Below are 113,839 nucleotides of genomic sequence, written 5' to 3' on the forward strand. Positions count from 1 at the left end.
TCACCCAGGAATTCGGCCTTGTCCGCCTCGTCCAGCTGGGCGATCTCCGCCTCCATGGCGGCGCAGACGGGTACGACCTGGGCGTGTTCCGCCGCGGCGTGTTCCCGCACCCGGTCCAGCAGGGGGTTATTCTCGAAGCCATCCTCATTGACGTTGGCAATGTACATGGTGGGCTTGGCAGTGATGAGCTGCAGTTCCCGCAGCAGCAGGCGTTCGTCATCATCCAGTTCGGCACTGCGGGCGGAACGCCCCTCGGCCAGCACCGCCTGCACCTTCTCGGCCACCTGCTTGCGGGCGATGGCGTCCTTGTTGCCGGACTTGGCATTGCGGGTGAGGCGATTCAGGGCCTTTTCCACGGTCTCCAGGTCCGCCAGGGCCAGTTCCGTGTGGATGACCTCGATGTCCGACAGGGGGTCCACCTTGCCGGCCACATGGATCACGTCGTCATTTTCGAAGCAGCGCACCACGTGGGTGATGGCGTCGGTCTCGCGAATGTGGGCCAGAAACTGGTTGCCCAGGCCTTCACCCTTGGAGGCACCGGCCACCAGGCCGGCGATATCCACGAATTCCACGGTGGTGGGCAGCACCCGCTCCGGTGAGACGATCCCGGCCAGGACCTTGAGCCGAGGGTCGGGCACCGGCACCACCCCCACATTGGGGTCAATGGTGCAGAAGGGATAGTTTTCCGCCTGAATGCCCGCCTTGGTGAGGGCATTGAAGAGGGTGGATTTGCCCACATTGGGCAGGCCGACGATGCCGCATTTCAAGCTCATGGGAGGGTCCGGGTGGATCAGGTGGAAAAATCAGGATGGAAGAAGAGAGTCACCGGGGCAGTCACGCCGAGTGCAGACGGTTCGTGGCCTTCTGCAGCCCTTCCGACAGCAGCAGGGGCATGAGGTCGGCAGCGCGGTCGATGGCGTCCGTGATCAGGGATTCTTCCTCGCGGGATGGGCGGTTGAGTACGAACCCGACCACCTGCTCACGATGCCCGGGATGGCCTACCCCCAGACGCAGACGCATGAAGTCCTGCCCCTGGTGGGACATGATGTCACGCAGACCGTTGTGTCCGCCATGACCGCCCCCGCGCTTGAGGCGGGCCGTGCCCGGCGGCAGGTCGATCTCGTCGTGGGCCACCAGCACGGAGGTGATGGGAATTTTATAGAACTGGGTCAGCAGCCGGATGGGCTGCCCACTGTGATTCATGAAGGTCTGGGGCTTGATCAGCCAGATCTCTTGCCCCTCGATGTGGATGCGTGCCGTTTCGCCGGCGAACTTACTCTCCAGGCGAAACCGGCCGCCATGACGGCGGGCCAGTTCATCCACGAACCAGAACCCGGCATTGTGCCGGGTCATGGCGTAGTCGGAGCCGGGATTTCCCAGCCCCGCGATGACCTGAACGGTGTCTTTATCAGCCACGGGCCGGTGTCATCCTTTCTTGCAGTCGGAAAACGAAGGCGGCTTATGCCTCGCCTTCGCCCTCGGCTTCGGACTCTTCGGCAGCACTGCCGCCACGGGTCTTCAGTACGCTGACCACCGACAGATCATGATCCGGACCCTGGGCCAGGGCCACGATGCTCACCCCTTCAGGCAGCCGGATCTGGGACAGGTGCAGGGAATCGCCCACGTTCAGGTCGGCCACGTCCACTTCGATGAACTCGGGCAGGTCCTTGGGCAGACATTCCACTTCCACTTCCACCGCCTGGTGGCTGAGCATGCCGCCGCCGGTCTTCACGCCCACGCAGCTTTCTTCGTTGATGAAGTGCAGGGGCACATGCACCTTCAGGGCCTGGTCTTCGGTGACGCGCTGCAGATCCATGTGCAGGACCATCTGCTTGACCGGATGACGCTGCAGGTCGCGCAGGATGACCCGCTCGGACTTGCCGTTCACCTTCAGGGTCAGGATGTGGGAGTAGAAGGCTTCATGGGCCAGGCTCAACCACACGGTGTTGTGGTCCAGAGTGACGGCCACGGGTTCCTTGCCGGCACCATAAACGATGGCGGGCAGCTTGCCGGCACGACGCAGGCGGCGGCTCGCACCCTTGCCCTGGTCCGCGCGCGGCTCGGCTTGCAGTTCGAAATTGACACTCATGTCGGGTTCTCCAGTCATACAAACAAAAAGCCTCTCCCGCGACCAGGAGAGGCAGTGGCGGTCGATCCGTTGTCAGTTCATCAGTCGATGAACAGGGAGCTGACCGATTCCTCGCGGTTGATGCGGCGGATGGTCTCCGCCAGCATGCCGGCAACGCTGAGCTGCTTGATGCGGCCGCAGGCCTTGGCCTCGGGACGCAGCGGCAGGGTATCCGTGACCACCAGCTCGTCGAGCTGGGAGTTGTTGATGTTTTCGATGGCGGGGCCGGACAGCACCGGGTGGGTGGCGTAGGCCATGACCTTGGAAGCCCCATGATCCTTGAGGGCCTTGGCCGCCTGGCACAGGGTGCCGGCGGTATCCACCAGGTCATCGATGATGATGCAGGCCTTGTCTTCCACGTCCCCGATGATGTGCATCACCTGGGATTCATTGGGCTTGGGACGACGCTTGTCGATGATGGCCAGTTCCGCGTCATCCAGGCGTTTGGCCAGGGCACGGGCACGGACCACGCCGCCCACATCGGGGGAGACCACCAGCAGGTTGGGGATCTTCTGGCGCCAGATGTGCCCCAGCAGGACCGGCGAGGCATAGACGTTATCCACCGGCACGTTGAAGAAACCCTGCACCTGATCGGCATGCACGTCCACCGTGAGCACCCGGTCGGCACCGACGGCTTCGAGCATGTTGGCCACCACCTTGGCGGAGATGGGCACGCGGGCGGACCGCACGCGCCGATCCTGGCGGGAGTAGCCGAAATAGGGGATGACGGTGGTGATGCGACCGGCGGAGGCCCGGCGCAGGGCATCCACCATGATCAGCAGCTCCATCAGATTGTCGTTGGTGGGCGCGCCGGTGGACTGGACGATGAAGACGTCCCGACCGCGCACGTTCTCCAGGATTTCCACCTGGACTTCGCCATCACTGAACCGGCCGACAACGGCCTTGCCCAACGGCAGGTTCAGGTGATTGACGACACTTTGAGCCAATTGGGGAGTGGCATTCCCCGCGAAGACCATCATCTTGGATTTTTCCACCACTGTGGACCTGGGCAGCATGATTCCAACAATGTCCGGTTGCGAGCGAAGCGGATGACAGGGCTGCACCAGCAGGGCTGACGCGGGCCACCCTGCCGGCGAAAAGACGTACCACCCTGCGCCATAGCGTAAACGCCGCCAGCCGGTGAGTGTCACGGAGACAATGAACCGGTGGCGGCGCTGGCCCGGCGACGGCAGGCAACGTCTGAAGAATGGCTGGGCCGGCAGGATTCGAACCTGCGAATGCCGGGATCAAAACCCGGTGCCTTACCACTTGGCGACGGCCCAATAAATCGTTATTCCTGAACAGCAGGCGCGGTCCGGAACTGCGCCCTACGCCGATGCAGCGGAGACTGATTGCAGCCTCGGGCAACGAACCCCGACCATCCGCACGGCAGGCACTCCAGGGCGGCGCGGGCGGCCTCTTCCGTCTCGAAGACACCAAACACACAGCTGCCGGTCCCCGTCATGCGCGCCGTCACGCCCTGCCCTTGCAGCCATTCCAGGGCTTTGGCCACTGCTGGAAAGCGCCGGCAGACGACCGGCTCACACACGTTGCCTGCTCGTCCTGCAAGAAAGTCCGCTATTTTGATGGGTGGGCAGTCCCGTGTCAATCCAGGATCGGTGAAGATCGCCCCGGTGGGCACCATCACGCCGGGATGCACCACCAGATACCAGGGCTCCGGCGGCGACACCGGCGCCAGCCGCTCCCCCACCCCTTCCGCCCAGGCGGCGTGGCCGCGCACGAACACCGGCACATCCGCCCCCAGCTTCAGCCCCATGGCGGCCAGGGCCTCGTCATCCAGCCCGGTCTCCCAGAGGGCGTTCAGGGCCACCAGCACCGTGGCGGCATCGGAACTGCCGCCCCCCAGTCCACCGCCCATGGGCAGGCGCTTGCGGACCCGGATGGCCACCCCCCCGGGATGCCCGGTGGCGGCCTTGAGGGTACGAGCGGCCCGCACGGTCAGATCATCATCGTGGGCCACCCCGTCCAGGGCATGCTCGGCCCGCACCCGATCTTCATCCAGCAGCCGGAAATCCAGCGTATCCCCGAAGGTGAGAAACTGAAACACGGACTGCAATTCGTGGTAACCGTCGGGACGACGGCCGGTGATATGCAGGAACAGGTTGAGCTTGGCCGGCGCAGGCCAGCCCATGCAAGGGTCTTGTTGCGTCATGGTGTCATTTGCCAGTCGTCCACCACCAGGCGAACGCGTATGTGGTCGAATTCCAGCCTCATGCGATCAGGCAGCGGCGCCGGGCCGACGGCCTCGGCGTAGCGATCGTACCCCACGTCCCAACCGGACTGCAGTAATCGCTGCGGCCGACCCGCCGGATCCAGGGTCCGCCCTTCCAGCCGATCATGAGACGGTATGCCCAGCACCCAGTAGCGCAACCCGCTAACCGGCAGCTGCCAGCCCAGGGCCTGATGCACCAGCCGATCCACATCCCGATCCTGGTACACCGCCCCTTCCGCGTTGCGCAGGGTCACACCGGCGGCATTGCCTTCCAGGGTCGCGGCGTGACGCCCGAAGGGTCCGAACAGCTGGATGTCGTAGTCATCCCCCCGCTGGCGCCAGCGCAGATGGGCATTCCACTGCTCGTTCTCCAGGAACAGCGCAATGCGACCGTTCAGGGTCCACTCATCCCGCGCGGAAAGCAGCTGCACGCGCTCTCGCCAGGCCTGCTCCCGATCATCTACCGGCACCGGCGGGCGCACGGCACAGGCGGTGAGCACCAGGCTCACCAGACCGATCAACCAGAACGTTCTCATGGATCCAGGCGCTCCTTGAGTCTGAGCAGACGCTCATGCGCCGGGTCCCGCTCCAGCGCCTTACGCAGGATACCCAGGGCCTCATCCCGGCGCCCCTGTGCCCACAGCAGGGCCGCCAGGTTGCTCGCAATCTCGCTGTCTTCCATCATGTCGTGCGCCCGACGCAAATAGACTTCCGCCTCATCCAGACGACCCAGGCGATAGAGCACCCAGCCCATGCTGTCGATGACGGCCGCATCGTCCGGACGCTGCGCATAGGCCCGACGGATATAGCCATAGGCCTCCTCGTGACGATCGGTGCGATCCGCCAGGGTATACCCCAGCGCGTTGAGGGCGGCCGCGTTATCCGGGTCCTGGGCCAGGATCAGGTTCAGATCCGCCTCCACCTGATCGATCCGGTCCAGACGCTCCGCCATGAGCGCCCGGGAATACAGCAGTTCGGGGTTGCCGGGATACTCCCTGAGCCCCTGATGGAGCAGGTCCATCCCCGCCTCGTAGTCACGGGCATCTCTGAGCAAACCGGCCTCGGCCAGATAGACCCGCACCCGTTCGCCCGGCTCATCCAGCCGATCCCGCAACGCCGACAGGTCCGCGCGGGCCTGCGCCAGCTGTCCCCCCCCCCCCTTGAGCAGGGCGGCACGTATGACGGATTCATCACGATGCTCACCCCGATTCACTTGCGCATAGAAACGAATGGCCCGCTCCGGATCACCGCCGGCCTCGGCGATCCGCCCCAGGTAATAGCGGGCCTCCTGAACCCGGCGACCGGTCTGCAGCACTCGTTCCAGATAGCGCTGCGCATCCTCGTACTGTTCCACCTCGATGTTGAGCAGTCCCAGGGTGTAAAGCAGGTCGGCATCCCCCGGCCGCTCTCGGGCCACCCGCTCGAACTGCCGACGGGCGTCTTCATAACGCTCGGACTGCAATAGCAGGCGAGCATAGGTGACGCGCAGATCCACATCCTCGGGATAGCGGGCCACCAGATCGCCCATGGCCCGCAGGGAGGACGCCTGATCACCGGCCTGCCCCAGCGCCCGGGCGCGCAGCACGTGCGCCTCTCTGAGCCCATCATCCAGGGTCAGCGCCCTTTCGGCCGCCGCTACGGCCGTCAGGGGCCGATCCTGCTGCAGGGCCAGGCCGGCCACGGCCAGATAGGCAAGGGAGTCGTCTCCCCTGGACTCCGCCACCAGAGCGAGGGCCTCCAGCGCCGCATCGCCGTTCTGACTGCGGGCCAGCATGTTCACCAGCAGGCCATAGCCATCGCCCTCCACCGCCTCCACGCGCTCAAGCACGGTCAACAGATGCGGGGCCGCCGCATCGGGGCGGCCTTCGTTGACCAGCAGCGCGGCCAGAATCTGACGGGCTTCCAGATTCTCCGGTTCGAGCGCCAGCCAGCGTTCGGCGCCCGGCAGGGCCGCGGCCGGATCACCGGCAAACAGGGCGATACGGGTGGCCCGCTCGGCCACTTCGGGGTTGCGGGTACGCTGAGCCGCACGCAGATAGTGCTCCACCGCGACCTGCAATTCTCCCTGGTGTCCGGCAATCTCGCCGACCAGCAGTTCGTAGAGCAGATCGGAGACACCGTTGCCCTCCCCTTCCAGCGGCAACAGATGGCCTTCGGCCAAGGGCTGCCAAGGCTCCTCGTAGCCCTCGCCGTCCCGGGACAGACCGGCGCAGGCGGCCAGCAATCCACACAGCACCACCGCCGCCCCCAGGCGGGGTACCGGGCGGCGGGGAAGAAACCAGGGGAAAACGGATCTTTGATCGGGCAGCATGGAAAGACTATAAACCCATTTGTTCAAAAAATGATGGTCCTGCGGGGCGCGCCAAGGTCACGGGACAGTGTAAACTAGACTGGACATCACTCGACTGACACCATGTCAACCGTACCTGCCGGCATGTCAAGCCCCGGAACCGGGAAATCGCAAGCTCTTGATACGGGACATGGACGACCGGCGGGGAATCCACCACATTGGGGCGGATCTGATACGGTCGACGGCAGAATCGGACCGGGGCAGCGAGCGGGAAACCCGAACAATCAGGTTAACCGTCCCATGCTCCTTAGCACCCCGCAACGGCCGATAAGTTCCCGCCGCAGCGGGTCGAATTTTGCAGACAGGTCAGTTTTCCGAGCGGACTCAAAGGGTTGAAAATCCGGGACATCTTGTCATGACTTCAATGCTGGCGCAGAATACGCTATTCCACAGGTCCTCACGTGCGATGCTTTTTACTCTCGGAGTCAACCATAAATCCGCCCCGGTCGGGATTCGTGAACGCGTCGTGTTCTCCCCGGACCGCATGGATGAGGCCCTGACCGGCCTGACCCGTTCCACCCCGGTGGATGAGGCGGCGATCCTGTCCACCTGTAACCGGACGGAGATCTACTTCCGCTCCGAGGCGCACCAGCCCGCCGATCGCGTGCTGCATTGGCTGGCGGATTTCCACCGCCTCAAGCCCGGCGAGATCCAGCCCTACATCTACCGTCACGCCGAGGCCGATGCGGTCAAGCACCTGCTCCGCGTGGCCTGCGGCCTGGATTCCCTGGTGCTGGGTGAACCGCAGATCCTGGGGCAGCTCAAGGGTTCCTATCAGAGCGCCGGTGCCGCCGGCACCCTGGGCCGCCAGCTGGGCCGACTGTTCCAGCACGCCTTCTCGGTGGCCAAGAACGTGCGGACATCCACCGCCATCGGCTCCAGCCCGGTTTCGGTGGCCTTTGCCGCCGTCTCCCTGGCCAAGCAGATCTGGGGCGACATGAAGCCCCTCACTGCCCTCATGATCGGCGCCGGTGAAACCATCGAACTGGCGGCCCGCCACCTGCACAGCAACCAGATCGGCCGCATCATCGTCGCCAACCGTACCGTGGAACGGGCCAAGGTCCTGGCCAGCGAATTCGACGCCGAGGTCATTACCCTGTCCGAGATCCCCGCCCGTCTGGCGGAGGCCGACATCCTCATCTCCTCCACCGCCAGTCCCCTGCCGATCCTGGGCAAGGGCGCCGTGGAGCGTGCCCTGAAGGCCCGCAAGCGCCGTCCCATGTTCATGGTGGACATCGCCGTACCCCGGGACATCGAGCCCGAGGTAGGCAATCTGGACAACGTCTTCCTCTACACCGTGGACGACCTGGAAGAAGTCATCCAGGAAAACCTCCAGTCCCGCCGCGAGGCGGCGCGCCAGGCGGAGGAGATCATTGAATCCCAGGTCAGTACCTTCATGGGCTGGCTGCAGGCCCAGAGCGCGGTAAGCACCATCTGCGCCTTCCGCGACAAGGCCCATGGCGTCCAACTGGAGGTGCTGGAAAAGGCCAACCAGATGGTGGCCGCCGGCAAGTCGCCGGAAGAAGCCCTGTCCTTTCTGGCCCACACCCTCACCAACAAGCTGCTGCATGACCCCTGCCACGCCATGAACGAGGCCGCCCGCGAAGGTCGCCTGGAACTGGTGGACGCGGCCCATGCCCTCTTCAAGCTGCCGAGTCTCACCAACAAGATCCATTCGTGAAAGACTCCATTCGTCGCAAGCTTGAAGGTATCGCGGATCGTTTCGAGGAACTCAGTGGCCTGCTGGCGGATCCGCAGGTCATCGGGAACCAGGATCGCTTTCGCCGCTATTCCGTGGAATACAGCCAGCTGGAGCCGGTGGTCCAGTGCTGGAAGGACTATGCCGGCGCCCTTGATGAACTGGAGGCCGCGCGCCAGATGGCCCGGGACCCGGACCCGGACCTGCGTGGCATGGCCGAGGATGAGATCCCCGTGCTCCAGACCCGCCTGGAAGCCCTGGAACTGGATCTGCAGCGTCAGCTGATCCCAAAAGACCCTCACGACGAGAACAATACCTTCCTGGAAATCCGTGCCGGCACCGGCGGGGACGAGGCGGCCATCTTTGCCGGCGACCTGTTCCGCATGTACAGCCGCTACGCGGAAACCCGGGGCTGGCAGGTGGAACTGCTCTCCGAGAGCGAGGGCGAGCACGGCGGCTACCGGGAGGTCATCGCCCGCATCATCGGCCGCGGGGTCTATTCCCGGCTCAAGTTCGAGTCCGGCGCCCATCGGGTGCAACGGGTGCCGGATACGGAATCCCAGGGGCGCATTCACACCTCTGCCGCCACCGTCGCCGTGATGCCGGAACCGGACGAGATGGAAATCCCGGAGATCAATCCGGCGGACCTGCGCATCGACACCTATCGAGCCAGCGGGGCCGGTGGCCAGCACGTCAACCGTACCGATTCCGCCGTGCGTCTCACCCATCTGCCTTCCGGCATCGTGGTGGAATGCCAGGACGAGCGCTCCCAGCACAAGAACAAGGCCCGGGCCATGAGCCTGCTGGCCGCCAAGCTGATCGAGCGGGAAGAAACCCGCCGCTTCCAGGAGCAGAGCGCCACGCGCAAGAGCCTGGTGGGCAGCGGGGACCGTTCCGAGCGCATTCGCACCTACAACTTCCCCCAGGGGCGGGTCACGGATCATCGCATCAACCTGACCCTCTACAAACTGGAGGCCATCATGACCGGCGAGCTGGATCCGGTTATCGATCCGCTGGTGAATGAACACCAGGCCGAACAGCTGGCCGCCCTGGCCGACTGAGCCGCCCCTTGCCCGCCCTTACCCTCAAGACCCTGTTGATTGAGGCGAGAACCGCCCTGGCCCATGGGGAAGCGCCCCGCCTGGAAGCGGAACTGCTGCTGGCCCATGCCCTGGGCCGGGATCGCGGCTGGCTCTATGCCCATGGGGGCGACACCCTGGAGGACCCCACCGCCCTGGCATGCTTCAGGACCCTGGTACAGCGACGCGCCCAGGGCGAGCCGGTCAGCTACCTGCTGGGCTGTCGAGAATTCTGGTCCCTGAATCTGCAGGTCCGCCCCGGCGTGCTGATCCCCCGCCCCGACACCGAAACCCTGGTGGAGGCCGCCCTGTCGCGGCTGCCCCAAGACCTTCCAGGCCGGGTGGCGGATCTGGGCACGGGCACGGGCGCCATCGCCCTGGCCCTGGCCGTGGAGCGCCCCCGGTGCCGCATCATTGCCGTCGACCGCTCACCCCAGGCGCTGGCCGTCGCCATCGAGAATGTGGAACGGCTGGGGCTGGGGCAACAGGTAACGTGTCGATGCGGTGACTGGTTCGAGCCGCTGGCGGGCGAACGCTTTGACCTGATCGTCTCCAACCCGCCCTACATCGCCGAGGCAGACCCCCATCTAGAGCAGGGGGACCTGCGCTTCGAGCCCCGCTCGGCCCTGGCCTCGGGGCCGGACGGTCTGGCCGATATCCGTCGCATCGTCGGTCAGGCCCCCGACCATCTCGACCCGGGCGGCGGACTGCTGCTGGAGCATGGGATGGGTCAGGGCAAGGCCGTCAGGGAGCTGCTGGTACAGGGAGGGTTTTGCGGGGTAGAAACCGTGCAGGACCTGGGCGGCAAGGACCGGGTGACTCTGGGGATCATGCCGCTGTGACCGGCCTTCCCAGCCGCAACGACAATGCCTTCGTCAACCCCGTCGCCGCCTGACGCCAGTCTTCTCTCCCCCCCAGCGCCGCCAGGGAGGTGGTCGCCAACCCCCGGTAACCACAGGGATTGATGCGATCAAAGGCCGACAGGTCGGGATCCAGGTTGAAGGCCAGGCCATGATAACTCCCTCCCCGCCGGACCCGCAGGCCCAGCGCGGCAATCTTGGCGTCCCCCACATAGACCCCGGGCGCCTCGGCTCGGGCCTGGGCGGCGATCCCCTGGGTCGCCAGATAATCGATCACCGCCGACTCCAGCGCGGTCACCAGGGCCCTCACGCCCAGCCCCGAGCGCCGCAGATCCAGCAGGGTATAAATCACCACCTGACCCGGCCCGTGGTAGGTCACCTGCCCACCCCGGTCCACCGGGATCACCGGGATGTCGCCGGGATCGAGCACATGCTCCGGCTTGCCGTTGAGCCCCAGGGTGAACACCGGGGGATGCTCCACCTGCCAGAGTTCATCGAGGGTGCCTGCATCCCGGTGCTCGGTGAAGGCCTGCATCCGTCGCCAGGTGGACTCGTAGTCGCAGCGCCCCAGGCGGCGCACAAGGATGGCGGACATGTCGGCACAGGCTCAGAGGGTCATCTGCACCAGCTCACAGGCGCTGAGTTCAAGATAGAGGGCGTCCATCTGGGCCTGGCTTTGGGCATGGACACGGATGGTGATGGCCTGGTAGCGCCCCCCCTTGGAAGCACGCACGGAAAAATCCGACTCCCGGATATCCGGCACATGCTTGCCGACGATGACCCGTACCCGCTCTCCCAGCTCCGGCACCGAGGCACCGAAAACCTTCACCGGGAACTGACAGGGAAACTGCAATCCCATTTCTTCGGGCTTTTGCATCACACGCCCTCCCGCAGTCGAGCCTTGTAATCCTGATACAAGCCATGCAGCCGCCGCCAGACGGGGCCGGGGACGCCCGCGCCCACCGGTCGGCCGTCCAGGCGGGTCACGGGCAGAATCTCCCGGGTGGAACTGGTCAGCCAGATCTCCTCGGCCGCCCGCAGCGACTGTTCCGGAATGGCCGATTCCATCACCGGCAAGCCGGCGTCCTGGGCCAGTTCCAGCACCAGGTCCCGGGTGATGCCGGGCAGGAGAGAACGGTCTTTGGGCGGGGTGACGATGACGCCGTCCCCCACCGCGAACAGGTTGCTCGCGGCACCTTCCGTCGCCAGTCCCTGACGGATCAGGATGGCTTCCGTCGCCCCGGAATCCAGGGCCTCCTGACGGGCCAGCACGTTGGGCAGCAGGGTGATGGCCTTGATATCGCAGCGGGACCAGCGATGGTCGGCGATCACCACCGCGGCCACCCCCTGCTCCAGCACCGCCGGGTTAGGGGGCGCAATGGGATTGACCATGGCAAAGACCGTGGGCCGGACACCGGACGGGAAGGCGTGGTCACGACGGGCCACGCCCCGGGTCACCTGGACATAGAGACTGCGGTCCCCACCCGGATTCTTCTCCAAGAGGGTCATGAACAGGCCCTTCCAGCCCGTCCGGTCATGCGGGTTGTCGATGCGCACCTCGGCCAGACTGCGCTCCAGACGTTCCAGATGCTCTGTCAGGCGCAACGGATGCCCACCGAAGACCGGGATCACCTCGTAGATCCCGTCACCGAACAGAAAGCCCCGATCGAACACGGACACCCGGGCCTGGGCTTCCGGCACGAACTCGCCATTGAGATAGATGATCATGTCTTGAACCAACCGAAGGTTTAGGGAAACACTGAAAAAGCCCCCGTGCCGTCACTCCCGCGAAGGCGGGAGCCCAGAAGATCCATTCCGTGACTGGATCCCCGTTTGCGCGGGGATGACTTGCTCAGAACATCCTTAGCGAACCCACATCCAGGCACTGTCGATCAGACGCCGGAACAGGCCGCCATCATCAACCCCCTGCAAGGCCACCAAGGGCAGGACCCGCAGAGGCTCCCCATCCAGCATGATGCGCAGTTCGCCATAGGCCCGTCCCTGCTCAATGGGGGCTTCCAGCTTGCTGCCCAGGGAAATCTCCGCCTGGAGACGATCATAACCGCCGCGGGGAATGGTCACATGAAGATCCTCCACCAGACCCAGGGGAACCCGGTTCTGCTCTCCCTTGTAGACCCGGGCCTCGGTCAGGGCCAGCCCGCCATCATAGAGCTTGTGGCCCTCGAACTGCCTGAAGCCCCAGTTGAACAGGGCCTGGGACTCGTTGGCGCGGACTCGCCCCCCCTGCTCATGGTCGGCGGCCTGGATCCCCATGACGGAAGCCACCAGGCGCATGCCGTCCCGCTGTGCGGAAGACACCAGGTTGTAACCGGCAGTGCTGGTCCAGCCGGTCTTGCCCCCATCCACGGCATCGTCCCGCCACAGCAGGATATTGCGGTTGGACTGGGAGATGCCGTTGAAGGTGAAACTGCGCTCGGAGTAATAGGAATAGTATTCGGGGAAATTCCGGATCAGGGCCTGCATCAGCACGGCAATGTCCTGGGCCGTGGTGTACTGGGGCGTATCACTGGGCAGCCCATGGCTGTTCTGGAACTCGGTATCGTACATCCCCAGGGCGCGGGCCTGGGCATTCATCATGTCCACGAAAGCGCCTTCGGTACCGGCAATGCGCTCCGCCAGGGCGACGCAGGCATCGTTGCCGGACTGAACGATCATGCCCCGGATCAGTTCCTCGACCCCGACCTGGGTATTCACCTCGATGAACATGCGCGACGCACCGCGCATGCCGGTACGCCAGGCGCGCTCGCTCACATCCACCCGTTCGTTCAGGGTCAGGCGACCATCCTGCAATTCCTTGAAGACGATATAGGCGGTCATGATCTTGGTGAGACTGGCGGGCTCCACCCGCTCATTGGCGGCACGCTCGGCAAGCACCATACCGCTGACCGCATCCAGCACCACGTAGTTGCGGGCGGTCAGGTCCGAGGGGGGGGAGACACGCAGGTTGGCGCCGGCCAGTCCGGGCAACAGGAGGGCAAGCAACAGAACGCTGACGACGAGTCTTGGCATCATGGCATCTTCAGGGGCTGAAAAACCGACAGAATGGATATTCGGATCGAGAAGGGTAACATACCAGGGACACCCCGGATGCGAAGGGGTTCAATCGGTGACGACCCGATAATCTCCAAGCCCCATGGACTGCAGGATGCGGACCGTCTCCCGCTTGCTGCGGACATCCGACAGAGGGCCGACACGCACCCGGTAAAGGGGGGTATCGGCCTGCCCGCCCTCCAGGACGGCCACCTGCTCAAGGCGGGCATTCAGGCGGTCACGCAACCGTTCCGCATTCACGCGGCTGGAAAAGGCGCCCACCTGCAGAAAAACGGGCTCGCCCGGGTCGGATTCAACCTGGCCGGCCGGAGCGTCCTGCCCCGCCCACCCGGCCTGCATGACCTCGGGACGGGACGGCTCGGGGATCAGGGCCTTGACCTCCACCCGTGCCGTCCCCTCACCCAGCATGCCGATACGATGGGCCGCCGCATAAGAAAGATCAATGATGCGATTGTCCACGAACGGTCCTCGGTCATTCACCCGCACCACCACGCTGCGGCCGTTCTCCAGATTGGTCACCCGCGCATAGGTGGGCAGCGGCAATGACGTGTGGGCCGCCGTCATGGCGAACATGTCATAGGGCTCGCCGCTGGAGGTGCGCCGGCCATGGAACTTGGTCCCGTACCAGGAGGCCACGCCGCGTTCGCGGTAGCCCTCGGCACTGTCCAGGGTGGTATAGCGGCGCCCGAACACCACGTAGGACGCCGGATTACCGTAACGGCTCGGGGGCTCCACCCGGGGCACCGGCTCAGGCACCCGGGACAGGTCCGGAATCCTGCCGGGATGAGGGGCGCCATCCCGCTCTTCAGGTGTGTAGCCGGGACCGGCGGGGCCGGGACCACGGCTACTGCTGCAGGCGGCCAGGGTCAGCGCCAGCAAGACCGCCGGCAGAAGACGCAGGGCAACCTGCCTGGTCACCGCGCCCCACCATCCGCCAGGGCCTGCTCCCGGGCCTTGCGAATCTCCCGCGCCAGCTCATATACCGCCATGGCATAGAGCGGACTGCGGTTATACCGGGTGATGACATAGAAATTCTCATAGCCCAGCCAGACCTGGGTCCCCTCCTCCGCCTGCAGCTCTATCACCGAGAAGCGGGCATCCGGTGCCACGCGGCCTTCCGGCACGATGCCGTGGCGGGCCAGCTCATCAATGTCATGGCGGGCCTGATAGCCGCTCCCCATCAGGGATTTGTAGGCATCCCCCTCCACCCGGGCGCGCACCACCACGGGTTCTCCCATGACCCAGTGATGCCGACGGAAATAGTTGGCCACGCTGCCGATGGCATCGGGCCAGGAGTTGAGCAAATCACGGCGACCGTCGCCGCTGAAATCCACGGCATATTCCCGGTAGCTGGAAGAAATGAACTGCCCCCGCCCCATGGCTCCGGCGTAGGAACCGAGCGTTTCCCGCAGGTCCAGCCCTTCCTCTCGCACCAGGTGCAGGTAGTGACGCAGTTCGGAGCGGAAGAAGTTCGCCCGGGGCGGATAGTCAAAGCCCAGGGTCACCAGGGCATCCACCACCGGAAAGGTCCCCTGATGGCGGCCGTAGAAGGTTTCCACGCCGATGATCGCCACGATGATCTCCGCGTTGACCTGGAAGGTCTCCTGGGCGCGCAGGATGGTCGCTTCATGCTCCTGCCAGAAACGCTCCCCGGCACGGATCCGCTGTTCGGTGAGGAAGATCGGCCGGTAGTCCTTCCAGGGACGGGCCTCGGCCGGGGTGGAGATCAGATCCAGGATCCGCTGCTGCGGCCTGGCCTCGGCAAACAGCCGCTCCAGCTCGCGGGCATCGAAGCCATCCTCCCTGGCCAGGGTACTGATGAACTCCCGGACATCGCCGCGCTCAAGGTACGGCGGGTCACCGGCCACCAGGCCACGGGGATTGGCCCCGGCTGCGGCACAGGCGCCCAGCAGCAACGCTGCCAGCAGCAGGGAAGACATACGACGGTGGAAAGGCACCGGGGAAGCGCACAGGAAGGTCATCGGGCGAGTAGTCTGCGGTGGGAGTTGATGGACATCAGAATACCGAAAGCCGCCATCAGGGTCACCATGGACGTACCGCCGTAACTGAACAGGGGCAAGGGGACCCCCACCACCGGCAGCAGCCCCACCACCATGCCCGTATTGACGAACACGTAGACAAAGAAGGTGAAGCTCAGACTTCCTGCCAGCAGACGCGAATAGGTGTCCTGGGCCCGCAGGGCGATGGTCAGCCCGCGCAGGATCACCAACAGGTAAAGGGCCAGCAACAGCAGGATGCCCATCAGACCGAACTCCTCGGCATAGACGGCGAAGATGAAGTCGGTGGAGCGCTCCGGCAGGAACTCCAGCTGGGACTGGGTGCCGTTGAGCCAGCCCTTGCCGTACAGCCCCCCGGAGCCGATGGCGATCTTGGACTGGATGATGTGATAGCCGGCCCCCAGGGGATCACTCTCCGGGTTCAGCAGCGTGAGTACCCGCCGCCGCTGATAATCCTGCATGAAATGCCACAGCACCGGCGCCGCCACCATGGCCAGGGCCCCCAGTCCCATGAGGATGCGCCAGCGCACCCCGGCAAGAAAGATGATCACCAGGCCGGAACCCGCCACCAGCAAGGCGGTGCCCAGGTCCGGCTGCTTGGCGATCAGCACCGACGGCACCAGCACCAGCAGACCCGCCGCCACGACTTCCACGAACCGGGGCGGCAGCGGTCGATCGGCGAAATACCAGGCCACCACCATGGGCACGGCGATCTTCATGAATTCGGAAGGCTGAAACCGCACGACCCCCAGATCCAGCCACCGCTGCGCGCCCTTGCCCACCTCACCAAAGAACATCACCGCCAGCAGCAACAGGACCCCGGCGGCATACACCCAGGGCGACCATTGGCGCAGATGGTGCGCCGAGATCTGCGCCATCACCATCAGTATGGTAAAGGCAATGCCTACCCGCACCCCCTGCCGATACAGGGTATCCAGATTTTCACCGCTGGCGCTGTAGAGCACGACAAAACCCATGGCCAGCAACAGGGCCACCCCCCCCAGCAACAACAGGTCCAGGTGCAGGGCACGGACAATGGCGCGCCCCAGACCGTGCTCTTCCGCGGTGCCGTTCAGCATCAGGGGGTCATCTCCAGCATGAAATAGTCCATCACCTTACGGGCCACCGGCGCCGCCACCCGGCCACCGCTGCCGCCGTTCTCCACCAGCACCGCTATCGCAATCCGGGGTTCATCCGCCGGGGCGAAACCGATGAACAGGGCATGATCACGCAGGTGCTTGGCCACCGTTGCCTCGTCATATTCCTCATCATCCGCCAGCCCGAACACCTGCGAGGTCCCGGTCTTGCCGGCGATGCGGTAGGGGGCGTCCCGTCCTGCCGACTGATAAGCCGTGCCGTTGCTCCGGTGCATGACGTGCTCCATCGGGGTCAGGACCTGACCCCAGTGTTCCGCACGGCTCACCTGCACCGGGCTGAGGAATTCCGGCTCGGCCACATGCAGCTCCTCACCGTCTTCACCCAGCATGCCACGCAGCAGATGGGGACGCACCCGCTGGCCGCGCATGGCCAGGGTGCTGCTGATGGAGGCCATCTGCATGGGGGTGGCCAGCATGTACCCCTGCCCGATGGCGGTGATCAGGGTTTCGCCGGGGAACCAGGGCATGCCCTGCGCACCCCGTTTCCACTCACGGCTGGGCAGCAGGCCGCGACGCTCGCCGGTGCTGTCGATGCCCGTGGCCTCCCCCACCCCGAAGCGCCCCAGGAATTCCGACATGCGGTCGATCCCCAGTCGATAGGACATGTCGTAGAAGTACACGTCCGATGACTGGGTGATGGCCTTGTCCAGGTCCACCCAGCCATGGCCGTACCGCCGCCAGTCCCGGTAGCGTCGGGTATCGTTGGGCAGGGTGTAGTAGCCGGCGGCGAACATCTGTCGATCCGCGCGGATCACGCCATGCTCCAGCCCCGCCAGGCCCACCAGCATTTTCAGGGTGGAACCGGGCGGGTACTGGCCCGACAGGGCGCGATTGAACAGGGGCTGGCGCCGATTGTTGCGCAGCTCCTGGAAGGTGCGGGCCGGAATCCCGTGCACGAACAGGTTGGGGTCGAAGGTGGGCATGCTGACCATGGCCAGGACCTCGCCGTTGCGGGGGTCCATGGCCACGATGGCGCCGGCCATACCGTCCAGGGCCTCCTGGGCCACGGCCTGCAGACGCACGTCCAGGCTCAGCACCAGATCACGCCCCGGCGCTGGCGGCTCCCGCTCCAGGACCCGCAGCATACGACCCTGGGCGTTCACCTCCACCTTCTGGAAGCCCACCTGACCGTGCAGCTGATCCTCATAATAGCGTTCGATCCCCAGCTTGCCGATATGGCTGGTGCCGGCGTAGCGCCGGGTATCGATGCGGGCCAGCTCCCGCTCATCAATGCGCCCCACATAGCCGATGACATGGGCCAAGGCGTCGCCATGGGGATAATGGCGCGCCACCCGGGCCTGCACGTCCACGCCGGGGAACAGATGCCGATTGACGGCGAAGTTGGCCAGTTCCTCGTCCGTGAGATTGAGCTTCAAGGGGACCGCCTGGAAGGGGCGCTTGCCCCGCAGTGAGCGGCGAAACCGCTCGATCTCGGCCGACTCCAGATCCAGCAACGCCGAAAGCCGGTCAAGGGTGTCCTGCAGGTTCTCCACCTGCTCCAGGGTCACCTCCAGCTGATAGGCCGGACGATTCTCTGCCAGCACCACCCCGTTACGGTCATAGATCAGCCCCCGGGGGGGTGGCAGGGCTTCCAGACGCACCCGGTTGCTCTGGGACAGGGTCGAAAAATGGGAATGGTTGAGCACCTGCAGCTGCGTCAGCCGCACCCCGACAAGACCAAACAGCAGAACGATGATGACGCCCAGGGTAATGACTCGGGCCAGGAACAGCCGCTGTTCCAGGTGATGATTCTTGATGGGTTGACGCGACGACATGCCCTTGATCCGGAAGACTCATGGCCACACGGGCAGGAGGAGGTTGCGAGGGCCGGCGTGCCTGAAGTTAAGTGGGCAAAAGCGGTGGGGAGGCCGCAGCCACCCCACCGCCGAGATCAGGCCTGGGCCTGATGGCGCTTGACGGAACTCTCGATCTCGGCCTTGGCCTCATCAACGCCGACCCAGCCTTCGACCTTCACCCACTTGCCGGGTTCCAGTTCCTTGTAATGCTCGAAGAAGTGCTTGATCTGGTCCAGCAGGAGGGCGGGGACGTCGTCGGGGCCCTGGATGTGATCATATTCCCGGGACAGCTTGGACACGGGCACCGCCAGCAGCTTGGCGTCCTCGCCCGCCTCGTCGGTCATCTTTAGCATGCCCACGGGACGGCAACGAATCACGCTGCCGCTGACCACCGGGAAGGGGGTCATCACCAGCACGTCCACCGGATCACCGTCATCGGACAGGGTGTGGGGCACGAAACCGTAGTTGCAGGGGTAGAACATGGGGCTGGCCATGAAACGATCCACCAGCAGGGCACCGCTGTCCTTGTCCACCTCGTACTTGACCGGCGAGGCATACGCAGGAATCTCGATGATCACGTTGATGTCGTTGGGCAGGTCTTTGCCTGCGGAGATCTTGTCAATATTCATTGGATCAGGCCCAAGGGGGTTGTGGATCAGGAGGCGGCATTATAACGGCAACCCGGCCGGCGAAAAGCCACCTCCCAGGGGGGAGTGCTTGCGTGCCGGGCGCTTGAGCAGGTATAAGTTTCGGCCTAATGTCTTTATAACCCATCTGATACACGCCTATTATTCTAAAGAGGAAATGCCATGCGTATCGTGCTTCTGGGCGCACCGGGATCCGGCAAGGGGACCCAGTCCAAGCTGATCATGGAGCGCTACAAGGTGCCTCAGATCTCCACCGGGGATCTCCTGCGCGCTGCCGTTTCCGCCGGAACGCCCCTGGGCCGGCAAGCCAAGGCCGCCATGGATGCCGGCCAGCTCGTGACGGATGATATCGTCCTGGGCATGATCCGCGAACGCCTGGCCATGCCCGACACTCAGCAGGGCTACATCCTGGACGGGTTCCCCCGCAACCTGGCCCAGGCCGGGGCGCTGGACGACCTGCTCAAGGAACTGGGCAAGCCGCTGGATGTGGCGCTGCTCATCGACGTGGACTTCGACAATCTGATGCAGCGCCTCACCGGCCGCCAGACCTGCGGCTCCTGCGGCGCCGTCTTCAACCGTCACACCAACCCTTCCCGGAAGGAAAACGTGTGCGATGTCTGCGGCGGTGAACTCACCCACCGCGCGGACGACAACGAAGAAACCATCGGCAAGCGTCTCAAGGTCTACGAAGAGCAGACCCGCCCCCTGGTGCAGTATTACAGCGAACGCAGCCTGCTGCAGACAGTGAAGGGTGAAGGTGAGATCGAGTCCATCTACAAGGCGGTCTCCGAGGTGCTGGAGTCCTGCCGCAAGTAAGGACGTGCTCCGCCCCGAGACACACTCCGGGTGTCTCGGGGTCATCTCACCCCGATGTCTCCCCGGTCCCCATGCATTCCAGCGCAATTCATCTAGGCACCACGCCACCCGGCCTCTTCCCGGTGGTTCAGGCGCACCAGCGCGCATGAACCCTCGCAAGCTTCTCTCCTGCTGCCTGCTCATGACCTGCTGCGTCACCACGGTCCAGGCGAATGACTGGTCCCTGTGCCGCTACCAGCCGGAATCCCTGGAGTACCCGTTCCCCCGGGACGATCAGACCCGCTTCTTCGCCGACAGCGCCTTCATTGACCGGGACGGGATCTCCCGCCTGGAGGGCAACGTCGCGCTCTATGACCAGGGCCGCATGCTGCGGGCGGATCGCATCACCTACGAGGAAAGTCGATCCTTCCTGGAAACCGAAGGCAATGTGCGTTTTCAGACCGATACGGGACTCTTCTTCGAAAGCCCGGGCGGTTTTCTGCATCTGGACACGGAGACCGGCCGTTTCGAGCATGCCCGCTACCGCTTTGACCCCCGTCATGCCCGGGGTGAAGCGAAGGCTCTGGAACCCCGCGGTCACAACACGCTGTATCTTCAGGAGGCCACTTACACCACCTGCGACCCCGGCCGGGACCACTGGCTGCTCAGTGCGCGCCATGTACAGCTGAATCAGGACAGTGGCCAAGGCACGGCCAGGGGCGTCCTCCTGCGCTTTCAGGGGGTGCCCCTGTTCTATACGCCGTGGATCACCTTTCCCATCGATGATCGCCGCAAGTCCGGCCTGCTGCCACCCAGCTTCGGGACCTCGGACAACACCGGCGCGGATCTGCTGATCCCGTTCTATCTGAACCTGGCACCCCACCGGGATGCCACCCTGGGCCTGCGCCTGATGGACAGCCGGGGCGCCATGCTGATGTCCGAGTTCCGCTACCTGAACCCCAGCAACCGAGGCCGGATCCAGCTGGATTACCTGCCCAACGACACGAGCTATGGCGAAGACCGCACCCTGGTGGCCTGGGACCACCACTGGCGCATCAGTCCCCGGCTGCACTTTCACACAACGGGCAGCGACGTCTCGGACGACCGCTACTTCCGCGACCTGGGTGACTCCCTGGACGATACCAGCATCACCCATCTGGAACGGCGGGCGGACCTTGTCTACGCCGGCCAGGGCTGGACGCTGCTGGGGCGGGTGCAGGATTTCCAGATCGTGGACGAGACCCTCTCCAGCACCAGCCGTCCCTACAAACGGCTGCCCCAGCTGCTCTACCAGGGCCGCTGGCCCTGGCAGGCGGGTGGATTCGACTATCGCCTGCGCGCCGAATGGGTCGCCTTCGAGCGGGATGACAGCGTCACCGCCCGGCGCACGGATCTGATGCCGGAGATCAGCCGCCCCATGCACGGGGCCGCCTGGTTCGTAACCCCGAGCCTGAAATACCGCGTCACCCATTATGACCTGGACGACCAGCCCGCCGATGTCGACAGCAACCTGACCCGAGCGCTGCCCATCGCCAGCCTGGATGCCGGACTATTCCTGGAACGCCCGCTGGAAAGCGGGAACATCCAGACCCTGGAGCCGCGGTTGTACTATCTCTACACCCCCCGCCGGGATCAGGATGACATCCCTCTGTTCGATACCGCCCAGTTCGATTTCAGCTTTGATCAGCTGTTTCGGGATCATCGCTTCAGCGGCCCGGACCGGGTCGCCGATGCCGATCAGCTCACTACGGGCCTCACCACCCGCATCATCGACGGCCGCTCCGGCGAGGAACGTCTGCGGGTCAGCCTGGGGCAGATCCACTACTTTGATGATCGCCGGGTGACGCTGCGCGAGGAAGGCCGCGCCGAAACCGCCGACAGTTCCTCCATGGTCGCCGAAATGGCGGCGCGCCTGGGGGATCGCTGGCGCACCCGCGCCGGCGCCCAATGGGACCCGCGACGGGAACAAATGGAGCGTTCTTCCGCTCTTCTGCAATACCGGGTGGATGGACGGCGCGTGATCAACCTGAGTCACCGTTACCGGGAAGACCTCCTGGAACAGGCCGATCTCTCGTTTGCCTGGCCCCTGTCCCGTCACTGGGACGTGGTGGGGCGCTGGGCCTACAGCCTGGAGGATAACCGGGACCTGGAAGTCCTGGCAGGCCTGGAATATAAGAGCTGCTGCTGGGCCTTCCGCCTCGTCTCCCGCCGTTACCTCAACGACGGCGCCCGGGATGAGTACAATGACGGCATTTATTTTCAACTTATCCTCAAAGGGCTCGGCAGTCTGGGCACCGGCCTGGGTGACCTGCTGAGCGAGGGCGTGCTGGGTTATGAAACTGATTACTAAACTGCTGATACTCGTGGCGCTGACCTGGTCCTTGGGCATCGGCGCCCAGACACCCTCACCGGAAGACGGGCGACTGATGGACCGGATCATCGCCGTGGTGGAAGAAGACGTCATCATGCAGAGCGAACTGCAACAGCGCATGGATGAGATCGGGCAGCAACTGGCGGCCCGTGACGGGCAGGCCCCGCCGCGTGATGCGCTGGTGCGCCCGGTGCTGGACCGCCTGATCCTGGAGCGCCTGCAATTGCAGGAAGCGCGCCGCATCGGCATCCGCATCGACGACATCACCCTCAATAACGCAATGGAGAACATCGCCCGGGAAAACCGCATGACCCTGACCGAGTTCCGTGACCGGCTGGTGGCCGACGGCATGGATTTTCCGGCCTTCCGGGAACAGATCCGCAATGAACTGGCCATCTCGCAGCTACGCCGCCGGCAGGTGGACAGCCGCATCCAGGTCAGCGAACAGGAGATCGACGACCTGATTGCCAGCGAAAGCGGTGCCATCGACAGGGACGTGGAATACCGCCTGCTGCATCTGCTGATTTCCCTCCCCGAAGGGGCAACCCCCGACAGGATCCAGGCGGCCCGGGAACAGGCCCGGAAGATCCGCGAGGAAGCTGCCGCCGGGGCCGACTTCACCGCCCTGGCCCTGCGGGAATCCGCCGGCCGGCACGCCCTGGACGGCGGTGACCTGGGCTGGCGCAGCGCCGCCCAGGTCCCCACCCTGTTCGCCCGGCACGTGGTGCTGATGCGGGAAGGCGAAGTCAGCGAGGTCATCCGCTCTCCCTCCGGATTCCACATCATCAAACTGGCGGAGCGGCGGGGCGGCACCCGTACCCAGGTCCGCCAGACCCAGGTGCGCCATATCCTCATCACGCCCACCGAAGTGCTGAGCAACGATGAGGCCTTCGAGCGCCTCTCCAGCCTGCGCAGCCGCATCGAAGACGGCGCCGACTTCGCTGAACTGGCCCGTGCCCATTCCGACGATCGGGGCAGCGCCCTGCGGGGCGGCGAACTGGGCTGGACCGACCCGGGTGACCTGGTACCCCAGTTCGAGGACGTCATGAACCGGCTGCCGCCGGGACGCATCAGTGAACCCTTCCGCTCCCCATTCGGCTGGCACATCCTGGAGGTGCTGGAACGACGGGATCACGACAGCTCCCGGGAGCTGATGCGTGCCCAGGCTCGGGAGATCATCCGGGACCGCAAGCGGGACGACGAACTGGAACTGTGGCTGCGCCGACTGCGGGACGAGTCCTTTGTGGAACTGCGCCTGGACGCTCGTAACCCGGGGGATCCGACGGCCCTGATCAGCCCGCGGGGACGATAATGACTCGTCCCATACCCCGTATCGCCATCACCCCGGGGGAGCCGGCGGGCATCGGACCGGATCTGGTGGCCATGCTGGCCCAGCAACCCTGTCCGGCCCAGCGGATCGTGATCGCGGATCCCCTGGTGCTGCAGGATCGGGCCGCGGATCTGGGACTGCCTCTGACCCTCACGCCCTTTGACCCGGACAGCCCACCCCACACCGATCGCGCGGGTTGCCTGAGCATCGTCGGTGATTGCCAGGTGGCCCACCCCGTCAGGGCCGGTCATCTCGATCCGGCCAACGGGGACTATGTGCTGCAGACCCTGCGTCGGGCGGCCGACGGCTGCCTGGCCGGCACCTTCGATGCCCTGGTCACGGGCCCTGTACACAAGGGCGTCATCAATACCGCCGGCATCCCCTTCACCGGCCACACGGAATTCCTGGCGGAACGCTGCCGAGCCCCCATGCCGGTGATGCTGCTGGCCGCCGGTGAGTTGCGGGTCGCCCTGGTCACCACCCATCTGCCCCTGTCCAGGGTGGCCGCCGCCATCACGCCGGCACGGCTCCTGAGCGTGCTGCGAGTACTGCACCAGGACCTGCGCGAGCAGTTCGGGTTGGCCCGACCCCGCATCCTGGTCTGCGGCCTCAACCCCCATGCGGGCGAAGGGGGCCACCTGGGAGACGAGGAGATCCGGATCATCACCCCGGTGCTGGAACAGCTGCGCACCGAGGGCATGGATCTGCGCGGCCCCCTGCCCGCCGACACCCTGTTCACCGACCGCTATCTGCGCGAGGCGGACGCGGTGCTGGCCATGTATCATGACCAGGGACTGCCGGTACTCAAGCACGCGGGCTTTGGCCGGGCCGTGAACATCACCCTGGGGCTGCCCATCATCCGCACCTCGGTAGACCATGGCACCGCCCTGGAACTGGCCGGTACCGGCCGGGCCGAAGTCGGCAGCTTCCTTGAGGCCCTGTCCCTGGCCATCCACCTATCCTTGCAAAGAGCATCCTGACCATCCGTCCCGAGGAATCACCCATGTCCCGAGCCATGCGCATCGGCACCCTGTCCCTACTCAGCCTGGCCCTGATGCTGGGCGGCTGTACCTTCGTCAAGCTCACTCCCGGCGGTGAACGGGTCCGTATCCTGGATGCCCAGGATGTGACCCAGTGCGAGCGGGTCGGCAACACCTCCGCCACGGTGGCCGAGCAGGTGGGCATCTTCAAGCGTCCCCCGGAAAAGCTGGCCCAGGAAGTGGACCATGCCGCCCGCAATGCCGCCGCCGAGATGGGCGGTGATACCCTGGTCCCCCGCGGTCCCCTGCGGGAAGGGCGACGGGGCTATGACGTCTATCGCTGCATCCGCTGACAGACCCTCCGGAGACCCCGCGCCCAGTGGAACACGCCCCCAGAAAACGTTTCGGCCAGCATTTCCTGCATGACCCCGGTGTCATCCGGCGCATCGTCGGGGCCATCGATCCCTGTCCGGGGCAGACCTTGCTGGAGATCGGTCCCGGCACGGGCGCCATCACCCGACCCGTGCTGGAACGCTGTCGGCAACTGCATGTGGTGGAACTGGACCGGGATCTGATTCCCCGTCTGCAAACGGAGTATGCCGATGCCGGTGAGCTCATCGTGCACGCCGCCGATGCCCTGAAGTTCGATGTCGGCGCAGTGCCGGTGCCCACCGGCCGCAAGCTGCGGGTGATCGGCAACCTGCCCTACAACATCTCCACGCCCCTGATCTTTCACCTGCTGAAGTGGGCCGACGGCATCCAGGACATGCACTTCCTGCTGCAAAAGGAGGTGGTGGATCGGCTGACTGCCCGTCCCGGCACGGCCGAATACGGGCGGCTGGGGATCATGGTGCAGTATCGCTGCCGGACCGAATCCCTGTTCCATGTCGGCCCGGGGGCCTTCCGCCCCCCGCCGCGGGTGGATTCCGCCGTGGTCAGGCTGATGCCCTGGGATACCCTGCCCTACCCGGCCCGGGACGAAGCCCTGTTTGCCGCCCTGGTCCACCAGGGCTTCACCCGCCGGCGCAAGACCCTGCGCAACGCCCTGCAGGGCCTGGCGGATCCCACCGCCATGACGGCGGTGGACATCGACCCCGCCCGACGCCCGGAAACCCTGTCAGTGGAAGAGTTCGTCCGTCTGGCCAATCAGGTGGCCGAGACCCATACTTAAGCCGGTCCCCATGTGGGGTTACAATGTATTTTTTCCGCCATCGGCGAGGACACAATGGCAGAACACAATCCGCTGCTTCGCTTGAGAGAATTGGGCCAGAGCGTCTGGTACGACTATATCCGCAGTGACCTCATGGCCTCCGGGGAACTGGATCGCCTGATCCGGGAGGACGGCCTGGGCGGCCTGACCTCCAACCCCGCCATTTTCGATAAGGCCATCACCGGCAGCGACCTCTATGACACCGCAATCCGGGAATGTCTGGCGCAGTCTCCGGACCTGACCACCAAAGGCCTGTTCTACCAGCTTGCCATCCGCGACCTGCAGGCCGCCGCCGATGCCTTTGCCGAGACCTACCGGCGCACCGTGGGGCGTGACGGCTTCGTCAGCCTGGAAGTCTCTCCGGAGCTGGCCTTCGACGCCGAGAGCACCGTGCGCGAAGCCCTGGAGCTGCATGCCCGGCTGGATCGTCCCAATCTCATGATCAAGGTACCCGGCACCTTGCCCGGCCTGGCCGCCATCGAGCAGCTCACTGCTGCCGGCGTCAATGTCAACGTCACCCTGCTGTTCTCCGTCACCCGCTATCAGGCGGTGCTGGAGTCCTTCCTCAAGGGCCTGGAGACTCGCCTGGAGCGGGGCGAACCCGTGGCCTCCATTGCCTCGGTGGCCAGCTTCTTCGTCAGCCGGGTGGATACCGCCCTGGACACGCTCCTGGAAGAGCGTATCCGCGAGGGCCGCCCGGTGGAACACATGCAGGGCCTGCTGGCCATTGCCAATGCCAGGCTGGCCTATGCCCATTTCCAGCAGGTCTGCGGCAGCGAACGCTGGCAGCGTCTGGTTCGGGCCGGGGCCCAGCCCCAGCGGCTGCTGTGGGCCAGCACCGGCACCAAGAACCCGGATTACAGCGATGTGCTCTACGTGGACTCGCTGATCGGCCCGGAAACGGTGAACACCCTGCCGCCGGCTACCTATGACGCCTTCCGGGATCACGGCACCCCGGCCCAGACCCTGAGCGAAGGACAGGAACAGGCCCGTGCCCTGATCCAGGGTCTGCCCGATCTGGGTATCGACCTGGAGAGCGTCACCGACCGTCTGGAGGCCGAGGGCGTTCAGGCTTTTGCCGACGCCTTCGCCCACCTGATCCAGGGCCTGGAAGACAAGCGCCGCCGCCTGGCGGCCTGAGGGAGCCGTAGCCTAAGGAGACGATCGTGGACGTTCTGGCGGGAGATATCGGAGGCACCAAGACCCTGCTCATGCTGGCCAAAGTGGAAGACGGCCGGCTGATCCCCGGAGAGATTCGGCGCTACACCAGTGCCGACTACCCCGGACTGGCGCCCATGGTCCGGACCTTCCTGGCGGATCAGGGTACCGGCGTACCGATCAGCGCCGCCTTCGCCCTGGCCGGCCCGGTCGCCCGCCGGGATGACGGCCAGCAGGCCCGCCTCACCAACCTGCCCTGGCAACTGGACTCCCGGCAATTGGCCCGGGACCTGGGCCTGCCCCGGGTCACCCTGGTCAACGACTTCGAGGGCATCGCCCACAGCCTGGACGACCTGCCCGCCGACAGCCTGCATGGACTGCAGCAAGCGGACAGGGATCCGGACGGAGTGCGCCTGGTGGTGGGGGCGGGAACCGGCCTTGGGGTGTGCATCGTCTGTCCCGGCCGGTCCGGGCGGCTCATACCCACCGAGGCGGGTCACGGCGAGCTGGCACCCGCCGATGCCCGCCAGTCCCGCCTGTGGGCCGCCGTCACACGGCAGGAAGGGCGCTGCAGCCGGGAGCACCTGCTCAGTGGCCGAGGGATTAACCGCATTGCCCGTTTCCTCATCAGCGAAGGCCCTCAAAGGCCGGGCAAGGTCCTGGCCGAGGCCATGACGCAACCGGACCCGGCCCCCGAACTCACCCGGCTCGCCCTGGCGGGCAGCGATCCCCTGGCCGTGGAGACCCTGTCCCTGTTCTGCAGCCTCTATGGGGGGCAGACGGGTGATCTGGCCCTGGGCTGTCTGCCCTTCGGCGGGGTCTATATTGCCGGCGGTATCGCGCCGCGCATCCTGCCTCTGCTGGATGCCGGGGGCTTCATGACGGCCTTTTGCCACAAACCGCCCATGACCCACCTGCTGGAGCGGATGTCGGTTCAGGTCATCACCGATCCCCGGTCGGGACTACTGGGTGCCGCCCGCCTGGCCGCCCTGCAGATCACCCAAGACCGCGGCTAAGACCCGCTCCGGGCTACAACTTCCCACGGGAATCCGGCAAGATACCGTTTCTTGCCAGGCGCCCCTTCCAGGCCACCGGAGACAACCCCATGCCGGAAAGCAGCGACCACCACATCCAGGTCGAGGTCAACTGCAGTTACGTGGAATCCCAGTCCGACCCCATGCACGGCCGCTTCGTGTTTGCTTACACGATCACCCTGCGCAACCTGGGCACCCAGGGCGCCAAGCTCCTCAGCCGCCACTGGATCATCCACGACTCCAACGGCAAGGTGCAGGAGGTGCGGGGCGAAGGGGTCGTAGGCGAACAACCCCACCTCAACCCCGGCCAGGGTTTTCAGTACACCAGCGGCGCCATGATCGAGACCCCGGTGGGCACCATGCACGGCACCTACCGGATGGTCGCCGACGACGGCACCCGGTTCGAGGCCGTCATTCCCACCTTCACCCTGTCCGTGCCCAGGGTGCTGCACTGAATAAATCCGACCTGGGTCAAGCCTGCAAACCCCTACTTTAGACAGGGGCTTGGTCACTGATTACAATCGTGAGCACTGGAAAATAACCCTGTAAGACTCATCCACAACCACGGGCTAACCTCATGCGCATCCCTTACACCCTCTGGGCACCCATCTACGATCGACTGATTGAAAAACCTTCAACAGGCATCAGACAGCACAGCCTGGAGCGTTTGGGCGACGTGGAAGGTCGATCCATCCTGCTGGTGGGCGTGGGCACCGGGTTGGATTTTCCCTTCCTGCCCCAGGGCGCCCATTACACCGGCGTGGACCTGACCCCGGCCATGCTCAAGAAGGCGACCGAACGCGCCCAGTCCCTGAACCTGGGCATCGAGCTGCATGAGGGCAACGCCATGGCCCTGCCCTACGAGGATGCCCAGTTCGACGTGGTGGTCATGCACAATATCCTGGCGGTCGTCCCCAATGCCGGCAAGGCGCTGACCGAAGCCACCCGCGTGCTCAAGCCCGGTGGCCGGATCCTGATCCTGGACAAGTTCCTCAAGCCCGGTGAAAGCGCTCCCTTCCGCCGCCTGCTGGGCCTGGTGTCCCAGTTCCTGGCCACCCGCACCGACGTGGTGTTCGAGAACCTGATGAAAAAGCGCACCGACCTGACCCTGCTGGAAGACAGTCCGGCGATGCTGCGCGGCTGGTTCCGTCACATCCTGCTGGAAAAGAAGGCCTGACCCCGCTGCATGGCACTGTATGCCGTCGGCGACCTGCAAGGCTGTCTTGACCCGCTGAAACGGCTCCTGGACCGGGTGCGATTCGACCCGGCCCGGGATCGGCTGTGGCTGGTGGGGGATCTGGTCAACCGGGGGCCGGATTCCCTGGGCTGCCTGCGGTTCGTACGGGATCTGGGGAAAGCGGCGGAGACGGTGCTGGGCAACCACGACCTGCACCTGCTGGCCATCCACGCCGGACTGCACAAACCCCGGCGCCGGGACACCGTCCAGCCCATCCTCGACAGCCCCGATCGAGAAGAACTCATAAACTGGCTGCGGCGGCGGCCGATCCTGCACCATGACGCTGCGGCCGGCTGGACCATGGTCCATGCCGGACTGCCCCCCCAGTGGGACCTGGCCACGGCCCTGGCTTGCGCCGACGAACTGCACCAGGTGCTGCAAGGCCCCGACTACCGTACCCTGTTACAGCGGATGTACGGTGACCAGCCCGCCCGCTGGGACCCGGCCCTGTCCGGCTGGTCCCGCCTGCGTTTCATCACCAACTGTTTCACCCGCCTGCGCTACTGCACCCGGGACGGCGCGCTGGATATGGATCACAAGGGCGCCCCGGGCACCCAACCAGCCGGTCTGCTGCCCTGGTTCCAGGTACCGGGCCGGGCCAGTACCGACCTGAGGCTGGTGGTGGGCCACTGGTCCACCATCGGCTGTCGTTACGAACAACAGGTCCTCACCTTGGACACCGGCTGCGTCTGGGGCGGCCAAATGACCCTGGCCCGTCTGGATACCCTCACGCCGGAGATTGTCCAGCAGGACTGCCGGACCCATCGGACGCACTCGCCGATCACCTGACCCATCGCGGGCTACAGGGGCACCACACCCCCCATCCACCACAGACTGCCCAGGGCCACGGCAGCGCCGATGGCGGCACCGGCCAGCACATCGGTGGGATAATGCAACCCCAGCACCAGACGGGACAGGGCCACCATCAGGGTGAAGGGCAGCACCAGCCAGGCCCAGACCGGTAACCAGGCCAGCAGTACCACGGTGAAGGCCACCGCATGCAGGGTATGGCCGGAAGGAAAGCTGAACCGGTCCAGCGGCGCCACGTTCAGGCTGATGTCGCGGCTGTGCCGGAAGGGCCGATCCCGCCCTGTGGTTGCCTTCAGGATCTTGTAGATAGGCAGGCACAAAAGCCCCACCAGGGCCATGTGCAGGCTCACATGGAGGGCCTGCATGCCGTGGATCAGGGGCAGGCAGAGCATCAGGGTGTACCAGAAGACCCCGTCCCCCAGCCGGCTGACCACCGCAAATACCCGGTTGATGAGCCGCCGATGCCCCATGCGGTTGAAGACCAGGCAGACCGGAATCTCCGCGTCCGTCACTCGCTGAATCAGTCCCATGTTGACCTCTCTTGAGCACACTCGAAAAACAGCGCTTCCAGCCGATCATGGATGCAGCGCCAGTCCACCGACTCGGCCACGACTCGGGCCTGTTCGCCCAGGCCCCGGATCCGTGCGGGATCGGTGATCAGTTCCCGCGCCAGACCGACGAACCGGTCCCGGTCATTGAGGGGCGGCAGCAGTCCGCTCTCACCGTGGCGCAGATGCTCCCGCGGCGCTGCATAATCAAAAGCCACCACCGCCAGCCCCGAGGCCATGGCCTCCAGGACCACGTTGCCGAAGGTGTCAGAGGTGGAGGGAAACAAAAAGATGTCACCACTGGCATAGTGACGGGCCAGATCTTCCCCGGTCCGGGTGCCCACCAGGATCAGGTCCGGGTGCAGGCGCCGCAGTTCCGCGGCCTCGGGGCCGTCCCCCACCAGGATGAAGCGGGCCCGGGGCTGGTGGGACTGCATGGCCCGGAAGGCCTCCACCGCCAGGGACAGATTCTTCTCCGCCGCCAGACGCCCCACATGGATCACCGCGGGATCGGCGTCTTCCAGCCCCCAGTCCCGACGCAGCGCAGGGTCCCGCCGGGTGGGATTGAAAAGTGCCGTATCCACCCCCCGGGCCAGTACTTTGCAATTCCGGTATCCCTGCGCCGTCAACTGGGTGCGCAAGGACTCGGTCGGCACCAGGGTGCAGCGGGTCCGGTTATGGAAGCGGCGGAGAAAATGACCGATGGCAGGCTCCAGAAACCCCACCCCGTAGTACCGGCTGTAGCTGTGAAAATTGGTATGAAAACCGCTGATCACCGGGATCTTGAGGTGCCTGGCGGCGGCCACTGCGGACCCCCCCAGGGGGCCTTCCGTGGCCACATAGATCACGTCGGGCGGATGCTCGTGCCAGACATCCAGGATCGCACCCCGGGCCGGTAGTCCAAAATGCAATCCCTTGTAGCCCGGGACGGGAAGACCGGCCGTCGCCTGTTCCCGCAACGGTCCCTGTTCACCACCGACATCCCCGCGGTACTGGCGGGGACGAATGAGATGGACCTGATGCCCTCGCGCCAGCATGCCCTGCACCATGTGATGCAGGGTGTGGGCAACGCCGTTGATCTCCGGAGGATAGGTTTCGGTCACCACGGCGATATGCAGCCGGGGCGCCTCATCGCCATCGGCATGGGACCCCTGGGTGAAAATCCGGTCCCAGTTCAGGGATGAGGCGCGCCCGGCGGCGTTCATGAGGGAGAGTCTCCTTCGAGAGGGGGCGGGAGGCCGTCATGGAACGCCTCCCTGACGGCCGCTTCGGCCGCCCGGGACAACCCGCGACGATCCGTACCATCGACAGGGATCGGCGGCATGAAACTGAGCGCCACGTCCACCCGCGGCATGGCCAGCAGGCGCAGGGCATGGGTGAGGAAATGCTGGTTGTCCACGAAGGCCGCCGCATGATCCGCCGGGGGCAGGTAGCGGATGGACACCGGCTGTACCGGGCAGCCCGCGCTCTGGGCGGCCTGGAACAAGCGGGGATGAAAACGTCGTACCTCCTTGCCCGGGGTGGTCGTCCCTTCGGGAAACACGTGCACCGAGTGGCCGCGGCCCAGATGTTCGGCCATCTGATCGGAGACATGGGAGGCGGCACCCGAGACCCCGCGATGGATGAACAGGGTGCCGTTGCGGCCGGACAGCCAGCCGATCAAGGGCCAGCGCCGCACCTCGGACTTGGACAGGAAGCCCACCGGGGCATAGGCCCCCAGGACCGGGATATCCAGCCATGAAACATGGTTGGAGACGGACAGGACAGGTCCGGTGGACGGCTGACCACTCACCTGAATACGGACACCAAAAAGACGGCAGAAAACCCGGTACCACCACTGGATGGCACGCCGGAACCGCTGATCGGGCATCCCGGCCTCGTTGGGCCGCCCCAGCAGCAGGGTCAGGATCACGGCGATGAACAGATGGAGGATCAACGGGATCAACCTATAAATGCATCTGATGGCTTTCATGACAATCCGCGGATAAGGGTGTCCGCAGAAAATGCCGCCGGTAGCGCGCGGGCACAAGCCCTTCGTCCAGAAAAATGAACACGTCCGCCACGTTGAAGTCCGGATCCCAGCAGGGCTCGGCACCGATACGCGCGCCCAGACGCAGATAGGCCTTGAGCAGGGGCGGCATGATCACGGCGCCCTCGCATCCCGCCACCTGCCGAGGTAACGGCAAGCGGGACCGAACCAGCAAGGTTTCCGGGTCCGGGTGACGGCCCTTGAGCCTTTCCATGATGGCGTGGGCCTGATGCCCGCCATCATGGAGTCCGATACTGGCGCAACCGATCAGATACCGGATGCGATGGGTGGCCATGAACCGCCCCAGTCCGGACCAGAGCACGGCGATGGCCGTACCACTGCGATAGTCGGGATGAACGCAGGTGCGGCCGATTTCCATGATCCGCCCGGGCAGACGATCCAGGCCGTCCAGTTCGAACTCGTTCTGAGAATAAAAGCCGCCGGCGAGGCGGGCCTCGGTGTCCTTGAGGATGCGGGTATAGGCCACCACGGCCCCGGTGTGGCCGTCACGGACCAGCAGGTGATGGCAGTAGCGGTCGTAGCGATCATGGTCCAGCCCCAGCAGGGCCGCCGCCGCGGGCAGGGTGGCCCCCATTTCCCGGGCAAAGATCTGATAACGCAGACGCTGGGATGCCAGCACGTCATCATCACAGGTGGCCAGGGACACACTCAAGCCGGGGCGCGGGACATTCCAGTCATCGGCTGCGGGCGTGTCGGCGGTCTGCATGGCCTTGTCATTATCCATCGTCATGGGGCCATGCTAGGGAGCGCGCCTTTCAGGGATGTGAAGACGTCGTGACGATTACGTGACCCAGGGCAGCGGCGTGATGCACGCGGACAACGGCTATAATGGGCGTTTTGCCGGAGCCTCCCATGGAAACCCTCGACTACGTCCCCCTGCGCCTCAAGAAAAACGAAGAACGGCGCCTGCTGGCCGGCCACGCCTGGATCTTCAGCAATGAGGTGGACGTGGAGGCCACGCCCATCCGCCCCCTGGAACCGGGACAGCCGGTGACGATCCAGGACAGCCGGGGCCGCACCCTGGGGACGGGCTACGCCAATCCCAATTCCCTCATCTGCGCCCGACTGGTGACCCGGGACGCGGATCACCCCTTCGGCCCTTCCCTGCTGGTCCACCGGCTCAAGGTGGCCCTGTCCCTGCGGGAGCGGCTGTTCGATGAACCCTTCTACCGACTGGTCCATGGCGAGAGCGACGGCCTGCCGGGCCTGGTGGTGGACCGCTACGGCGACGTGCTGGTGGCCCAGATCACCACCGCCGGCATGGAGCGCCTGCAGGATGCCCTGCTGAATGCCTTCGAGAAGGTCCTGCGCCCCAGCGCCGTGCTCTGGCGCAACGACAGTCCGGTGCGCAGTCTGGAAGGCCTGGGCCTCTATGTGCAGCCGGCCACCGGCCCCATCCCTGAGACCGTGGAGATCACCGAAAACGGCACTCGTTTCCGGGTCCCCCTGCTGGCGGGCCAGAAGACCGGGTGGTTCTATGACCAGCGGGACAACCGGGCCTGGCTACGGCGCCTCGCCACCGGGGCTCGGGTACTGGACCTGTTCAGCTATGCAGGAGGCTGGGGGATCCAGGCGGCCGTCCATGGGGCGGAACACGTCACCTGCGTAGACGCCTCCGCCGATGCCCTGGCCCAGGTGGAAGCCAATGCCCGCCTGAATCAGGTGGAAGAACGGGTGCAGACCCTGGCGGGGGATGCCTTCGAGGTGCTGCGTCAGCTGCGGGAGGAACGGGCACGGTTTGATCTGATCATTGTCGATCCGCCGGCCTTCATCAAGCGCCGCAAGGATCTGAAAGAAGGCACCACCGCCTACCGGCGCATCAATCAGATGGCCCTGCAGGTTCTGGCCCGGGACGGCTTTCTCATCGCCTGTTCCTGTTCCCAGCACATGGCGGCGGAGTCGCTGGAAAAGCAGGTCTACGCCGCCGCTCGCCACGTGGACCGGCAGATGCAGATCCTGGCCCGCGGCGGCCAGGCCGGCGACCATCCCATCCACCCGGCCATGCCGGAGACGGCCTACCTCAAGGCGATTCTCTGTCGCTGCACCGGGCAGTAGCGTAGGTTAGAATCAGGGGATGACTCCCACACATCCTTTCATTGATCCCGTCGCCCTGAGCCTGGGGCCCCTGCAGATCCACTGGTACGGCCTCATGTACCTGCTGGGCTTTGCCGCCTTCTGGGCCCTGGGCTGGCTGCGGGCCGGCCGCCCCTGGAGCCCCCTGAACCGGGAGCAGGTCTCCGACCTGCTCTTCTACGGCGTTATCGGTGTCATCGTGGGGGGGCGGCTGGGCTATGTCCTGTTCTACAACCTGGACGCCCTGGCCGGCGATCCGTTGATGCTGATCCGGCTCTGGGAAGGCGGCATGAGCTTCCACGGCGGCCTGATCGGGGTGCTGGTCACCTGCTGGCTCTATGCCCGCAAGCTGGGCTGCCGCTTTTTGCAGCTCACCGACTTCGTCGCGCCCCTCATCCCTATCGGCCTGGGGGCCGGACGCATCGGCAACTGGATCAACGGCGAACTCTGGGGCAAGCCCACGGAGATGCCCTGGGGCATGATCTTCCCGGCCGCGGACATGCTGCCCCGTCACCCCACCCAGCTCTACCAGGCGGCCCTGGAGGGCCTGGCCCTGTTCCTGATCCTGTGGTTCTTCTCCCGGCGCTGGCGCCCGGTGGGGGCGGTCTCCGGCCTGTTCCTGGCGGGTTACGGGGTGTTCCGTTTCCTGGTGGAATTCTGGCGCCTGCCCGATGCCCATATCGGCTATCTTGCCTTCGGCTGGCTCACCCTGGGCCAGCTCCTCACCCTGCCCATGATTCTGGCCGGTGTCCTCATGCTGGCCTGGGCCCGGCGGCAGGAGAAAGCACGCCATGCATAGTTATCTTCAGCTCCTGCAACACCTGCTGGAACAGGGCACGGAGAAATCCGACCGCACCGGCACCGGCACCCGTTCCGTGTTCGGCCACCAGATGCGCTTCGATCTGGCCCGGGGCTTCCCCCTGGTGACCACCAAGAAGCTGCATCTGAAGTCCATCATTCATGAACTGCTCTGGTTCCTCAAAGGGCACACTGCCACCGCCTATCTGCAGGCCAACGGGGTACGTATCTGGGATGAGTGGGCTACGGAAGACGGCGATCTGGGACCGGTCTACGGCCGGCAGTGGCGGTCCTGGCCCCTGCCCGACGGCGGCCATGTGGACCAGATCAGCCGGCTGGTGGAACAGATCCGGACCCGCCCCGACTCCCGGCGCCTGATCGTGAGCGCCTGGAACGTGGCCGACCTGCCGGATGAAGGGGTCTCCCCCCAGGACAATGTCCGTGCCGGGCGCATGGCCCTGGCCCCCTGCCATTGTCTGTTCCAGTTCTATGTGGCCGACGGCAGGCTCTCCTGCCAGCTCTATCAGCGCAGCGCCGACATCTTCCTGGGAGTGCCGTTCAACATCGCCTCTTACGCCCTGCTCACCCTCATGGTGGCCCAGGTCACGGACCTGGAGCCGGGAGAGTTCATCCATACCTTCGGCGACGTGCACCTGTACCTGAACCACCTGGAACAGGCCCGGGAGCAGCTTGCCCGCGAACCCCACCCCCTGCCCCGGATGGTGCTGAACCCGGCAGTGAAATCCCTGTTCGACTTCCGTTACGAGGACTTCACCCTGCTGGATTACCAGGCCCATCCCCACATCAAGGCCCCGGTGTCCATATGACCGACTCCCAACCACTGCTCACCGCCGTGGTCGCCATGGACCGCAACCGGCTCATCGGCGCCGACAATCGCCTGCCCTGGCACCTGCCGGCGGATCTTGCCCACTTCAAGCGTCTGACCATGGGCGGGTGCATGCTCATGGGACGCAAGACCTTCGAATCCATCGGTCGGGCGCTGCCGGGGCGGCACAGCCTGGTGATGACCCGGGATACGGACTTCGAGGCCCCCGGCTGCACGGTGGTCCATGACCTGGAACAGGCCCTGGCGGCCGCCGGGCCGGTGGAGGAGATCTTCGTCATCGGCGGGGCGGACCTGTTCCGGCATCTACTGCCGCTGTGTCGACGGATGCATCTGACGGTGATCGAACATGAATTCGAAGGCGACACCTTCCTGGCCCAGCTCAATGAGACTTGGCAGGAGGTGGCCCGGGAAGCCCATGATGCCGACGACAAAAACCCCTATCCCTACACCTTCCTGACCCTGGAGCGCCGCCCCTAGCCGGCTACGACGGAGTACGGAGCCGACGCAGCAGGGCAATCCCCGGCAGACTGAAGATCACGGCAAACAGCAGCGCCGCCGCCACCACGATGGACGGCCCGGCGGGGGTATCCCAGGTCAGAGAACCCCACAGTCCGCCGGCCACGGCCAGACAACCGATCAGGGCGGCGAACAGGGCCATCTGCTCCGGTGTGGACGACAGCCGCCGCGCCGCCGCCGCGGGGATGATCATCAGCGAAGTGATCAGCAGGATGCCCACCACCTTCATGGCCACGGCAATGACCAGGGCCATGAGCAGCATGAAGCCCATGCTCACCAGAGTCACCCTCACCCCTTCCACCCGGGCCAGATCCTCATGCACGGTCATCGCCAGCAGGGGGCGCCACAAGGCCGCCAGCATCCCCAGGGCCAGTGCACCACCGATGAAGATCCCTATCAGGTCCTCATGGGACACGGCCAGGATATCGCCGAACAGGTAGGCCATCAGATCGATCCGGACCCCTTCCAGAAAGGCCACCGCCACCAGCCCCAGGGACAGGCTGCTGTGGGCCAGGATCCCCAGCACGGTGTCCGTGGCCAGCCGCCGCTGTCGCTGCAACAGCATGAGCACCAACGCCAGGGCTACACAGAGGATGATCACGGTCAAATTCACGTTCAGACCGATGAGAAAACCCAGCGCCACCCCCAGCAGGGCGGAATGGGCAAGGGTATCGCCGAAGTAGGCCATCCGGCGCCAGACCACGAAGGAGCCCAGCGGCCCCGCCACCACGGCTACGGCCATGCCGCCGATCAGGGCCCGGACAATGAAATCATCCATGGTGTTCGTGCTCCCCGGGCCCGTGGCAATCACACCCGGGCGGCCCGTCGAATTCCACTACGTCGCCATGCAGATCATGACGATGGTCATGGTGATGGGTGTACAGGGCCATTCCCGCCGGCATGGTCTTGCCGAACAGTTTGAGATAGGCGGGATCGCGGCTCACCACGTCCGGTTTGCCGGTACAGCACACATGCTGATTCAGACAGATCACCGAATCGGCGGCAGCCATGACCAGATGCAGTTCATGGGACACCATCAGCACCCCGCACCCATAACGGTCCCGCAGGCGGGCGATGAGCTGGAACACCTCCCCCTGCCCGGCCACATCGACCCCCTGGGCGGGCTCATCCAGCACCAGAAGGTGAGGTTCCCGCAGCAACGCGCGGGCCAGCAGGATGCGCTGCATCTCCCCGCCGGAAACCGACTGAACGGGCTGCTCCAGCAGATGGTCACAGCCCACTTCCCGCAACACCCGGGCCAGGCTGTCCCTGTCGAAACGTCCTCCCAGCCCCAGAAACCGGCGTACCGTGATGGGCAGGATCTCATCCACCTGGATACGCTGGGGCATGTACCCGATACGCAGTCCGGGGCGACGCAGGACCCGGCCGCTGGAGGGTGACACCAGCCCCAGCAACACCTTGAGCAGGGAGGTCTTGCCGGCACCATTGGGACCGATGAGGGTGACGATCCGGCCCGGTTGAACCATCATGTCCACGCCGTCCAGAATCCGCCGTCCACCCGCCGTCAGTGCCACCTGTCGGGCGGCCAGCAAGGCGCCATCGACAGGGCGGAGATCATCACGGGATCTGCTCAAACTGGAAAGACGGAACATGGCAACCGGATCCGGCGCAGAGAAAATATCAAAAGGATTGTTATAGTATTACATAACCACATCAGCCGAGGAGTCCATTCATCATGCGCAACCGCCGATTGCTTGCGGGCCTTGCGGCCCTGGTCCTGCTACTGCCCCTGTCGCTGCAGGCAACCCCTCGGGTCGTGGTCAGCATACCCCCGATCCACAATCTGGTCAGCGGGGTCATGGAGGGCGTGGCCGAGCCGGTGCTGCTGGTACCCGGCGGGGCCTCGCCCCATGACTACGCCCTGCGTCCTTCGGACATGCGGCACCTGCAGGCGGCCCAGGTAGTGATCTGGGTGGGCCGGGACCTGGAGGGTTTTCTGGAGCGGCCGTTGGCCAGACTGCCGGAATCCGTGACGAAAGTCACCCTGCTCAAGGACGCCGACCTGGTGCGTCATGCGCTGCGTGAGGGAGGGATCTGGGAACGGCACGCCCATGACCACGGGCACAGCCACAGCCACAGCCACAGCCACAGCCACAGCCATGATCACGGCCATCGCCATGACCACCATCATGACCTGGACAGCCATGTCTGGCTCTCCCCCGAGAACGCGACCCGCATCGTGCGCCACGTGGCCGGGGTGCTGGCGGACGAGGATCCCGACCACGCCGTCCGCTATGAAGAAAATCGGGACCGCATCCTGGCCCGCCTTGGGGCACTGGATGCGGAACTTCAAGCCCGTCTGACGCCCGTTCGGGGGCATCCCTTCATCGTCTTTCACGATGCCTATCAATATTTCGAAAGACACTACGGCCTGACCCCGGCGGGCTCGGTGACGGTGGATCCGTCTCGCCCTGCGGGTGCCCGCCGGGTCCAGGAGATCCGTCAGCGGATTCAGGAGACCGATGCCATCTGCGTGTTCAGCGAACCCCAATTCCGGCCCGCCATCGTGGAGACCCTGATCGACGGCACCGGGGCACGCACCGGCGTGCTGGACCCGCTGGGGGCGGAACTGCCGGCGGGCGTGGAAAGCTATTACCGCCTGCTGGAGAACCTGGGGCAGAGCCTGGTGAGCTGTCTGACTGAAAGGTAGGGACACGACCTGCGCGCCCCTGCCGGGAACATGCAGGGGTGCGGTTCAACCTGGCCTGATCATCAAGAGGTGGAGACACCGATCCGGGCCGCCAGCGGCAGATCCGCTGCAGCAGCCGTGACCGGCACCGGTTGGATGACCTCGGTCCGGGTGTGATCCGACCAGTGCAGCAGGTGCAGATTGCCCTGAAAATCCTCGGTCAGGGCGGTGCAGTGCTCCACCCAGTCACCGTCGTTGCAGTAAAGCACCCCTTGGATGGACTCGATACCGGCCTTGTGAATATGGCCGCAGATATAGCCGTCGTAGTCACGGCGCACGGCCTCCCGGGCCGCGGCCTCCTCGAAGCGGCGCATGTAGCGCCGAGCCTTGGTCACCCGCCCCTTCACATGGGCGGACAGGGACCAGTAGGGGTGGCCCATATAACCCCGCCAGCGGTTGTAATGCCGGTTCAGCCGCAGCAGCGCCTGATAGGCCCCATCCCCCAAGGCCTTGACCAATCGATTGTGCTTGACCAGGGCATCGAACTCATCACCGTGGCTGACGAGGAAGCGGCGACCGTCGGCGGTCAGATGCTCTGCGTCCAGACGCACCTTGACGCCCTGGAATTCCGTTCCGGCAAAGACACGCAGGGCACCATCGTGGTTACCAGGGATATAGATCACCCGGGTGCCCGACTGTGCCTTGTCCAGGATCACCTGGATCACGGCACTGTGCTCGGCGCTCCAGTACACACGACGGCGCATGCTCCACAGATCGAAGATATCACCGACCAGGTAAAGATGATCGCATTGGGAGGATTCCAGAAAATCCAGCAGGTATTCGGCACGGCATTCCCGGGTACCCAGATGAACATCGGAAATGAAGATGCTGCGGCATTCGATGGTGGCCATGGCGGTGCTGTCCCCGGTTCGGAATAGGGGACAGGGTGAACCAGCCGGATGACGGGGAGATCACGGCACCGTGAAGGAAACGTGGCAATACCTGAACGGCAGGCGTTACCAGGCAAAGCCTGGTAACAGGAAGGTAAGGGAAATCGGCTATCCGCAACTATCGACCAGTCGCTCAGGGCTGAACCATCTCCAGATCCATCCGGATTTCATCCAGCCCCTGGCGGGCGCACATCTCGTCCGTCTCACCGGAAGGGGCGCCGCTCACACCGATGCCGCCGATGATCCGGCCCGCTGCATGGATCGGCAATCCGCCGGCGGAAAAGACCACGCCATCCACCTTGCCCACCTGAAAGGGTTTGGTGAAGCGGTCTTCCATCTCGGACAGAGGGCCATTGAAGGACATGGCGGTATAGGCCTTCTGGCGGCTGATCGCCAGGGTCAGGTCCACCGCCAGGGTATCCCGCAGGACCACCTGGGTATTGCCGCCCCGGTCCACCACCGTGACCGCCACGTTGACGCCGGCCTCGCGGCAAGCCTCCAGGGTGGCCCAGGCCAGGCGGGAGGCCGTATCCAGGGTCATGACCTTGATGTTCATGGTCACCGGGGCTTCGTCGGCCTGGATGGGGACGGCGGCCAGGCAGAGGGTCAGGGCACCGGCAGCCAGGGTGGCGGGCAGTTTCATCGGCATCGGCTTTCACTCCAGGGTGGTGGTACGGACCGATGGGGCCGATCGGATGCCGGCCCCTTGTTGTGATGTCCTTGAGTGTAGCCCTGAACAGACGAAAATGCCGCAGCAGAACCGTCCAGGGGAGTTACATCAGCACCAGCGCCCACACCGCCACGGCATGGAGGATGGACAGCAGCACCGCCGCCGAGCCCATGTCCTTGGCCCGGGCCGAGAGGTCATGGAATTCCTGGCCGATGCGATCAATGGCCGCCTCGATCCCGGAGTTCAGCAACTCCACGATGAGGATCAGGAACAGGCTGCCGATCAGCAGGGCCCGTTCCACCCCGTCCGACCCCAGCCACAAGGCCAGGGGCACCAGGACAATCATCGCCAACAGTTCCTGGCGGAAGGCGGCCTCATGACGGAAGGTGCTTCTCAACCCCTGCCAGGAATACCCCGCCGCCTTGATGATCCGGGTCAGACCCCGGTTACCACTGTAGGCCATCAGTCGGTCTCGACCTCAGGAAACCAAGCCACATCCAATGCCTTGGCGGCGCGCACCTCATCGAAGCGCCGGTTAGGCTGGGTGTAGGGGGCACCCTTCACCTTCTCGGGCTCGGCTGCCGCCTCTTCCAGGATCTTCGCCATGGCCTCCACGAAGGTGTCCAGGGTCTCCTTGCTTTCGGTCTCGGTAGGCTCGATCAGCAGGCATTCGGGCACCAACAGGGGGAAATAGGTGGTAGGCGCATGGAAGCCGTAGTCCAGCAGACGCTTGGCCACATCCATGGCGGTCACACCCTGCGCCTTGGCCTGACGGCGCAGGGTGACGATGAACTCGTGGGTGGCGCGGCGCTGCGGGAAGGCCAGGTCATAGCCCAGTGCCCGCAGGCGGGCCATCACGTAGTTGGCGTTCAGGGTGGAGTAGTCCGCCACCTTGGGCATGCCTTCCCGACCCAGCAGACGCATGTAGACGTAGGCCCGCAGCAGTACCCCGGCATTGCCGGCAAAGGCGGACAGGCGGCCGATGCTCTGGGGCAGGTCCCGCTCCGTGAGCCAGCGATAGCGATCCCCATCCCGGCCCACCACCGGGATGGGGAGGAAGGGCTTGAGCCGCTCGCTCACGCCCACGGCACCGGCCCCGGGACCACCGCCCCCATGGGGGGTGGAGAAGGTCTTGTGCAGGTTCATGTGGATGACGTCGAAGCCCATGTCGCCGGGGCGCACCTTGCCCAGAATGGCGTTCAGGTTGGCGCCGTCGTAGTACAACAGGCCGCCGGCGTCATGGACCACCTTGGCGATCTCGTGGATGCGGCGCTCGAACACCCCCAGGGTGGACGGATTGGTGAGCATGATCCCCGCGGTGGCGGGTCCCACGGCGGCCTTGAGGGCCTCCATGTCCACGTCACCGGAATCGTCGGTGGGGATCTCGCGCACGGCATAACCGCACATGGTGGCGGTGGCCGGGTTGGTGCCGTGGGCGGCATCGGGCACCAGGATCTCGGTACGGCCTTCGTCTCCCCGGGCCTTGTGATAGGCATGGATCATGGCCACCCCGGCGAACTCGCCCTGGGCCCCGGCCATGGGGGTGAGGGACACGGCCCGCATGCCGGTGACATCCTTGAGCATCTCCTGCAGTTCGAACATGCAGGACAAAAAGCCCTGGCTCACCGACTCAGGCGCATAGGGATGGCGGCGCAGGAAGCCGGGCAGCATGGCCAGGCTGTTACAGACTCTGGGGTTGTACTTCATGGTGCACGAACCCAGGGGATAGAAATGGGTGTCGATGGAGAAGTTTTTCTGGGACAGGCGGGTGTAGTGACGCACCACGTCCAGTTCGGACACCTCCGGCAACGGCGCCGAGCGACGACGCCGAAAACGCTCGGGCAGCGCGGCGACATCCGCACGGCCGGCCGGGGCCTGGCTGGGGGTCCGGCGACCGGGACGGGAACGTTCAAAAATCAGCATTGCCTGGCTCCTGAAAAAATTCGGTATTGGTTCAAAATCCCTCGCCGCGGGAAAAAACTGCCGCCGGACCCGTCTAAAGGGTGCACACCGACAGCCCCTCCCCCGAGGGAAGTTCTGAAAAAGCCTATTGCCGTAGCGGGAGTCCAGGGGTTTCATCCCACAACTGGATTCCCGCTTGCGCGGGAATGACGGGGGCGGATGCGAGTCACCGCCGCGAAGGTCGCCTTAGCCGTCACCCCCGCGAAAGCCCCCTTGGCCGTCACTCCCGCGAAAGCGGGAGTCCAGGGTTCTCCGTTTGTCCGTGGATTCCCGCCTGCGCGGGAATGACGGGTGAGGATGCGAGCCCCCCCCGAAAGCCCACCCCCTAGTCGTCACTCCCACAAAGCCCCTTTAGCCGTCACTCCCGCAAAGCCCCTTTAGCCGTCACTCCCGCGAAAGCGGGAGTCCAGGGTTCTCCGTTTGCCACTGGATTTCCGCCTGCGCGGGAATGACCGGCTCAGGACAAAATCAGCCCAGCGCCGCGTAGGCCGCGTCGTAATCCGGCTCCTGGGCGATCTCGGGCACCAGCTCGGTATAGACCACATGGTCGTGGGCATCCAGCACCAGCACGGCGCGGGCGGTGATGCCCGCCAGAGGGCCGTCCACGATCAGTACGCCGTAGTCCTTGGCGAAGTTGCGGGACCGCATCATGGACAGGGTCTTCACCTTGTCCACATTCTCGGCGCCACAGAAACGGCCCTGGGCAAAGGGCAGGTCCGCAGAGACCACCAGTACCACCACGTCATCCCGATCGCCCACCCAATCGTTGAATTTCTTGGTGGACAGGGCGCAAAGCCCGGTATCCAGGCTGGGAGTGATATAGAGGATCTTCTTCCTGCCGCTGAAGTCGCTCAGATTGACGTCGTTGAGCTCCTTGTCCACCAGGGTGAACGCGGGGGCGGCACTGCCCACCTTGGGCAGATCGCCGCAGGTGTTGATGGGGTTGCCTTGCAAGGTAATCCGGGTCATCGCTTTGACTCCTCGTGCTGGTTGGTCAGAGAGCTGAAGAACAAAGGGAAATACTGATCAGGCCCCCTCATTGTGCCACTCCTGTCTACTACTACGTCACTCCCGCAAAGCCCCCCTTAGTCGTCACTTCCGCGAAAGCCCCTTTGGCCGTCACTCCCGCGAAAGCGGGAGTCCAGGGTTCTCCGTTTGTCACTGGATTCCCGCCTACGCGGGAATGACGGGTGTGGATGCGCACCCCCGAAAGCCCCCCTTAGTCGTCACTTCCGCGAAACCCCCTTTGGCCGTCACTCCCGCGAAAGCGGGAGTCCAGGGTTCTCCGTTTGTCACTGGATTCCCGCCTGCGCGGGAATGACTGATTCAGAACATCCAGGGTGTAGCTGCCCAACCAGGCACCGCAGTTGCCCAACCAGAGTGTAGCTGTCCCACATGGACATATCGTTAAAGCCGGGCCGATGCCGAATCAGTCCGCCAAGTCCGCCCGCGCCTGTTCCAGTACGGCCACGTAGCGATCCAGGTCCGCCGCGGTCTTGGTCTCCGTGACGCAGACCAGGATGGCGTCGGACAGGTCGGGGTGGTCAGGCCCCAGGGCATGACCACCGAGTACCCCTGCCGCCGCCATGCGCTCCAGCAGGGCTTCGCCATCCACGCCCACCCGCAACACGAACTCGTGGAAGCGCTCGTCGGAGAACAGGACCTCGAAGCCCCGCTCCTTGAGCCGCGCCACCAGTGACCCACAGCCCTCGACGCAGGCTCCGGCCACCCGTTCCAGACCTTCCGGCCCCAGCAGGGCCATGTGGATAGTGGCGGCGGTCACCACCAGCCCCTGATTGGTGCAGATGTTGGAGGTGGCCTTGGAACGGCGGATATGCTGTTCCCGAGCCTGCAGGGTGAGCACGAAACCGGGACGACCGTCCGCATCCACGGTGCGGCCGACGATGCGCCCAGGCATCTGGCGCACATGTTCCTTGCGACAGCACAAAAAGCCGAAGTACGGGCCACCGGAAGACAGGGGGGCCCCCAGGGGCTGGCCATCCCCCACCACCATGTCCACACCCTGCCGCCCCCACTGCCCCGGCGGGGTGAGCAGGGCCAGGCTGACGGGATTGACCACACCGATGGCCTGGGCGCCGTTGGCATGGGCCCAGTCGGTCAGGGCGTCCACCTCCTCCAGCACACCGAAGAAGTTGGGCTGAGGGATCACCAGGGCGGTGATATCCTCACCGGCAAAGGTCTCAAGGACGGCCGGATCGACCCGACCGGTGGCCGGATCGAACGGGACATCCACGATCTCGATCCCCTGGCTGGCCACGATGCCGCGGGTCACGCTGCGGTAGGCCGGATGCACCGTCAGAGGCATGAGCACCCGGTGGCTCTTCGAACGCCGGTTGGCGCGCACGGCCATGAGCACCGCCTCGGACAGGGCGGAGGCACCGTCATACAGGGAGGCGTTGGAAATGGGCAGCCCCGTCAGACCGGCCATCATGGACTGATATTCGTAGATCACCTGCAGGGTGCCCTGACTGGCCTCGGCCTGGTAGGGGGTGTAGGCACTGTAGAACTCGCCCCGGGTGGCAATCTGCCAGACCGCCGCCGGGATGTGGTGTTCATAGGCACCGGCACCGATGAAGTTCAGGCCCATGACGTCCTGGGCGGCCCGTTCCTCCATGAGCCGGGTGATCTCCATCTCGCCGATGGCCCGCGGGATGGCGTTGAGTCCGTCCACCCGCAGGGCGGCGGGGATCTCGTCGAACAGTGTCTCGATGCTGTCGGCACCGATGGCCGCCAGCATCTCGCGCACGTCGGTGTCGGTGTGGGGAATGAAGGGCATGGTGATTCCGCTGCTTGTCTGGGTGGGGGGATCAGGGAGACCTGGATCAGCTTTCCGCTTCCAGATGGGCAGCGTAGGCATCGGCATCCATGAGGGCCTCCACGGCAGCGGCGTCGGTGGGCTTGATACGGAAGATCCAGCCCTCGCCATAGGCATCGCCGTTGACCAGTTCGGGGCTGTCGGCAAGTTGTTCATTGACGGCCACCACATCGCCGGCGACGGGGGCGTAGACATCGGAAGCGGCCTTGACGGATTCCACCACGGCGCAGGCACCACCGGCATCCAGATGGGCACCCACTTCCGGGGTTTCCACGAACACCAGGTCACCCAGCAGTTCCTGGGCATGGTCGGAGATGCCGATGGTGAGGGTGCCGTCGGCCTCCTTGCGGACCCACTCGTGGGACGCGGCGTATCTGAGTTCTGCGGGGACGTTGCTCATGGGGACTCCTGATGAAGGGTTCGGGGTATCGGGAAAATGGGTTCGGGTTCGACGGAACGTCGGTGTTTAGAGATCGACCAGGGCCTTGCCATGGCGTACGAACGGCGGCTTGACCACCTTCGCCGGGACCTGCTTGCCGCGGATCTCCACCGTCACCCGCTCACCGGCAGCCGCCGGGATTCGGGCCAGGGCGATGGACACGCCCAGGGTGGGGGAAAAGCTGCCGCTGGTGGTCTCGCCCTGCCCCGCCTCGCCGGCGGTGATGCTCATGTGACCGCGCAGGACACCCCGCCCCTCCAGCACCAGCCCCACCAGGCACTGCTGCACGCCGTCGGACTGCTGTCGTTCCAGGGCCTGACGGCCGATGAAATCCCGGTCGGCGGGCGCCCAGGCCACGGTCCAGCCCAGGCCGGACTCCAGGGGGCTGATCTGCTCGTCCATGTCGGTGCCGTAGAGGTTCATGCCGGCTTCCAGACGCAGGGTATCCCGGGCGCCCAGACCGATGGGACGCACGCCGGCCGCAGCCAGGGCCTGCCAGAAGCCTGGGGTGGCGGTGACGGGCAGGATGACCTCGAAGCCGTCCTCGCCGGTGTAGCCGGTCCGGGCCACGAACCAGTCACCGTCTTCCGTCGCAGTAAAGGGGGTCAGAGCCCGGGCAGACTCCCGCAGGGACTCGGGCAGCAGGGGCAGGCACAGATCGCGGGCCGCGGGACCCTGAACGGCGATCATGTCCAGATCGTCCCGTTCACGGATCTCCACCGGGGCCGTGCCGGTCAGCCTTGAGGCCACATCGCGCATCCAGGCCAGGTCCTTGTCCCGGGTGGCGGCATTGACCACGACCCGGTAGCCGTCGGCGCGACGATAGGTGATGAGGTCGTCCAGCACGCCCCCTTCCTGGTTGAGCATGCAGCTGTAGAGGGCGCGCCCGGGGGCCTTGAGCTTGTCCACGTCATTGGCCAGCAGGTGACGCAGGTAGTCGCGGGCACCGGGGCCGTCCACGTCGACCACGGTCATGTGGGAGACGTCGAACATGCCGGCCTGGCGACGCACGGCGTGGTGCTCGTCGATCTGGGAACCGTAGTGAACGGGCATGGACCAGCCGGCAAAATCCACCATGCGGGCACCGGCGGCCTCGTGGGTGGCATGCAATGTGGTGCGGCGTAATGTCATGTTCGACTCCGGTTTCAATGAAAAAGGGGCAGCCGATAACCTTCCCGCAGGTATCGGCCGCCCCTCTGTCCTGAAACCTGAGAGATTAAACCCGTGGTGGGTTATCCCCTTCGGTGGGTCTGTCGGACCACTCTCCAGAGTCGATATCGGGCAGCGCGGTCCTTTTGCCTGAGCGTTTCCGGGCGGAAGTTGCGCCTTCGGCGCCTCCGGTGAGGGAGGTCTCTCCCACGCTGCCGAGGCTGCCCCAGGGGCAGCCCTATCAAGGGGTGAACTATACCCCAGGCGTGCCGGAACCGGAACTGCCTTTTCTGTTCCTATCACCTCACCCCCTCTCCCCGCCGGGGATGAGGGGCGGTCAGACCTCCGGCCGCCGGATCAGGGCGCGGGTCACCGCCGCCCGCCCCCGGTGCCCCGGCCCCTCGTCTAGTTCGACGGCCAGTTCCGCCAACTCCATGAACTCGCCACCGACAAAATCCTCCCTCAGCATCACACCGTTGTAGAGCATGCCCGGATCCCGGGGACCGCCGCTGTGATAGTCCATCTGCTCCGGGTGAAACGCCTCCACCAGCAACAGGCCACCGGGTTTGAGGGCCTCCAGCATGGCCCGGTGCACCTGACGCCGCTGGGTGGGCGGCAGGTGCAGGTAGATGGAAATGATGTGGTCGTAATGATCCTTGGGCCATTGCCAGCCCACCAGATCCGCCCAGACCGTCTCCAGGATCACCCCCTGGTGCTGCGCCAGGGCCTGGGCCTTGGCCAGGGCCTGCTGGGAAAAATCCACCGCCGTCACCGACAGCCCCCGGGTGGCCAGCCAGACCCCGTTACGCCCTTCCCCATCCCCCACCGCCAGCACGTTCTGGCCCGGCTTGTACAGGGGGTGGTGGGCCAGCAGATAGGCATTGGGCGCGGTGCCATAGACATACTCCGTTCCCGAATAGCGGTTATCCCAGAATTCTCTCATGGCAGCACGCCCCTGAAGTTGAAACGGAAAGACGGATGCTCGTGCATCGGACCCACGTAGTCTAACCCGGCCGACAAGGCGGGCGGGGTGAATCCAGCCCAAGGGCGCGTCTAGCCAGGGTCTTCTTGATCGGTCCGGCGCGATCCGCCAGCGTCAGCCCCAGATTCCGCCCCAGGGCCAGCGGCGGCAGCGCGCTGCCGAAGCCGTAGCGGAACAGCTCCATGGCCCGCATCATGACGACATTATCTCCCCGCCGGGCACGCTCGTAACGACGTAGCAAGCGGAGTTCACCCGGATCCCCCGTTCCCCCGTGCAGCAGCACCTCGACCAGGGTCCGGGCATCCTGGAATCCCAGGTTCACCCCCTGCCCGGCCAGGGGATGAATGGTGTGGGCCGCATCCCCCACCAGTGCCAGCCGAGGACGCACATAGTGACGGGCCTGGGAGCCTCGCAGCGGAAAAGCCGCCCGCTGACCGCTCTCCAGCACCGCTCCCAGACGATGGTCCAGACCCTCCGCCAGGGCCTCGCGGAAGGCGGCGTCATCCAGGTCTCGCAACTGCTCGGCCCGCTCGTCATCGGCCGACCAGACGACGGAGCAGCGGCCATCCGCCAGGGGCAGGAAGGCCAGCGGTCCGGTGGGCAGGAAACGCTGCCGGGCGGTCTCCCGATGGGGCAAGGCGGTACGCACCGTAGCCACCAGGGCCTGCTGGTCATAGCGCCGGCTGTCCAGACCGATCCTGGCCATCTCGCGGATGCGGGATCGGGCACCATCGGCCCCCACCACCAGCGATGCCGTGATCCGGACCCCGCTCTCCAGCGTCACCCGGGCCTCACGGGCACTGATGTCCAGATGGGTCACGGCATCCGGACAGAACCGGGTCACCCCGGGTTCGGCCTCGAGGGCATCCCAGAGTGCGCGCTGGACCACCCGGTTCTCGATGATATGTCCCAGATCCGGCTCCCCCAGTTCCCGGGCCTCGAAACGGATATGTCCGTTGCCGCCCGCATCCCAGACCTCCATGGCCTGATAGGGGCTGACCCGCATGGCCCGCATCCCCTCCCAGACCCCCAGTGCCTGGAACAGGCGCTGGGAGGCACGATTGATGGCGGACACCCGCAGGTCATGCTCGCCGTCCGGCGCCGCGAAAACGGCCGGAGGGTGCAACTCCACCAGGGCCACGGCAAGACCGCCGCGGGCCAGGCTCAGGGCCAGGGCAGCCCCCACCATGCCGCCGCCGGCGATGAGGACGTCACAGGAGGTTGCCGACATGGAGGCTCCTTGTTCATGGGTTCCGAGCATCTACAATCCCATCCCCGCCCGCGCCACCCCATGACGCAACGGACCGCACAGATTCAGGGCCGCCAGGGCCGCCCCCCGAAGGTGCCCCAGCCCCGGGGTGGTAAAAAGCCGGGCCAGGGCGTCGGTCACTCCCGTCACCCGGTCCAGGTCCGGCCGACGCCGGTCGGCATAGCACTGCAGCAGTCCCGCATCACCGGGATCCGAGGCCTCCCGCCCGGCCCGGCACAGCAGATCCGCCAGGGTATCCACATCCCGCAGCGCCAGGTTGAAGCCCTGGCCGGCCACCGGATGAATGGTGTGGGAGGCATTGCCCACCAACACCAGCCGGGCATCCGTATCCCGGACGGCACGCACCCGGGTCAGGGGATAGGCGACCCGCGCCCCCACCCGACGCAGGCGTCCGAGGCGATGACCGAAACGGTCCTGAAGGACCTGCAGAAAATGACCGTCGTCCCAGGCCAACGTCTCGTCGAGCCGATGCGCCGGACGGACCCAGACCAGGGCACAGCGGGGACTGCCGTCCTCGGCGGGACTCAGGGGCAGCAGGGCCACCGGTCCTTCGTCGGTGAAACGCTCAAAAGCCTTTCCCTGATGGTCCAGTTCGGTGGAAAGATTGGCGATGATGCCCGCCTGACCATAGTCACTTTCATGGATGTCGATGCCGGCCAGATTGCGGACCACGGAGCGGGTGCCGTCCGCCCCCACCAGCAGACGGGTTCGTATCGGCGTGGCAACCTGGTCCAGACTCACCTGTACCGCCAGATGATCATCATGGCTGGTGTACCCGGTCACCCGTGCCGGCGTCATCAGAGTGACCGGCGCCGCGGCCAGGGCCGTCTGCAGGACCTGCCCCAGCACCCGGTTGACGATCACATACCCCAGCGCCTCCACACCCTCTTCCCGATGGTCCAGGCGCACGCTGCCGAAATACCCCATCTGGGAGACATGAATATGACCGATCGGCGCGGCATGGGGCGCCAGTTCCGCCCACAGCCCCAGGCGCTCCAGGATGCACCGGGAACTCCAGGACAGGGCCGTGGCCCGCTCGTCATAACTGGGCTGTCCGGGGACACCGGGCGGCTGCGCCTCGATGATGCCCACCCGGTAACCGCTGTCCGCCAGGCCCAGCCCCAGGGTGGCGCCCACCATGCCGCCGCCGGCGATCAGGATATCGAAGTCGCTGTTCTGCACCGTGTCCTCTGCATGCCGATCCCGGCTTCGGATTGTTTCAGTTGCCGGACCCCACCAGGGCCTGGACCTCGTCGACGCCCTTGGGGCAGTCCTCGGTGAGGACCTGATGCCCGGTACGGGTCACCGCCACGTCATCCTCGATACGGACACCGATGTTCCGGAACGGCTTGGGCACACCCTTCTCCGCGGCCGGCAGGTACAGGCCCGGCTCGATGGTCATCACCATGCCCGGCTCCAGCAGGCGCCAGGCCTCGCCCACCTTGTAGTCCCCCACGTCATGCACGTCCAGCCCCAGCCAGTGACCGGTGCGGTGCATGTAGAAGCGGCGATAGGCCCCGTCCTTGATCAGTCGGGAAGGCCGCCCCTTGAGCAGCCCCAGATGCACCAGCCCCTTGGTGAGCACCTTGACCGCCGCTGCATGGGGATCATCCCAGTGATTGCCGGGGACCACCTGGGCGATGGCCGCCGCCTGGGCCTCCAGCACCACTTCATAGACCTGACGCTGAGGTTCGGTAAAGCGCCCGTTCACCGGAAAGGTGCGGGTGATGTCCGCCGCATAGCCCTGGTATTCACAGCCGGCATCGATCAGGACCAGATCGCCGTCCCTGAGCCGCTCGTTGTTCTCGGTGTAGTGGAGGATACAGCCGTTGGCGCCGCCGCCCACGATGGAGGCGTAGGCAGGCTCGGTCCCCGCCCGGCGGAACTCGTACAGCAGTTCCGCTTCCAGCTGATACTCCCACAGCCCCGGCCGGCAAGCGGCCATGGCGCGCTGGTGGGCACGACCGGTGACCTCGGCGGCGGCCTTCATGGCCTTGAGTTCGGTGGCCGACTTGAACAGACGCATGTCATGGAGCAGGTATTCCAGGGCCACGAACTCATGGGGCGGATGGACGCCGCTGCGGGCCCGCTCACGAATGCCGTTGACCCAGTCGATCAACTTGCGGTCGAATTCCGGATGGCGACCCAGGCTGGTATAGACCCGTTCCCGATTCTCCAGCAGGCCGGGCAGGATCTCGGCGATATCGCCGATGGGAAAGGAATCGTCGGCACCGAAGCGTTCCACCGCCCCCTCCTGACCGGCCCGACGGCCATGCCAGGTCTCCTTTTCCTGGTCCCGTTCCCGGCAGAACAGGATGTATTCTCCCTGGGGCCGGCCGGGCACCAGTACCGCCACCGCCTCCGGCTCGGTAAACCCGGTGAGATAGAGAAAATCGCTGTCCTGACGGTAAGGGTATTCCACGTCATGGTTGCGCACCCGCACCGGCGCGGCGGAGATGACGGCGATGCTGCCCTCCCCCATGGCACGCATGAGCTGGCGGCGGCGGCGGGCGAATTCTTTCATGGCGGTAGCTTGGTTCCGGGTCATCGACGGGGGTCACTGCAGGCGAGAGGGTCCCTTGAGGGGCTGCAGTTCCTCACTCACCAGCAGCACCCCCACCCGCACGTATTCCATGATCTCCACATAGGCGGTCTCGCTGGCTTCGTCGTCATCTACCTCGAAGCCGGCACCGGCAATATCGGAAAAGTCCTTGAGGATTTCCGCCGAATCGGCGGGCAGCCTGGCCGGGTCGGTCACGCCGGCCACCGCCAGGCCGTAGAGAAACCCCTGGCACCAGTGTCCCAGGGCATCCACGCGGGTGGTCAGGGCATCGTCCTCATCCGGCAGCAGCATCTGGAAACTGAGCAGGGAATCGGCCAGCTGGGTGCGGGTTTCGGCAAACACCTCGTCCAGCAGGCGCCGGGCCTCGCCTTCCGGCGGCGGCGTCTCGCCGGCCTTGGGGAAGATCTCCTGCAACCAGCGCATCTCGCCGGACCCCAGATTGGCGCTGAGCATGCCGCAGAGCGTGCCATGCACCTCGGCGGCATCGGCCGCGGCACCCGCCCCCCGCAGGGCATCCTCTAAGGCTTGATAATCGGGCATCATGGGCAGGGCTCTCCAGTTGTAATGGCCGAACATCCGGGGCCGGGGACTGATACATGGACGCAGTCTAGCAAGCCGGGGTGGCGCAGCACCATGCCGCCACCGATCCTTGTTGACGGCCCTGAAGCGGAGTCCTAGTATTGAGCCCATGACATACACCGCTCACAATGCCTCGGCGGATTCCGCCCTGAAAGACCTGGAATCCCGGGTTGAGGCATTGCTGCGGGTCTGCGAACTACTGCGGGACGAGAACCTCAGGCTGCGTCGGCAGAATGAACTGCTGCTGGCGGAACGGGCCCAGCTCTCGGAACGGGGTGAACAGGCGCGCATGAAGGTGGAGTCGATGATCAACCGATTGAAGTCCATGGAGCAGGCGGTATGACGGAACCCCGCTCTGAACCGGTCACGGTTCAGATCCTGGGCAAGGAGTACCGGGTGGCCTGCCCTGAAGATGAGCGCAATGCACTGATTGCCTCGGCCAGCCTGCTGGATCGCCGGATGAAGGAAATCCGCGACGGCGGCAAGGTCGTGGGTGGCGACCGGATCGCCGTGATGGCGGCCCTGAACATCACCCATGAGCTGCTGGCCCTGAAGCGGCAGAACGCCGGCCTGGATCAGCGCATGCGCGCCCTGCAGGACCGGGTGGATGCCGCCCTGCAGCACGAACGACAGACGGATTCATGATGTACGGTCCCGGCAGCGGGGCCATGAAAAAGGTTTTACGGTTTGGGCACCTCTGAGGTGTGCGTGAGCGGCTGGGTATTATCCTTGAGCCTAATCAACTACCCCGGGAGCCATTCTGTGATGTCTTGTTGTGCATGTCCGCCCCGTAGCGGAAAGCCTGTAGAGATCGCGTCGGCCCCCACTTGAACCATTGGTTCAAGGTCGAAAGCTCGCCACGGCACTCTCGGAGTGTGCCCTCTTCACTTCCATGACACGCGCCGACCTACGCAGACAGCTTCGCGCCCGGCGTCTGGCGCTCTCCCCGGCCGCACGGGCCATGAACGCCCGCGCCATGGCCAGGCATCTGATCCACCACCCCCTGTTCAGCGCCGCCCGGCGCATCGGCGTCTACCTGCCCGACCGGGGCGAGGCCGATCCCGGTCCGCTGGTCCTTGCCGCCCGCGCCGCCGGCAAGGATCTCTATCTGCCGGTACTGGCGCCGCTGCACCCCCGGCTGCTCTGGTTCGTGGCCTGGGAGGCCCATACCCCCCTGATCCCCAATCGGTTCGGCATTCCCGAGCCGCCCATTCGCCGCCGACACCGTCTCCCGGCCCTTCATCTGGATCTGGTCATCACCCCCCTGGTGGGCTTTGATCGCCGGGGAAACCGGCTGGGCATGGGAGGCGGTTTCTATGACACCACCTTTCGTCACCTCAACCGCCACCGGCACTGGCGCCGCCCCCACCTGGTGGGGATGGCCTACGCTTTCCAGGAAGTGGCGGCACTGCCCCATGAACCCTGGGACGTGCCCCTGCATGCGGTGGTGACCGAGCAGGGCCTGATCACCCTGCCGGACCCACCCTGAAATGAAAGACAAGGATTACCCATGTCCTACTGGCTGATGAAATCCGAACCCGATGTCTTCGGCATCGACGACCTGGAACGGGTGCGGGTGGAACCCTGGGAAGGGGTACGCAACTACCAGGCCCGCAACATGATGCGGGACGAGATGCAGGAAGGCGACCTGGCCTTTTTCTATCATTCCAACTGCAAGGTCCCCGGCATCGTCGGCATCCTGCGGATCGTGCGGGGCGGCTATCCGGACGCCAGCGCCTGGGACCCGGAGCACACCTACCATGACCCCCGCAGCACCCCGGACGATCCCCGTTGGTACCGGGTGGACGTGGGCTTTGAACGCAGATTCGGGGCAGTCATTCCCCTGGCGGACCTGAAGGCCGCCCCCGCCCTGAGCGACATGCCCCTGGTCAGGCGGGGCAACCGGCTTTCCATCATGCCGGTAACCGAAGCGCAATGGGAATTCATTCTGTCCATGGCGGACTAACATCCTGTTCTTTTCATAACCCGCTTTCCCTCATCCCCGGCCCTTCTTTTCCCCGGGAAACGAAAGATCGACATGACTTCAGGAGGCCGATGCCCATGACCCTGAACGAACTCATCACCTACCTGGACGCCCATGCGGGATTCGATCTGCTGGACGGCATCCCCGAAGACACCCTGGAACGGGCGCGACGCGGCATCCACAAACACGCCATCGCCGGGGAGATCATCGCCGCCCTGGGCACCCTGGACGCGGCGGGTACGGGACAGGGGGAGGTGGAACGCAGCGCCACCGTGAAGGTACTCAGCCCCCTGCGCCTGAAATACATGGCCGACGACGCCCCGGTGGCGGGATTTCGCATGGTGGAGAAGATCATCACCACCATCGACGAGGCATTCAACGAAGAAGCCCTGGGCAAGCGCGGGTAAGACCCGCCTTGCAGATCAGCCCAGGAACAGCCGGTACACCGGGTTATCGGTCTCCTCCCAGTGGACATAGCCCAGTTCCTTGAGGAACCCCTCAAGCCGGACCCTGTCCTTGCCCGGCACCTGCATGCCCACCAGCACCCGGCCATAGGCCGCGCCATGGTTGCGGTAATGGAACAGACTGATGTTCCAGTCCTGCCCCATGTGGGCGAGGAAATTCATCAGCGCCCCGGGGCGCTCGGGGAACTCGAAGCGGTAGACGATCTCGTCCCCCGCCCGAGCCGAGTGCCCGCCCACCATATGGCGCAGATGGACCTTGGCCACCTCGTTGTCGCTGAGATCCTCGATGGGGTAGCCCTTGTCCCGCAAATCCTGCAGCAGGGTCCTGCGTTCCGCCTCGCCGCCGCTGAGCTGGACCCCGACGAAGATATGGGCCTGCTCGGTGTCGGCATAGCGGTAATTGAATTCGGTGATCCCGCGCTTGCCGATGGCCTTGCAGAAGGCCCGGAAACTGCCCGGCCGCTCCGGGATGGTGGCCGCGAATAAGGCTTCCCGCTGCTCCCCCAGTTCCGCCCGTTCGGTCACGTGACGCAGGCGGTCGAAATTGATGTTGGCGCCGCTGAGCACCCCGGCCACACTGGCACCCTTGAGCCCTTCTCGCTCCACATACTTCTTGATGCCGGCAATCGCCAGGGCACCGGCCGGCTCGGCCATCACTCGGGTATCATCGAAGATATCCTTGATGGCGGCGCAGATCTCGTCGGTGGAGACCAGCAGGATCTCGTCCACATATTCCCGGGCCAGCCGGTAGGTCTCCTCGCCCGCCTGGCGCACGGCCACCCCGTCGGCGAAGATGCCCACCTGATCCAGCACCACCCGGCGCTGCTTTTCCAGGGCCTGCTGCATGCAGGCGGCATCCTGGGGCTCGACCCCGATCACCCGGATATCGGGCCGCAGGGCCTTGATATAGGTCGCCATGCCGGCGATCAGGCCGCCGCCGCCCACGCTGACGAACACCGCCTCCAGGGGGTCGGGGTGCTGGCGCAGCAACTCCATGGCGATGGTGCCCTGCCCGGCGATCACATCAGGATCATCGAAGGGATGGACGAAGGTATAGCCATGCCGGTCGATCAGTTCCAGGGCATGGGCATAGGCGTCGTCGTAGGAATCCCCATGGAGGATGGCCTTGGCCCCCAGGGCACGGACCGAGTCCACCTTGATGGAGGGGGTGGTGACGGGCATGACGATCACCGCCTTGATCCCCAGGGTCTTGGCCGACAGGGCCACCCCCTGGGCATGGTTACCGGCTGAGGCGGCGATGACCCCCTTGCGGCGGGCTTCCTCGGACAGTTGAACGATCTTGTTGTGGGCGCCGCGCAGCTTGAAGGAGAAGACCGGTTGCAGGTCCTCGCGCTTGAGCAGGATGCGGTTGCCCAGACGCCGGGAGAGCGTGGGCATCAGGTCCAGGGGGGTTTCCCGCGCCACGTCGTAGACCCGGGCGGTGAGTATCTTCTGTAGATAGGGATAGGCTGACATGGCCTGAAGATACAGGGGCGGGTCCATCCCCGGCAAGATGCGTGCCTCTGTAGAAACCCGCTCAGGCGTGCGACGCCCCCGCTCTCATGTAGAATCCCCCCGACAACCTAAGGAGGCATTTCCCGTGAGCGATCAAGACCAGATGAAGAAGGCCGCCGCCGAAGCGGCCCTGGAATACGTGGAAGACGGCATGGTCGTCGGCATCGGCACCGGCTCCACCGCCAACCATTTCATCGACCTGCTGGCGAAGATGAAGGGCCGCATCGACGGTGCCGTGGCCTCCTCCGAGGCCACCGCCGAACGGTTGCGCGGTCACGGCATCCCGGTGATGGATCTGAACGCCGCCGGCCCCCTTCCCCTCTATGTGGACGGCGCCGATGAGGCCACCCGGCACCTGCACCTGATCAAGGGCGGCGGCGGCGCCCTCACCCGGGAAAAGATCGTGGCGGCCGCCAGCGAGCGCTTCGTCTGCATCGCCGACGACTCCAAGCTGGTGAACGTGCTGGGCGCCTTCCCCCTGCCGGTGGAAGTCATCCCCATGGCCCGCAGCCATGTGGGCCGGAGCATGCTCAAGCTGGGCGGACAGCCGGAACTGCGCCAGGGCTTCACCACCGACAACGGCAACCTGATCCTGGACGTATTCAACCTGGACATGACCGATCCGGTAGCCCTGGAGACGGAGATCAACCAGATCGCCGGCGTGGTCACCGTGGGCATCTTTGCCCGGCGACCAGCGGATGTGCTGATCCTGGGGGGCAAGGATGGGGTGAAGACCCTGACCTGAGGGGGTTTTCCGTTTTCCGTTTTCCCCTCACCCCAACCCCTCTCCCGCAAGGGGAGAGGGGCTTTTTTATCAGAGCAGCACTTTCTCGATGCCGCCGCTGCGGGCCTGCTCGATGAAGCGGGCCTGCCACTGGTCTCCCAGCAGGGCATTGGCCATCTCCACCACGATGTAGTCCACCTCCGTCCCGGTATCTTCCCGGTAGCGGGACAACCCCTGCTGACAGGCCGGGCAGGAAGTCAGCAACTTCACATTACCGCCGACCGCCACCGGCGCCCCGGTCAGCGACGTGATGCCCTTGTGGATCTCCTCCTGCTTGCGGAACCGCACCTGGGTGGCCACGTCCGGGCGACTCACCGCAAAGGTCCCCGCCTCACCGCAGCAGCGGTCCGACAGGGTCACCGGCCGGCCCAGCAGATCCCCCGCCACCTGCAACGGCGCATGGGTCTTCATGGGGGAATGGCAGGGATCGTGATACAGGTACGCCACCCCCGGCGCGGGCTCCAGCTTCACCCCCTTCTCCATCAGATACTCATGGATATCCAGCAACCGGCAACCGGGGAAGATGCGCTCGAACTCGTATTTCAGCAACTGATCCATGCAAGTACCGCAGGACACCACCACCGTCTTGATATCCAGATAGTTCAGGGTATTGGCCACCCGATGGAACAGCACCCGGTTCTCGGTGGTGATCGCCCTGCCCTTGGCCTCCTCGCCGGCGGACTCCTGGGGGTAGCCGCAGCACAGATACCCCGGCGGCAGCACCGTCTGGGCACCGGTGCGATACAGCATGGCCAGGGTGGCCAGACCCACCTGGCTGAACAGACGCTCCGAGCCGCAGCCGGGGAAATAGAACACCGCCTCCCCCTGCTCCGGCGCCACCGCCGGGTCCCGCACGATGGCCACGTGACTGGGGTCTTCCAGTCCCAGCATGGCCCGGGTGGTGCGCGAGGGCAGACCCGCCGGCAGGGGCTTTCTCATCATGTGGATGACCCGGGCGGGGATGGGCGCCGGCCCCGTGGTGGCCGCAGGCCGACCGTCGTTCAGCAGACCCAGACGCTGGAACACCCGGTGCCCCAGGCGCTGACCGGCAAAGCCCCACTGGGCCAGGGCGGTGCGCATCAGCTTGATGGTGGCCGGGTCCTTGATGTTGAGGAAGGTCATGGACACCCGGGCCGCCAGGCTGGTCCGACGCTGGCCGCGGGCCTTGAGGATGCGCCGCATGCGGGCCGTCACGTCCCCGAAATCGATGTTCACCGGACAGGGCTTGAGACAGCGATGGCAGATGGTGCAGTGGTCCGCCACATCGTTGAGTTCGTCGAAATGACGCAGGGACAGGCCGCGACGGGTCTGCTCCTCGTAGAGGAAGGCCTCGATGATCAGGCCCGTGGCCAGGATCTTGTTGCGGGGTGAGTACAGCAGGTTGGCCCGGGGCACGTGGGTGGAGCAGACGGGCTTGCACTTGCCGCAGCGCAGGCAGTCGCGAATGTCGTCGTTGAGCGCCCCCAGTTCGCTCTGCTCCAGGATCAGGGCCTCCTCCTGCACCAGACGCAGGGAGGGGGTATAGGCCCGGGACAGCCCGGAGCCGGCCTGCAGCTTGCCCCGGTTGAAGCGGTCCATGGGGTCCACCCGCCGCTTGTAGTCGGCAAATGCCTTGAGCTCCGGCTCGCCCAGGTACTGGATCTTGGTCAGGCCGATGCCGTGCTCCCCGGAGATGACGCCGCCCAGCTCACGGGCCAGGGCCATCACCTGGTCCACGATGCGCTCGGCCTCGTGCATCATGGCGTAGTCGTTGGAGTTGACCGGGATGTTGGTGTGCACGTTGCCGTCACCGGCATGCATGTGCAGGGCCACGAACAGGCGGCTGGTGAGCACCCGGTCGTGGATGGCCTGGATGCTCCGGCGCACCGGCTCCAGGTCCCGACCGTCGAAGATCTCCCACAACCGGGCCTCGATCTCCCGCCGGTAGGAGATCACCAGGCTGCGACGCAGCAGCAGCTGGATCAGCCGGTCGCCGGGGCGGCGGTCCGCCCGGGACGGCGCGTCCAGCAGGTCGTCCATGGCCACGGCGTCGCTCTCCAGGTGGTCCAGGATGGCCTGCCAGCGTCCCCGCACCGCCTGCACATGGTCTTCCGCGGCCCGACGCAGACCCTCGAACCAGCCCCGGGCCTCCTCGCTGCCCAGGGCCAGGGACTCCAGCAGCGCGCGATGATCCTTGCCCAGGCAGGCCAGGATCTCGTCGGCCATGCGCAGCTTGTTGGTGAGGGACTGGTGGATGTTGATGCGCTCGATCCCCTCGCTGTACTCCGCCAGCCGGTCCAGGGGGATCACCACGTCCTCGTTGATCTTGAAGGCGTTGGTATGGGCGGCAATGGCGGCGGTCCGGCTACGGTCGGCCCAGAACCGCTGGCGGGCCTCGGGGCTCACGGCGATGAAGCCGTCGCCGTTGCGGGCATTGGCCAGACGCACCATCTTCGAGGCGGCCAGGCCCACCGCCTCCTCGTCATCACTGGCGATGTCCGCCAGGAGCACCATCTTGGGCCGCTCCCGTCGCGCCCCCTTCGGGGTATAGCCCACGGCGCGCACATAGCGCTCGTCCAGGTGCTCGAGCCCGGCCAGCTGCACCTTGGGGTCGGCCTCCAGGGCGTCCTTGATCTCGACGATGGCGGGCACCGCCTCGTGCAGATCGGTGCCGTAGAACTCCAGGCTGATGGTGCGCATGTGGGCCGCCATGCGATGGACCACGAACACGGCGGAGGTGATCAGGCCGTCACAGCCCTCTTTCTGGATCCCCGGCAAGTCCTGCAGGCGCTTGTCGGTGACGTCCTTGCCCAGCCCCACCTTGCGGCAGGCTTGGCCCGGGAAGGCGATGACCCGGGGCTCCCCGTCGGGGGTGACGCCGTCGGCCTGGAACCGGGTGATGCGAAAGCTCACGGTTTCCTGGTCGTGGATCTTACCCAGGTTGTGGTTGAGGCGTTCCACCTCGATCCAGCGGGCCTCCGGGGTGACCATGCGCCAGGACACCAGGTTGTCCAGGGCCGTGCCCCAGAGCACCGCCTTCTTGCCGCCGGCATTCATGGCGATGTTGCCGCCGATGGTGCAGGCATCCTGGGAGGTGGGGTCCACGGCAAACACATGGGCGGCACGCCCCGCGGCCTCGGACACCCGGCGGGTCACCACCCCGGCCTCGGCGCGGAGGGTGGCCACGGGGCCATCCACCCCGGGCAGTTCCACGAATTCCACCTCGCTCAGGGCCTCGAGCTTTTCCGTGTTGATGACCGCGGCATCGGCGGTCAGGGGCACGGCGCCGCCGTTGTAGCCGGTGCCGCCCCCCCGGGGAATGACGGTCAGACCCAGCTCGAAGCAGGTCTGGATGACCCCGGCCATCTCCGCCTCGGAATCCGGGGTGATGACCACGAAGGGCAGTTCCACGCGCCAGTCGGTGGCGTCGGTGACATGGGACACCCGGGCCAGGCCGTCGAAGTGGATGTTGTCCTTGCGGGTGACCTTGCCCAGCAGGCGGCGGGCACGGGCGCGCAGGGCCTTTTGTTCCGGGAACCAGGCCTCGAAGCGGCGTACCGCCCGGCGGGCCTGTTCCGCCAGGTCCAGGGCCAGCTGATTGCCCTCGGCCCGGGCGATGATCTGGTCCACCCGGTGATCCAGGGCGTGGATCAGGGCGGTGAGCCGCTTCTGGTTGCCCAGCAGGTCGTCCTGGATGTAAGGATTGCGGGTGACCACCCACATGTCCCCCAGCACCTCGAACAGCATCCGGGCGGAGACGCCGGTACGCCGGCGGGCGCGCAGTTCATTGAGCACGTCCCACATGCCTTCACCGAGGAAGCGGATGACGATCTCGCGGTCGGAGTAGGAGGTGTAGTTATAGGGGATTTCGCGGATGCGGGTACTTGCGGTCATGGCTGGCGGGGATCACTGCGGGAGGGTTGCTTATTCTAGCACCCCGACCGGAATGAGGAGAGGGGGCGGGAAAAAGCTCCTTGCTCCTTGGCTCCCCCCCCATCCCCGGCCCTTCTCCCCCGGGGAGAAGGGCGTCAACGAAAAAAGGGTGCGGAGGTTTCCCTCCGCACCCTTTGAACTTCCAGTGCATGCCTTTCGGTCAGGCGACCTTGGGCAATGCCATCGGTATGGGACCGATGATTAGAAGTTGTGGGTCACGCCGACGGAGAAGCCGGCCGGGTTGTCGCCGGTGTCAAACGGGGTAACACCTTTGCCCTTGCCACTGCCGTTCAGACCGTAAGCAGCACCAGTGCCGACACCACTCTCATTCAGCACCTGGGCAAACACGGCATACACACCAGTACGACGGCTCAGGCTGTAGCCAGCACCCAGGGCATACATCTGGGCGTCGGTATTGTCGCGATCATCCTCACCGGCGTAGGTGTAGGAACCCATCAGGTAGGCCTGACCCAGCTGGTACTTGGCGCCCAGATGGAAGGCATCACGATCACCGATATCGTCCACCTTGGAGTCGATGTTTTCGTACATAGCGGCCAGGGTCAGGGCATCAATCTGATAGGTGCCACCCACCTTCCAGGCACGGGCGTTGTTGTCGTCATCCCAGTTGTTCAGCTGCTCATAAGCCACGGTGACGTACATCGGACCCTGGGTGAAGGTACCTGCCAGAGAGAAGGCCTTCTGGTCATTGGCGTCGGCATTGCTGGCGCGATCATCAGAAACATCGGTCGTGTAGGAAGCCATGAACCGCAGGCCATCAAGGTCCGGGCTCAGGTACAGCAGGGTGTTGTCATTCCGGCGATAGAAGGACACATCGTTGCTAGCCATACGGCTGGTAACGTGGTTGACGTCACCCAGGGTATCGGCAAAGAAGTTCAGCGGCAGGGTGGCCAGCTTGTAGGGGGTGTCGTGCTTGCCGACGCGAACTTCACCGAAACCACCGGCCAGACCCACGTAGGTGTTACGGCCAGTCAGGTTGCTGCTACCGAAGGCGGAGCCGCTGTCACCCTGCAACCCTGCCTCAATCTGGAACACGCCGCGCAGGCCGTTGCCCAGGTCTTCGGAACCACGCACGCCCAGACGAGAGGAGTTGGAGGCCAGCTGGTGGGTGGTGTCTTCACCGTTGTCCACGATGTCCGTGGACAGGTTCAGGCGGCCGTACAGAGTGGTGTCGGCCATGGCGGCGGCGGGCAGGCCCATGGCGGCGGCGACTGCGAATACCAGTACTTTCTTTTGCATGTTTACGTTCCTCTGCAGAGCTTTGTTGTAAGAGAGTCTGACCGTGTCAGCCGATATGCATTATGCAGAAGGCATGCCAAACACTAACCTGCTGATTTCGATAGTGTAAAAAAACAACACATCATGACACGCAACATGTCATCGTCATGACGGTGACATGACGTAAAAGAAATTTGTTGTTTTTTTGGAACACTCCGAACGGATGGCTCCGGCCGCAGATGCCGTCCGGGCGCTGGGCACCTAGACCCGGATCTGGAATTTCTCCAGGTAGCGGTAGAGGGTGCGCTCACTGACGCCCAGGTGACGTGCCGCCTCGGCGCGGTGGCCGCCCGTGGCCGCCAGCGCCGCACGCACGCCAGCCTCAGAACAGACGCCACGGGAACCGCGGCGTAACGAGGGCATCCGCCCCTCCTCACCGACCTGGGACTGGAAGGCAATGTGTTCGGGCAGCAGCGGCCCGGTGCCGGCCAGGATCGCCGCCCGGGTCATGATGTTCTTCAGCTCGCGCACGTTGCCCGGATAACGATAGGACACCAGCAGATCGGCCACCGGCACGGACAGGGGCAGATGCAGCGACCCACCATCCGACTGCCGCAGGAAGTGCTCCGCCAGGGCAATGACGTCTTCCCGCCGCTCCCGCAAGGGGGGGATGAAGACCGGGAAGGCGGACAGGCGGTAATAGAGGTCTTCCCGGAACCCGCCCTGGGCCACCATGGCCGTCAGGTCCCGGTGGGTGGCGGCCACCACCCGGGCATCCACCGGGATGTAATCGGTGCCGCCCACCCGGCGGATGCGGGAGGTTTCCAGCACGCGCAACAGCTTGCTCTGCATGGCCAAGGGCAACTCCCCCACCTCGTCGATGAACAGCGTCCCCCCCTGGGCCGCCTCGAACAGACCGATCTTGCGCCGGTCCGCGCCGGTGAAGGCGCCCTTTTCATAGCCGAACAGCTCCGCCTCGATGATCTGCTCCCCCAAGGTGGAGCAGTCCACCACCACCAGCGGCCCCTGGGCGCGGCCGGAGCAGTGGTGCAGGTAATCCGCCACCCGCTCCTTGCCGACGCCGCTCTCCCCCAGCAGCAGCACGGTGGCGCTGGTGGGGGCCACCCGCTCCACCATCCGCATCAGCTCCAGCATGGGTACGGAATGCCCGACCAGCCGGGTACCGTCCGGTGATGCCGGGGCCGCCGCCTCGGGGCGCAGCAGCAGGCCGAAAAAGCCCCCTTGATCGCCCTGCGTCCGGGAAATCCGGACACTCAGACGCCGACGCCCCCGCCCCCCCGGGATCTGCACTGAAAGCGGTTGCGATGCCGGCCCGGCGGCGACCAGGGGGCAACACCCCTCCCCGTCACAGGGACCCGGCACGCCCTGAAAGAACTCATGACAGCCCATCCCCCGCAGATCCTCGCGGGATAGGGACAGACAGCGCAGGGCCGCCGCATTGGCGGCCAGCAGGCGATGGTCGCCGTCGAAGATCACGAAGGCATCGGGGATCAGCTCGACCATCTGATCGAGGCTGGGCGCGGCAGCGGGGTTGGGGTGATTATTCAGGGTCAGCATGTGAGGGGCTTGTTCCATCGGATGCCGGGGCACTGGGCAGTCTACCATCCACACCCCTTCACCATCATCGGCAACATCCGGCGCCCCCCCCCTGAGACCCGTCATTCCCGCGAAAGCGGGAATCCAGCGACGGGCTGCGGATCCCACACAGCGCCCGGCACCTGGGACCCGTCATTCCCGCGAAGGCGGGAATCCAGTCACGGGCTGAAAACCCTGGGCTCCCGCTTGCGCGGGAGTGACGGGGTGATGCCTTCGCGAGGGTGACAGCGCAATGCCTTCGCGGCCGAGGGCCGCCCCTGCCTCCATGGCTGTTCATCACAAGTTCATAGGGCTTTAACGCACCCTTAATAACCAAAAGACATAGTCGCCCCGGGTTTTGAGGCACAGGACGCTGTCTCTTTTTTACAACAACACTTGGGGAGTCTATTTCATGCAGCACAAAAAACTTCTGGTGGCGATGGTCGCCGCCGGCCTGTCCATGCCCGCCCTGGCCGCGGCTGATATCACCATCTACGGCCGCGCCCACCTGTCCGTGGACCTCCTGGATGACGGCGCCGATTACAGCGAAGTGAACATCTCCAGCAACTCCAGCCGCCTGGGCTTCAAGGGTGAAAGACAGTTCACCCCGGAACTGACCGCCATTTTCCAGATTGAGCAGGAAATCCAGTTCGACAGCAGCGAGTCCGGCGAAACCTTTACCACCCGCGACACCTTTGCCGGCCTCAAGGGCGACTGGGGGATGCTGCGCATCGGCCGCTTCGACACCTCTTTCAAGCGCGCCCGAGGCCCTGCCAATTTCTTCGGTGATCAGGTGGGGGACCTGCGCAATATCGCCCGCACCACGGATCACGGCCGCTTCGATGAGCGGTTCCGCAACACCCTGCATTACCGCACCCCCACCCTGAACGGCTTTGTCTGGGATCTGGATTTTTCCACGGATCACCGCAATCAGACCACCGCCGAAGGGGGTGACAACCGGGCCTATAGCACCTCATTGAATTACAAAAACGGCCCCTTCACCGGCGCGGTCGCCTTTGAGCGCCAGAACATCGAAAACAGCCCCAACCCCGAAGCCTGGAGACTGGCGGCGGCTTATCAGATCACCCCGGAATTCACGCTCGCCGGCTTCTACCAGAAATCGGAATCGGCCGCTGAAAACGAAGGCACGGTGGTCGGCGTGGCCGGTCAGTACAGGCTGAGCCCCACCATGTATCTGAATGCCCACTACTTCGCCCTGGATTCGGATCTTACGGATAAGGATGCCAATCTCTTTGCCCTGGGCCTTGAATATCGCGTCGATCGCGCCCTGCGGTTCTATGGCAACTTTGCCATGATGGACAATGATGATGCGTCCGCACTGAACCCCTGGAGCCAGGCCCGTACCTCCGGTCCGAGCGGTGTCGCCGGCGAGACCGCTACCGCCTTCTCCCTGGGCATGCGATACGACTTCTAAGGGATGATGCCTTTTCGGGCAGGGATGCCCGCCTCTGCACCAGCATGCATGTGACACGCTTGCCCGGATTCCGTCCGGGCTTTTTTTGTGGTTCGAACCCTGGCGGCTTCCTGAATCACATCCACGAAAAAGGCCCCGCATGGGGGCCTTTTTCGTGGATATGGCTGGGGGACCAGGATTCGAACCTGGGTTGACGGAGTCAGAGTCCGTAGTCCTACCGCTAGACGATCCCCCAATAAAACCGAGGCGTAAATCTACAGCATGTCGGGGCGATGAATCAAGCCCCGAAGCAAAAACCGAAAAATCTCCACCACCGGGGCCATCCTGACGGACAGCCCCGAGGTGACTGCAAGCCTGCCCCGTCGCCGGGGATCAGCGCTTGCTGAACTGAGTCGCGCGACGTGCCTTGCGCAGACCGACCTTCTTACGCTCGACCTGACGGGCGTCGCGGGTCATGAAACCGTGGGTACGCATGGCGCCACGCAGCTTCTCGTCGTATTCCACCAGAGCGCGGGCAATACCCAGACGGATGGCACCGGCCTGACCGTTGGCACCGCCGCCCTTCACCGTGGCCACGATGTCGAAACGATCCAGGCTTTCGGCCACCGCCAGTGGCTGACGGACCACCATGCGGGAGGTTTCACGCCCGAAGTAGATGTCCAGGGGCTTGTTGTTGACGGTGATCTCGCCCTTGCCGGGGCGCAGAAAAACCCGCGCAGAAGCCTCTTTGCGGCGTCCGGTTCCGTAGTTCTGGGTTGTTGCCATCTCTTGACCTGCTCTATGTGCTGCCCGGCCACACGATGGCGGCCGGATCAGGGTGTTGTTCAGATTTCCAGCGGCTGGGGCTGCTGGGCGGCGTGGCTGTGCTCGGCTCCGGCGTATACCTTGAGCTTCTTGAACATGGCCCGGCCCAGGGGGTTCTTGGGCAGCATGCCCTTCACCGCGATCTCGATCAGGCGCTCAGGGGCACGCTCACGGATCTGCTGCGCGCTGGCGGACTTCATATGACCGACATAACCGGTGTGCCGGTAGTACATCTTGTCGGTTTCCTTGTTGCCGCTGAGGCGCACCTTGGAGGCATTCACGATCACGATGTAGTCACCGGTATCCACGTGCGGGGTATACACGGGCTTGTGCTTGCCGCGCAGGCGGCGAGCCACTTCGCTGGCGAGCCGGCCGAGGGTCTTGCCGGAGGCATCAACCACGTACCAGTCGCGGGTGACTTCAGCGGGCTTGGCGCTAAAGGTCTTCATTCCTGAACTCCAGGGTGCACATGAATCACGGAAAGCGCGCAATGATAACGGGGAAGTGCGCGGGTGACAAGGGGGGATTCCGCTTCAAATCCACCAGGCCGTCCCCGTCATCACCTTGGCGGTCACCGGCATCACCAGCTTGCGCAGGGGCCAGGGCAGGACTTCCCCGCCCAGGGACATGGCCAGTTCGCCATGATGGGCCTCGTCGATCTTCATCTGTTCCAGTACCGCCCGGGTCGGCGCGTCCTCGGGGACGACCCGAGCCAGGTGCTCGTCCAGATGACGGATCACCTGCTGTTCCGTCTCGTGCACGAAGCCCAGGCTCCACCGGTCACCCGCCGCCCCGGCCAGAGCGCCGATGGCGAAGGCGCCGCCATACCAGAGGGGATTGAGGAAGCTCTTGTGGGTGCCCAAGGCCGTCAGGCGGCGCTCGCACCAGAGCAGATGATCGTTTTCTTCCCGGGCGGAGCGCGCCATGCGCTCGCGCACCTCGCCGCTGCGGGCGGTGAGGGCCTGGCCCTGGTAGAGCCCCTGGGCGGCCACCTCCCCCGCATGATTGATGCGCATGAGCCGGCCGGAGAGGACGCGGGCGTTGTCATCCAGCTCCGGCTCCATCACCGACCGGGCCGGGTCCGGGCGCTCGGTGGCACGGGGACGGCCGAACAGGGTACAAAAGCCTTCGTCAATAGCGGACAGCAGGCGGTCGGTGGGGCTCAGTTGGCGCATGGCATGCCGGTACGGGCAGTGGGTATGGATATTGAAGATACTGGAAGTCCGGCGACAGGCAAACCCTGAATACAGAAGGGTTTTTCAGTGCGGGCAAAGGTAAAGACAATGCTGGGACAACCCGCGGCCGCGAAGGGGCCGGTGCTACGACGCAGGCGGTGATGCACAGCGACTGTCGATGAGTTGGGCGAGACTCATGACCGGCACCGCCGACTTGCGGCGCCGGATACCGGCGGCCAGATGCAGACCGCACCCCACATTGGCGGTCACGAGCACATCCGGCGCCAGGTCCGCAAGGGCATCCAGCTTGGGGGCCAGCAGACGATCGGCCATCTGCGGATGGGTCAGCATGTGGCTGCCGGAACCGCCGCAGCAGAAGGCGTTGTCCGGCAAAGGAATCAGCTCCACACCGGGCAGGCGCCGCAACAAGACTTCCATCAACCCATGCTCACCCAATACATGCCGCAGGGTGCAGGGGGTATGGAAGACCACCCTCAGGGGGGTGTCGATCAGGTGAAGCGGCGCCAGATCCACGTCCGCCAGCAACCGGCACAGGCCCGTCACGCGGTCACCGAATCCCCCGGCAGCCTGCAAATGGACGCGACAGCCACTGTTCAGACACAGGACGGGATGCGAAACCCCGGCAAAGGCGGTCTGATTGCGCCCGGCAAGCCCCGCCGCGGCCCGGGTGCGACCGGCATGGTGATCCAGCGCCCCGCAGCACACCTGCCCTGCAGGCGCACTGACCTGGTAACCCAGGCACCCCAGTATCCGGGCAGCCGCCTCCAGCGAAGGCCCGTCAAAGGTCTCTGCGGTACAGCCGGCAAACAGAGACACCGCACCGCGACCGCCGACCGCGGGGGCATCCGCCGGGGGGAACCGTGGCGGGGCGGCCACATCCGGCAGATAGGCCGCGGCACGGGCCGGCCCCGGCCGGTCACCCCTGCCCATCATACCCGCCAGTTTCCCCAGCCCCAGGTGCCCGGCCACCCGCAGACCACCGGATGCCGCGCGCCGGGCCCCGGCATGGCGCAGCAGATACCCCCTGACCAGACCGCCGCCTCGCGCCGGCGGGATCAGGGTGGCCCGCGTCGCATCCATCAGACTGCCGAAGGGCACCCCGGAGGGACAGACCGCCTCACAGGCACGACAGCCCACACATCCGTCCAGGTGTCGACGCACAGCGGCATCATCCGTCAGGGCGCCACTCATCAGGCCCTGCATGAGGGTGATGCGGCCGCGGGGCGAGTCCCCTTCATTCCGGGTGACCCGGTAAGTGGGGCAATGGGGCAGGCACAGACCGCACTTCACGCAGCGATCGGTATCCCGCAAGGTTTCAGAGTGACTCATGGCTTGACAGGGCTCGGATTTCAGCGGGCCTACGCGGTCCGGCGGCAAAAGCGGGATCTGTTAGAGTATGCGGCCCAATGAACATTCGAATTTTGCCTGGTAATGCGTTTCAAAGAGCTTTCCCCGTATTGTATCAGCCTGCTCCTGCCACTCATCTCCCTGCCGCTTCAGGCCGGAGACTGGGGTAACAGCACAGGCTGGAGCGGGCAGGCGGAACTGGGAGCCATCCTGACCAGCGGCAATACCGACTCCGACAGTCTGAATGCCCGCACGCGCATCCGCCATGAACGGGCATTGTGGCGGCATACCCTGCAGCTGGAGGGACATCTGGCCTCGGAAGACGGCACCACCACCAAGGAACGCTACCTGGGGGCCTTCCAGAGCGATCACAAGGTCTCGGACCGAGATTATCTGTTCGGCGCCCTCCGGGCGGAACGGGACCGCTTCAGCGGTTACGAATATCAGCGCAGCCTGGCCACCGGCTATGGCCGCCGGGTGGTGGATTCGCCGCAAACACGCCTGCACCTGGAGGCCGGCGCCGGTCTGCGTCAGGACCAGCCGGCAAACGGCGACCAGGAGGACGAGATCATCCTGCGCCTGGTGGGGGCCCTTGACCATCGCATCAGCGACAACACCCGCTTCACCGAAGACCTGCTGATCCAGGCCGGCGAGGAGAATACGGAAATCGAGTCCGTCGCCGCCCTGCGCATGCGCATCAATGCCAAATTTTCCATGCGCCTGTCCCTGACGGTGAAGCACAATACGGATGTACCGGCAGACCGCAGGAACACCGACACCACCACCTCGGTGAATCTGGTCTACGACCTGTGGTGAGAGCCTGTTCAATCCCTGTTTAACGAAGCCCCTGATCTGGAAGCCGGAATCGAGATGAGCCACTTCAAGCGACACATCTTTTTTTGCACCAACTGCCGGGAAGACGGCAACTGCTGCGAGCATTTCGAGGCCTCCCGCCTGCGCGATCACGCCAAGCAGCGGGCCAAGGCCTTGGGCATTCATGGCCGGGGCGGCGTGCGGGTCAACGCCGCCGGCTGTCTGGATCGTTGCAACGAAGGCCCCGTGGCCGTCGTCTACCCGGAAGGGGTGTGGTACACCTTTGTCGATGAAAAGGATATCGACGAGATCGTGGACGAGCACCTGCAGCATGGCCGGGTGGTGGAACGCTTGAGGATCTAGACCGGATCACCGCCGCCGCGCCGGGAAAACCACCGGTCTTTGCCGGAGCGCCGCCTGTCGGCACATGCAAAAAAAATATCCACCCGCCTTGACATGTGCAGTGCAGCATACGATATTAGAACCATATCGTCTCGCGGATCTCTCCGCATTCGGTATACTCCTCCATCCTCCTTTGGTGGTTTTGGCGCGGCCCCCTCAAGCCGCGCTTTTTTTTGCCCGCTTCCCTCACCGGATCCACGACCGCCGGTGGCCTTGGCTTCCCGCGGGTGCGTATAATTCCCAGTCTTTTTGTCATCACCAGACTGGCCGAGCCCATGACCCAAGCAACTTCCCGACCCGTGACCCGCGCGCTCATCAGCGTTTCCGACAAGACCGGCCTGCTGCCCTTTGCCCAGGCACTGGCGACGCGGGGCATCGAGATCCTCTCCACCGGCGGCACCGCGAAACTCATCATGGAAGAAGGCATCCCGGTCAAGGAGGTCTCGGCCCATACCGGTTTCCCCGAGATGATGGACGGCCGGGTCAAGACCCTGCACCCGAAGATCCACGGCGGCATCCTGGGCCGCCGGGGCATGGACGATGAGGCCATGCAGGCCCACGACATCCCCCCCATCGATCTGGTGGTGGTGAACCTCTACCCTTTCGAGGCCACCGTGGCCCGCCCCGGCTGCAGCCTGGAAGATGCCATCGAGAATATCGACATCGGCGGTCCGGCCATGGTGCGTGCCTCGGCCAAGAATCATGCCCATGTAGGCATCGTAGTGGACCCGTCCGACTACGACCGGGTGCTGGAGGCCCTGGCCGCCGGCGACGGCAGCCTGCCCCATGCCCTGCGCTTTGAGCTGGCGGCCAAGGCCTTTGCCCATACCGCCCGCTATGACGGCGCCATCGCCAACTACCTGACCGGCGTGCAGGACGAACAGACCCGCGCGCCCTTCCCCGGCACCCTGTCCCTGCAGTTCGAAAAGAGCCTGGACCTGCGCTACGGCGAGAACCCTCATCAGTCCGCCGCCTTCTATCGGGAGCGTCATCCCGCCGAGGCCGGGGTGGCCACCGCCCGCCAGATCCAGGGCAAGGCCCTGTCCTTCAATAACATCGCCGACACCGACGCCGCCCTGGAATGCGTGAAGCAGTTCGAGGCCCCGGCCTGCGTCATCGTCAAGCACGCCAATCCCTGCGGCGTGGCCGTGGCCGCCGACATCCTGGCTGCCTATGACCTGGCCTTTGCCACCGACCCCACCTCCGCCTTCGGCGGCATCATCGCCTTCAACCGCCCCCTGGACGGCAAGACCGCCGAGGCCATCGTGGCACGGCAGTTCGTGGAGGTGATCATCGCCCCCGAGGTCTCCCCGGAGGCCGTCAAGGCCGTCTCCGGCAAGCCCAACGTGCGTCTGCTGGCCTGCGGCCAGTGGGGTGAAGCCAGCGGCGGCTGGGATTTCAAGCGGGTCAACGGCGGCCTGCTGGTGCAGGACCGGGACCTGGGCCAAGTCAGCGAATCCGACCTGAAGCTGGTCTCGGAGCGCGCCCCCACCGACCAGGAAAAGGCGGATCTGCTGTTCGCCTGGCGGGTGGCCAAGTTCGTCAAGTCCAACGCCATCGTCTACGCCCGGGACGGCCGTACCATCGGCGTCGGCGCCGGCCAGATGAGCCGTGTGTACTCCGCCCGCATCGCCGGCATCAAGGCCGCCGACGAGAACCTGCAGGTGGCTGGCTCGGTGATGGCCTCGGATGCCTTCTTCCCCTTCCGCGACGGCATCGACGCCGCCCGCGAGGCCGGCATCACCGCCGTGATCCAGCCCGGCGGCTCCATGCGGGACGAAGAAGTGATCCAGGCGGCCAATGAGCACGGCATGGCCATGCTGTTCACGGGCATGCGACATTTTCGGCATTGATTCTTGGGGCTAGCGAGGAGAACACGATGAAAATTCTCATCATCGGCGGCGGTGGCCGCGAACATGCCCTGGCCTGGAAGGCGGCCCGGTCGCCCCGGGTGGAAACGGTCTTCGTGGCCCCCGGCAACGCGGGCACGGCCCGGGAAGCGGGTTGCCGTAACGTGGATATCGGCGCCGAGGACATCCCCGGCCTGCTGGCCTTTGCCCGGACGGAAGGCATCGACCTGACCATCGTCGGCCCCGAGGCCCCCTTGGTGGCCGGGGTCGTAGACGCCTTCAGGGCCGAGGACCTGGCCATCTTCGGCCCGTCGAAGGACGCCGCCCGCCTGGAAGGTTCCAAGGCCTTCTCCAAGGACTTTCTCGCCCGTCACCGGATCCCCACGGCCGCCTACGGCAGCTTCACGGATCTGGACGAGGCACTGGCCTACCTGCGCGCCCAGGGTGCCCCCATCGTGGTCAAGGCCGACGGCCTGGCCGCCGGCAAGGGGGTGATCCTGGCCCGGACCCTGGCGGAAGCGGAAGCCGCGGTTCGCGACATGCTGGCGGGCAACGCCTTCGGCGAGGCCGGTCACCGGGTGGTGATCGAGGAGTTCCTGAGCGGCGAGGAGGCCAGCTTCATCTGCATGGTGGACGGCGAGCATGTACTGCCCATGGCCACGTCCCAGGACCACAAGGCCCGAGACAACGGCGACCAGGGCCCCAACACCGGCGGCATGGGCGCCTACTCCCCGGCCCCGGTGGTCACCCCCGAGATCCATGCGCGCATCATGAGCCAGGTGATCCTGCCCACGGTGCGGGGCATGGCGGCCGAAGGCACCCCCTACACCGGCTTTCTCTATGCCGGGGTGATGATCGACGCCCAGGGCATCCCCAAGGTGCTGGAATTCAACTGTCGCTTCGGCGACCCGGAAACCCAGCCCATTCTGATGCGGCTGCGCTCGGATCTGATTGAACTGCTGGAGGCCGCCCTGGCGGGTCGCCTGGACCGGACGGAGGCCGATTGGGACCCGCGCGCCGCCCTGGGGGTGGTGCTGGCCGCCGGCGGCTATCCCGCCGATTACCGCAAGGGAGATGAAATTCGGGGTCTGCCGGACACCGATGCCGAGGACGCCAAGGTCTTCCATGCAGGCACGGCCCTCAGGGACGACCGCGTGGTCACTCAGGGCGGACGGGTGCTGTGTGCCGTGGGACTGGGCGAGCGGGTCAGTGACGCCCAGGCCCGGGCCTACGCGCTGACGAAGCAGCTGAGCTGGGATGATGTCTACTACCGGACGGATATCGGGTATCGGGCAGTGGCCCGGGAGTAATGCCCGGGGAGCCGGCTAACCCATCCGCGATTTTATTTTTGATCCCGGATGGGTTAGTAAGTAGTAGGGATACCTCAACCGACCCAAGCCTCAAGAGCAGGAGCACCATGAAAACCCTGGAAATGGTCCACGAATACGACCCTCGTCCCCTGCCCTGCGACAAGGACTCACTCAAGGAGTCCATTCGTGACGCCCTGATCCACATCGTCGGCAAGGACCCCCTCACCGCCACCCACCGGGACTGGCTCCATGCCGTCTCCCTGGTCGCCCGGGAGCGCATCATCGAGCGGCGCATGTACACCAAGCGCATGTTCGACCAGGAACAGGTCAAGCGGGTCTACTACCTGTCCATGGAATACCTCATCGGCCGCATGCTGGTGAACAGCCTCATGAACCTGGGTTTCTACGAGGCCTGTTGCGAAGCCCTGGAAGAGATGGGTGTGAGCCTGCACGAGATCATCGACATGGAATCCGATGCCGCCCTGGGCAATGGCGGGCTGGGCCGGCTGGCCGCCTGCATCCTCGACTCCATGGCCAGCCAGTGCCTGCCCGGCTACGGCTACGGCATCCGCTATGAATTCGGCATGTTCCACCAGGGCATCGAGAACGGCGAGCAGGTGGAGCACCCGGACAACTGGCTGCGTTACGGCAACCCTTGGGAGTTTCCCCGGCCGGAGAAGATCTTCCCCGTGCATTTCTACGGCTATGTGGTGGAACACCGGGAGCGAGGGCAGCCCCGCTATCACTGGGAGGATGGCGAGGAAGTCATCGCCATGGCCTACGACTACCCGACCCCCGGCTTCGGCAACAAGAACGCCAATAACCTGAGGCTATGGGCGGCCAAGGCCACCCGGGACTTCGATCTGGACTATTTCAACGAAGGCGATTACATCCGCGCGGTGCAGGAAAAGATCGAGTCGGAGACCATCTCCATGGTGCTCTACCCCAACGATGCCACCGCCATCGGCCGGGAACTGCGCCTGAAGCAGGAGTATTTCTTTGTCTCCGCCTCCATCCAGGACATCCTTCACCGCCACGGCGAACTGGACTACCCCATCGAATCTCTGCCGGACAAGGTGGCCATTCAGCTCAACGATACCCACCCGGCCATCGCCATTGCCGAACTCATGCGCTTGCTGCTGGACACCCACAATGTCCCCTGGCAGAGGGCCTGGGAAATCACCCGGGGCGTGTTTTCCTACACCAACCACACCCTGATGCCCGAGGCCCTGGAAACCTGGCCGGTGACGCTCATGGAGCGGGTCCTGCCCCGCCACATGCAAATCATCTATGACATCAACTTCCATTTCCTCAATGAGGTCCGCCACAACTTCCCCGGTGATAACGACATCGTCCGGCGCCTGTCCATCATTGATGAAGACCATGGCCGTCAGGTGCGCATGGCCCACCTGGCCGTGGCGGGCAGCCACATGGTCAACGGCGTGGCCGCGCTCCATACGGAGTTGCTGAAAAAGAACCTGTTCAACGACTTCTATCGTCTGTGGCCGGAGCGTTTCGTCAATATCACCAACGGCATCACACCGCGGCTCTGGCTGAACCAGGCCAACCCGGCGCTGGCCGACCTGATTACCCGGCATATCGGCGACGAGTGGACCATGGACCTGGAGCAGCTCAAGAAGCTGGAGCCTCTGGTGGATGACTCGGATTTTCGCAACGAATTCCAGCAGGTAAAACGTCTTAACAAGGAACGTCTGGCGGCATTGGTGCAAAGAGAGGCCAACATCACCATCAGCCCGGATGCCCTGTTTGATGTCCAGATCAAGCGTATCCACGAGTACAAGCGGCAGCTACTCAATGTGCTGCACGTGATCACCTTCTACAACCGGATACGGGAAGGACGTGCCGACGATCAGGTGCCGAGGGTCACCCTGTTTGCCGGCAAGGCGGCACCCTCCTACACCCGGGCCAAGCAGATCATCCGCCTCATCAATGATGTGGCCGATGTGGTGAATCATGACCCCATGAATACCAAGCAGCAGGTGGTCTTCCTGCCCAATTACGATGTGAGCAGCGCAAGCGTGATCATCCCGGCGGCCGATCTCTCGGAGCAGATTTCCACCGCAGGGACCGAGGCCTCGGGTACCGGCAACATGAAGCTGGCCCTGAACGGTGCCTTGACCATCGGGACCCTGGACGGGGCCAACATCGAGATCCGGGAGGCGGTGGGAGAAGACAATATCTTCATCTTCGGCATGAATGCCGATGAAGTGGAACGACTCAAGCGGGAAGGTTATCGCCCCCGGGATTTCTACGAGTCCAATGAAGAATTGCGCCGCGCCCTGGACATGATTCACGATGGTTTCTTCTCACCCCAGGAGCCGGGACGCTACCGGGATCTGGTCCATAACCTGCTGACCCAGGACCAGTACATGGTGCTGGCGGATTACGCGGACTATGTCCGTGCCCATGAAGAGGCGGATGGTCTGTATCAAAATCAGGATGCGTGGATCCGCAAGGCGATGCTGAACACGGCGCGGATGGGGTATTTCTCCATTGACCGCACGGTGATGCAATACGCTCAGGAGATCTGGGGGGTCTCACCGGAAGGGTGGGTCTGAGCGGCCTGACCGGCCACCTCACTGCCGCGACTACCCCTGCCACGTCACTCCCGCGAAGGCGGGAGTCCAGGGGGTAAGTCCGTCGCTGGATTCCCGCTTGCGCGGGAATGACGTGAGGGAACTCCCTTTACCGTCACTCCCGGGCTTTACCGTCACTCCCGCGAAAGCGGGAGTCCAGGGAGTAAGTCCACAGGAAGGAAAAGCCGTGAAGCGCAGCCTCAGCTGCGCTTCATCATGTCGAAGAATTCGTTGTTGGTCTTGGTGGACTGCAGACGGCCCAGCAGGAAATCCATCGCCTCCAACTCGTCCATGGGGTGCAGGAACTTGCGCAGGATCCACAGCTTCTGCAACTCTTCCGGATCGGTGAGCAATTCTTCGCGACGGGTGCCGGAACGGTTGATGTTGATGGCCGGGTAGACACGCTTCTCGGCAATCCGGCGATCCAGATGGACCTCCATGTTGCCGGTACCCTTGAACTCCTCGTAGATCACTTCATCCATCTTGGAGCCGGTATCGACCAAAGCGGTGGCCAGGATGGTCAGGCTGCCCCCTTCCTCGATATTGCGAGCGGCGCCGAAGAAACGCTTGGGACGATGCAGGGCATTGGCATCCACCCCACCGGTGAGCACCTTGCCGGAAGACGGCACCACGGTGTTGTAGGCGCGGGCCAGGCGGGTGATGGAGTCCAGCAATATCACCACATCCATCTTGTGCTCCACCAGGCGCTTGGCCTTCTCGATGACCATCTCGGCCACCTGCACATGACGACTGGCGGGCTCATCGAAGGTGGAGGACACCACCTCACCCTGCACCATGCGCGACATCTCCGTCACTTCCTCGGGACGTTCGTCGATGAGCAGGACGATGAGATAGCACTCGGGATGGTTCGTGGCGATGCTCTGGGCGATGTTCTGCAACATCAGGGTCTTGCCGGCCTTGGGCGGGGAGACGATCAAGCCGCGCTGCCCCTTGCCGAAGGGGGCGACGATATCAATGACACGGGCGGTGATGTCTTCGGTGGAGCCGTTGCCCCGCTCCATGCGCATGCGCCGAGAGGCATGCAGGGGGGTCAGATTCTCGAACAGGACCTTGTGCTTGGCGGCTTCCGGCGGTTCGAAATTGATCTTGTCCACCTTCAGCAGGGCAAAATAGCGCTCGCCCTCCTTGGGCGGGCGGATCTTGCCGGAGATGGTATCGCCGGTGCGCAGGCTGAAGCGGCGGATCTGGCTGGGGGAGACATAGATGTCATCCGGCCCCGCCAGGTAGGAGCTGTCCGCACCCCGCAAAAATCCGAAACCGTCCTGCAGGATCTCCAACACCCCGTCCCCGAAGATGTCTTCGCCGCTCTTGGCGTGGGACTTCAGGATCGCAAAGATGATGTCCTGTTTTCGTGCCCGCGCCATCCCTTCAAGTTCCATGGACTGCGCGAGTTCTACCAGCTCGGAGGCCGATTTACGCTTGAGTTCAGTGAGGTTCATATAGAGATTCGAGGGAGGGGTTGTCTATGAAAGTTTTCAGGCGGACAGGGCGGACCCACAAGGAATGGCCTGGGAAACCGGTTTAGGGTTCGGTCGGATCTGAATTCGAGAAGGGATGCCGCCCGAGCGGGCAGCCAGCAAGGCATGAACGATTTTTATGTCCGTTACGTTAACATGCAATCCACAGGGCGTCCAGCCCGTTTTGTACGGGTTGGACGCCGAGCATCACTCAGATGTTCTGGTCGATGAAGGCGGTGAGCTGGGACTTGGACAACGCCCCCACTTTGGTCGCCTCCACGTTGCCGCCTTTGAAGAGCATCAGCGTGGGAATGCCGCGAATGCCGAACTTGGGGGGCGTGGCCGGATTTTCGTCGATGTTCAGCTTGGCCACCTTGAGCTTGCCGTTATACTCGGCGGCAATCTCGTCAAGGATCGGGGCGATCATCTTGCAGGGGCCGCACCATTCCGCCCAGTAGTCCACGAGTACCGGCTGCTCGGACTTGAGGACATCGTCCTCAAAGCTCGCGTCCGTGACATAGGTGATGTTTTCACTCACTACAGTTGACCTCCGGTTAGAATGTCGGCGTCGACCCAACGGGCACCAGATCCCCGAGGACACGACGCGCCGCTAGATTGAATCCCATCGGGATCGGCATTTCAAGTCTACTTCAATGATATCGCGAGGAAAGGCCCCATCTCCATGACGGACCAACATCTTTCCGAGACCAGTTTCTCAAAACTCGATCTTCCCGAACCGGTACGCCGGGGGCTGGAAGACGCCGGGTTCTCCCATTGCACCCCCATCCAGGCCCTCTCCCTGCCCCATGCCCTCCAGGGCAAGGACGTCGCCGGCCAGGCCCAGACCGGCACCGGCAAGACCGCGGCCTTTCTGATCACCGTGCTGACCCACCTGCTCCGGCATCCCACCCCGGAAGACCGGCGCCCCAATCAGGTCCGGGCCCTGATCCTGGCACCCACCCGGGAACTGGCCATCCAGATTCACAAGGATGCCCTGGTACTGAGCGCCCACACGGGCCTGACCCTGGGCCTGGCCTACGGCGGCACGGACTACGACAAGCAGCGCAAGCAACTCACCGACGGCGTGGATATTCTCATCGGCACCCCGGGGCGCATCATCGACTACTTCAAGCAGAAGGTCTTTGATCTCAGGCGCTCCCAGGTTCTGGTCCTTGACGAGGCCGACCGCATGTTCGATCTGGGCTTCATCAAGGACGTGCGTTTCCTGCTGCGCCGCATGACCCCGGCCACCGAGCGCCAGTCCATGCTGTTTTCCGCCACTCTTTCCTGGCGGGTGATGGAACTGGCCTACGAGCACATGAACAACCCCGTGAAGGTCCAGACCCAGGATGAACAGGTCACGGCCGAACGGGTGCGTCAGGTGGTCTACTACCCCGGCAACGAAGAGAAGATTCCGTTGCTACTGGGGATCATGAAGCACTCCACCCCTGACCGCTCCATGGTGTTCGTCAACACCAAGCACATGGCGGAAAAGGTGACGGCCTGGCTGCAGGGCAACGGCATCCGCACTGCCCTGCTGTCCGGAGACGTCCCCCAGCGCAAGCGGGAACGGCTGCTGGCCCAGTTTGAAACCAGCGAATTCCAGGTCCTGGTGGCCACGGATGTGGCGGCCCGCGGGCTGCACATCCCCGATGTGTCCCATGTGTTCAACTTCGATCTGCCCCAGTCCGGCGAGGATTATGTCCACCGGATCGGCCGCACCGGGCGAGCCGGGGCGGAAGGCGACGCCGTCAGCTTTGCCTGCGAAGACTCGGCCTTCTATCTGCCGGAGATTGAGTCCTACATCGGCTTCAAGATCCTTTCCGAGGCAGTGGACCCGGAGTTGCTGCTCAAGGATCCGCAACCGCCGGCGAAGATCGAGCGCCAGCACACCGGCCCGGAAGGCCGGGGCAAGGGCGGCGGCCGCGGCGAGCGCCGGCCCCGTTCCGGCGAAGGCGAAGGCGGCAACCGCCGCAAGCCCAGGCCGAAGACCGAAGGTGCCCCGGCGTCACATCCTGCGGAAGCGATCGGCCCGATGGCGGAAGCACCCCGTAAGCCCAGGCGCCGCAGACAGCGAAGGCCGGCCGGCGAAGGCACGCCGCAGAGTTGAGTTGAGGGAGGCTCGTTGCCGAGCCTCATCCCCTCATCCCCGCCTCTTCTCCCCCAAGGGGAGAAGGGAGACATCGCCCCTCTGCCTTGAGAGAAAAGGGAGAGATCAAGCCCCTCGCCCCTTGGGGGAGAGGGATTGGGGTGAGGGGACGCAACCCCGCCTCAAGTCCTCTGCAGCCCGTGATACAACATCACCCCATGGCGAGCCTCGGCGAAAAACAGCCAGCGCTCCAGGCCGATCCCGGCCAGTGCCGACATCAGCGCCGGGGCCAGCCACAGGGATGATCCGCCCCCCAGGACCATCCCCATCAGCAGCAGCGGCAGCACAAACCCGAAACCGAATACCCCCAGTCGCACCCGGCGAATCCGCCCTGCCCCCGGATCAAAACCGAACTCACGGGTCAGAAACGTCCCCGCCGTGTGCCCCTGGTCCAGCAGGCGGACCCGCGCCTGGGTAAATCCGGTGGCCGTGTTGAGACTGGGGCCGCTCACCTCCCGAATCCACAGGTAATACAGCCCTTTCATCACCCCGGCCAACAGCAGCAGTCCCAGCGCCAGCAGCACCAGCCCCTCACTGCGCCCGCCGAAACCGGCATGGACCGCCACCAGGGCCGTCGCCCCCAGGGCCAGACCCAGCAACAGGTAATTCGCCGGTGTCAGGGCGGTATGCCACTGGCGAATGGTCTTGAGGCTGGCGTAGATCATGCCGGTGGTGAACACGGTGAGTAGGGCCAGGGACAGGGCAATACCACCGACAAGCACCATCAGAGGGCCTGCTTCCACTCCCACCTGCAGGACCTGCCACAGATAGATCAGGGCAAAGGGATAAAAGCTCAGGGCACAGACCGCCTCCCGGGACAGCCAGGAGGTGCGCACACGCATCACCGCGCGCCAGGCATTTTTCGGGTTATGCAGATGCAGGGTGGACGAGAACAGGCCGAGGGTGATCAGGGCCAGCGCCAGACCCAACTGGGTCACTAATTCGGTCTGCCCCGAGGCAGGATACCGGCCGCTGAGGTGCAGCAATGTCACCAGGCTGAACAGGCCATACCCGGCCCCGGAGAGGACGGTGAAGATGATCACTGAAAGTGCGGGATGCATGGGGGTTCACCTGGCAATGGCCTTGTTGACCCAGTCCTTCACGTTGGACATGAGACTGCCGCGCCGGACATCCGCCGTGGGCACGGTCGGAGCGCTGCGGGGCGGCAGGTAGGTATTGGTGGGCTCGTAGCCCAACTCCGGCATCAGCTTGCGGCCGCCCCGTTCCCGGGACAGGCGGCTCACGGCGGAGTCCGGATCATCGAAGTCGCCGAAATGCCGGGCATGGGCCGGACAGGTGATGACACAGGCGGGCTGCCGATCCTCCGGGGCCAGGGCGCCATCATAGATGCGGTCGATGCAGAGGGTGCATTTCTTCATCACCCCGTCCTGAGGGTCCAGCTCCCGGGCACCGTAGGGGCAGGCCCAGGCGCAGAGATTGCAACCCATGCACTTGTCCTGATCCACCAGTACGATGCCGTCTTCCCGACGCTTGTAGGAGGCCCCGGTGGGGCAGACGGTGACGCAGGCGGCATCGTCGCAGTGCATGCAGGACAGGGGCATATTGACGGTCTTGGTGTGGGGATAGTCGCCCACTTCGTAGTGACGAACACGGTTGAACCACACGCCGGTGGGAGCGGCACCATAGGGGGACTCATCCGTCAGCGGCCCCGTGGTGCCGGAAGTGTTCCACTGCTTGCAGGCCACGGCACAGGCATGGCAGCCCACACAGGTATCCAGGTCAATCACCAGGCCGAGTCGCATGTATCGGCTACTCCTGAACAAAATCGCACAACGGAATCACGACCTTCCCTTCCCCCGGGTCAGCACATCCCACAGGCTGCGCCGCAGGTTCACCCGCCGATGGGTCCGGTATCGCACCTGATCCGGGGAATCGGGCATCCCCGGCAACGGCCTGATCGACTCGAACCGGGGCCAGGCGCCGACTTCTCCCGGCTTGGCCGGGGTGATGCTGACTCGCAGGTCATACCAGGCGGCCTGCCCGGTGATCGGGTCCGAGTTGGTCACGTTGTCCAGCCCGTCCCCCCGTTGCGGGAGGAGTTCGGAGATCAGGTGGTTCAGCAGAAACCCCTTGCGGGATTCATCCGCATCCTGTGACAGCCCCCAGGCCCCGGACTGCTTGCCCAGGGCGTTCCAGGTCCAGACCGTATCCGGCGCCACCCCTTCCATCAACTTCACCTGCACCCGGATGCGGCCATGATGGGACGCCACCCACACCCAGGCGTGGTCCGCGATCCCCATGGACTCGGCCCGGCCCCGGTTCATGTAGAGAAAGTTCTGGGCACAGATCTGGCGCAGCCAGGCATTCTGGGAGTCCCAGGAGTGATACATGAACATGGGGCGCTGGGTGATGGCGTGGAAGGGGTAGGCCTCCAGGTCGATCCGCCCCTGCTCCAGCGGGGGATACCAGATGGGCAGCGGGTCGAAATGATTCACCAGACGGGCCTTGTGCTCCGGGCGCTTCGGCATGGGGCCGTCATACAGCCCCTGCCCTGCCAGCTTGAAACGCTGCTGGGTCTCGGAATAGAGCTCCAGAATGATGGGTTCCACGGAGCCCACCCAACCCGCATGGCGGGCCAGCTCCAGATAGTCCCGGTTGCAGAAGCGGTAATACTTCTGGCTGTCTTCCAGGTGATGGACAAAGAAGCACTGGTGGTCCACGTACTCCTGCCACTGGTTCGGATTGGGATCGCCCCGTAGGCTGTTCTGCCCCTGGGCGCCCCGCCATCCGGCCAGGAAGCCGATGCCCGGTTCCCTTTGAAAATTGACGATGAAATCCTGGTAGGACGTGTACCGGCGGATCCCGTCCCGGGTGGTGAAGGCGGGGAAACCCAGCCGACCGCCCAGTTCCACCAGCACTTCCTGCCAGGGGCGCACGTCCCGATCCGGTTCCAGGATGGGCTGACGGATGGCGTCCGCCGCGGCGTGGGGCTCGGAGATGGGACGATCCAGCATGGAAATGGTGTCGTGACGTTCCAGATAGGTGGTATCCGGCAGCACCAGATCGGCGAAATTGACGATCTCCGAGTGGAAGGCATCGGAGACCACCAGGAACGGGATCTTGTATTCCCCGTCCGCCCCCTTCTCCCGCAGCATGTCCATCACCTGGGCGGTGTTCATGGTGGAATTCCAGGACATGTTGGCCATGTAAAGCATGAGGGTGTCGATGGGATAGGGGTCCCCCTTCACCGCATTGGTGATGACCATGTGCATGAGACCGTGGTTGGCCATGGGGGCGTCCCAGGAGTAGGCCTTGTCCAGACGCAGGGGGCGCCCCTCCCCGTCGATGACCAGATCCTCGGGGCCGGTGGGAAAACCCAGGGGCGGACTCTTGAGCGGGGTATTGGGCGCCATGTCACGGGCGGGCTTGATGCCCGGGGGGATGTGCCTGGGATAGGGAGGCTTGGACAGATGCCCACCGGGCACGTCGATGGTCCCCAGCAGGATCTGCAGCAGATGGATGGCCCGGCAGGTCTGGAAGCCATTGGAATGGGCGGAGATCCCCCGCATGGCGTGCATGGACACGGGACGACCCACGAAGCGATCGTGGGTGCGACCGTAGGCATCGGTCCATTCGCATTCGATCTCGATGGTCTCCTTGAAGGCCACATGGGCCATTTCCAGGGCCAGTCGTTCGATCTGCTCGGCAGGCACGCCGCAGCGGGGAGCGATGTTTTCAGGGGCGTATGCATCGTCCAGATAGCGCTCCGCCAGCAGGCTCATGACGGTGCGCACGGGACGGCCGTCGGGAGCGGTGTAGTCGCCGAACAGGGCCGGCTGGATCTCCGGCAGGGAGGCGTCCACCACGTCCCCCAGTTCCAGGTCCCAGGCCAGGGGGTTGCCGTCCCGGTCCCGCAGGATCAGGCCGTGGCCCTTCTGGCCCGGGGTGTCCACCACCAACCAGGGGGCGTTGGTGTAGCGCACCAGGTAGTCCCAGTCGAAGCGGTCATGGCGCAGCAGGACGTGGACCATGGACAGGGCCAACAGACCATCGGTGCCGGGACGGATGGGCACCCATTCATCGGCCACCGCCTGATAGCCGGTACGCACCGGATTGATGGAGACGAACTTGGCGCCCCGGCGCTTGAGGGTGTCGATACCGGCCTTGATGGGGTTGGAGGCATGGTCTTCGGCCACGCCCCAGAGCATGAAGTATTTGGTGCGCTCCCAGTCCGGGTCGCCGAACTCCCAGAAGGCATGGCCCATGGTATAGAGGCCGGCGGCGGCCATGTTGACGGAGCAGAAACCGCCGTGGGCGGCCCAGTTGATGGTGCCGAACTGGGCCGCCCACAGGCCGGTGAGGGCCTGCATCTGATCCCGCCCGGTGAAGAAGGCCAGCTTTTTGGGATCGGTGGCGCGGATACGGGCCAGACGTTCAGTGAGTTGGTCGAGGGCCTCGTCCCAGGAGATGGGTTCGAAGTCGCCGCTGCCCCGCTCGCTACCCGGCTTGCGGCGCATGGGATATCGCAGGCGGGCGGGAGACTGCTGTTTCATGATGCCCGCATTGCCCTTGGCGCAGAGCACCCCCTTGTTGACCGGGTGGTTGCGGTTGCCCTGGATGAAGCGGACCTGATTGTTCTCCACCGTGACCTTGATCCCGCAGCGGCAGGCGCACATGTAGCAGGTGGTGTACTTGCTCTGCTGCCGGTCGTGGTCTTCGAACGCGGGTAATGCGGTCATCCCGTCACCTGTCTGGTGTGAATCTTGTTGGATTCCTTTTAGCAGGAACCGTGACAGTGTGCGGGTTTTGAGGGGATCAACTCAAAGGGAAGTTTTTGATTCGGGCATAAGGAGGGAAAGGAAAGCCCTCACACCCCAACCCCTCTCCCGCCAGCGGGAGAGGGGCTCTTTCCGTCAGCCCGCCTTCTTCTCTCCCTCCGTCTGCCGCAGCCGGATGCCCAGTTCCCGCAGCTGGGCCTCACTGACCGGGGCCGGGGCTTGGGTCAGGGGGCAGGCGGCGGTCTGGGTCTTGGGGAAGGCCATGACGTCGCGGATGGACTGGGCGCCGGTCATGAGCATGACCAAGCGGTCCAGGCCGAAGGCGATGCCGCCATGGGGCGGGCAGCCGTACTTGAGGGCATCCAGCAGGAAGCCGAACTTCTCCCGGGCCTCGTCTTCGCCGATGCCCAGCAGGCCGAACACCGCCTGCTGCATGGCCATGTTGTGGATACGCACGGAACCGCCGCCCACCTCGGTGCCGTTGAGCACCATGTCATAGGCACGGGAAACCAGCTGCCCCGGATTCTCGGACAGGGCCGCCGGATCGTCGGTACGCGGCGCGGTGAAGGGGTGATGCAGAGCCGCCCAGCGGCCTTCCTTCTCGTCCTGTTCGAACATGGGGAAGTCCACCACCCACAGGGGCCGCCAGCCCCGCGCCACCAGACCCCGGTCGTGGCCCAGCTTCACCCGCAGGGCACCCAGGGCCTCGTTCACCACCCGGGCCTTGTCGGCGCCGAAGAAGATCAGGTCGCCGTCCTCGGCACCGGTGCGGTTGAGGATCTCGACCACCACCGTGTCCGGCAGGAACTTGAGGATGGGGGACTGCAGCCCCTCGCGCCCGGCGTTGATGTCGTTGACCTTGATATAGGCCAGCCCCTTGGCACCGTAACGACCGACAAAGCCGGTGTAGTCGTCGATCTCCTTGCGGGACACCTCGCCTCCCTTGGGCAGGCGCAGGGCGGCCACGCGGCCGTTGGGATCCTTGGCCGGGCCGGAGAAGACCTTGAACTCCACCTCGGCCATCACGTCGGTGAGATCCACCAACTCCAGAGGGATGCGCAGGTCCGGTTTGTCGGAGCCGTAGCGGTGCATGGCTTCGGCATAGGTCATGCGCTGGAAGGGGGTGGGCAGGGGTACTTCCAGCACCTGGGCGAAAAGTTCGCGCACCATCTCTTCCATGAGGGTCATGATGGCTTCTTCATCCATGAAGGAGGTCTCGATATCCAGCTGAGTGAATTCCGGCTGGCGGTCGGCGCGCAGGTCTTCGTCGCGGAAGCAGCGCACGATCTGGTAGTAGCGGTCCAGACCGGACATCATCAGCAGCTGTTTGAATAGCTGGGGCGACTGAGGCAACGCAAAGAAGCTGCCGGGATGGGTGCGGCTGGGCACCAGGTAGTCGCGGGCACCCTCGGGGGTGGCCTTGGTGAGCATGGGGGTCTCGATGTCCAGGAAGCCGTGGGATTCCAGGAAACGCCGCAACGCCCCGGTCACCTGAGCGCGCAGGCGCAGGCGGGTCTGCATGATCGGCCGGCGCAGGTCCATGTAGCGGTAGCGCAGGCGGGTCTCTTCACCCACGTCGTCCTCGTCCAGCTGGAACGGCGGGGTATCGGCGGTGTTGAGCACGGTCAGTTCGGTGCCCAGCACCTCGATGGCGCCGGTGCGCAGGTCGGGATTGACCGTGCCCTCCGGACGGCGGCGCACCTTGCCGCGCACCTGCAGCACGAATTCGCTGCGCACCCGTTCGGCAGTCCGAAACACCTCGGCCCGGTCCGGATCGAAGACCACCTGCACCAGACCTTCCCGGTCCCGCAGGTCAACGAAGATGACGCCCCCATGGTCACGGCGACGGTTGACCCACCCGCACAGGGTCACCTCCTGGTCGAGCAGGGTTTCATCGACGGTGCCGCAGTAATGAGTACGCATGTCTGGCCTTCGCTGGTTGATTCGGTTCTGGGAAAACGGGTAATGGTAAGGTCTTGGGGGAGCCGGAGTAAACGCCCGCAGGGCGGGCTTTCAGCCCGGTTTCCCCTTGGGGGGATGACGGGGGACCACCACACCCAGGGACATGACGAACTTGAGACCGTCCTCTACGCTCATGTCCAGCTCGATCACCTCTTCCCTGGGCACGAGGATGACGAAGCCCGAGGTGGGATTGGGGGTGGTGGGCACAAACACACTCACCACCTGTCGTTCGGTGCGCTCCTGTACCTCGCCCATGCCGGTGCCAGTCTGGAAACCCAGGGTCCATATTCCCTTGCGGGGATACTCGATCAACAGCACCTTGCGAAAGGAATCCCCGCCGGCGCCGAACAGGGTCTCCATCACCTGCTTCACTGCCGAGTAGATGGTGCTCACCAGAGGTATCCTGGCCAGGATGGCCTCCCAGAGGTCCACCAGCTTGCGACCCACCAGGTTGGCCACCACCAGACCGGTGAGAAAGACGATCACCAGGGCGACGACGATCCCGAAACCCGGGATGGTGAAGCCCAGCAGGCTTTCCGGTCGCCAGGGCGGTGGCAGCAGCAGCAGGGTGCGGTCCATCATGTCGACGATGAACTTGATCACCACCACGGTGGTGATCAAGGGCACCCAGACCACCAGCCCGGCGATCAGATAACGCCGGAAGGTGTGCAGCGGTCCTGTGGGAATGGGATGCAAGACGAATCAGCTCGCGGCCTTGCAGGCGGCACAGGCGTCGGCACCGCCGCCGGACTTGCTGTCGGCACCACAGGCCGGGGCCTTGCCGTCCTCCTTGAGATTCTTCTTGTTACCGCTCTTGAAGTCGGTCTCGTACCAGCCGCTGCCGCCCAGACGGAAGGCAGGGGCCGAGATCTGCTTCTGCAGGGCGGGGCTGTTGCATTCGGGGCAATCCACCAGGGGGGCATCGGAGAACTTCTGGATGGCCTCAAGGCGATGGCCGCAGGCATTGCATTCGTATTCGTAGATCGGCATGGTCAATACCCCGGGGGCAGGAATCTGGACAGGTCCGGATTATATCCGCAAAGTGTTTCAGGGCACCGGACAAATGGTGCCTGATTGCATATGGGGACGTTCGGAAATATTTCCAGTCCTCCATGATTCGTGAGGCCAGGACACCATGGCAGACAAGGTCATCATCATGCTTCTCAACACCAGTCTCAAGGCCCCCGGCACCCTGGGGGCGCCGTTCTTCCAGGCCGCCGTGGCAGCGGCGATGGATCTGGAGGTGGAGATCTACTTCGCAGCCGAGACTACCCAACTGCTCAAGCAGGGGGTGGCGGAGAACCTCTACACGGGCAAGCAGCGGACGAAGTCCGTCTATGACTTCATGCGGGACGCCCACGAGGCCGGGGCAAGATTCTATGCCTGCGCCGGCGCCATGGCGGAGCACGAGCTCAATGACGACAATGCCATCCCGGAGCTGGACGGCAAGCGCGGCGGCGGGGCCTTCATCGGCGAAGCGGTGGAGGATGGGGTCGTGGTGCTGACGTATTAGAATCCCTGAACAGGCCCATTGCCATGAAGGCCCATTGCCGTGGAGGCCCATTGCCGTGGAGGCCCGTTGCCGTGGAGGCCCATTGCTGTAGAGGCCCGCTGCCGTAGAGGCCCATTGCCGTCACTCCCGCGAAAGCGGGAGTCCAGGATTTTCAGTCTGCCGCTGGGTTCCCGCTTCCGCGGGAATGACGGTTCAAACCTGGCAAGACGGCTCAAACCCGGGAATGCCCCATTCAGGGTCGGGAATGACTTATTCGGAACACCCTTGGGAGACCACCCTTGAACTCATCCCCCAGATCCGTGCTCATCACCGGCTGCTCTTCCGGCATCGGCCATTGCGCCGCCCGGATGCTGCGAGAACGGGGCTTTCGGGTGTTTGCCACCGCCCGGCGGCCGGAGGACGTGGCGGGGCTGCAACAGGAAGGCTTCGAGGCCCTGCCCCTGGACCTGGATGACCCGGACTCCATCGCCGCTGCCATGGAGGCGGTCCTCGCCGCCACCGATGGACGACTCTACGGACTGTTCAACAACGGCGCCTACGGTCAGCCGGGGGCTGTGGAGGATCTGTCCCGGGAGGTGCTGCGCAAACAGTTGGAAACCAATGTTCTGGGCTGGCTGGACCTGACCAACCGGGTGATCCCGGTGATGCGGGCCCAGGGGGAAGGACGCATCGTGCAAAATAGCTCGGTGCTGGGCCTGATCGCCCTGCCCTTTCGCGGCGCCTACACCTGTTCCAAGTTCGCCCTGGAAGGGCTGACGGATACCCTGCGCATGGAACTGCATGGCAGTGGCGTGCATGTCTCCCTGATCGAACCCGGCCCCATCTCCAGCCGCTTCCGGGCCAATGCCCATCAGGCCTTCCTGGCCCACATCGACCGGGACAACAGCGTCTTCCGGGACAAATACCACGCGGCGGAACGGCGCCTGACCAAACCGGGTCCGGCCGCCCCATTCACCCTGCCCCCGGAGGCGGTGGTGAAACAACTGATTCACGCCCTGGAAAGCCCCCGCCCCCGGGCCAGGTACTACGTGACGGTGCCCACTTATCTGTTCGGCACCCTGCGGCGCATCCTGCCGACACGCTGGCTGGACCAGATATTGATGGGCGTATCCAGGGGCGAGAATCGTTAAGGTACCGGGATCACCCGCTGGGTCAGCCTCACGGCATCAAGAAGCATGCCCAATTATTCCGCCATTCCCGCGTTCGCGGGAATGGCTGAGATTTTTTGGTGGAACCAGCCAGAATCGATCCGGCACTTGTGGATTCCCGCGTCCGCGGGAATGACGAAGGCGGCGGTGCAGAGGTTGCAGCAGAGGTTCTGAAGTTGCTGGGGCTCTGAATAGGCGTTACAAGGAGTTCTGAATTGATGTGCTACAAGGGACTCTGAACAGATGTCGGGCCGGTTCCTGAAGAGATTGGGACATATCCGATTTTTCCGTCATTCCCGCGAAAGCGGGAATCCAGGGAGGGGAAACGATGAAGGAACCGGTGGTCTACATCCTCGCCAGCAAACGCAACGGCACACTGTACATCGGCGCAACCAGTGACCTCATCAAGCGAGTCTGGGAGCACAAGAACGATATTGCCGAAGGCTTCACCAGGGAATACCAGGTTCATACCCTCGTTTACTACGAACAACATTCGGACATGCTCGCGGCCATCACCCGGGAAAAACAACTAAAAAAATGGAACCGGGCCTGGAAAATCGACCTGATCGAAAAGCAGAATCCGCAATGGCGCGATCTGTGGCCGGGAATTGCCACCCCGTGAGCCGTCATTCCCGCGAAAGCGGGAATCCAGGCTACCGCGTCGAGGCTGGGCTATGGATTCCCGCGTTCGCGGGAATGACGAAGGTGGTGGTGCAGGTGTCACGGGGGTTCTAAACACATGCCACAGGGGGGCTGAACACATGCCACAGGGATTCTAAGCACATGTCACAAAGGTTCTGAATACATGCGGCAGGGGTTCTGAACCGATGTTTTCAGGACTCCTGAAGGCATTGAGGCAGTCCAATTATTCCGCCATTCCCGCGCATGCAGTTCAGGCCGCCCGCTTCGTCCCCCCCTTTTTCAGACCGTGCGTCCTCTCAAATAGCTGTAGTACAGCACCGGGATCACCAGCAGGGTGAGCACCGTGGAGACCAGTACCCCGAAGATCAGGGAAATGGCCAGACCGTTGAAGATGGGGTCGTTAAGGATGAACCCAGCTCCGATCATCGCCGCCAACCCGGTGAGCACGATAGGCTTGGCACGCACCGCCCCGGCACGGATCACCGCCTCTTCCAGGGCCACGCCCCGGGCCACTTCCTGGTTGATGAAATCCACCAGCAGGATGGAGTTGCGCACGATGATCCCCGCCAGGGCGATCATGCCGATCATGGACGTGGCCGTGAATTTGGCGTCCATGAACAGACCATCCAGCAGGGCATGACCGGGCATGACCCCGATCACCGTCAGCGGGATCGGCGCCATGATGATCAGCGGCACCACGTAGGAGCGGAACTGGGCCACCACCAGCAGGTAGATGAGCACCAGCCCCACCGAATAGGCCAACCCCATGTCGCGGAAGGTCTCATAGGTGATCTGCCATTCCCCGTCCCACTTCAGGCTGTAGACGTAAGGGTCCTCCGGCTGGTTGATGAAATACTGGTCCAGGGGGCGATCCAGGGCCAGAGGCTGGTCGCGCAACTGGAAGAACAGGTCAAACATACCGTACAGGGGGCTGTCCAGCCGTCCGGCCATGTCGCCGGTGACATAGACCACGGGCAACAGGTCCTTGTGATGGATGGACCGCTCCCGAGTGGTCTCCACCACGTTCACCAATTCGGACAAGGGCACCAAGGCACCTTCCCTGGCCCGTACCCGCAGGGCCAACAGGGTATCCAGTTCCGCCGTGTCGGCGGCATCGAACTTCAGCCGGATGGGTACGGCGTACTTGACCCCGGCACCGAACAGGAAGGTCACGTCCTCACCCCGAAGCACCGTATCCACCGCCCGGGCGATCTGGTCCTGGGCCACTCCCAGCCGAGCGGCCTTCTCCCGGTCCACTTCCAGGATCAGACGCGGCCCGGGGTATTCCACCGAGTCGTCCACATCCACCACTCCCTCGGTGGACTCGAACAACGCCCGCACCTGCCGGGCCACCCGGATCTGGCCTTCGTAATCAGGGCCGTAGATCTCTGCCACGATGGGGGCCAGCACCGGGGGACCCGGCGGGACCTCCACCACCTTCAGGGCGGCGCCATGGCGCCGGGCGATCTCCTGCAGGGGAGCGCGCACGTCCAGGGCGATCTCATGGCTCTTGCGACGGCGCTCCTTCTGGTCCACCAGATTCACCTGGATATCCCCCAGATGGCCGCCTTCGCGCAGGTAATACTGGCGCACCAGACCATTGAAATTGATGGGCGAGGCGGTGCCCGCGTAGACCTGGTAGTCCCGCACCTCCGGCACCGTGGCCAGGTAGTCACCCAGCTCCTGCAGCACCCGGGCGGTGCGCTCCAGACTGGTGCCTTCCGGCATGTCCACCACCACCTGGAACTCAGACTTGTCATCGAAGGGCAGCATCTTGAGCACCACCACCTGGAAATAGGCCAGGGAAACGGAACCCAGGATCAGCAGCACCACGCCCCCGTAGAGACCCCAGCGGCGCATCCTCGCACCCCTGCCCCGCAGGAAAGGCCCGAGGATGCTCTCGGCCCCCCGCTGCATCCAGCCGGCCGCGGCTTCCCCTGTGTCATGGGGCTTGCCCCCTTCGGCCGGGGGACGGTGTTCCGCATGACGGCGCAACAGCTTGTAGGTCATCCAGGGGGTGAACACATAGGCCACCGCCAGGGACAGCAGCATGCCCATGCTGGCATTGATGGGAATCGGACTCATGTAAGGCCCCATCAGCCCGGAGACGAAAGCCATGGGCAACAGGGCCGCAATCACCGCAAAGGTGGCCAGGATGGTGGGGCCGCCCACCTCGTCCACCGCCAGGGGGATGGCCTCCAGCAGCTTCTTGTGGCCCATCTGCATGTGGCGGTGGATGTTTTCCACCACCACGATGGCGTCATCCACCAGGATGCCGATGGAGAAGATGAGGGCGAACAGAGAGACCCGGTTGAGGGTGAAGCCGTAGGCCCAGGAGGCAAACAGGGTCGCCGCCAGGGTGATGACCACGGCGGTGCCGACGATGAAGGCCTCCCGCCAGCCCAGGGCCAGCCAGACCAGGATCACCACCGAGGCGGTGGCAAGGATCAGCTTCTGGATCAGGGTCCGGGCCTTGGCATCGGCGGTCTCGCCGTAGTTGCGGGTCACGGTGACCTCCACCCCTTCGGGGATGTGGGTGCCCCGGAGCTGTTCCATGCGGGTCATGAGCTGGGTGGCGATGTCCACCGCATTGGTGCCGGGCTGCTTGGCCACGGCAATGGTCACCGCGGGCTCGGTCAGGCCCGGTACGGCGCCGGTCTCGGAACCGACGCCCCAGCCGAAGCGAACATAGTTGTCCGGCAGGGCCGGTCCCTGACGCACCTGGGCCACATCCGACAGATACACGGGACTGCCCCCGTGGACCCCTACCACCAGGGAAGCGACCTCCGCCTCGCTGGAGAGGAAGCGACCGGCCTGCAGGGGAATCTCCAGATCATCCCGCACCAGCACCCCGGCATCCCGGGAGACATTGCCGGCCCGCAGGGCATGACGCAGATCCTCCAGGCTCAGGCCGAAACCGGCCACCCGCTGGGGGTCCAGCCGCACCTGGACCACATGGTCGGGACCGCCGATGGTGTAGATGTCCCGGGTGCCCGGCACCCGCTTGAGTTCGGTTTCCAGGCTGTGGGCCACCCGCAGCAGCTCATGGGCACCCCGGGCAGGGTCTTTGGTCCAGAGGGTGAAGGCCAGGATGGGCACATCATCGATCCCCTTGGGCTTGATGATGGGTTGCCCCACCCCCAGCCCCTGGGGCAACCAGTCCTGATTGGAAAAGACCTGATTGTAGAGCCGCACGATGGCATCGGTGCGGGGCTCCCCCACCTGGTACTGGACCGTGATCACCGACAGACCGGGCTGGGATACCGAGTAGACATGCTCCAGGCCCTCGATCTCGGACAGCACCTGCTGGGCCGGGATGCTCACCAGCTGCTCCACTTCCTCCACCGAGGCACCGGGGAAGGGAATGAACACGTTGGCCATGGTGACATTGATCTGGGGTTCTTCCTCGCGGGGCGTCACCAGAATGGCGAACAGCCCCATCAGCAGTGCCACCAGCGCCAGCAGGGGCGTGATCTGGGAGGTCAGGAAGGCCTTGGCGATACGCCCGGAGATCCCCATGGCGCCGGCGTCCTTTGCGGTCCCGTTCATCGTGCCGCCTCCCGCTGCCGGTTCTTGAGGGCCACGCCGGCGGCGACGGGATCCAGGGCCACCTGCTCGCCTTCGGAGAGGCCGGCCAGGATGGCCACCTGCCCGTCACCTTCCGTTCTCCCCGTGCGCACCTGGCGCAGGCTGATACGGCCCTGGTCATCCACCACATAGACCGCCGAGACCTCGCTGCGCTGTAACACCGCCGCGGCCGGCACCAGCAGGGTCTCCCGCTCGCCCACGGTGAAGGCCACCTTCACGAACATGCCCGGGAACAGGCCGGGGGTGCGATCAGGCAATTCGGCGCGAACCCGGAAACTGCCGGTGGCAGGATCGGCATAGGGGAAGAAGGTGAGGCGTTCCACCACCACCGCCGGCTGATCTTCCAGCAGGATCCGGGCGGTTTGATGTCGGCGCACCGGATTGATGAAGCGCTGAGGGACCTGCGTGGTAACCCGCAGAAACTCCAGGGAGATGCCGGACAGCAGCGGCTGCCCGGGACTGACGCTCTCCCCCACCTCCACGTGACGCTGGGTGACGATGCCCGCATAGGGGGCGCGTACCAAGGCGTGCTCCAGCGCCTCCTGAGCGCCGGCACGGGCCGCACGGGCGGACTCCAAGCGGGCGCGAGCCGCCTCCAGGGTAGCGGTGACCCGATCCATCTCGGCGCGGGAGATGAGCTGACGCTCGAAGATGCCCTGCGCCCGCTCAAATTCGGCCCGGGCCTCGTTGAAACGGGCCTGGGCCTCCCGCAGCCCGGCTTCGGCCTGGTCCAGGCGGGCGCGCTGCTCGGTGTCCCGCAGACGGATGATGATCGACCCCGCATCCACGAAGTCGTCCACATCATAGAGGACCTCCATGACCCGACCGCTGGTCTGGGCTGAGACCGTGGCCTGCTGGACCGCTTCCACCCGGCCATCGAAGACCTGCTCGGCGGGCAGGACGTGACGGGTGGCGGTGACGGTGACCGGATCCGGGCCGGCCAAGGCGGATGCGGCCCAGAAGATGAGCATGCCGGCGAGCAGCCGGTGCAGGCCTGAGTGGATCATGACGCGGTCTCCGTGAGGATCGGGCCTTCGGGCATCATGCCGAGGGCCCATGGAATATTAGTTTTCGCTAATTTATCATGGATTGAGCGTCATCAAAAGGCGGGCATCTCGAACCGGCGGTCACGGCCATGGGAAAATCATCCGGCCTGCCGTTCATGGTAAATTGAGCCCATTCCTTCTCCACAGATCACGACCCGGACATCCCCGCATGCGCGTATCCCAGTTTCCCCTGGCCACCCTCAAAGAGACCCCCGCCGACGCCGAGGTCATCAGCCACCAGCTCATGCTGCGGGCCGGTTACGTGCGCCGTCTGGCCTCCGGCCTGTATACCTGGATGCCCCTGGGACTGCGGGTGCTGCGCAAGGTGGAGGCCATCGTGCGTGAGGAGATGAACCGGGCCGGCGCCCTGGAAGTGCTGATGCCGGCGGTGCAGCCGGCAGAGCTGTGGCAGGAATCGGGACGCTGGGAGCAGTATGGACATGAACTGCTGCGCCTGCGGGACCGCCATGACCGTGAGTTCTGCTTCGGCCCCACCCACGAAGAGGTGATCACCGATCTGGTGCGGCGGGAGGTGAACAGCTATCGCCAGCTGCCGGTGAACTATTACCAGATCCAGACCAAGTTCCGGGATGAGATCCGCCCCCGCTTCGGCATCATGCGGGCTCGGGAATTCCTGATGAAGGACGCCTATTCCTTCCACGCCGATGCCGAAAGCCTGCAGCAGACCTATGACCTGATGCATGCCGCCTACTCACGCATCTTCCAGCGCTGCGGCCTGGATTTTCGTGCCGTGCACGCGGACACCGGCTCCATCGGCGGCAGCAAGTCCCACGAGTTCCATGTCCTTGCGGACTCCGGCGAGGATGACATCGCCTTCTCCGACAGCAGCGACTATGCCGCCAACGTGGAACTGGCCGAGGCAGTGACTCCGATCCGGGAACGCCCCGCCCCCACCGAAGACATGCGCATGGTGGACACCCCCAACGTGCGCACCATCCAGGAACTGGTCGACGGCCACGACCTGCCCGTCGAACGGACCATCAAGACCCTGGTGGTGGCCGCCTCGGAAGAAACCGCCACCCAGCTCATCGCCCTGGTGGTGCGCGGCGACCATGAACTCAATGCCCTCAAGGCGGAAAAGCTGCCCCAGGTGGCCTCCCCCCTGCGCATGGCCAGCGAGGCGGAGATCCGTGCCGTGATCGGCGCCGGGCCCGGTTCCCTGGGTCCCGTCAACCTGCCCATCCCCTGCATCGTGGACCGATCGGTGGCGGTGATGAGCGACTTTGCCGCCGGCGCCAACCAGGAAGGCAAGCATCTGTTCGGTATCAACTGGGAACGGGACGTACCCCTGCCCATGGTGGCGGATCTGCGCAACGTGACGGCCGGTGACCCCAGTCCGGACGGCCGAGGCACCCTGGAGATCCGTCGGGGCATCGAGGTGGGCCACATCTTCCAGCTGGGGGACAAATACAGCAAGGCCATGAATGCCACGGTGCTGGACGAACAGGGCCGCTCTCTGGTGGTCACCATGGGCTGCTACGGCATCGGCGTCTCCCGGGTGGTGGCCGCGGCCATCGAGCAGAACCATGACGACCGGGGCATCATCTGGCCCGCCGCCCTGGCCCCCTTCCAGGTGGCCCTGTGCCCCATCAACGCCCACAAATCCCAGCGTCTGCGGGAGGCCGCCGAGGACCTGTACCAGCGCCTGCAGGCAGCCGGCATCGACGTGCTCATGGACGACCGCAACGCCCGGCCCGGGGTCATGTTCGCGGATATGGAGCTGATCGGCATCCCGCACCGGATCGTGCTGGGCGAACGGGGCCTGGATGCGGGCGAGGTGGAGTACAAGGGCCGCCGGGACGCGGAGGCCACCATGGTCCCCATGGCGGCGCTGGAACCGTTCCTTCTGGAGCGGCTGGGGCGGTGACATCAGGCATCCCCCTCGCCCGGCGGGAGCCCAGGGTTTTCTGGCCTGCCCCTGGATTCCCGCTTTCGCGGGAATGACTGGGGCAGGAATGATGGGAATTCACCGGGTCGTCACTCCCGCGCAGGCGGGAGTCCACGGATCAGATACATGGATAGGTAGCAACCTCGCCGATCATGATGACAGCCTGCTGGTTCTTCACGTCTTTATGAGCTTGCAGCCATGCAAGACGCGGCCTGATCCTTACCGGCATCAGATACCCAGATACGCCGCCTTGACCTTGTCGTCATCCAGCAGGTCGCGACCGCTGCCTTGCAGCACCACCCTGCCCGCTTCCAGGACATAGGCCCGGTCGGAGATGGCCAGGGCCTGGGAGGCATTCTGCTCCACCAGGAATACGGTGATCCCTTCGCCGTTGAGCTCGCGGATGATGTCGAAGATCTCTTCCACGATCAGGGGCGCCAGCCCCATGCTGGGCTCGTCCAGCAGCAGCAACCGGGGCCGGGCCATCAGTGCCCGCCCCATGGCCAGCATCTGTTGCTGCCCGCCGGAGAGCATCCCCGCCAGCTGGTGACGCTTCTGGCGCAGGATGGGGAAGCGACCGTAGATCCGCTCCAGATCCTCGTTCACCTCCGCCCCGCCCTTGCGGGTGAAGGCCCCCAGGCGCAGGTTGTCATGCACGCTCAGGTCCCGGAATACCTGCCGGCCCTCCGGCACCTGTACGATGCCCATGGCCACCCGCTGGTGGGCCGGCACGCGGGTCAGGTCCGCCCCGGCATAGGTCAGCCCCCCCCGGTCCACGGGCTGCAGACCGGACAAGGTCATGAGCAGGGTGCTCTTGCCCGCGCCGTTGGCCCCCACCAGGGAGACGATCTCGCCCCGGCAAATGGTCAGGTCCACTTCATGCAGCACTTCGATGCGGCCGTAGGAGGTGACCAGACCCCGCACCTCCAGCAACGCCTCCCGGGCCGATGCCGGCGCCAGACGCCGGGGATGATCGATACCCAGCCCCCCCACGTGTTCGGGAGCCATGTTGATGATGCGGTGACGCAGTTCCTTGAATTCTTCTCGAACCCGCTCACCGAACAGGGGATCGTCGTACTGATCCTTGGCTTGGGCGATCCGTTCCCAGTCCGACGCATCCAGTAGCGCCCCGGCCTGGGGGATGAGCACACGCTCCTCCTGTTGGACATGCCGGCGCAGGGTCTGGGTGAACCGGGACATGGCCTGAATGAAAGGCTCGCGCCCCCGGGGCCAGTCGTCCAGGCTCTCGTGCAGCAGCGTGCGCAGGCGCTGCAGGGCGTCGTGGGCGGTGAGGTAGTCCTGTTCCAGTTCGTCCAGCGCAGGGATGCCGTCGGGGACCCGCGCCCGCAGACACTGGAACAGCAGGATCTCGTTGGGACGACTCTGCACCCGCTCGGAGAAGTGCTCGAAATAGTCCAGGATGGCGTTGATCAGGACCTCATCCGGGACCTGGGCGGCATCGTCGATGTCCTGCTGCAGGCGTTCCAGCAGCAGGATGATGCGCCACAGGTTCAGGTGTTCCCGGGTGATGATGTGGACGGCCTGTTCGCGGGGATCGTGGCGATGCTCGGTCATGGGATTCCGGCTGGTAATGAGGGGTGGTGCGTCTTGACAGGGCTAGCCGCCCAGGTAGGCGGCGATCACGTCCGGGTTGTCACGGATCTCCCGGGGCGTGCCTTCGGCCAGCTTGCGGCCGTAATCCAGCACCAGGATCCGGTCGGAAATCGACATCACCAGCTTCATGTCGTGCTCCACCAGGACCACGGTGATGCCGCCGGCCGCCACCTTGCGGATGAGCTGTTCCAGGGCGGCGGTCTCGGTGGAGTTCAACCCCGCCGCCGGTTCGTCCAGCAGCAGGATGGAGGGCTGGGTGGCCAGGGCGCGGGCGATCTCCAGGCGCTTGAGGGCACCGTAGGGCATGGCGGCGGCCTCGGCATTCACGTAGTCGCCGCAGCCCACGAAGCGGATCAGTTCTTCCGCCTGTGCCCGGCAGGTCCGCTCACTGGCCCGCAGACTGGGCCAGCGCAGCAGGACCGCCAGAAAGTTGCGCTTGAGATGCAGGTGCCGGCCCAGCATGACGTTTTCCAGGGCGGTCATATTCATGCAGATCTGCAGGTTCTGGAAGGTCCGGGACATGCCCAGTCGAGCCAGACGCTCCGGCGGCAGGCCCTGCACCGCCTCTCCCTTGAGGGACACCCCTCCCTGATCCGGCTGGTACAGGCCGGTGATGAGATTGAACAAGGTGGTCTTGCCGGCCCCGTTGGGTCCGATCACGGCATAGATCTGCCCCGGCAGGATCTGAAAACTCAGCTCATCCACTGCGTGGACGCCGCCGAAGGCCTTGCTCAGCCCCCTGACCGCCAGCAGGGGCGCCGCCTGAACGGCATCCTCGGAGGACATCTCATCCCGTTGTTGCAAGGTCTGGTTCATGACCTCACTCCTGCCCTGCCGGCGCCGTGGCCGGGCGGGAACGCAGACGTTTGAGGGCTTCGCTCAGGGTGGGCAACAGCCCCTTGGGCATGAAGATCATGGTCAGCATCAGAATCAGACCGAACATCATCATTTCGTAATCCTGAAAATCCGTGAGCAGCTGGGGCAACAGCATCAGCAGCACCGCCCCCAGGATGACGCCGTAGGTGGAGGCCATGCCCCCCAACACCACCATGGTGATAAGTTCGATGGAGTGCTCGAAGGAGGCCACCTGGGGGGTGATGAAACCGGTGTAATGGGCATAGAAACTGCCCATGACGCTGGCATAGACCGCGGAGATCACAAAGATCAGCAGCTTGTAATGGGCGGTATCCACCCCCACCACCCGGGCCGCCACCTCGGAACCGTGCACCGCCCGCAGGGCCCTCCCGATGGGCGAGTCCACCAGGTTCCGGGCGATCCAGACCGCCAGCAGCAGCAACAGGGCCGCCAGGCCATACCAAAGCAGTGCCCCGGAGACGTCAAGGCCCAACACGGAGTAATGGTCGAAGATGCTCAACTCGGCCCCGAGCACCGTGAGGGGTTCCACCGCCAGACCATCGGGCCCCCCGGTGAGCCACCCCTCGTTGTTGATGACGATGGCGATGATGATGCCCATGCCCAGGGTGGCCATGGAGAGATAGTGCCCCTTGAGCCGCAGGATGGGGCGCCCCAGGGTCCAGGCCAGGACCGCCACCAGCAACGCGCCGCAGAGCAGGGCCGGCATCGAGGTCCAGCCATAGGTGCCGGTGAGGATGGCGCTGGCATAGGCACCCATGCCGAAGAAGGCCGCATGGCCCAGACTGACCTGACCGCCGTACCCCACCAGCAGGTTCAGTCCCACCACGGTGGCGGCAATCAGGGCGATCTGGGTGGCGATGTCCAGATGAAACTCGTTACCGAGGAACAGGGGTACCAGCAGCAACACCAAGGCCAACACCGGCAGGCCCGGCACGCGTTCAGGCAGTCGCAGGAGGGCCATCAGACACGCTCCGCCACACGGGCACCGAACAGGCCGCGGGGCATGAAGAACAGGATCACCAGGATCAGCAGGAAGGCCACCGCATCCTTGTAGTCCGAGGAGATGTAGCCCGCGGTCATGGCCTCGGCGATCCCCAGCAGCAGCCCGCCCACCACGGCCCCCACGCCACTGCCCATGCCGCCGATGGCCGCCGCCACAAAGCCCTTGAGACCCAGCATGATGCCAATGTCATAGGCGGTGAGGGTGATGGGCGCCACCATGATCCCGGCCATGGCACCCAGCACCGCCGCCAGCATGAAGGCCAGCATGAGTACGAACTGGGTGCGAATCCCCATCAGGCGGGCCGCACCCGGATTCATCGAGGTGGCCAGGATGGCCTTGCCCATCAGGGTGCGGGTAAAGAACAGGGCCAGCAGCAGGACCATGACACCGGCCACCGCCAACACCCACAGACTCTGGGTATACATGACCGCCCCCAGCACGTTCACGGATTCCGCGGCACTGAAGCCGGGCATGGTGTGAAACTCCTTGCCCCAGATGATCTGGGCCAACCCGCGCAGGAAGATGGAGGCCCCGATGGTGATGATGATCAGGGTGATCACATCCGCCTTGCGGGCAGGGGCGATGGCCAGCTTGTGCAGGGCCATGCCCAGCACGGCCGCCAGGGCCACAGCCATGGCGATGGCCAGCGGCAGGGGCACCCCCATGGCCAGCAGGGAAACCGTGGACATCCCGCCGATCATGAGAAACTCGCCCTGGGCGAAATTGATCACATGGCTGGCGTTGTAGACCAGGGTAAAGCCCAGGGCCACCAGGGCATAGGTGGCGCCGATGGTGACGCCGGAAAAGAGGTACTGGAGAAACTCGGCAAACATGGATGAACCAGAGTGGATGTTGTTTAGGGAATCAGTCAACCAGCACCCACTGCCCGTCACGCACTTCCAGCAGGCGGAAGGACTCGGGCGCCAGGCCGTTGTGATCATCGGCGGACATGTTGAATGTGCCGGTGACACCCACATGATCACGGATCTGCTCCAGGGCGGAGCGGACGGCATCCGGGTCGGTGGTGCCTGCCGCTTCAATGGCGGCCACCGCCAGCATCAGGGCATCGTAGGCATAGCCGCCGAAAGTGGATACGGACATGTTCCAGCGGGCCTCGTAGGCGGCCTTGTAGTCCTGGACCACCTGCTTCTGGGGATCATCGTCGGGCAGGGCATCGGGGACCAGCAGGGCGGAGGCCGGCAGGCGCACCCCTTCGGCCGCCGAACCGGCCAGATCCAGGAAGCGGTCGGAAGCAACACCATGGGACTGGTAGAAGGGCAGTTCGATCCCCAGGTGGGCATAGTTGCGGGTGACGATGGCGGGTCCCTGACCAAAGCCGAAGTTGAACACGGCCTGCACGCCGGGGGTGTTGCGGATACGGGTGAGTTGGGCGGTCATGTCCGTATCCTGGGGACCATAGGTCTGATCCGCCAGCACCTGAATGCCGAAGTCGGCGGCCACCGCCAGGGTCTGTTCCCGCCCGGAACGGCCGAAACCGTCGGTGCCCGAGATCAGACCGATGCCGGTGATGCCGCGGCCTTGCATGTCGGCCAGCACCCGTTCCGCGGCCATGCGGTCGGACTGCGGGGTCTTGAAGACCCAGGGGCGGACAGGCTCGGTGATGACCAGGGCACCGGCCATGGAAATGATGGGACGACCGGCCCGCTCCACCAGGGGCACGGCGGCCATGGTGGTGCCGGTGGTGCTGCCGCCGATGATCAGGTCCACCCGGTCGGAACGCAGCAGACGATTGGCGAAGTTGCGGGCCTCGTTGGCATTGCCGCCGTCGTCATAGTGGAACAGACGCAAGGGTCTGCCGATCACGCCGCCCGCTGCGTTGATCCGCTCCACGTACAGTTCCAGGGTTTTGAGTTCGGGATCACCGAGAAAAGAGGCGGGGCCGGTGGCCGAGACCAGGGCGCCGATACGAATCGGTTCGGCGGCCATCGCGGGGGTCATCATCCCGCAAACCAGCAGGACAATCAGCAGTACGGCGCGGTACGGACAACGGTTCTTGGTCACCATGATTCCGGACACCCTTGTGGTTGCGAGGGAAAAACCCGCCTATAAAACCACAATAGCGCCGGGGGCGCCACCGCGGACCCGCACTCAGGGGCCGACGGTCATTCCGGGGCCTGCTGCAACCGGGTCATCAACCGACTGATGGCCCGATCGAACACCGGTACATCTTCAATGATGCGCACACGTCCGGCGCGAAATTCCGTTGCCAGGGCCTGATCCGTCATTTCACGCACCTTGAGACCCTGCTGATTGACGAAGAAGTACTTGCCGGTAATCAGGCTTTTCCAGGACAGTTTCATGCGCCGAACCTTTCCTAGTTCTTCATCCTGAACTTCCAGCCAGGTGCCCTCGCTGAGTTCTCGGGCCGTGAGCAGGTGCAGGTCATCCACGGGGCCGCCTTCCACCTCGTCAGCGGCAGAGCGGTCTTCCGGCAAAACCTGGAAGCGCCCCTCGGCGATGAGCTGATTGATTTCCGCCACCTTGCGTGCCATGAAACTGCGTCCATCCGTCGGGATGGGCACAGCCGTGCCGGGGGCTTCTTCGGTGGAGGCTTCAGCGACGGCAGGCCCCATCGGCGAAGCAACCTCAAGCACCATTGCCTTCACCATGCGCGTATGTTCGGCAGCCAGCATCCGCAGCACTTCCTGCTGTTCCACCTGAGGCATGGACATACGGTTCATGCCTTCCTGCAAGGACTTGAGCAGAGAGGGCAGCAGGCGGGTCAGCTGATCCCGCTCATCATCACCCTGTTTGGGGATCAGACTCCACACCAGCAGTGACGCCACGTTCAGGGCCTTCTGCCACACAGGGCCATGTTCACCATGCTTGAGATAGATCAGCACCAGCAAGTCCTTCCAGGTCCCCTCCAGGAGATGGCGCACGGCGGGCGGTAAGGCCTGGCCGGCCACTACGTGCTCGATGGCCTCACCGGCCACTGCCTTGGCCACCAGCAGCTGCTCGCGTCCCTGGGCGATCTGCGCCGTTTCCTCCTCCCGGCGACCGGCCCTTTCGGCCTGTGATTCACAAAAGGCCTGAAAATCCGCCAGCACCGCCTCGAACAGCTCCACGTCATCCTCGAAATCATCCAGCAGACGTTCCACCACCGACTCGATCTTGGCACGCAGCCCATCCGTCTCATCGGTGAGCTCGGACCAACCCACGCCGGCGCGCGACAGTTCGCTGAGCAGGCGGCGGGCGGGATGCCGTTTGCGGCTGAAGAAACTCTTGTCGAGGATGGCCACTTTCAGCAGGGGGATCTGCAGGCGTCCGATCAGCTCCTTGATGGGGGCAGGCAGCGCAGGATCATCGAAGACGAACTCGAACAGCATGGAGACGATATCGATGGCCGATTCGTCGGTGCGATTGATGGCCACCGCCTGGCCGCCATCGGGGTTGAGCGCGGTGATCACCGCGCCCTTGAGATCCGCGCCGGGTACGATGCGCCCATCGGTGGCAAGCTGATTCACGGGGATCGCGGACAATGCCGAAAGCAACGCCCTCGCATCCGCCGTGGTGATAACGGCCCCGCCGCCGCCGGCTCCCGCAGAAGGCCTGCCGACGAAAGAATCACCGCCCCCCCGGCCTGCCGGGGCAGGATATCCGCCACCACGCGCCAGTCTTTCCAGCAGCAAATGAAGGTCACCGTCCTCACCGGGGGTGGCGACGGGATAATCCTGCCCCGGGACCGACGGCCCTCCTCCGCCCCCCCCGTCCCGCCCTGACCCGTGGGAGGCAAGCCCCGGGTACCGGCTCTCCGGCTGCAGTTCCGGCAGGACCTTCATCTCCTGTAGATACCGGTTCACTTCCTGATAGAGCGGAGAGAGGTGGCTGATCACAAACTGATCGAACAGTTTATAGATGATCAGCCTGATCTTGATATCCACATCCAGGACCCGCATCGCGTCCCGGAAGGCATGACAGAAAGCCTTGGGGTCCAGGGGATTGTCATCATCCTTGAGGCCGGGACGATCCATCACCGCGCCCAGGCGTCGCCGCACGGCATAGAGTTCGGCCTCGCTGATACGACGCACCTTGGCCACCATGCCCTCGATGGCCAGGTTTTCCTCCAACTCATCGGAAGCCACCAGTGAGAGCTCGTCCGCAGAGGTCTTGTCCATCTTCCACCCGCCGGGACCAGGACGCATGCAGACATCGAATATGCGCGCAATCTGAGTCACATATTCACTTTCCATGGTGGAGCGCTGGCGACGCAGGGCGCGCATGGCATCAAAGAAGGCGGTTTGTGAACGGTTGTCCTCGGCCTTTTCAGCCAGCCTGAACAGTGCATCATCGGCGCCATCCAGCATCTCCTTGAGCAGGGGTTCCACCTGACGAGAAGCCAGGTTTCGACAACGCCCGAGAATCTGGAACGGTGCGGCATGCCGGTCGCCCCGCCGTGCACCGGCGTTGAAGGCAATCACGTTCTCTTGGGCTTTCTCATTCATGGCGAACACCTGGGCGGGCGGATCGTGCCGGCCGGCGGGGCCGATGGACTGCGGTTGACTTGTGAGCCTTATAGTTCATATTAAGACTGTCAGGCCAGCACCCACTTCAAAAATTCCATGGATGATCAGTAACATGGGCAATTTTTCCGACAGACGGTTCGACCTGGACGACCTGCTGAAGGACGTCTCCGAGCTGGTATCACCCCCTGAAATCATCATTCGCCTGCGGTCCGCACTGGATGCGCCCGGCAGCTCCGCAAGCTCCCTGGCGGCCATTGTGGCACAGGACCCGAACCTGAGTGCACAGATCCTGCGTCTGGCCAATTCCGCCATGTATGGCCTGCCTCAGCGCGTGGAAACCGTCACCCGGGCCATTGCCGTGATCGGGACTCGCGCCCTGTATCACCTGGCGCTGGCGGTCACCGCCACCCATAGCTTCTCACGCCTGCCCTGCGAACTGGTCAACATGGCCGTGTTCTGGAGGCACAGCGTATTTACCGCTCTCATTGCCCACGACCTGGCCCAGCGCTGCAACGTGCTACACCCTGAACGACTGTTCGTGGCAGGACTGCTCCATGACGTGGGCAGTCTGGTCCTGTACGGCCGTCACCCCGATCTGCTGCGGGAAACCATGCTCATTGCCAGGGGGCATGAACCGCTGCTGGCGGGCCACGAAAGGGAAATACTGGGATTTGATCACGCCGATGTCGGGGCCGGGTTGCTGTCCAGGTGGGGCCTGCCCGAGACGCTACAGACAGCCATCCGCCTGCACCATCAGCCCGATCGGGTGCTGCAGGCCGGACTGGAGGCTACGCTGATCCACCTGGCGGACACCCTGAGCAACCGCACCGAACAGGGCTGTTTCAGCGAGTACGGCCCTCGGGAGGAAGTGATCCCTGATGCAATCTGGGAGAGGCTGGGCCTGGACAGGCAAGACGGCGAAGAATGCTGTAACGATGTGGGCTGGCGCTTCATGGAGACCCTCAGCGTCATCCTGCCCCAGGCCAGATACTAAAACGGCTCTTCAGCCGATGACGAAACCTTCCGCCACCACCCCCGGGAAGGGCTCGCAGGACACCTGATCCACACGCGCCTGCGGAGGCCCCTCATGCAGCCATGCCTTGAGCCTCTCCACCTGGTCCGCGGGTCCGGCAACCACGACCTCCACCCGCCCGTCAGGCAGATTGAGCGCATGGCCGCGCAGGCCCAATGAGACGGCCTGGCGCTGGGTGGAGGCTCGAAAATAGACACCCTGCACCCTGCCGGATACCCGGCAACGGCAAGACTCTTCGACATGGGGCTTCACGGACACGGATGATGACTCCTCTGCAAAAAAAGGCCCGCGCAAGCGGGCCTTTTCAAGGCTTTCAGTACGACGGCGCCTGATATCAGCGCTTGGGGGTCAGACCGTACTGGTCCAGGTAACGCAGGTCGGAACGCTCCACCGGACCGACAGACCAGGCACCGCGGGTACGGGCATGGTGTACGGCGGCATCCACATCGGCAGCGGACGGACGCAGTTCGATCTTAAGGCGCTGACCGGGGAAGATCAGGTCTGCATCGCGGATCTGGTCCGCATTGGCTCGATAGATCAGCGGCCACTGGTAAGGATTGCCGTAGACGGAGCTACGACCGGAAATCTTCCAGAGGCTATCGCCACGGACCACTTCGTAGGTCATATGGGTAGGCGCCGGGGCGGGCGCGGGAGCCGCCGGAGCCGGGGCGGGCGCCGGGGCGGGTGCGGGCGCCGGCGCGCGAGCAAACAGGTCCGGGTCACAGACTTCATTGGCAGCCTCGCGGCTCCAGTAGCCGGTGCGGATACACTCCCCGGAGGCGGCACTACGGGCATAGGCCCCGCTGCCATCGACCACGTAGGCCGTGCCGACAGGAACCTCGGACACGTTGGCGCAGCCCGCCACCAGAGCCGCCGAAGCCAGACCGGCGAGCAGGATCATATTCTTTTTTGTGTTCACGGCTAGAGCTCCATTTGAGACGTGTACGGAGAGCGACCCGACAAGGGCCTTTATATTGATTTTATACGATGGGAGCAGACATGGCGAATCACAAGGGCCCCAACCGGTAAAAGGGTGCCAGGCCCCGGAATCAGTCCGCGGACCGGATGCGGGCCTCGATGGCCAACGCCTTGGCCTCCTTGGCCTTGCGCCGGGCAGCCTGGAACTCACCAGCGGACAGGCTACCCTCGGCCTGCTCCAGCAACAGGCGGGAACGCTCGTAGGTCTCGGGCACGCGCACGGGAGCACCCACTTCCTCGGCTGCCCGCAGGGCCTGTCGGGCATCGCTCATCTCCTGCACCGGGGCCATGGTGGCACATCCCGCGAACAGAATCGTCACGTATACTGCGATCAGCAGGTGCCGGAACAACGGCCGATGGCGGGATCTGGTGGGCACGATGCGCTAACACACTCGCATGGACATGAAAATGACACTAGCATTGAACCCCAAAAACGTCAAGGCAACAACTACCTACAATCCAAACTTGTTGTAATTTCGTGAAAACCATCCCTGCATCCCTGACCTGCGAGGCACCCTCATGACCCAGACGCCCGACATCGAGATCCTGGTGCTGTATTACAGCCGTTTCGGCGCTACCGCCCACATGGCGCGCCATGTAGCCCGCGGCGTCGAAGAGGTGAAACACTGTACAGCCCGCCTGCGCACCGTACCACCCGTATCCGCCACCTGCGAAGCCGTTGGCGAGGACATCCCCGCCGAGGGTCCTCCCTACGCTACCCTGGAAGACCTGCGGGAATGCCAGGGCCTGGCCCTGGGCTCCCCCACCCGCTTCGGCAATATGGCCGCCCCCATGAAATATTTTCTGGATCAGAGCAGTAGTCTGTGGCTGGCCGGAGCACTGGTGGGCAAGCCGGCCGGCGTCTTCACCTCCACCGCCACCCAGCACGGCGGCCAGGAATCCACCCTGCTCAGCATGAGCATTCCTCTGCTCCACCACGGCATGCTGATCACCGGCATCCCTTACACGGAGCCGGCCCTGAGCGAAACCACGTCGGGCGGCACCCCCTATGGCGCCAGCCATGTGGCCGGCCCGCAGGGTGACAAACCGCTGACGGACCATGAACGGACTCTGTGCCACGCCCTGGGACGGCGCTTGGCACGGACGGCCCGCGCCCTCGCACAAGGGGGCAACGAATGAAGGAAAAAGGGTTTCACCGACTGGCCCTGGCCGGGCTCCTGGGCCTGTTCGGTCTGATCTTCGCCTGGACCCTATGGATAGACCCGCCGCAACAATTCCCCCGGGCGATACTGCTGATACTGCTGCTGGGGCCGCTGCTGCTGCCCCTGCGCGGGCTGCTCCATGCCCGCCTGCAGACGCATATCTGGACGAGCCTGCTGAGCCTGCCCTATGTCTTGATCGGCAGCACGCTGGCCGCCGCCGGTGAGCAGCGACTCTACGGAGTCTTGATGATCCTGCTCAGCCTGGCCCTGTTTGCAGGATGCGTCGGGTTCGCACAGGCCATGAAAAAGCGCTGACCTCCGTTCAGGACGCCCCGCCCAGAATATGCTTCACAAACCGTACCGTCACCCGGCGCCGGGTGGACAGGGACTCCCTGTCCAGTTGGTCCAGCAGGGCAATCAGGGAGGGCAGGTCCCGGCGGTGGTGACGCAGCAGATACTCACAAACCTCCGGGGACAGCTCGAAGCCTCGCCGCCGGGACCGAGCCATCAGGGCCTCGCACTTGTGTACATCGGCCAGCACACGCAGCTGGAAGACCGGTCCCCACAACAGGCGTGAACGCAGATCCGGCAACGCGACCGGCAGGGACTGGGGTGCGGTGCGTGACGCCATCAGCAGGCGCCCACCGGAGTCACGCACGCTGTTGATCAGATTGAACAGCGCCTGCTCCAGATCCGGCTCCCAGGGCATCTCGTCCAGGTTGTCCAGGGCGATCAGATCCACCCCCTGCCAGCCCTGAAGCAGGTCGGAACCGGTCCCCGCCGTGATTCCCATCGGCAGATAGGCCACGCGCCCGCCCCACTCCGCTACCTCGTGACAGGCCGCATGCAACAGATGGGTCTTGCCCGCACCGGATTCACCGAACAGATAAAGCTGACGTTCACCCTTGCCGTGGGCCAGCCCCCTGACCGCCTCCGGGACCAGGGCTTGCCCCCCCGGATGAAAGGTCTCGAAATCCGTACCGTCACGCAGGGTGACATCCAGGGTCAGCTGACGGGCCATGAACCCCTCGGCACCGGGGCAGAGCGATCCCGGCTCATGCAGCGGAACGCCAGTGCAGGTAAGCCTTGCGTCCCCAGGTAAAGACATAGGCCAGACCGCTGCTCACGGTGGTGAACAACACCAGCATCAGCAGCCCATCCAGATACCAAGCGGGCAGCGCCAGAACACCGGCATTGATGATCACCGACAGCACCAGCACGATCTGAAAAAAGGTGTTGGCCTTACTGATGAAAAGCGGCTGCATTTCCAGACTGCGGGTCACCGCTCGGAAAGCCATCGCGCCCAGCACGATGACGGCATCCCGCGCCACCACCAAGGCGACCAGCCACCAGGGGAGCAACCCGGTCCAGGCCACGGTGAAATAGGTGCCCATCATCAGAATCTTGTCCGCCAGTGGATCCAGGTAGCCCCCCAATCGGGTGTACCACCCGTAGCGACGGACCAGCCAGCCATCCAGGCCATCCGACAGACCGGCAATGAGCAACAGCCACAACACCAATACGTACTGATGGGTGGCCAGGGCCCAGATGATGGGTCCCGTCAGGGCAATGCGCAGCAGGGTGATGACGTTGGGCAGCTGACGTAAATTCACCGCAGCAACCTGAACCCAACGGTTTCAATGCCGTCCACCGCCGTACCCGAGGACTCAGGCACCAGCGTGGAACCCAGCAAGGCGGCCCGTTCCAGATCACGCGCCCCTCCCCGCACCTGTAACAGAAACAGCGCCCGGTCCGACATCAAACCATGGGGCCGCAGACGGGACACCGCTGCCATGTCGCCCAGATAATTGACGACCCGGAGATAGTCCGCCAGGGAACTCACGCCACTGACGCTGACCATGATCCCGCCCCGATCCGTCTGCAGTCCGGCAACGGCCAGACGCTTCCCCAGATAATCCGCCGCCTGATGCATGGCCTGGGCCATCGCGGCCTCCTGAGTCTCACCGTCGCCCTGCCACTGTACGGATTCATCGCCGACAGACAACTGTATCCGCGCCAGCCAGCGACCGCCGGAAGGCTGCACCCGAGCCACCAGCACACCGCCGGGCCCATAACGACGGGACGCGTCCATCACAGGCTCATGGAACCCCCCCATCACATCGGCCAGGGTCACACGCCCCTGGTCTTCCAGATCCATGAGTGGGAACAACAGCGGCAGCCCCCGTTCCCGGGCGGTATGCTCCAGGGCGGATCTGGCCGGGTGATCATCGGTGGCCGAAACCAGCCGGCGCTCCTGACGATCCTGAACACCCAACCACACCAGCAGGGCGGGTCGATCCCCGGACCAGACCGGCAAGCCCGCATCCAGCAGGTGCTGTTCCACCGCACTGACATCGAAACGCACCCAGAGCAGACTGGTTGCTTCATCGGGACCGTCGAGATACCGGTATTGCTGGACATGGCGAGGGGCTTGTTCCAGCAGGGAGACGATCCGGGAATCATCCAGCATGTCGCGACGCCCCGTCAGCCGAACGACGACCTGGGCCAGGGCCCGGTTGAAGCCCTCCATGCGCTCCGGACGGTCTCGAGTGTCCACACTCACCTCGGCTTCCCCGAGTGAGGGGCCGGTGTCCGCGGACCCGACCAAGGGGACAGCCGGCAAAGCCGACAGCAGGAACAGCGTAGCAAGCAAGCGAAGCGAAACCAGGGTTCTCATAGGCTCGGGACTAGGGCTGCGGGCGTCGGACCCGTTAAAATAGCACAAAAGCCCCGTGCCAAGTCCGTCGGCCAAGGTTTTCGCACCTTGACCGGACCCGCGAAGATGGCTTGCCCCGTCCACCCTTGGTAACATCGCCGCCCTCCGGGCCGAAAATTCCGCTGGGTACAAGCTATCCGGCGGTTGCCTCCCATGGCAACCCGGCCCACAATCAGTTCATTGCACCCTCCCACGCAAGGTCAGAGTTTTCCATGGTCCAGAAAAACACTCCCCCCACCCAGGGCATCAGCTATCGCGATGCCGGCGTGGACATCGACGCAGGCAACGCCCTGGTGGAACGCATCAAGCCCCATGCCCAACGCACCCGGCGCCCCGGTGTCATGACGGGCCTGGGCAGCTTCGGTGCCCTGTTCGAGCTGCCCATTGCGGATTACAAGGAACCGGTCCTGGTCTCCGGCACCGACGGCGTGGGCACCAAGCTCAAGCTGGCCCAGCAACTGGGTCGCCACGACACCATCGGTATCGATCTGGTGGGCATGTGCGTGAACGACATCATCGTCCAGGGTGCGGAACCCCTGTTCTTCCTGGATTACTACGCCACCGGCAGCCTGGATGTGGACACCGCCGCGGACGTGGTCAAGGGCATCGCCGACGGCTGTGCCGAGAGCGGCTGCGCCCTGGTGGGAGGCGAGACTGCGGAGATGCCCGGCATGTACGCACAAGGTGAATACGACCTGGCCGGCTTTGCCGTGGGTATCGTGGAAAAGGCCCGCATCATCGACGGCAGCCAGGTCCGCCCGGGTGATGTGCTGCTGGGCCTGGCCTCCTCCGGCCCCCACTCCAACGGTTATTCCCTGATCCGCCGCCTGCTGGAGATCACCGGCGCGGACCTGGACAGCCCCTGCGGCGAAGTTACCCTGGGGGAGGCCCTGATGGCACCCACCCGCATCTACGTCAAACCCCTGCTCCAGCTGCTGCGGCAACAGCCCGTCCATGCCCTGGCCCACATCACCGGCGGCGGTATTCTGGAAAACCTACCCCGGGTAATGCCCGCCGGCACCGTGGCACGGGTTGATCCCCGGGCCTGGCCCTTGCCCCCGGTGTTCCAGTGGCTGCAGCAGGCCGGCGGCATCGAGGCGCGGGAGATGCTGCGCACCTTCAACTGCGGCGTGGGCATGGTCCTGGTGCTGCCCGAGGAAACCGTGGCCGCCACCGAAGCCCTGATGGCAGAGGCCGGCATCAAGAGCTGGCGCCTGGGTGGCATCGAGGCGGCGGACGGCGAAGCCCGCGTGGAGTTGGGCCGCTGATGCGTCAGAGTCCGTTACCCGGCATCGTCGTACTCATCTCCGGCTCCGGCACCAACCTGCAGGCGCTCATCGACGCCGTCGCGGACGGCCGCGTCCACGGCGAGATCCGCGCGGTGATCAGCAACCAACCCGAAGTGACGGGGCTGGACCGGGCCCGCCGCGCCGGCATCCCGGCCCAGGTGATCAATCACCGGGATTTCTCCGATCGGAGCGGCTTCGACCAGGCACTGATGGCAGCCATCGACCGGCACCAACCTGAGCTGGTGGTACTCGCCGGCTTCATGCGCGTGCTCACCCCGGCCTTCGTGGAGCACTACGATGGTCACCTGATCAATATCCACCCCTCCCTGTTACCGGACTTCCGTGGCCTACATACCCATGAACGCGCCCTGGAGGCGGGTGTCCAACAGCATGGCTGCAGCATCCACTTCGTCAACACGGAGTTGGACGGCGGGCCCGTCATCCTGCAGGCACGGGTGCCCGTGCTGATCGATGACACCCCACAGACCCTGGCGGCGCGGGTACAGCAACAGGAACACCGGGCCTATCCACAGGTGGTTCAGTGGTTCTGCCAGGGTCGACTGACACTCCGAAATGGACAGGTATGGCTCGATGAACAACCTCTGCAGGCTCCCCTTCAATTATCCGGCCCGGCCGTCCTCGCGGATACGCACTGACACCCTACCCTGGTGGTCACCGCGCCGGGCGGTGGTCGGCGCGGTACTGGCGACCCTCCTGCTGGGCGTGGGCATACCGGCAGCCCAGGCCCAGACCCTGCCCTTTGTCCCACCCTCCTATACTGCGGAATACCGGGCGCAGAAGATGGGTCTGTCGGTGGTGGCCCGGATCACGCTGACCCGGGAGGGGGAGCGTCTGCGCTACCGGGCAAGGGTCCGGCCCACCGGCATGCTGTCCTGGGTGCGCAATGACGAGATCATCGAACAGAGCATCCTGCGACTGACGCCCGCCGGGTTACGCAGCGAGGAATATCTCTACAGCCATACCGGCGCCAGCCGGGACCGGCGCACCGAGATCCGATTCGACTGGGAGGCCCTCAAGGCCGGCGGTACGCATAATGGCCAGGCTTTCGAGCTGGACATCCCGGAGCGGGCCATCGACCGCTTCGCCCTGCAGCTCTCCATGATCCACGATGTCTGGAGCGGCCAGCGCCGGTTCACCGAGACCATCGTGGAACGTAACCGTATCCGCACCTACGAGTTCACGGTGGGTGAGCCTGAAACCATCGACACCCCCATGGGCGCGGTGGAGGCCATTCCGGTCACCCGTTACAACGAAGAGCGGGACACCACCGTCAGTACCTGGTTCGCGCCCCGCCTCAACTACCTGCCGGTCCGCCTGGAACAGATGGAGGACGGCGAGCGGCTGGTCCTGACCATTCAGTCGGTGGAATGGCATGGTGACCGCTGACCCGCTGCCGGACCATGATCTGGCGGTCATCGGCTCCGGCCCCGGCGGCTACCGGGCTGCCGTGCTGGGGGCCTTGCGGGGCCTGTCCGTCGTCATCATCGAAAAATCGGACTGGGGCGGCTGCTGCCTGAATCGGGGCTGCGTGCCGAAGAAAGACTGGTATCACACCGCCCGACTGATGGCGGCCCAGGCACACTTTGCCGGGCGCGGCCTTGATGGACGGCTGCGGGCGGACCTGGACCGGGCCTGGCAGCATCAGCGCCGGGTGGTCGAGGGCATCCAGGCCCGCTACCTGGACTACCTGCGCCACCTGAAGGTCACCCGGCTCAACGGCCACGCCCGCTTTCTGGACGACCGGCACCTGTCTGTGGACACCCCCGATGGGCCAAGCCACCGGATCCGGGCTCGCCATATCATCATTGCCACCGGGGGGCACCCGGCGGTACCGACCCCGTTCGAGGCCATCCCCGGCAAGATCCTCACCACGGACATGCTGTTCGATGCGCCCCCGCCGGCGGGGGCGCGGGTGGCGGTGATCGGCAGCGGCGTGGTGGCCACTGAGTTTGCCTATATCTTCAGCCAACTGGGCAGGCAGGTCACCTGGCTGGCCCGTTCCCCCATGCTGCGTCGCCTGCCCCTGAGCCGGCCGGCCCGGGATGCCCTGACCCAGGCCCTGGCACGGCAAGGGCTGCACCTGCGTAGCGGGATCGGATTCGAGGCCGTCACGGCGGCCGAAGACGACGTCCGTCTGCACCTGACAGGGGGCGAGACCCTCGCCGTGGACTGGGTCTGCCTGGGGACGGGACGCCGCCCCCATACCGGGGGACTGGCGTTGGAGCGGGCGGGGGTCCGCACCGATCCACAGGGGTTCATCCGCCGCAATGACCTGCTGCAGACCGATGTCCCCCACATCTACGCCATCGGCGATGTGGCCTGCCAATGGATGACCGCCAACCACGCCCTGGCCGAGGCCACCGCCGTCATCGGCCACATCCGGGGCGGGCAGGC

108 protein-coding genes, 2 tRNA genes, 1 other RNA gene and 2 riboswitches (2 of these 113 cut by a window edge) are annotated in these 113,839 nt (G+C 64.8%); of the genes, 44 read left to right on the plus strand and 67 right to left on the minus strand.

Annotated elements, in window-relative coordinates; genetic code table 11:
* The 8 genes from ychF to LQ956_RS01075 form a co-directional block, all read right to left on the minus strand.
* Positions 1-773 carry the 5' portion of a redox-regulated ATPase YchF gene (gene ychF, locus LQ956_RS01040; protein ID WP_238621319.1) on the minus strand. 319 nt of this gene lie to the left of the window's left edge, so the window shows 773 of its 1,092 coding nt (coding positions 1-773); it begins with the start codon at positions 771-773; its stop codon lies beyond the left edge, outside the window.
* A gap of 61 nt (positions 774-834) precedes the next feature.
* Positions 835-1,416, minus strand: coding sequence for an aminoacyl-tRNA hydrolase (gene pth, locus LQ956_RS01045; RefSeq protein WP_238621320.1), 582 nt, complete (start codon positions 1,414-1,416; stop codon positions 835-837).
* 43 nt (positions 1,417-1,459) lie between these two features.
* Positions 1,460-2,089 carry a 50S ribosomal protein L25/general stress protein Ctc gene (locus tag LQ956_RS01050; RefSeq protein ID WP_238621321.1) on the minus strand — a complete coding sequence of 210 codons (630 nt, stop codon included), beginning with the start codon at positions 2,087-2,089 and terminating at the stop codon, positions 1,460-1,462.
* Positions 2,090-2,169: 80 nt separating this feature from the next.
* A complete protein-coding gene (locus tag LQ956_RS01055; protein ID WP_238621358.1) occupies positions 2,170-3,108 on the minus strand; it encodes a ribose-phosphate diphosphokinase in 939 nt (312 codons plus the stop codon).
* 228 nt (positions 3,109-3,336) lie between these two features.
* Positions 3,337-3,411, minus strand: a tRNA-Gln gene (locus LQ956_RS01060).
* 8 nt (positions 3,412-3,419) lie between these two features.
* Positions 3,420-4,301: a 4-(cytidine 5'-diphospho)-2-C-methyl-D-erythritol kinase gene (ispE, locus tag LQ956_RS01065; RefSeq protein WP_238629190.1), complete on the minus strand. Its 882-nt coding sequence runs from the start codon at positions 4,299-4,301 to the stop codon at positions 3,420-3,422.
* A complete protein-coding gene (gene lolB / locus LQ956_RS01070; RefSeq protein ID WP_238629192.1) occupies positions 4,298-4,897 on the minus strand; it encodes a lipoprotein insertase outer membrane protein LolB in 600 nt (199 codons plus the stop codon). The genes ispE and lolB overlap by 4 nt, the downstream gene beginning before the upstream one ends.
* Complete coding sequence (locus LQ956_RS01075; RefSeq protein ID WP_238629194.1) at positions 4,894-6,672, minus strand: tetratricopeptide repeat protein; 1,779 nt, start codon at positions 6,670-6,672, stop codon at positions 4,894-4,896. Before LQ956_RS01075 ends, lolB begins: the two co-directional genes overlap by 4 nt.
* Before the next feature lie 445 nt (positions 6,673-7,117).
* Between LQ956_RS01075 and hemA the strand changes: the two genes are divergently transcribed.
* The 3 genes from hemA to prmC are packed head-to-tail and all read left to right on the plus strand — an operon-like array spanning position 7,118 to position 10,331.
* A complete protein-coding gene (hemA, locus tag LQ956_RS01080; RefSeq protein ID WP_238621325.1) occupies positions 7,118-8,392 on the plus strand; it encodes a glutamyl-tRNA reductase in 1,275 nt (424 codons plus the stop codon).
* The gene (prfA, locus tag LQ956_RS01085; RefSeq protein ID WP_238621326.1) at positions 8,389-9,471 is read left to right on the plus strand and encodes a peptide chain release factor 1; all 1,083 of its coding nucleotides are present in this window, start codon (positions 8,389-8,391) and stop codon (positions 9,469-9,471) included. The genes hemA and prfA overlap by 4 nt, the downstream gene beginning before the upstream one ends.
* Positions 9,472-9,479: 8 nt before the next feature.
* The gene (gene prmC, locus LQ956_RS01090) at positions 9,480-10,331 is read left to right on the plus strand and encodes a peptide chain release factor N(5)-glutamine methyltransferase (RefSeq protein WP_238621327.1); all 852 of its coding nucleotides are present in this window, start codon (positions 9,480-9,482) and stop codon (positions 10,329-10,331) included.
* Here prmC and lipB read toward each other — a convergent pair.
* The 9 genes from lipB to ppa form a co-directional block, all read right to left on the minus strand.
* Positions 10,318-10,944 (minus strand): lipoyl(octanoyl) transferase LipB, encoded by a 627-nt coding sequence (gene lipB, locus LQ956_RS01095; RefSeq protein WP_238621328.1) that lies wholly within the window; start codon positions 10,942-10,944, stop codon positions 10,318-10,320. The genes prmC and lipB overlap by 14 nt on opposite strands.
* 12 nt (positions 10,945-10,956) lie before the next feature.
* On the minus strand, positions 10,957-11,226 hold the full coding sequence (locus tag LQ956_RS01100) for a YbeD family protein (RefSeq protein ID WP_238621329.1): 270 nt from the start codon (positions 11,224-11,226) through the stop codon (positions 10,957-10,959).
* Positions 11,226-12,077: a D-amino acid aminotransferase gene (locus tag LQ956_RS01105; RefSeq protein WP_238629195.1), complete on the minus strand. Its 852-nt coding sequence runs from the start codon at positions 12,075-12,077 to the stop codon at positions 11,226-11,228. The genes LQ956_RS01100 and LQ956_RS01105 overlap by 1 nt, the downstream gene beginning before the upstream one ends.
* Positions 12,078-12,212: 135 nt before the next feature.
* Entirely contained in the window at positions 12,213-13,382 is a 1,170-nt protein-coding gene (locus LQ956_RS01110; RefSeq protein WP_238621331.1) for a D-alanyl-D-alanine carboxypeptidase family protein, read from the minus strand.
* An 87-nt stretch (positions 13,383-13,469) separates the two neighbouring features.
* On the minus strand, positions 13,470-14,339 hold the full coding sequence (locus tag LQ956_RS01115) for a septal ring lytic transglycosylase RlpA family protein (RefSeq protein WP_238629197.1): 870 nt from the start codon (positions 14,337-14,339) through the stop codon (positions 13,470-13,472).
* Entirely contained in the window at positions 14,336-15,403 is a 1,068-nt protein-coding gene (gene mltB, locus LQ956_RS01120; protein ID WP_430733382.1) for a lytic murein transglycosylase B, read from the minus strand. The genes LQ956_RS01115 and mltB overlap by 4 nt, the downstream gene beginning before the upstream one ends.
* Entirely contained in the window at positions 15,400-16,518 is a 1,119-nt protein-coding gene (gene rodA, locus LQ956_RS01125) for a rod shape-determining protein RodA (RefSeq protein WP_238621334.1), read from the minus strand. Before rodA ends, mltB begins: the two co-directional genes overlap by 4 nt.
* Positions 16,518-18,371, minus strand: a complete 1,854-nt coding sequence (mrdA, locus tag LQ956_RS01130; protein WP_238629199.1) for a penicillin-binding protein 2 — start codon at positions 18,369-18,371, stop codon at positions 16,518-16,520. The genes rodA and mrdA overlap by 1 nt, the downstream gene beginning before the upstream one ends.
* 116 nt (positions 18,372-18,487) lie before the next feature.
* The gene (ppa, locus tag LQ956_RS01135) at positions 18,488-19,021 is read right to left on the minus strand and encodes an inorganic diphosphatase (RefSeq protein WP_238621336.1); all 534 of its coding nucleotides are present in this window, start codon (positions 19,019-19,021) and stop codon (positions 18,488-18,490) included.
* Between the two features lie 180 nt (positions 19,022-19,201).
* Here ppa and LQ956_RS01140 point away from each other — a divergent pair, with 180 nt between their 5' ends.
* The 11 genes from LQ956_RS01140 to LQ956_RS01190 all read left to right on the plus strand — a co-directional run bounded on the left by LQ956_RS01140 (position 19,202) and on the right by LQ956_RS01190 (position 29,943).
* Positions 19,202-19,855: an adenylate kinase gene (locus tag LQ956_RS01140; protein WP_238621337.1), complete on the plus strand. Its 654-nt coding sequence runs from the start codon at positions 19,202-19,204 to the stop codon at positions 19,853-19,855.
* 145 nt (positions 19,856-20,000) lie between these two features.
* Positions 20,001-22,184: an LPS-assembly protein LptD gene (locus LQ956_RS01145; protein WP_238621338.1), complete on the plus strand. Its 2,184-nt coding sequence runs from the start codon at positions 20,001-20,003 to the stop codon at positions 22,182-22,184.
* Positions 22,168-23,517, plus strand: a complete 1,350-nt coding sequence (locus LQ956_RS01150) for a peptidylprolyl isomerase (protein WP_238629200.1) — start codon at positions 22,168-22,170, stop codon at positions 23,515-23,517. The genes LQ956_RS01145 and LQ956_RS01150 overlap by 17 nt, the downstream gene beginning before the upstream one ends.
* Positions 23,517-24,515: a 4-hydroxythreonine-4-phosphate dehydrogenase PdxA gene (pdxA, locus tag LQ956_RS01155; protein ID WP_238621340.1), complete on the plus strand. Its 999-nt coding sequence runs from the start codon at positions 23,517-23,519 to the stop codon at positions 24,513-24,515. Before LQ956_RS01150 ends, pdxA begins: the two co-directional genes overlap by 1 nt.
* Before the next feature lie 23 nt (positions 24,516-24,538).
* Positions 24,539-24,868, plus strand: a complete 330-nt coding sequence (locus LQ956_RS01160; protein WP_238629201.1) for a DUF4156 domain-containing protein — start codon at positions 24,539-24,541, stop codon at positions 24,866-24,868.
* Positions 24,869-24,894: 26 nt separating this feature from the next.
* Positions 24,895-25,686, plus strand: a complete 792-nt coding sequence (gene rsmA, locus LQ956_RS01165) for a 16S rRNA (adenine(1518)-N(6)/adenine(1519)-N(6))-dimethyltransferase RsmA (protein ID WP_238621342.1) — start codon at positions 24,895-24,897, stop codon at positions 25,684-25,686.
* A 54-nt stretch (positions 25,687-25,740) separates the two neighbouring features.
* A complete protein-coding gene (gene tal, locus LQ956_RS01170) occupies positions 25,741-26,865 on the plus strand; it encodes a transaldolase (protein ID WP_238629202.1) in 1,125 nt (374 codons plus the stop codon).
* Between the two features lie 26 nt (positions 26,866-26,891).
* Complete coding sequence (gene glk / locus LQ956_RS01175; protein ID WP_238629203.1) at positions 26,892-27,899, plus strand: glucokinase; 1,008 nt, start codon at positions 26,892-26,894, stop codon at positions 27,897-27,899.
* Between the two features lie 89 nt (positions 27,900-27,988).
* Entirely contained in the window at positions 27,989-28,372 is a 384-nt protein-coding gene (gene apaG, locus LQ956_RS01180; RefSeq protein WP_238629204.1) for a Co2+/Mg2+ efflux protein ApaG, read from the plus strand.
* Between the two features lie 122 nt (positions 28,373-28,494).
* Entirely contained in the window at positions 28,495-29,094 is a 600-nt protein-coding gene (locus tag LQ956_RS01185) for a class I SAM-dependent methyltransferase (protein WP_238621346.1), read from the plus strand.
* Between the two features lie 9 nt (positions 29,095-29,103).
* Complete coding sequence (locus LQ956_RS01190; RefSeq protein ID WP_238629205.1) at positions 29,104-29,943, plus strand: symmetrical bis(5'-nucleosyl)-tetraphosphatase; 840 nt, start codon at positions 29,104-29,106, stop codon at positions 29,941-29,943.
* A gap of 11 nt (positions 29,944-29,954) precedes the next feature.
* Here the strand turns inward: LQ956_RS01190 and LQ956_RS01195 are convergent, their stop codons facing one another.
* The 4 genes from LQ956_RS01195 to LQ956_RS01210 are packed head-to-tail and all read right to left on the minus strand — an operon-like array spanning position 29,955 to position 33,268.
* Positions 29,955-30,494: a phosphatase PAP2 family protein gene (locus LQ956_RS01195; protein WP_238621348.1), complete on the minus strand. Its 540-nt coding sequence runs from the start codon at positions 30,492-30,494 to the stop codon at positions 29,955-29,957.
* Positions 30,485-31,717, minus strand: coding sequence for a glycosyltransferase family 4 protein (locus LQ956_RS01200; protein WP_238621349.1), 1,233 nt, complete (start codon positions 31,715-31,717; stop codon positions 30,485-30,487). Before LQ956_RS01200 ends, LQ956_RS01195 begins: the two co-directional genes overlap by 10 nt.
* Positions 31,714-32,448 (minus strand): lysophospholipid acyltransferase family protein, encoded by a 735-nt coding sequence (locus tag LQ956_RS01205; RefSeq protein WP_238629206.1) that lies wholly within the window; start codon positions 32,446-32,448, stop codon positions 31,714-31,716. The genes LQ956_RS01200 and LQ956_RS01205 overlap by 4 nt, the downstream gene beginning before the upstream one ends.
* Before the next feature lie 10 nt (positions 32,449-32,458).
* Entirely contained in the window at positions 32,459-33,268 is an 810-nt protein-coding gene (locus tag LQ956_RS01210) for a GNAT family N-acetyltransferase (RefSeq protein ID WP_430733387.1), read from the minus strand.
* Between the two features lie 146 nt (positions 33,269-33,414).
* Between LQ956_RS01210 and LQ956_RS01215 the strand changes: the two genes are divergently transcribed.
* The 4 genes from LQ956_RS01215 to LQ956_RS01230 are packed head-to-tail and all read left to right on the plus strand — an operon-like array spanning position 33,415 to position 36,757.
* Positions 33,415-34,617, plus strand: a complete 1,203-nt coding sequence (locus LQ956_RS01215) for a class I SAM-dependent rRNA methyltransferase (RefSeq protein WP_238621352.1) — start codon at positions 33,415-33,417, stop codon at positions 34,615-34,617.
* A gap of 19 nt (positions 34,618-34,636) precedes the next feature.
* Positions 34,637-35,434 carry a prolipoprotein diacylglyceryl transferase gene (lgt, locus tag LQ956_RS01220; RefSeq protein ID WP_238621353.1) on the plus strand — a complete coding sequence of 266 codons (798 nt, stop codon included), beginning with the start codon at positions 34,637-34,639 and terminating at the stop codon, positions 35,432-35,434.
* Positions 35,427-36,260 carry a thymidylate synthase gene (locus LQ956_RS01225; protein ID WP_238621354.1) on the plus strand — a complete coding sequence of 278 codons (834 nt, stop codon included), beginning with the start codon at positions 35,427-35,429 and terminating at the stop codon, positions 36,258-36,260. The genes lgt and LQ956_RS01225 overlap by 8 nt, the downstream gene beginning before the upstream one ends.
* Positions 36,257-36,757, plus strand: a complete 501-nt coding sequence (locus tag LQ956_RS01230) for a dihydrofolate reductase (RefSeq protein WP_274521502.1) — start codon at positions 36,257-36,259, stop codon at positions 36,755-36,757. The genes LQ956_RS01225 and LQ956_RS01230 overlap by 4 nt, the downstream gene beginning before the upstream one ends.
* Positions 36,758-36,761: 4 nt before the next feature.
* Here the strand turns inward: LQ956_RS01230 and znuB are convergent, their stop codons facing one another.
* Both znuB and znuC read right to left on the minus strand, forming a co-directional pair.
* On the minus strand, positions 36,762-37,574 hold the full coding sequence (gene znuB / locus LQ956_RS01235; protein WP_238621355.1) for a zinc ABC transporter permease subunit ZnuB: 813 nt from the start codon (positions 37,572-37,574) through the stop codon (positions 36,762-36,764).
* Positions 37,567-38,409 (minus strand): zinc ABC transporter ATP-binding protein ZnuC, encoded by an 843-nt coding sequence (gene znuC, locus LQ956_RS01240; protein ID WP_238629207.1) that lies wholly within the window; start codon positions 38,407-38,409, stop codon positions 37,567-37,569. Before znuC ends, znuB begins: the two co-directional genes overlap by 8 nt.
* Positions 38,410-38,492: 83 nt before the next feature.
* On the opposite strand from znuC, the gene znuA reads away from it, so the two are divergent.
* Positions 38,493-39,467, plus strand: a complete 975-nt coding sequence (znuA, locus tag LQ956_RS01245; protein ID WP_238629208.1) for a zinc ABC transporter substrate-binding protein ZnuA — start codon at positions 38,493-38,495, stop codon at positions 39,465-39,467.
* Positions 39,468-39,529: 62 nt separating this feature from the next.
* Here znuA and LQ956_RS01250 read toward each other — a convergent pair whose 3' ends face one another.
* From LQ956_RS01250 to LQ956_RS01310, 13 genes are all read right to left on the minus strand, one after another.
* Positions 39,530-40,357 (minus strand): UDP-2,3-diacylglucosamine diphosphatase, encoded by an 828-nt coding sequence (locus tag LQ956_RS01250; protein ID WP_238629209.1) that lies wholly within the window; start codon positions 40,355-40,357, stop codon positions 39,530-39,532.
* Positions 40,358-40,529: 172 nt separating this feature from the next.
* On the minus strand, positions 40,530-41,045 hold the full coding sequence (locus LQ956_RS01255) for a GlcG/HbpS family heme-binding protein (RefSeq protein ID WP_430733383.1): 516 nt from the start codon (positions 41,043-41,045) through the stop codon (positions 40,530-40,532).
* A gap of 124 nt (positions 41,046-41,169) precedes the next feature.
* Complete coding sequence (locus LQ956_RS01260; protein WP_238622396.1) at positions 41,170-41,529, minus strand: diacylglycerol kinase; 360 nt, start codon at positions 41,527-41,529, stop codon at positions 41,170-41,172.
* A complete protein-coding gene (gcvPB, locus tag LQ956_RS01265; protein ID WP_238629210.1) occupies positions 41,529-42,989 on the minus strand; it encodes an aminomethyl-transferring glycine dehydrogenase subunit GcvPB in 1,461 nt (486 codons plus the stop codon). The genes LQ956_RS01260 and gcvPB overlap by 1 nt, the downstream gene beginning before the upstream one ends.
* Before the next feature lie 507 nt (positions 42,990-43,496).
* Entirely contained in the window at positions 43,497-43,997 is a 501-nt protein-coding gene (gene tpx / locus LQ956_RS01270; protein ID WP_238629211.1) for a thiol peroxidase, read from the minus strand.
* Positions 43,998-44,457: 460 nt separating this feature from the next.
* Positions 44,458-45,825: an aminomethyl-transferring glycine dehydrogenase subunit GcvPA gene (gcvPA, locus tag LQ956_RS01275; RefSeq protein WP_238629213.1), complete on the minus strand. Its 1,368-nt coding sequence runs from the start codon at positions 45,823-45,825 to the stop codon at positions 44,458-44,460.
* A 46-nt stretch (positions 45,826-45,871) separates the two neighbouring features.
* The gene (gene gcvH / locus LQ956_RS01280) at positions 45,872-46,264 is read right to left on the minus strand and encodes a glycine cleavage system protein GcvH (RefSeq protein WP_238622400.1); all 393 of its coding nucleotides are present in this window, start codon (positions 46,262-46,264) and stop codon (positions 45,872-45,874) included.
* 66 nt (positions 46,265-46,330) lie between these two features.
* On the minus strand, positions 46,331-47,434 hold the full coding sequence (gene gcvT / locus LQ956_RS01285; RefSeq protein WP_238622401.1) for a glycine cleavage system aminomethyltransferase GcvT: 1,104 nt from the start codon (positions 47,432-47,434) through the stop codon (positions 46,331-46,333).
* A 55-nt stretch (positions 47,435-47,489) separates the two neighbouring features.
* Positions 47,490-47,579: riboswitch (glycine riboswitch) on the minus strand.
* Position 47,580: 1 nt separating this feature from the next.
* Positions 47,581-47,672, minus strand: a riboswitch (glycine riboswitch).
* A gap of 117 nt (positions 47,673-47,789) precedes the next feature.
* Complete coding sequence (locus LQ956_RS01290; RefSeq protein WP_238622402.1) at positions 47,790-48,395, minus strand: class I SAM-dependent methyltransferase; 606 nt, start codon at positions 48,393-48,395, stop codon at positions 47,790-47,792.
* A 61-nt stretch (positions 48,396-48,456) separates the two neighbouring features.
* On the minus strand, positions 48,457-49,665 hold the full coding sequence (locus LQ956_RS01295; RefSeq protein ID WP_238629214.1) for a UbiH/UbiF/VisC/COQ6 family ubiquinone biosynthesis hydroxylase: 1,209 nt from the start codon (positions 49,663-49,665) through the stop codon (positions 48,457-48,459).
* 30 nt (positions 49,666-49,695) lie between these two features.
* Entirely contained in the window at positions 49,696-50,886 is a 1,191-nt protein-coding gene (ubiH, locus tag LQ956_RS01300; protein ID WP_238622404.1) for a 2-octaprenyl-6-methoxyphenyl hydroxylase, read from the minus strand.
* 37 nt (positions 50,887-50,923) lie between these two features.
* On the minus strand, positions 50,924-52,228 hold the full coding sequence (gene pepP, locus LQ956_RS01305) for a Xaa-Pro aminopeptidase (RefSeq protein WP_238629215.1): 1,305 nt from the start codon (positions 52,226-52,228) through the stop codon (positions 50,924-50,926).
* 33 nt (positions 52,229-52,261) lie between these two features.
* Positions 52,262-52,810, minus strand: coding sequence for a UPF0149 family protein (locus tag LQ956_RS01310; RefSeq protein WP_238622406.1), 549 nt, complete (start codon positions 52,808-52,810; stop codon positions 52,262-52,264).
* 145 nt (positions 52,811-52,955) lie between these two features.
* Here LQ956_RS01310 and LQ956_RS01315 point away from each other — a divergent pair, with 145 nt between their 5' ends.
* The 6 genes from LQ956_RS01315 to LQ956_RS01340 all read left to right on the plus strand — a co-directional run bounded on the left by LQ956_RS01315 (position 52,956) and on the right by LQ956_RS01340 (position 55,237).
* A complete protein-coding gene (locus tag LQ956_RS01315) occupies positions 52,956-53,189 on the plus strand; it encodes a TIGR02449 family protein (RefSeq protein ID WP_008931138.1) in 234 nt (77 codons plus the stop codon).
* Positions 53,186-53,491 (plus strand): cell division protein ZapA, encoded by a 306-nt coding sequence (locus LQ956_RS01320; protein ID WP_238622407.1) that lies wholly within the window; start codon positions 53,186-53,188, stop codon positions 53,489-53,491. The genes LQ956_RS01315 and LQ956_RS01320 overlap by 4 nt, the downstream gene beginning before the upstream one ends.
* Before the next feature lie 46 nt (positions 53,492-53,537).
* Positions 53,538-53,724, plus strand: a non-coding RNA gene (gene ssrS, locus LQ956_RS01325) — 6S RNA.
* A gap of 14 nt (positions 53,725-53,738) precedes the next feature.
* Entirely contained in the window at positions 53,739-54,335 is a 597-nt protein-coding gene (locus LQ956_RS01330; protein WP_238622408.1) for a 5-formyltetrahydrofolate cyclo-ligase, read from the plus strand.
* A gap of 21 nt (positions 54,336-54,356) precedes the next feature.
* Complete coding sequence (locus tag LQ956_RS01335; RefSeq protein WP_238622409.1) at positions 54,357-54,812, plus strand: EVE domain-containing protein; 456 nt, start codon at positions 54,357-54,359, stop codon at positions 54,810-54,812.
* 95 nt (positions 54,813-54,907) lie between these two features.
* Entirely contained in the window at positions 54,908-55,237 is a 330-nt protein-coding gene (locus LQ956_RS01340; protein ID WP_238622410.1) for a hypothetical protein, read from the plus strand.
* A gap of 15 nt (positions 55,238-55,252) precedes the next feature.
* Here LQ956_RS01340 and ilvA read toward each other — a convergent pair whose 3' ends face one another.
* Positions 55,253-56,770 carry a threonine ammonia-lyase, biosynthetic gene (gene ilvA, locus LQ956_RS01345; protein ID WP_238622420.1) on the minus strand — a complete coding sequence of 506 codons (1,518 nt, stop codon included), beginning with the start codon at positions 56,768-56,770 and terminating at the stop codon, positions 55,253-55,255.
* 142 nt (positions 56,771-56,912) lie between these two features.
* Here ilvA and rpiA point away from each other — a divergent pair, with 142 nt between their 5' ends.
* A complete protein-coding gene (gene rpiA, locus LQ956_RS01350) occupies positions 56,913-57,554 on the plus strand; it encodes a ribose-5-phosphate isomerase RpiA (protein WP_238622421.1) in 642 nt (213 codons plus the stop codon).
* Between the two features lie 69 nt (positions 57,555-57,623).
* Here the strand turns inward: rpiA and LQ956_RS01355 are convergent, their stop codons facing one another.
* The 3 genes from LQ956_RS01355 to LQ956_RS01365 all read right to left on the minus strand — a co-directional run bounded on the left by LQ956_RS01355 (position 57,624) and on the right by LQ956_RS01365 (position 64,319).
* Positions 57,624-61,466, minus strand: a complete 3,843-nt coding sequence (locus LQ956_RS01355) for a DUF3683 domain-containing protein (RefSeq protein ID WP_238629220.1) — start codon at positions 61,464-61,466, stop codon at positions 57,624-57,626.
* A 240-nt stretch (positions 61,467-61,706) separates the two neighbouring features.
* Positions 61,707-62,762, minus strand: coding sequence for a porin (locus LQ956_RS01360; protein WP_238629221.1), 1,056 nt, complete (start codon positions 62,760-62,762; stop codon positions 61,707-61,709).
* A 240-nt stretch (positions 62,763-63,002) separates the two neighbouring features.
* Positions 63,003-64,319, minus strand: a complete 1,317-nt coding sequence (locus LQ956_RS01365) for a sigma-54 interaction domain-containing protein (RefSeq protein WP_238629222.1) — start codon at positions 64,317-64,319, stop codon at positions 63,003-63,005.
* Positions 64,320-64,749: 430 nt separating this feature from the next.
* Between LQ956_RS01365 and LQ956_RS01370 the strand changes: the two genes are divergently transcribed.
* Positions 64,750-65,772, plus strand: a complete 1,023-nt coding sequence (locus LQ956_RS01370) for a porin (protein WP_238629224.1) — start codon at positions 64,750-64,752, stop codon at positions 65,770-65,772.
* Between the two features lie 161 nt (positions 65,773-65,933).
* On the opposite strand, the gene LQ956_RS01375 is transcribed toward LQ956_RS01370, so the two are convergent.
* The 5 genes from LQ956_RS01375 to LQ956_RS01395 form a co-directional block, all read right to left on the minus strand.
* Positions 65,934-66,007: transfer RNA gene (locus LQ956_RS01375), tRNA-Gln, on the minus strand.
* 137 nt (positions 66,008-66,144) lie between these two features.
* On the minus strand, positions 66,145-66,537 hold the full coding sequence (gene rpsI / locus LQ956_RS01380) for a 30S ribosomal protein S9 (RefSeq protein ID WP_238622415.1): 393 nt from the start codon (positions 66,535-66,537) through the stop codon (positions 66,145-66,147).
* 59 nt (positions 66,538-66,596) lie between these two features.
* On the minus strand, positions 66,597-67,025 hold the full coding sequence (gene rplM, locus LQ956_RS01385; protein WP_238622416.1) for a 50S ribosomal protein L13: 429 nt from the start codon (positions 67,023-67,025) through the stop codon (positions 66,597-66,599).
* A gap of 84 nt (positions 67,026-67,109) precedes the next feature.
* The gene (gene coq7 / locus LQ956_RS01390; RefSeq protein ID WP_238622418.1) at positions 67,110-67,751 is read right to left on the minus strand and encodes a 2-polyprenyl-3-methyl-6-methoxy-1,4-benzoquinone monooxygenase; all 642 of its coding nucleotides are present in this window, start codon (positions 67,749-67,751) and stop codon (positions 67,110-67,112) included.
* 144 nt (positions 67,752-67,895) lie between these two features.
* Positions 67,896-69,101, minus strand: coding sequence for a (Fe-S)-binding protein (locus LQ956_RS01395; protein WP_238629226.1), 1,206 nt, complete (start codon positions 69,099-69,101; stop codon positions 67,896-67,898).
* A 102-nt stretch (positions 69,102-69,203) separates the two neighbouring features.
* On the opposite strand from LQ956_RS01395, the gene LQ956_RS01400 reads away from it, so the two are divergent.
* The 5 genes from LQ956_RS01400 (at position 69,204) to LQ956_RS01420 (ending at position 76,073) form a co-directional block, all read left to right on the plus strand.
* Positions 69,204-69,935, plus strand: a complete 732-nt coding sequence (locus LQ956_RS01400; RefSeq protein ID WP_238622773.1) for a DUF481 domain-containing protein — start codon at positions 69,204-69,206, stop codon at positions 69,933-69,935.
* A gap of 54 nt (positions 69,936-69,989) precedes the next feature.
* A complete protein-coding gene (locus tag LQ956_RS01405) occupies positions 69,990-70,295 on the plus strand; it encodes a (2Fe-2S) ferredoxin domain-containing protein (RefSeq protein ID WP_238622774.1) in 306 nt (101 codons plus the stop codon).
* Between the two features lie 314 nt (positions 70,296-70,609).
* Entirely contained in the window at positions 70,610-72,187 is a 1,578-nt protein-coding gene (gene purH / locus LQ956_RS01410) for a bifunctional phosphoribosylaminoimidazolecarboxamide formyltransferase/IMP cyclohydrolase (protein WP_238629227.1), read from the plus strand.
* A gap of 26 nt (positions 72,188-72,213) precedes the next feature.
* Positions 72,214-73,494 (plus strand): phosphoribosylamine--glycine ligase, encoded by a 1,281-nt coding sequence (gene purD / locus LQ956_RS01415; RefSeq protein WP_238622776.1) that lies wholly within the window; start codon positions 72,214-72,216, stop codon positions 73,492-73,494.
* A 107-nt stretch (positions 73,495-73,601) separates the two neighbouring features.
* Positions 73,602-76,073, plus strand: coding sequence for a glycogen/starch/alpha-glucan phosphorylase (locus LQ956_RS01420; protein WP_238622777.1), 2,472 nt, complete (start codon positions 73,602-73,604; stop codon positions 76,071-76,073).
* A gap of 218 nt (positions 76,074-76,291) precedes the next feature.
* Here LQ956_RS01420 and rho read toward each other — a convergent pair whose 3' ends face one another.
* Positions 76,292-77,551 carry a transcription termination factor Rho gene (rho, locus tag LQ956_RS01425; RefSeq protein ID WP_238622778.1) on the minus strand — a complete coding sequence of 420 codons (1,260 nt, stop codon included), beginning with the start codon at positions 77,549-77,551 and terminating at the stop codon, positions 76,292-76,294.
* Positions 77,552-77,780: 229 nt separating this feature from the next.
* Positions 77,781-78,107, minus strand: a complete 327-nt coding sequence (gene trxA, locus LQ956_RS01430) for a thioredoxin TrxA (protein WP_238622779.1) — start codon at positions 78,105-78,107, stop codon at positions 77,781-77,783.
* A gap of 144 nt (positions 78,108-78,251) precedes the next feature.
* On the opposite strand from trxA, the gene rhlB reads away from it, so the two are divergent.
* Positions 78,252-79,679 carry an ATP-dependent RNA helicase RhlB gene (gene rhlB, locus LQ956_RS01435; protein WP_238629228.1) on the plus strand — a complete coding sequence of 476 codons (1,428 nt, stop codon included), beginning with the start codon at positions 78,252-78,254 and terminating at the stop codon, positions 79,677-79,679.
* Positions 79,680-79,840: 161 nt separating this feature from the next.
* Here the strand turns inward: rhlB and LQ956_RS01440 are convergent, their stop codons facing one another.
* The 6 genes from LQ956_RS01440 to LQ956_RS01465 all read right to left on the minus strand — a co-directional run bounded on the left by LQ956_RS01440 (position 79,841) and on the right by LQ956_RS01465 (position 87,409).
* Positions 79,841-80,779: a dimethyl sulfoxide reductase anchor subunit family protein gene (locus LQ956_RS01440; protein ID WP_238622781.1), complete on the minus strand. Its 939-nt coding sequence runs from the start codon at positions 80,777-80,779 to the stop codon at positions 79,841-79,843.
* 6 nt (positions 80,780-80,785) lie between these two features.
* Positions 80,786-81,481 (minus strand): 4Fe-4S dicluster domain-containing protein, encoded by a 696-nt coding sequence (locus LQ956_RS01445; RefSeq protein ID WP_238622782.1) that lies wholly within the window; start codon positions 81,479-81,481, stop codon positions 80,786-80,788.
* 36 nt (positions 81,482-81,517) lie between these two features.
* Positions 81,518-84,418: a molybdopterin oxidoreductase family protein gene (locus LQ956_RS01450; protein WP_238629229.1), complete on the minus strand. Its 2,901-nt coding sequence runs from the start codon at positions 84,416-84,418 to the stop codon at positions 81,518-81,520.
* Positions 84,419-84,592: 174 nt separating this feature from the next.
* The gene (gene aspS, locus LQ956_RS01455) at positions 84,593-86,380 is read right to left on the minus strand and encodes an aspartate--tRNA ligase (protein ID WP_238622784.1); all 1,788 of its coding nucleotides are present in this window, start codon (positions 86,378-86,380) and stop codon (positions 84,593-84,595) included.
* A 90-nt stretch (positions 86,381-86,470) separates the two neighbouring features.
* The gene (locus LQ956_RS01460) at positions 86,471-87,115 is read right to left on the minus strand and encodes a DUF502 domain-containing protein (protein WP_238622785.1); all 645 of its coding nucleotides are present in this window, start codon (positions 87,113-87,115) and stop codon (positions 86,471-86,473) included.
* Positions 87,116-87,121: 6 nt separating this feature from the next.
* Complete coding sequence (locus LQ956_RS01465) at positions 87,122-87,409, minus strand: FmdB family zinc ribbon protein (protein ID WP_238622786.1); 288 nt, start codon at positions 87,407-87,409, stop codon at positions 87,122-87,124.
* Between the two features lie 145 nt (positions 87,410-87,554).
* Between LQ956_RS01465 and LQ956_RS01470 the strand changes: the two genes are divergently transcribed.
* The 3 genes from LQ956_RS01470 (at position 87,555) to LQ956_RS01480 (ending at position 89,702) form a co-directional block, all read left to right on the plus strand.
* Positions 87,555-87,932, plus strand: coding sequence for a DsrE family protein (locus tag LQ956_RS01470; RefSeq protein ID WP_238622787.1), 378 nt, complete (start codon positions 87,555-87,557; stop codon positions 87,930-87,932).
* Positions 87,933-88,210: 278 nt separating this feature from the next.
* On the plus strand, positions 88,211-89,062 hold the full coding sequence (locus LQ956_RS01475; RefSeq protein WP_238622788.1) for an SDR family oxidoreductase: 852 nt from the start codon (positions 88,211-88,213) through the stop codon (positions 89,060-89,062).
* A 346-nt stretch (positions 89,063-89,408) separates the two neighbouring features.
* The gene (locus LQ956_RS01480) at positions 89,409-89,702 is read left to right on the plus strand and encodes a GIY-YIG nuclease family protein (RefSeq protein ID WP_238622789.1); all 294 of its coding nucleotides are present in this window, start codon (positions 89,409-89,411) and stop codon (positions 89,700-89,702) included.
* A 299-nt stretch (positions 89,703-90,001) separates the two neighbouring features.
* On the opposite strand, the gene LQ956_RS01485 is transcribed toward LQ956_RS01480, so the two are convergent.
* Entirely contained in the window at positions 90,002-93,271 is a 3,270-nt protein-coding gene (locus LQ956_RS01485; protein ID WP_238629230.1) for an efflux RND transporter permease subunit, read from the minus strand.
* Complete coding sequence (locus tag LQ956_RS01490) at positions 93,268-94,317, minus strand: efflux RND transporter periplasmic adaptor subunit (protein WP_238629232.1); 1,050 nt, start codon at positions 94,315-94,317, stop codon at positions 93,268-93,270. Before LQ956_RS01490 ends, LQ956_RS01485 begins: the two co-directional genes overlap by 4 nt.
* Positions 94,318-94,525: 208 nt before the next feature.
* Between LQ956_RS01490 and LQ956_RS01495 the strand changes: the two genes are divergently transcribed.
* Positions 94,526-96,244, plus strand: coding sequence for a proline--tRNA ligase (locus tag LQ956_RS01495; RefSeq protein ID WP_238629233.1), 1,719 nt, complete (start codon positions 94,526-94,528; stop codon positions 96,242-96,244).
* A 249-nt stretch (positions 96,245-96,493) separates the two neighbouring features.
* Here LQ956_RS01495 and LQ956_RS15080 read toward each other — a convergent pair whose 3' ends face one another.
* From LQ956_RS15080 to LQ956_RS01525, 6 genes are all read right to left on the minus strand, one after another.
* Positions 96,494-97,840 carry an ATP-binding cassette domain-containing protein gene (locus tag LQ956_RS15080; protein ID WP_238623419.1) on the minus strand — a complete coding sequence of 449 codons (1,347 nt, stop codon included), beginning with the start codon at positions 97,838-97,840 and terminating at the stop codon, positions 96,494-96,496.
* Between the two features lie 42 nt (positions 97,841-97,882).
* A complete protein-coding gene (locus tag LQ956_RS01505) occupies positions 97,883-98,695 on the minus strand; it encodes an ABC transporter ATP-binding protein (protein ID WP_255721714.1) in 813 nt (270 codons plus the stop codon).
* A gap of 4 nt (positions 98,696-98,699) precedes the next feature.
* On the minus strand, positions 98,700-99,716 hold the full coding sequence (locus tag LQ956_RS01510; protein ID WP_238629234.1) for a branched-chain amino acid ABC transporter permease: 1,017 nt from the start codon (positions 99,714-99,716) through the stop codon (positions 98,700-98,702).
* Complete coding sequence (locus LQ956_RS01515) at positions 99,716-100,591, minus strand: branched-chain amino acid ABC transporter permease (RefSeq protein WP_238623390.1); 876 nt, start codon at positions 100,589-100,591, stop codon at positions 99,716-99,718. The genes LQ956_RS01510 and LQ956_RS01515 overlap by 1 nt, the downstream gene beginning before the upstream one ends.
* A gap of 31 nt (positions 100,592-100,622) precedes the next feature.
* On the minus strand, positions 100,623-101,783 hold the full coding sequence (locus tag LQ956_RS01520; protein WP_238623391.1) for an ABC transporter substrate-binding protein: 1,161 nt from the start codon (positions 101,781-101,783) through the stop codon (positions 100,623-100,625).
* Between the two features lie 98 nt (positions 101,784-101,881).
* On the minus strand, positions 101,882-104,224 hold the full coding sequence (locus LQ956_RS01525; protein ID WP_238629235.1) for a DUF1631 domain-containing protein: 2,343 nt from the start codon (positions 104,222-104,224) through the stop codon (positions 101,882-101,884).
* Between the two features lie 133 nt (positions 104,225-104,357).
* Between LQ956_RS01525 and LQ956_RS01530 the strand changes: the two genes are divergently transcribed.
* Positions 104,358-105,239: an HDOD domain-containing protein gene (locus tag LQ956_RS01530; RefSeq protein ID WP_238629237.1), complete on the plus strand. Its 882-nt coding sequence runs from the start codon at positions 104,358-104,360 to the stop codon at positions 105,237-105,239.
* Positions 105,240-105,248: 9 nt separating this feature from the next.
* Here the strand turns inward: LQ956_RS01530 and LQ956_RS01535 are convergent, their stop codons facing one another.
* The 3 genes from LQ956_RS01535 to LQ956_RS01545 form a co-directional block, all read right to left on the minus strand.
* Positions 105,249-105,536 carry an acylphosphatase gene (locus LQ956_RS01535; protein ID WP_238623394.1) on the minus strand — a complete coding sequence of 96 codons (288 nt, stop codon included), beginning with the start codon at positions 105,534-105,536 and terminating at the stop codon, positions 105,249-105,251.
* Positions 105,537-105,612: 76 nt separating this feature from the next.
* Entirely contained in the window at positions 105,613-106,197 is a 585-nt protein-coding gene (locus LQ956_RS01540) for a LysM peptidoglycan-binding domain-containing protein (RefSeq protein ID WP_238623395.1), read from the minus strand.
* 130 nt (positions 106,198-106,327) lie between these two features.
* Positions 106,328-106,633, minus strand: coding sequence for a DUF4398 domain-containing protein (locus LQ956_RS01545; RefSeq protein WP_238629239.1), 306 nt, complete (start codon positions 106,631-106,633; stop codon positions 106,328-106,330).
* A 142-nt stretch (positions 106,634-106,775) separates the two neighbouring features.
* Here LQ956_RS01545 and wrbA point away from each other — a divergent pair, with 142 nt between their 5' ends.
* On the plus strand, positions 106,776-107,396 hold the full coding sequence (gene wrbA / locus LQ956_RS01550) for an NAD(P)H:quinone oxidoreductase (RefSeq protein WP_238622010.1): 621 nt from the start codon (positions 106,776-106,778) through the stop codon (positions 107,394-107,396).
* Positions 107,393-107,734, plus strand: a complete 342-nt coding sequence (locus tag LQ956_RS01555) for a DUF2069 domain-containing protein (RefSeq protein WP_238622011.1) — start codon at positions 107,393-107,395, stop codon at positions 107,732-107,734. Before wrbA ends, LQ956_RS01555 begins: the two co-directional genes overlap by 4 nt.
* A 7-nt stretch (positions 107,735-107,741) precedes the next feature.
* Here the strand turns inward: LQ956_RS01555 and hda are convergent, their stop codons facing one another.
* The 3 genes from hda to LQ956_RS01570 are packed head-to-tail and all read right to left on the minus strand — an operon-like array spanning position 107,742 to position 110,231.
* The gene (gene hda, locus LQ956_RS01560; protein WP_238622012.1) at positions 107,742-108,440 is read right to left on the minus strand and encodes a DnaA regulatory inactivator Hda; all 699 of its coding nucleotides are present in this window, start codon (positions 108,438-108,440) and stop codon (positions 107,742-107,744) included.
* A 34-nt stretch (positions 108,441-108,474) separates the two neighbouring features.
* Complete coding sequence (locus LQ956_RS01565) at positions 108,475-109,032, minus strand: CDP-alcohol phosphatidyltransferase family protein (RefSeq protein WP_238622013.1); 558 nt, start codon at positions 109,030-109,032, stop codon at positions 108,475-108,477.
* Positions 109,029-110,231, minus strand: a complete 1,203-nt coding sequence (locus LQ956_RS01570; RefSeq protein WP_347402207.1) for a DUF2066 domain-containing protein — start codon at positions 110,229-110,231, stop codon at positions 109,029-109,031. Before LQ956_RS01570 ends, LQ956_RS01565 begins: the two co-directional genes overlap by 4 nt.
* Before the next feature lie 116 nt (positions 110,232-110,347).
* Between LQ956_RS01570 and purM the strand changes: the two genes are divergently transcribed.
* The 4 genes in view from purM to LQ956_RS01590 are tightly spaced (each overlapping or abutting the next) and all read left to right on the plus strand, a layout consistent with a single transcriptional unit that may run on beyond the window.
* Positions 110,348-111,403, plus strand: coding sequence for a phosphoribosylformylglycinamidine cyclo-ligase (gene purM, locus LQ956_RS01575; protein WP_238622015.1), 1,056 nt, complete (start codon positions 110,348-110,350; stop codon positions 111,401-111,403).
* Positions 111,403-112,080: a phosphoribosylglycinamide formyltransferase gene (gene purN, locus LQ956_RS01580; RefSeq protein ID WP_238622016.1), complete on the plus strand. Its 678-nt coding sequence runs from the start codon at positions 111,403-111,405 to the stop codon at positions 112,078-112,080. Before purM ends, purN begins: the two co-directional genes overlap by 1 nt.
* Positions 112,016-112,831, plus strand: a complete 816-nt coding sequence (locus tag LQ956_RS01585; RefSeq protein ID WP_238622017.1) for a DUF3108 domain-containing protein — start codon at positions 112,016-112,018, stop codon at positions 112,829-112,831. Before purN ends, LQ956_RS01585 begins: the two co-directional genes overlap by 65 nt.
* Positions 112,818-113,839, plus strand: the 5' portion of a protein-coding gene (locus tag LQ956_RS01590; RefSeq protein ID WP_238622018.1) for a dihydrolipoyl dehydrogenase family protein. The gene runs 403 nt beyond the window's last position; the window shows 1,022 of its 1,425 coding nt (coding positions 1-1,022); its start codon is at positions 112,818-112,820; its stop codon lies off the right edge, out of view. Before LQ956_RS01585 ends, LQ956_RS01590 begins: the two co-directional genes overlap by 14 nt.

The sequence above is a fragment of the Ectothiorhodospira lacustris genome (assembly GCF_022227845.1).
Lineage (GTDB): Bacteria > Pseudomonadota > Gammaproteobacteria > Ectothiorhodospirales > Ectothiorhodospiraceae > Ectothiorhodospira > Ectothiorhodospira lacustris.

Bases quoted from the DNA above. Each gene is read 5' to 3' on its own strand.
- rpiA (WP_238622421.1), top strand. From the start codon at position 56,913: ATGAAGAAGGCCGCCGCCGAAGCGGCCCTGGAATACGTGGAAGACGGC.
- LQ956_RS01355 (WP_238629220.1), bottom strand. From the start codon at position 61,466: ATGACCGCAAGTACCCGCATCCGCGAAATCCCCTATAACTACACCTCC.
- gcvPB (WP_238629210.1), bottom strand. From the start codon at position 42,989: ATGCTGATTTTTGAACGTTCCCGTCCCGGTCGCCGGACCCCCAGCCAG.
- lipB (WP_238621328.1), bottom strand. From the start codon at position 10,944: ATGTCCGCCATCCTTGTGCGCCGCCTGGGGCGCTGCGACTACGAGTCC.
- gcvPA (WP_238629213.1), bottom strand. From the start codon at position 45,825: ATGCCCTTCATTCCCCACACCGACACCGACGTGCGCGAGATGCTGGCG.
- LQ956_RS01210 (WP_430733387.1), bottom strand. From the start codon at position 33,268: ATGCAGACCGCCGACACGCCCGCAGCCGATGACTGGAATGTCCCGCGC.
- LQ956_RS01405 (WP_238622774.1), top strand. From the start codon at position 69,990: ATGAGCCACTTCAAGCGACACATCTTTTTTTGCACCAACTGCCGGGAA.
- LQ956_RS01515 (WP_238623390.1), bottom strand. From the start codon at position 100,591: ATGTTTGCCGAGTTTCTCCAGTACCTCTTTTCCGGCGTCACCATCGGC.
- mltB (WP_430733382.1), bottom strand. From the start codon at position 15,403: ATGACCTTCCTGTGCGCTTCCCCGGTGCCTTTCCACCGTCGTATGTCT.
- lolB (WP_238629192.1), bottom strand. From the start codon at position 4,897: ATGAGAACGTTCTGGTTGATCGGTCTGGTGAGCCTGGTGCTCACCGCC.
- mrdA (WP_238629199.1), bottom strand. From the start codon at position 18,371: ATGTCGTCGCGTCAACCCATCAAGAATCATCACCTGGAACAGCGGCTG.
- LQ956_RS01360 (WP_238629221.1), bottom strand. From the start codon at position 62,762: ATGCAAAAGAAAGTACTGGTATTCGCAGTCGCCGCCGCCATGGGCCTG.
- LQ956_RS01445 (WP_238622782.1), bottom strand. From the start codon at position 81,481: ATGCGACTCGGCCTGGTGATTGACCTGGATACCTGTGTGGGCTGCCAT.
- LQ956_RS01490 (WP_238629232.1), bottom strand. From the start codon at position 94,317: ATGATCCACTCAGGCCTGCACCGGCTGCTCGCCGGCATGCTCATCTTC.
- LQ956_RS01480 (WP_238622789.1), top strand. From the start codon at position 89,409: ATGAAGGAACCGGTGGTCTACATCCTCGCCAGCAAACGCAACGGCACA.
- LQ956_RS01215 (WP_238621352.1), top strand. From the start codon at position 33,415: ATGGAAACCCTCGACTACGTCCCCCTGCGCCTCAAGAAAAACGAAGAA.
- LQ956_RS01370 (WP_238629224.1), top strand. From the start codon at position 64,750: ATGCAGCACAAAAAACTTCTGGTGGCGATGGTCGCCGCCGGCCTGTCC.
- gcvH (WP_238622400.1), bottom strand. From the start codon at position 46,264: ATGAGCAACGTCCCCGCAGAACTCAGATACGCCGCGTCCCACGAGTGG.
- ilvA (WP_238622420.1), bottom strand. From the start codon at position 56,770: ATGTCAGCCTATCCCTATCTACAGAAGATACTCACCGCCCGGGTCTAC.
- LQ956_RS01320 (WP_238622407.1), top strand. From the start codon at position 53,186: ATGACGGAACCCCGCTCTGAACCGGTCACGGTTCAGATCCTGGGCAAG.
- purH (WP_238629227.1), top strand. From the start codon at position 70,610: ATGACCCAAGCAACTTCCCGACCCGTGACCCGCGCGCTCATCAGCGTT.
- LQ956_RS01400 (WP_238622773.1), top strand. From the start codon at position 69,204: ATGCGTTTCAAAGAGCTTTCCCCGTATTGTATCAGCCTGCTCCTGCCA.
- LQ956_RS01495 (WP_238629233.1), top strand. From the start codon at position 94,526: ATGCGCGTATCCCAGTTTCCCCTGGCCACCCTCAAAGAGACCCCCGCC.
- pdxA (WP_238621340.1), top strand. From the start codon at position 23,517: ATGACTCGTCCCATACCCCGTATCGCCATCACCCCGGGGGAGCCGGCG.
- rhlB (WP_238629228.1), top strand. From the start codon at position 78,252: ATGACGGACCAACATCTTTCCGAGACCAGTTTCTCAAAACTCGATCTT.
- LQ956_RS01465 (WP_238622786.1), bottom strand. From the start codon at position 87,409: ATGCCGATCTACGAATACGAATGCAATGCCTGCGGCCATCGCCTTGAG.
- LQ956_RS01110 (WP_238621331.1), bottom strand. From the start codon at position 13,382: ATGATGCCAAGACTCGTCGTCAGCGTTCTGTTGCTTGCCCTCCTGTTG.
- LQ956_RS01105 (WP_238629195.1), bottom strand. From the start codon at position 12,077: ATGATCATCTATCTCAATGGCGAGTTCGTGCCGGAAGCCCAGGCCCGG.
- LQ956_RS01225 (WP_238621354.1), top strand. From the start codon at position 35,427: ATGCATAGTTATCTTCAGCTCCTGCAACACCTGCTGGAACAGGGCACG.
- LQ956_RS01395 (WP_238629226.1), bottom strand. From the start codon at position 69,101: ATGAGTCACTCTGAAACCTTGCGGGATACCGATCGCTGCGTGAAGTGC.
- rplM (WP_238622416.1), bottom strand. From the start codon at position 67,025: ATGAAGACCTTTAGCGCCAAGCCCGCTGAAGTCACCCGCGACTGGTAC.
- LQ956_RS01335 (WP_238622409.1), top strand. From the start codon at position 54,357: ATGTCCTACTGGCTGATGAAATCCGAACCCGATGTCTTCGGCATCGAC.
- LQ956_RS01230 (WP_274521502.1), top strand. From the start codon at position 36,257: ATGACCGACTCCCAACCACTGCTCACCGCCGTGGTCGCCATGGACCGC.
- LQ956_RS01055 (WP_238621358.1), bottom strand. From the start codon at position 3,108: ATGATGGTCTTCGCGGGGAATGCCACTCCCCAATTGGCTCAAAGTGTC.
- LQ956_RS01295 (WP_238629214.1), bottom strand. From the start codon at position 49,665: ATGTCGGCAACCTCCTGTGACGTCCTCATCGCCGGCGGCGGCATGGTG.
- LQ956_RS01050 (WP_238621321.1), bottom strand. From the start codon at position 2,089: ATGAGTGTCAATTTCGAACTGCAAGCCGAGCCGCGCGCGGACCAGGGC.
- tal (WP_238629202.1), top strand. From the start codon at position 25,741: ATGGCAGAACACAATCCGCTGCTTCGCTTGAGAGAATTGGGCCAGAGC.
- gcvT (WP_238622401.1), bottom strand. From the start codon at position 47,434: ATGACATTACGCCGCACCACATTGCATGCCACCCACGAGGCCGCCGGT.
- LQ956_RS01145 (WP_238621338.1), top strand. From the start codon at position 20,001: ATGAACCCTCGCAAGCTTCTCTCCTGCTGCCTGCTCATGACCTGCTGC.
- LQ956_RS01200 (WP_238621349.1), bottom strand. From the start codon at position 31,717: ATGAACGCCGCCGGGCGCGCCTCATCCCTGAACTGGGACCGGATTTTC.
- znuB (WP_238621355.1), bottom strand. From the start codon at position 37,574: ATGGATGATTTCATTGTCCGGGCCCTGATCGGCGGCATGGCCGTAGCC.
- LQ956_RS01450 (WP_238629229.1), bottom strand. From the start codon at position 84,418: ATGACCGCATTACCCGCGTTCGAAGACCACGACCGGCAGCAGAGCAAG.
- znuC (WP_238629207.1), bottom strand. From the start codon at position 38,409: ATGTTCCGTCTTTCCAGTTTGAGCAGATCCCGTGATGATCTCCGCCCT.
- purM (WP_238622015.1), top strand. From the start codon at position 110,348: ATGGTCCAGAAAAACACTCCCCCCACCCAGGGCATCAGCTATCGCGAT.
- LQ956_RS01100 (WP_238621329.1), bottom strand. From the start codon at position 11,226: ATGCAAAAGCCCGAAGAAATGGGATTGCAGTTTCCCTGTCAGTTCCCG.
- aspS (WP_238622784.1), bottom strand. From the start codon at position 86,380: ATGCGTACTCATTACTGCGGCACCGTCGATGAAACCCTGCTCGACCAG.
- hemA (WP_238621325.1), top strand. From the start codon at position 7,118: ATGCTTTTTACTCTCGGAGTCAACCATAAATCCGCCCCGGTCGGGATT.
- LQ956_RS01250 (WP_238629209.1), bottom strand. From the start codon at position 40,357: ATGGCCACCATCGAATGCCGCAGCATCTTCATTTCCGATGTTCATCTG.
- LQ956_RS01365 (WP_238629222.1), bottom strand. From the start codon at position 64,319: ATGCTGACCCTGAATAATCACCCCAACCCCGCTGCCGCGCCCAGCCTC.
- LQ956_RS01290 (WP_238622402.1), bottom strand. From the start codon at position 48,395: ATGAGAGAATTCTGGGATAACCGCTATTCGGGAACGGAGTATGTCTAT.
- LQ956_RS01520 (WP_238623391.1), bottom strand. From the start codon at position 101,783: ATGGTGACCAAGAACCGTTGTCCGTACCGCGCCGTACTGCTGATTGTC.
- ispE (WP_238629190.1), bottom strand. From the start codon at position 4,301: ATGACGCAACAAGACCCTTGCATGGGCTGGCCTGCGCCGGCCAAGCTC.
- LQ956_RS01585 (WP_238622017.1), top strand. From the start codon at position 112,016: ATGAACAACCTCTGCAGGCTCCCCTTCAATTATCCGGCCCGGCCGTCC.
- LQ956_RS01570 (WP_347402207.1), bottom strand. From the start codon at position 110,231: ATGTTACCAAGGGTGGACGGGGCAAGCCATCTTCGCGGGTCCGGTCAA.
- LQ956_RS01505 (WP_255721714.1), bottom strand. From the start codon at position 98,695: ATGAACCAGACCTTGCAACAACGGGATGAGATGTCCTCCGAGGATGCC.
- LQ956_RS01150 (WP_238629200.1), top strand. From the start codon at position 22,168: ATGAAACTGATTACTAAACTGCTGATACTCGTGGCGCTGACCTGGTCC.
- purN (WP_238622016.1), top strand. From the start codon at position 111,403: ATGCGTCAGAGTCCGTTACCCGGCATCGTCGTACTCATCTCCGGCTCC.
- LQ956_RS15080 (WP_238623419.1), bottom strand. From the start codon at position 97,840: ATGACCGAGCATCGCCACGATCCCCGCGAACAGGCCGTCCACATCATC.
- LQ956_RS01510 (WP_238629234.1), bottom strand. From the start codon at position 99,716: ATGGCCCTCCTGCGACTGCCTGAACGCGTGCCGGGCCTGCCGGTGTTG.
- rpsI (WP_238622415.1), bottom strand. From the start codon at position 66,537: ATGGCAACAACCCAGAACTACGGAACCGGACGCCGCAAAGAGGCTTCT.
- rho (WP_238622778.1), bottom strand. From the start codon at position 77,551: ATGAACCTCACTGAACTCAAGCGTAAATCGGCCTCCGAGCTGGTAGAA.
- tpx (WP_238629211.1), bottom strand. From the start codon at position 43,997: ATGACCCGGATTACCTTGCAAGGCAACCCCATCAACACCTGCGGCGAT.
- LQ956_RS01485 (WP_238629230.1), bottom strand. From the start codon at position 93,271: ATGAACGGGACCGCAAAGGACGCCGGCGCCATGGGGATCTCCGGGCGT.
- hda (WP_238622012.1), bottom strand. From the start codon at position 108,440: ATGGCCCGTCAGCTGACCCTGGATGTCACCCTGCGTGACGGTACGGAT.
- LQ956_RS01255 (WP_430733383.1), bottom strand. From the start codon at position 41,045: ATGCCGATGAAACTGCCCGCCACCCTGGCTGCCGGTGCCCTGACCCTC.
- LQ956_RS01555 (WP_238622011.1), top strand. From the start codon at position 107,393: ATGAAGGAAAAAGGGTTTCACCGACTGGCCCTGGCCGGGCTCCTGGGC.
- LQ956_RS01160 (WP_238629201.1), top strand. From the start codon at position 24,539: ATGTCCCGAGCCATGCGCATCGGCACCCTGTCCCTACTCAGCCTGGCC.
- coq7 (WP_238622418.1), bottom strand. From the start codon at position 67,751: ATGCGCCAACTGAGCCCCACCGACCGCCTGCTGTCCGCTATTGACGAA.
- LQ956_RS01420 (WP_238622777.1), top strand. From the start codon at position 73,602: ATGAAAACCCTGGAAATGGTCCACGAATACGACCCTCGTCCCCTGCCC.
- LQ956_RS01310 (WP_238622406.1), bottom strand. From the start codon at position 52,810: ATGATGCCCGATTATCAAGCCTTAGAGGATGCCCTGCGGGGGGCGGGT.
- LQ956_RS01330 (WP_238622408.1), top strand. From the start codon at position 53,739: ATGACACGCGCCGACCTACGCAGACAGCTTCGCGCCCGGCGTCTGGCG.
- lgt (WP_238621353.1), top strand. From the start codon at position 34,637: ATGACTCCCACACATCCTTTCATTGATCCCGTCGCCCTGAGCCTGGGG.
- LQ956_RS01190 (WP_238629205.1), top strand. From the start codon at position 29,104: ATGGCACTGTATGCCGTCGGCGACCTGCAAGGCTGTCTTGACCCGCTG.
- znuA (WP_238629208.1), top strand. From the start codon at position 38,493: ATGCGCAACCGCCGATTGCTTGCGGGCCTTGCGGCCCTGGTCCTGCTA.
- apaG (WP_238629204.1), top strand. From the start codon at position 27,989: ATGCCGGAAAGCAGCGACCACCACATCCAGGTCGAGGTCAACTGCAGT.
- wrbA (WP_238622010.1), top strand. From the start codon at position 106,776: ATGACCCAGACGCCCGACATCGAGATCCTGGTGCTGTATTACAGCCGT.
- LQ956_RS01440 (WP_238622781.1), bottom strand. From the start codon at position 80,779: ATGCATCCCGCACTTTCAGTGATCATCTTCACCGTCCTCTCCGGGGCC.
- LQ956_RS01075 (WP_238629194.1), bottom strand. From the start codon at position 6,672: ATGCTGCCCGATCAAAGATCCGTTTTCCCCTGGTTTCTTCCCCGCCGC.
- LQ956_RS01260 (WP_238622396.1), bottom strand. From the start codon at position 41,529: ATGGCCTACAGTGGTAACCGGGGTCTGACCCGGATCATCAAGGCGGCG.
- LQ956_RS01315 (WP_008931138.1), top strand. From the start codon at position 52,956: ATGACATACACCGCTCACAATGCCTCGGCGGATTCCGCCCTGAAAGAC.
- purD (WP_238622776.1), top strand. From the start codon at position 72,214: ATGAAAATTCTCATCATCGGCGGCGGTGGCCGCGAACATGCCCTGGCC.
- LQ956_RS01470 (WP_238622787.1), top strand. From the start codon at position 87,555: ATGGCAGACAAGGTCATCATCATGCTTCTCAACACCAGTCTCAAGGCC.
- LQ956_RS01525 (WP_238629235.1), bottom strand. From the start codon at position 104,224: ATGAATGAGAAAGCCCAAGAGAACGTGATTGCCTTCAACGCCGGTGCA.
- LQ956_RS01530 (WP_238629237.1), top strand. From the start codon at position 104,358: ATGGGCAATTTTTCCGACAGACGGTTCGACCTGGACGACCTGCTGAAG.
- LQ956_RS01140 (WP_238621337.1), top strand. From the start codon at position 19,202: ATGCGTATCGTGCTTCTGGGCGCACCGGGATCCGGCAAGGGGACCCAG.
- LQ956_RS01195 (WP_238621348.1), bottom strand. From the start codon at position 30,494: ATGGGACTGATTCAGCGAGTGACGGACGCGGAGATTCCGGTCTGCCTG.
- pepP (WP_238629215.1), bottom strand. From the start codon at position 52,228: ATGAAAGAATTCGCCCGCCGCCGCCGCCAGCTCATGCGTGCCATGGGG.
- LQ956_RS01185 (WP_238621346.1), top strand. From the start codon at position 28,495: ATGCGCATCCCTTACACCCTCTGGGCACCCATCTACGATCGACTGATT.
- ppa (WP_238621336.1), bottom strand. From the start codon at position 19,021: ATGAATATTGACAAGATCTCCGCAGGCAAAGACCTGCCCAACGACATC.
- LQ956_RS01340 (WP_238622410.1), top strand. From the start codon at position 54,908: ATGACCCTGAACGAACTCATCACCTACCTGGACGCCCATGCGGGATTC.
- rodA (WP_238621334.1), bottom strand. From the start codon at position 16,518: ATGCTGAACGGCACCGCGGAAGAGCACGGTCTGGGGCGCGCCATTGTC.